Annotated in this window: 95 protein-coding genes and 1 pseudogene (2 of these 96 running past the window's edge); 62 read left to right on the top strand and 34 right to left on the bottom strand. The window is 67.1% G+C overall.

Annotated elements, in window-relative coordinates; translation table 11 throughout:
* Positions 1 to 513, bottom strand: partial view of a helix-turn-helix domain-containing protein gene (locus GXN78_RS35725; RefSeq protein WP_106561209.1) — the 5' portion only. Its footprint begins 219 nt before the window's first position; only the first 513 of its 732 coding nucleotides appear in the window; its start codon is at positions 511 to 513; its stop codon lies beyond the left edge, outside the window.
* 86 nt (positions 514 to 599) lie between these two features.
* Here GXN78_RS35725 and GXN78_RS35720 point away from each other — a divergent pair, with 86 nt between their 5' ends.
* From GXN78_RS35720 to GXN78_RS35695, 6 genes are all read left to right on the top strand, one after another.
* Positions 600 to 1,379, top strand: a complete 780-nt coding sequence (locus GXN78_RS35720) for an enoyl-CoA hydratase/isomerase family protein (RefSeq protein WP_106561210.1) — start codon at positions 600 to 602, stop codon at positions 1,377 to 1,379.
* 106 nt (positions 1,380 to 1,485) lie between these two features.
* A complete protein-coding gene (locus tag GXN78_RS35715) occupies positions 1,486 to 2,409 on the top strand; it encodes a tripartite tricarboxylate transporter substrate binding protein (RefSeq protein WP_106561216.1) in 924 nt (307 codons plus the stop codon).
* A gap of 56 nt (positions 2,410 to 2,465) precedes the next feature.
* Complete coding sequence (locus GXN78_RS35710; RefSeq protein ID WP_239143116.1) at positions 2,466 to 3,437, top strand: tripartite tricarboxylate transporter substrate binding protein; 972 nt, start codon at positions 2,466 to 2,468, stop codon at positions 3,435 to 3,437.
* Between the two features lie 13 nt (positions 3,438 to 3,450).
* Positions 3,451 to 4,650, top strand: coding sequence for a CoA transferase (locus GXN78_RS35705; RefSeq protein WP_106561211.1), 1,200 nt, complete (start codon positions 3,451 to 3,453; stop codon positions 4,648 to 4,650).
* 31 nt (positions 4,651 to 4,681) lie between these two features.
* Complete coding sequence (locus GXN78_RS35700; protein ID WP_106561218.1) at positions 4,682 to 5,593, top strand: SMP-30/gluconolactonase/LRE family protein; 912 nt, start codon at positions 4,682 to 4,684, stop codon at positions 5,591 to 5,593.
* A gap of 26 nt (positions 5,594 to 5,619) precedes the next feature.
* A complete protein-coding gene (locus tag GXN78_RS35695; RefSeq protein WP_106561212.1) occupies positions 5,620 to 7,077 on the top strand; it encodes a CoA transferase in 1,458 nt (485 codons plus the stop codon).
* A gap of 13 nt (positions 7,078 to 7,090) precedes the next feature.
* Here the strand turns inward: GXN78_RS35695 and GXN78_RS35690 are convergent, their stop codons facing one another.
* From GXN78_RS35690 to badH, 9 genes and pseudogenes are all read right to left on the bottom strand, one after another.
* A complete protein-coding gene (locus tag GXN78_RS35690) occupies positions 7,091 to 9,106 on the bottom strand; it encodes an acetoacetate--CoA ligase (RefSeq protein ID WP_106561213.1) in 2,016 nt (671 codons plus the stop codon).
* 45 nt (positions 9,107 to 9,151) lie between these two features.
* Positions 9,152 to 10,087 carry an FAD-binding protein gene (locus GXN78_RS35685; protein WP_164256235.1) on the bottom strand — a complete coding sequence of 312 codons (936 nt, stop codon included), beginning with the start codon at positions 10,085 to 10,087 and terminating at the stop codon, positions 9,152 to 9,154.
* A gap of 2 nt (positions 10,088 to 10,089) precedes the next feature.
* Entirely contained in the window at positions 10,090 to 10,851 is a 762-nt protein-coding gene (locus GXN78_RS35680; protein WP_164256232.1) for an electron transfer flavoprotein subunit beta/FixA family protein, read from the bottom strand.
* Positions 10,852 to 10,875: 24 nt separating this feature from the next.
* Positions 10,876 to 11,652: an enoyl-CoA hydratase gene (locus GXN78_RS35675; protein ID WP_106561219.1), complete on the bottom strand. Its 777-nt coding sequence runs from the start codon at positions 11,650 to 11,652 to the stop codon at positions 10,876 to 10,878.
* A 12-nt stretch (positions 11,653 to 11,664) separates the two neighbouring features.
* The gene (locus GXN78_RS35670; RefSeq protein ID WP_106561220.1) at positions 11,665 to 12,657 is read right to left on the bottom strand and encodes a tripartite tricarboxylate transporter substrate binding protein; all 993 of its coding nucleotides are present in this window, start codon (positions 12,655 to 12,657) and stop codon (positions 11,665 to 11,667) included.
* Between the two features lie 44 nt (positions 12,658 to 12,701).
* A complete protein-coding gene (gene aliA, locus GXN78_RS35665; RefSeq protein WP_106561221.1) occupies positions 12,702 to 14,345 on the bottom strand; it encodes a cyclohexanecarboxylate-CoA ligase in 1,644 nt (547 codons plus the stop codon).
* 41 nt (positions 14,346 to 14,386) lie between these two features.
* A pseudogene (gene aliB, locus GXN78_RS35660) lies at positions 14,387 to 15,540 on the bottom strand (cyclohexanecarboxyl-CoA dehydrogenase).
* A 78-nt stretch (positions 15,541 to 15,618) separates the two neighbouring features.
* Positions 15,619 to 16,401 carry a 2-ketocyclohexanecarboxyl-CoA hydrolase gene (gene badI, locus GXN78_RS35655; RefSeq protein WP_106561223.1) on the bottom strand — a complete coding sequence of 261 codons (783 nt, stop codon included), beginning with the start codon at positions 16,399 to 16,401 and terminating at the stop codon, positions 15,619 to 15,621.
* Between the two features lie 41 nt (positions 16,402 to 16,442).
* Complete coding sequence (gene badH / locus GXN78_RS35650) at positions 16,443 to 17,210, bottom strand: 2-hydroxycyclohexanecarboxyl-CoA dehydrogenase (RefSeq protein WP_106561224.1); 768 nt, start codon at positions 17,208 to 17,210, stop codon at positions 16,443 to 16,445.
* Positions 17,211 to 17,349: 139 nt separating this feature from the next.
* Between badH and GXN78_RS35645 the strand changes: the two genes are divergently transcribed.
* Positions 17,350 to 17,865 carry a MarR family transcriptional regulator gene (locus tag GXN78_RS35645; protein ID WP_106561225.1) on the top strand — a complete coding sequence of 172 codons (516 nt, stop codon included), beginning with the start codon at positions 17,350 to 17,352 and terminating at the stop codon, positions 17,863 to 17,865.
* A 70-nt stretch (positions 17,866 to 17,935) separates the two neighbouring features.
* Here GXN78_RS35645 and GXN78_RS35640 read toward each other — a convergent pair whose 3' ends face one another.
* On the bottom strand, positions 17,936 to 18,757 hold the full coding sequence (locus tag GXN78_RS35640; RefSeq protein ID WP_106561226.1) for an IclR family transcriptional regulator: 822 nt from the start codon (positions 18,755 to 18,757) through the stop codon (positions 17,936 to 17,938).
* Between the two features lie 135 nt (positions 18,758 to 18,892).
* Between GXN78_RS35640 and GXN78_RS35635 the strand changes: the two genes are divergently transcribed.
* The 11 genes from GXN78_RS35635 (at position 18,893) to GXN78_RS35585 (ending at position 31,008) form a co-directional block, all read left to right on the top strand.
* The gene (locus GXN78_RS35635; protein ID WP_106561227.1) at positions 18,893 to 20,647 is read left to right on the top strand and encodes an FAD-dependent oxidoreductase; all 1,755 of its coding nucleotides are present in this window, start codon (positions 18,893 to 18,895) and stop codon (positions 20,645 to 20,647) included.
* Positions 20,648 to 20,676: 29 nt separating this feature from the next.
* Positions 20,677 to 21,453, top strand: a complete 777-nt coding sequence (locus GXN78_RS35630; protein ID WP_239143115.1) for a glucose 1-dehydrogenase — start codon at positions 20,677 to 20,679, stop codon at positions 21,451 to 21,453.
* A gap of 75 nt (positions 21,454 to 21,528) precedes the next feature.
* On the top strand, positions 21,529 to 22,725 hold the full coding sequence (locus GXN78_RS35625) for an ABC transporter substrate-binding protein (protein WP_106561229.1): 1,197 nt from the start codon (positions 21,529 to 21,531) through the stop codon (positions 22,723 to 22,725).
* A gap of 35 nt (positions 22,726 to 22,760) precedes the next feature.
* Entirely contained in the window at positions 22,761 to 23,684 is a 924-nt protein-coding gene (locus GXN78_RS35620; protein WP_106561230.1) for a branched-chain amino acid ABC transporter permease, read from the top strand.
* On the top strand, positions 23,681 to 25,453 hold the full coding sequence (locus tag GXN78_RS35615; RefSeq protein ID WP_106561231.1) for a branched-chain amino acid ABC transporter ATP-binding protein/permease: 1,773 nt from the start codon (positions 23,681 to 23,683) through the stop codon (positions 25,451 to 25,453). The genes GXN78_RS35620 and GXN78_RS35615 overlap by 4 nt, the downstream gene beginning before the upstream one ends.
* A gap of 15 nt (positions 25,454 to 25,468) precedes the next feature.
* On the top strand, positions 25,469 to 26,179 hold the full coding sequence (locus GXN78_RS35610) for an ABC transporter ATP-binding protein (RefSeq protein ID WP_106561232.1): 711 nt from the start codon (positions 25,469 to 25,471) through the stop codon (positions 26,177 to 26,179).
* Between the two features lie 31 nt (positions 26,180 to 26,210).
* On the top strand, positions 26,211 to 27,170 hold the full coding sequence (locus tag GXN78_RS35605) for an MBL fold metallo-hydrolase (protein ID WP_164256229.1): 960 nt from the start codon (positions 26,211 to 26,213) through the stop codon (positions 27,168 to 27,170).
* Between the two features lie 70 nt (positions 27,171 to 27,240).
* Positions 27,241 to 28,425, top strand: a complete 1,185-nt coding sequence (locus GXN78_RS35600) for an MFS transporter (protein WP_106560459.1) — start codon at positions 27,241 to 27,243, stop codon at positions 28,423 to 28,425.
* A gap of 34 nt (positions 28,426 to 28,459) precedes the next feature.
* Complete coding sequence (locus GXN78_RS35595) at positions 28,460 to 29,635, top strand: NADH:flavin oxidoreductase/NADH oxidase (protein ID WP_106560460.1); 1,176 nt, start codon at positions 28,460 to 28,462, stop codon at positions 29,633 to 29,635.
* 16 nt (positions 29,636 to 29,651) lie between these two features.
* Complete coding sequence (locus GXN78_RS35590) at positions 29,652 to 30,347, top strand: EthD family reductase (protein WP_106560461.1); 696 nt, start codon at positions 29,652 to 29,654, stop codon at positions 30,345 to 30,347.
* Positions 30,348 to 30,363: 16 nt separating this feature from the next.
* Positions 30,364 to 31,008, top strand: a complete 645-nt coding sequence (locus GXN78_RS35585) for an EthD domain-containing protein (protein WP_146163185.1) — start codon at positions 30,364 to 30,366, stop codon at positions 31,006 to 31,008.
* A 27-nt stretch (positions 31,009 to 31,035) separates the two neighbouring features.
* Here GXN78_RS35585 and GXN78_RS35580 read toward each other — a convergent pair whose 3' ends face one another.
* From GXN78_RS35580 to GXN78_RS35565, 4 genes are all read right to left on the bottom strand, one after another.
* On the bottom strand, positions 31,036 to 32,304 hold the full coding sequence (locus GXN78_RS35580; RefSeq protein ID WP_106560463.1) for a PepSY-associated TM helix domain-containing protein: 1,269 nt from the start codon (positions 32,302 to 32,304) through the stop codon (positions 31,036 to 31,038).
* Positions 32,305 to 32,326: 22 nt separating this feature from the next.
* Entirely contained in the window at positions 32,327 to 34,774 is a 2,448-nt protein-coding gene (locus tag GXN78_RS35575) for a TonB-dependent receptor (RefSeq protein WP_106560464.1), read from the bottom strand.
* Between the two features lie 177 nt (positions 34,775 to 34,951).
* The gene (locus GXN78_RS35570; protein WP_106560465.1) at positions 34,952 to 35,989 is read right to left on the bottom strand and encodes a FecR domain-containing protein; all 1,038 of its coding nucleotides are present in this window, start codon (positions 35,987 to 35,989) and stop codon (positions 34,952 to 34,954) included.
* A 10-nt stretch (positions 35,990 to 35,999) separates the two neighbouring features.
* The gene (locus tag GXN78_RS35565; RefSeq protein ID WP_106560466.1) at positions 36,000 to 36,602 is read right to left on the bottom strand and encodes an RNA polymerase sigma factor; all 603 of its coding nucleotides are present in this window, start codon (positions 36,600 to 36,602) and stop codon (positions 36,000 to 36,002) included.
* A 379-nt stretch (positions 36,603 to 36,981) separates the two neighbouring features.
* Between GXN78_RS35565 and GXN78_RS35560 the strand changes: the two genes are divergently transcribed.
* The 5 genes from GXN78_RS35560 (at position 36,982) to GXN78_RS35540 (ending at position 42,046) form a co-directional block, all read left to right on the top strand.
* Entirely contained in the window at positions 36,982 to 38,166 is a 1,185-nt protein-coding gene (locus GXN78_RS35560) for a CoA transferase (protein ID WP_106560467.1), read from the top strand.
* A gap of 111 nt (positions 38,167 to 38,277) precedes the next feature.
* The gene (locus tag GXN78_RS35555) at positions 38,278 to 39,078 is read left to right on the top strand and encodes an IclR family transcriptional regulator (protein WP_106560468.1); all 801 of its coding nucleotides are present in this window, start codon (positions 38,278 to 38,280) and stop codon (positions 39,076 to 39,078) included.
* A gap of 57 nt (positions 39,079 to 39,135) precedes the next feature.
* Positions 39,136 to 39,825: a flavin reductase family protein gene (locus tag GXN78_RS35550; RefSeq protein WP_239143114.1), complete on the top strand. Its 690-nt coding sequence runs from the start codon at positions 39,136 to 39,138 to the stop codon at positions 39,823 to 39,825.
* 46 nt (positions 39,826 to 39,871) lie between these two features.
* Positions 39,872 to 40,909, top strand: coding sequence for an LLM class flavin-dependent oxidoreductase (locus tag GXN78_RS35545; RefSeq protein WP_106560470.1), 1,038 nt, complete (start codon positions 39,872 to 39,874; stop codon positions 40,907 to 40,909).
* Between the two features lie 126 nt (positions 40,910 to 41,035).
* Complete coding sequence (locus tag GXN78_RS35540; RefSeq protein WP_106560471.1) at positions 41,036 to 42,046, top strand: LysR family transcriptional regulator; 1,011 nt, start codon at positions 41,036 to 41,038, stop codon at positions 42,044 to 42,046.
* Here GXN78_RS35540 and GXN78_RS35535 read toward each other — a convergent pair.
* Positions 42,006 to 42,959, bottom strand: a complete 954-nt coding sequence (locus GXN78_RS35535; RefSeq protein WP_106560472.1) for a LysR family transcriptional regulator — start codon at positions 42,957 to 42,959, stop codon at positions 42,006 to 42,008. The two genes, GXN78_RS35540 and GXN78_RS35535, sit on opposite strands and share 41 nt — an antisense overlap.
* Positions 42,960 to 43,059: 100 nt before the next feature.
* Between GXN78_RS35535 and GXN78_RS35530 the strand changes: the two genes are divergently transcribed.
* From GXN78_RS35530 to GXN78_RS35510, 5 genes are all read left to right on the top strand, one after another.
* Complete coding sequence (locus GXN78_RS35530; RefSeq protein ID WP_106560473.1) at positions 43,060 to 44,145, top strand: TauD/TfdA family dioxygenase; 1,086 nt, start codon at positions 43,060 to 43,062, stop codon at positions 44,143 to 44,145.
* Between the two features lie 33 nt (positions 44,146 to 44,178).
* Positions 44,179 to 45,165, top strand: coding sequence for a tripartite tricarboxylate transporter substrate binding protein (locus GXN78_RS35525; RefSeq protein ID WP_106560474.1), 987 nt, complete (start codon positions 44,179 to 44,181; stop codon positions 45,163 to 45,165).
* An 8-nt stretch (positions 45,166 to 45,173) separates the two neighbouring features.
* On the top strand, positions 45,174 to 45,953 hold the full coding sequence (locus tag GXN78_RS35520; RefSeq protein ID WP_106560475.1) for an alpha/beta fold hydrolase: 780 nt from the start codon (positions 45,174 to 45,176) through the stop codon (positions 45,951 to 45,953).
* An 88-nt stretch (positions 45,954 to 46,041) separates the two neighbouring features.
* Positions 46,042 to 46,599, top strand: a complete 558-nt coding sequence (locus GXN78_RS35515; RefSeq protein ID WP_239143142.1) for a cysteine dioxygenase — start codon at positions 46,042 to 46,044, stop codon at positions 46,597 to 46,599.
* Positions 46,596 to 47,411: an enoyl-CoA hydratase/isomerase family protein gene (locus GXN78_RS35510; protein ID WP_106560477.1), complete on the top strand. Its 816-nt coding sequence runs from the start codon at positions 46,596 to 46,598 to the stop codon at positions 47,409 to 47,411. The genes GXN78_RS35515 and GXN78_RS35510 overlap by 4 nt, the downstream gene beginning before the upstream one ends.
* A 121-nt stretch (positions 47,412 to 47,532) precedes the next feature.
* Here the strand turns inward: GXN78_RS35510 and GXN78_RS35505 are convergent, their stop codons facing one another.
* From GXN78_RS35505 to GXN78_RS35490, 4 genes are all read right to left on the bottom strand, one after another.
* Positions 47,533 to 48,837: a lysine N(6)-hydroxylase/L-ornithine N(5)-oxygenase family protein gene (locus GXN78_RS35505; protein ID WP_106560478.1), complete on the bottom strand. Its 1,305-nt coding sequence runs from the start codon at positions 48,835 to 48,837 to the stop codon at positions 47,533 to 47,535.
* A complete protein-coding gene (locus tag GXN78_RS35500) occupies positions 48,819 to 49,940 on the bottom strand; it encodes a GNAT family N-acetyltransferase (protein WP_106560479.1) in 1,122 nt (373 codons plus the stop codon). Before GXN78_RS35500 ends, GXN78_RS35505 begins: the two co-directional genes overlap by 19 nt.
* Positions 49,937 to 50,917 (bottom strand): alpha/beta hydrolase, encoded by a 981-nt coding sequence (locus GXN78_RS35495; protein WP_106560486.1) that lies wholly within the window; start codon positions 50,915 to 50,917, stop codon positions 49,937 to 49,939. Before GXN78_RS35495 ends, GXN78_RS35500 begins: the two co-directional genes overlap by 4 nt.
* Positions 50,918 to 50,984: 67 nt before the next feature.
* Complete coding sequence (locus tag GXN78_RS35490; protein WP_106560480.1) at positions 50,985 to 53,135, bottom strand: glycoside hydrolase family 3 N-terminal domain-containing protein; 2,151 nt, start codon at positions 53,133 to 53,135, stop codon at positions 50,985 to 50,987.
* A gap of 129 nt (positions 53,136 to 53,264) precedes the next feature.
* On the opposite strand from GXN78_RS35490, the gene GXN78_RS35485 reads away from it, so the two are divergent.
* The 4 genes from GXN78_RS35485 to GXN78_RS35470 all read left to right on the top strand — a co-directional run bounded on the left by GXN78_RS35485 (position 53,265) and on the right by GXN78_RS35470 (position 60,110).
* The gene (locus tag GXN78_RS35485) at positions 53,265 to 54,548 is read left to right on the top strand and encodes a glucoamylase family protein (protein ID WP_106560481.1); all 1,284 of its coding nucleotides are present in this window, start codon (positions 53,265 to 53,267) and stop codon (positions 54,546 to 54,548) included.
* Between the two features lie 128 nt (positions 54,549 to 54,676).
* Positions 54,677 to 56,098, top strand: coding sequence for a glycoside hydrolase family 15 protein (locus tag GXN78_RS35480; protein WP_239143113.1), 1,422 nt, complete (start codon positions 54,677 to 54,679; stop codon positions 56,096 to 56,098).
* Positions 56,095 to 57,852 (top strand): ABC transporter ATP-binding protein/permease, encoded by a 1,758-nt coding sequence (locus GXN78_RS35475; RefSeq protein ID WP_106560483.1) that lies wholly within the window; start codon positions 56,095 to 56,097, stop codon positions 57,850 to 57,852. Before GXN78_RS35480 ends, GXN78_RS35475 begins: the two co-directional genes overlap by 4 nt.
* Complete coding sequence (locus GXN78_RS35470) at positions 57,849 to 60,110, top strand: CocE/NonD family hydrolase (protein ID WP_106560484.1); 2,262 nt, start codon at positions 57,849 to 57,851, stop codon at positions 60,108 to 60,110. Before GXN78_RS35475 ends, GXN78_RS35470 begins: the two co-directional genes overlap by 4 nt.
* A 214-nt stretch (positions 60,111 to 60,324) precedes the next feature.
* Here the strand turns inward: GXN78_RS35470 and GXN78_RS35465 are convergent, their stop codons facing one another.
* The 4 genes from GXN78_RS35465 to GXN78_RS35450 all read right to left on the bottom strand — a co-directional run bounded on the left by GXN78_RS35465 (position 60,325) and on the right by GXN78_RS35450 (position 64,305).
* Positions 60,325 to 60,837 (bottom strand): hypothetical protein, encoded by a 513-nt coding sequence (locus tag GXN78_RS35465; protein WP_146163186.1) that lies wholly within the window; start codon positions 60,835 to 60,837, stop codon positions 60,325 to 60,327.
* A 214-nt stretch (positions 60,838 to 61,051) separates the two neighbouring features.
* Entirely contained in the window at positions 61,052 to 61,405 is a 354-nt protein-coding gene (locus tag GXN78_RS42310; protein WP_343231046.1) for an alpha/beta fold hydrolase, read from the bottom strand.
* Between the two features lie 392 nt (positions 61,406 to 61,797).
* Positions 61,798 to 63,159, bottom strand: coding sequence for an IS1380 family transposase (locus GXN78_RS35455; protein ID WP_106561504.1), 1,362 nt, complete (start codon positions 63,157 to 63,159; stop codon positions 61,798 to 61,800).
* 69 nt (positions 63,160 to 63,228) lie between these two features.
* Positions 63,229 to 64,305: a hypothetical protein gene (locus GXN78_RS35450; protein ID WP_146163180.1), complete on the bottom strand. Its 1,077-nt coding sequence runs from the start codon at positions 64,303 to 64,305 to the stop codon at positions 63,229 to 63,231.
* A 175-nt stretch (positions 64,306 to 64,480) separates the two neighbouring features.
* On the opposite strand from GXN78_RS35450, the gene GXN78_RS35445 reads away from it, so the two are divergent.
* The 6 genes from GXN78_RS35445 (at position 64,481) to GXN78_RS35420 (ending at position 71,565) form a co-directional block, all read left to right on the top strand.
* The gene (locus GXN78_RS35445) at positions 64,481 to 66,859 is read left to right on the top strand and encodes a penicillin acylase family protein (protein ID WP_239143112.1); all 2,379 of its coding nucleotides are present in this window, start codon (positions 64,481 to 64,483) and stop codon (positions 66,857 to 66,859) included.
* Positions 66,860 to 66,869: 10 nt separating this feature from the next.
* Complete coding sequence (locus tag GXN78_RS35440; RefSeq protein WP_106560377.1) at positions 66,870 to 68,816, top strand: TonB-dependent receptor; 1,947 nt, start codon at positions 66,870 to 66,872, stop codon at positions 68,814 to 68,816.
* Between the two features lie 96 nt (positions 68,817 to 68,912).
* Positions 68,913 to 70,592 carry a cyclic peptide export ABC transporter gene (locus GXN78_RS35435; protein WP_106560378.1) on the top strand — a complete coding sequence of 560 codons (1,680 nt, stop codon included), beginning with the start codon at positions 68,913 to 68,915 and terminating at the stop codon, positions 70,590 to 70,592.
* A complete protein-coding gene (locus tag GXN78_RS35430) occupies positions 70,589 to 70,975 on the top strand; it encodes a transcriptional repressor (protein WP_106560379.1) in 387 nt (128 codons plus the stop codon). The genes GXN78_RS35435 and GXN78_RS35430 overlap by 4 nt, the downstream gene beginning before the upstream one ends.
* Positions 70,976 to 71,019: 44 nt before the next feature.
* Positions 71,020 to 71,217 (top strand): hypothetical protein, encoded by a 198-nt coding sequence (locus GXN78_RS35425; protein WP_106560380.1) that lies wholly within the window; start codon positions 71,020 to 71,022, stop codon positions 71,215 to 71,217.
* Between the two features lie 12 nt (positions 71,218 to 71,229).
* Positions 71,230 to 71,565: a hypothetical protein gene (locus tag GXN78_RS35420; RefSeq protein ID WP_146163181.1), complete on the top strand. Its 336-nt coding sequence runs from the start codon at positions 71,230 to 71,232 to the stop codon at positions 71,563 to 71,565.
* Between the two features lie 18 nt (positions 71,566 to 71,583).
* On the opposite strand, the gene GXN78_RS35415 is transcribed toward GXN78_RS35420, so the two are convergent.
* From GXN78_RS35415 to GXN78_RS35405, 3 genes are all read right to left on the bottom strand, one after another.
* Positions 71,584 to 72,207: a cyclic nucleotide-binding domain-containing protein gene (locus GXN78_RS35415; protein WP_106560382.1), complete on the bottom strand. Its 624-nt coding sequence runs from the start codon at positions 72,205 to 72,207 to the stop codon at positions 71,584 to 71,586.
* A 103-nt stretch (positions 72,208 to 72,310) separates the two neighbouring features.
* The gene (gene katG, locus GXN78_RS35410; protein ID WP_106560383.1) at positions 72,311 to 74,566 is read right to left on the bottom strand and encodes a catalase/peroxidase HPI; all 2,256 of its coding nucleotides are present in this window, start codon (positions 74,564 to 74,566) and stop codon (positions 72,311 to 72,313) included.
* A 315-nt stretch (positions 74,567 to 74,881) separates the two neighbouring features.
* Positions 74,882 to 75,781 carry an alpha/beta fold hydrolase gene (locus GXN78_RS35405; protein ID WP_106560384.1) on the bottom strand — a complete coding sequence of 300 codons (900 nt, stop codon included), beginning with the start codon at positions 75,779 to 75,781 and terminating at the stop codon, positions 74,882 to 74,884.
* 137 nt (positions 75,782 to 75,918) lie between these two features.
* Between GXN78_RS35405 and GXN78_RS35400 the strand changes: the two genes are divergently transcribed.
* The 6 genes from GXN78_RS35400 to GXN78_RS35375 all read left to right on the top strand — a co-directional run bounded on the left by GXN78_RS35400 (position 75,919) and on the right by GXN78_RS35375 (position 84,205).
* A complete protein-coding gene (locus GXN78_RS35400; RefSeq protein WP_258187267.1) occupies positions 75,919 to 77,652 on the top strand; it encodes a helix-turn-helix transcriptional regulator in 1,734 nt (577 codons plus the stop codon).
* Between the two features lie 100 nt (positions 77,653 to 77,752).
* Positions 77,753 to 78,430, top strand: coding sequence for a response regulator transcription factor (locus GXN78_RS35395; protein WP_106560385.1), 678 nt, complete (start codon positions 77,753 to 77,755; stop codon positions 78,428 to 78,430).
* Complete coding sequence (locus tag GXN78_RS35390) at positions 78,427 to 79,776, top strand: ATP-binding protein (protein WP_106560386.1); 1,350 nt, start codon at positions 78,427 to 78,429, stop codon at positions 79,774 to 79,776. The genes GXN78_RS35395 and GXN78_RS35390 overlap by 4 nt, the downstream gene beginning before the upstream one ends.
* Positions 79,777 to 79,892: 116 nt before the next feature.
* Entirely contained in the window at positions 79,893 to 80,921 is a 1,029-nt protein-coding gene (locus GXN78_RS35385) for an ABC transporter substrate-binding protein (protein ID WP_106560405.1), read from the top strand.
* 6 nt (positions 80,922 to 80,927) lie between these two features.
* Positions 80,928 to 83,138: an iron ABC transporter permease gene (locus tag GXN78_RS35380; RefSeq protein WP_106560387.1), complete on the top strand. Its 2,211-nt coding sequence runs from the start codon at positions 80,928 to 80,930 to the stop codon at positions 83,136 to 83,138.
* Positions 83,139 to 83,155: 17 nt separating this feature from the next.
* Positions 83,156 to 84,205, top strand: a complete 1,050-nt coding sequence (locus GXN78_RS35375; RefSeq protein WP_106560388.1) for an ABC transporter ATP-binding protein — start codon at positions 83,156 to 83,158, stop codon at positions 84,203 to 84,205.
* 39 nt (positions 84,206 to 84,244) lie between these two features.
* Here GXN78_RS35375 and GXN78_RS35370 read toward each other — a convergent pair whose 3' ends face one another.
* Complete coding sequence (locus GXN78_RS35370; RefSeq protein WP_106560389.1) at positions 84,245 to 85,111, bottom strand: fatty acid desaturase; 867 nt, start codon at positions 85,109 to 85,111, stop codon at positions 84,245 to 84,247.
* A gap of 129 nt (positions 85,112 to 85,240) precedes the next feature.
* Here GXN78_RS35370 and GXN78_RS35365 point away from each other — a divergent pair, with 129 nt between their 5' ends.
* The 4 genes from GXN78_RS35365 (at position 85,241) to GXN78_RS41710 (ending at position 90,062) form a co-directional block, all read left to right on the top strand.
* Positions 85,241 to 86,824, top strand: a complete 1,584-nt coding sequence (locus GXN78_RS35365) for a rhodanese-like domain-containing protein (protein ID WP_106560390.1) — start codon at positions 85,241 to 85,243, stop codon at positions 86,822 to 86,824.
* A gap of 324 nt (positions 86,825 to 87,148) precedes the next feature.
* Positions 87,149 to 88,417, top strand: coding sequence for an alpha/beta hydrolase (locus GXN78_RS35360; protein WP_181360676.1), 1,269 nt, complete (start codon positions 87,149 to 87,151; stop codon positions 88,415 to 88,417).
* A gap of 324 nt (positions 88,418 to 88,741) precedes the next feature.
* Positions 88,742 to 89,629, top strand: coding sequence for an SDR family NAD(P)-dependent oxidoreductase (locus GXN78_RS35355; RefSeq protein WP_343231050.1), 888 nt, complete (start codon positions 88,742 to 88,744; stop codon positions 89,627 to 89,629).
* A gap of 88 nt (positions 89,630 to 89,717) precedes the next feature.
* A complete protein-coding gene (locus tag GXN78_RS41710) occupies positions 89,718 to 90,062 on the top strand; it encodes a DoxX family protein (RefSeq protein WP_219910122.1) in 345 nt (114 codons plus the stop codon).
* A gap of 236 nt (positions 90,063 to 90,298) precedes the next feature.
* On the opposite strand, the gene GXN78_RS35345 is transcribed toward GXN78_RS41710, so the two are convergent.
* The 5 genes from GXN78_RS35345 to GXN78_RS35325 form a co-directional block, all read right to left on the bottom strand.
* Positions 90,299 to 92,044 (bottom strand): hydantoinase B/oxoprolinase family protein, encoded by a 1,746-nt coding sequence (locus GXN78_RS35345; RefSeq protein WP_106560393.1) that lies wholly within the window; start codon positions 92,042 to 92,044, stop codon positions 90,299 to 90,301.
* 19 nt (positions 92,045 to 92,063) lie between these two features.
* Positions 92,064 to 94,112, bottom strand: coding sequence for a hydantoinase/oxoprolinase family protein (locus GXN78_RS35340; RefSeq protein WP_106560394.1), 2,049 nt, complete (start codon positions 94,110 to 94,112; stop codon positions 92,064 to 92,066).
* Between the two features lie 28 nt (positions 94,113 to 94,140).
* Complete coding sequence (locus GXN78_RS35335) at positions 94,141 to 95,520, bottom strand: amidohydrolase family protein (RefSeq protein WP_164256226.1); 1,380 nt, start codon at positions 95,518 to 95,520, stop codon at positions 94,141 to 94,143.
* A 132-nt stretch (positions 95,521 to 95,652) separates the two neighbouring features.
* Positions 95,653 to 96,129 (bottom strand): VOC family protein, encoded by a 477-nt coding sequence (locus tag GXN78_RS35330; protein WP_106560396.1) that lies wholly within the window; start codon positions 96,127 to 96,129, stop codon positions 95,653 to 95,655.
* A 37-nt stretch (positions 96,130 to 96,166) separates the two neighbouring features.
* The gene (locus tag GXN78_RS35325) at positions 96,167 to 97,198 is read right to left on the bottom strand and encodes a CDP-6-deoxy-delta-3,4-glucoseen reductase (protein ID WP_106560397.1); all 1,032 of its coding nucleotides are present in this window, start codon (positions 97,196 to 97,198) and stop codon (positions 96,167 to 96,169) included.
* Positions 97,199 to 97,415: 217 nt separating this feature from the next.
* On the opposite strand from GXN78_RS35325, the gene GXN78_RS35320 reads away from it, so the two are divergent.
* The 5 genes from GXN78_RS35320 (at position 97,416) to GXN78_RS35300 (ending at position 102,217) form a co-directional block, all read left to right on the top strand.
* The gene (locus tag GXN78_RS35320) at positions 97,416 to 98,381 is read left to right on the top strand and encodes a fumarylacetoacetate hydrolase family protein (protein WP_181360677.1); all 966 of its coding nucleotides are present in this window, start codon (positions 97,416 to 97,418) and stop codon (positions 98,379 to 98,381) included.
* Between the two features lie 104 nt (positions 98,382 to 98,485).
* Positions 98,486 to 100,183: an AMP-binding protein gene (locus tag GXN78_RS35315; protein WP_106560399.1), complete on the top strand. Its 1,698-nt coding sequence runs from the start codon at positions 98,486 to 98,488 to the stop codon at positions 100,181 to 100,183.
* A complete protein-coding gene (locus GXN78_RS35310; protein WP_106560400.1) occupies positions 100,180 to 100,779 on the top strand; it encodes a VOC family protein in 600 nt (199 codons plus the stop codon). Before GXN78_RS35315 ends, GXN78_RS35310 begins: the two co-directional genes overlap by 4 nt.
* Positions 100,779 to 101,033: a hypothetical protein gene (locus tag GXN78_RS42305; RefSeq protein WP_106560401.1), complete on the top strand. Its 255-nt coding sequence runs from the start codon at positions 100,779 to 100,781 to the stop codon at positions 101,031 to 101,033. Before GXN78_RS35310 ends, GXN78_RS42305 begins: the two co-directional genes overlap by 1 nt.
* Positions 101,030 to 102,217 carry an FAD-dependent monooxygenase gene (locus GXN78_RS35300; RefSeq protein ID WP_106560402.1) on the top strand — a complete coding sequence of 396 codons (1,188 nt, stop codon included), beginning with the start codon at positions 101,030 to 101,032 and terminating at the stop codon, positions 102,215 to 102,217. Before GXN78_RS42305 ends, GXN78_RS35300 begins: the two co-directional genes overlap by 4 nt.
* Before the next feature lie 11 nt (positions 102,218 to 102,228).
* Here the strand turns inward: GXN78_RS35300 and GXN78_RS35295 are convergent, their stop codons facing one another.
* Positions 102,229 to 103,458 (bottom strand): IS110 family transposase, encoded by a 1,230-nt coding sequence (locus GXN78_RS35295; RefSeq protein ID WP_106561506.1) that lies wholly within the window; start codon positions 103,456 to 103,458, stop codon positions 102,229 to 102,231.
* A 416-nt stretch (positions 103,459 to 103,874) separates the two neighbouring features.
* On the opposite strand from GXN78_RS35295, the gene GXN78_RS35290 reads away from it, so the two are divergent.
* The 9 genes from GXN78_RS35290 to GXN78_RS35250 all read left to right on the top strand — a co-directional run.
* Positions 103,875 to 104,360 carry a thioesterase family protein gene (locus tag GXN78_RS35290; RefSeq protein ID WP_106555489.1) on the top strand — a complete coding sequence of 162 codons (486 nt, stop codon included), beginning with the start codon at positions 103,875 to 103,877 and terminating at the stop codon, positions 104,358 to 104,360.
* 82 nt (positions 104,361 to 104,442) lie between these two features.
* Positions 104,443 to 106,197, top strand: coding sequence for a DUF1302 domain-containing protein (locus tag GXN78_RS35285; RefSeq protein WP_219910063.1), 1,755 nt, complete (start codon positions 104,443 to 104,445; stop codon positions 106,195 to 106,197).
* A 17-nt stretch (positions 106,198 to 106,214) separates the two neighbouring features.
* The gene (locus GXN78_RS35280; protein ID WP_106555491.1) at positions 106,215 to 107,603 is read left to right on the top strand and encodes a DUF1329 domain-containing protein; all 1,389 of its coding nucleotides are present in this window, start codon (positions 106,215 to 106,217) and stop codon (positions 107,601 to 107,603) included.
* A 65-nt stretch (positions 107,604 to 107,668) separates the two neighbouring features.
* Positions 107,669 to 108,763: a YCF48-related protein gene (locus GXN78_RS35275; RefSeq protein WP_164256223.1), complete on the top strand. Its 1,095-nt coding sequence runs from the start codon at positions 107,669 to 107,671 to the stop codon at positions 108,761 to 108,763.
* Between the two features lie 17 nt (positions 108,764 to 108,780).
* Positions 108,781 to 111,255 (top strand): MMPL family transporter, encoded by a 2,475-nt coding sequence (locus tag GXN78_RS35270; protein WP_106555636.1) that lies wholly within the window; start codon positions 108,781 to 108,783, stop codon positions 111,253 to 111,255.
* Entirely contained in the window at positions 111,255 to 112,433 is a 1,179-nt protein-coding gene (locus tag GXN78_RS35265) for an acetyl-CoA C-acyltransferase family protein (protein ID WP_106555493.1), read from the top strand. The genes GXN78_RS35270 and GXN78_RS35265 overlap by 1 nt, the downstream gene beginning before the upstream one ends.
* A gap of 36 nt (positions 112,434 to 112,469) precedes the next feature.
* On the top strand, positions 112,470 to 113,453 hold the full coding sequence (locus tag GXN78_RS35260) for a tripartite tricarboxylate transporter substrate-binding protein (protein WP_106555494.1): 984 nt from the start codon (positions 112,470 to 112,472) through the stop codon (positions 113,451 to 113,453).
* Positions 113,454 to 113,634: 181 nt separating this feature from the next.
* Positions 113,635 to 114,552, top strand: coding sequence for a TetR/AcrR family transcriptional regulator C-terminal domain-containing protein (locus GXN78_RS35255; RefSeq protein ID WP_106555495.1), 918 nt, complete (start codon positions 113,635 to 113,637; stop codon positions 114,550 to 114,552).
* Positions 114,553 to 115,073: 521 nt separating this feature from the next.
* Positions 115,074 to 115,343, top strand: partial view of a GntR family transcriptional regulator gene (locus GXN78_RS35250; RefSeq protein ID WP_106555496.1) — the 5' end (the start) only. Its footprint extends 492 nt past the window's final position; only the first 270 of its 762 coding nucleotides appear in the window; it begins with the start codon at positions 115,074 to 115,076; its stop codon lies off the right edge, out of view.

The following is a 115,343-nucleotide window of genomic DNA, read 5'->3' as shown; positions in this document are numbered from 1 at the left end:
CCTCGAGTACATCGCGCCCTTGGCACCTGAATAGGCCAGCAGGATCCGGCCCCCGGCGCCGCGATCGAGGGGCAGCAGATCCCCTGGCTGCATGTGATCCCTCACGGGCCGCGGCGAATGGACGCGGTAGAGGCACAGGCGCTGGTCTCCCTGCCGCACGTAGAAGGCCGCGCTCTCGCGGGTCTTGTCGACCAGGTCGCTCAACACCGGCATGACCACGGCTTCCAGCGAGAACGAGCCGGCGAAGACCTGGTGCAGGCGCTCCACCTCGGAGCCCAGCGCATAGCGGCCGTCGGGCAGCCGATGGACCAGGTTGGCGTGCTCCAGAGACGCCAGCATGCGCAGCACCGTGCTCTTGTAGATCTGCGTTCGTTCCGCCAGCTCGCTCAGCGCCAGCACGGGCGTGGTGGACGTGAAGGCAGCCAGCAGCGAAAGCGCGCGATCGAGCGTGACGATGCCGCCCTCGGCGGCGTTCTGGTCGGCAAGCGCGGGAATGGCGGATCGGCGAGGCATGGGCAGGGTCGATGGACGAAGTTGACATTCTGCCGCGCAGATTCTACGATAGATAAAACAGCGTTCTATCTATCGATCCTGATTCAATGAGAGACACCATCACGCTCCGGCAGCACGCAGGCTGGCAGGAGATCCGCATCGACCGCGAAGCGCAGCGCAACGCGCTCGATCGCGCGACGCGCGAAAGCCTGCATCGCGCTCTCGACGCGGCGCGCGCCGATGCGCGCGCGATCGTGCTGACGGGTACCGGCGGCAGCTTCTGCGCCGGCCTCGATCTCAAGGAGCGGGAAACCGACAAGGCCGCGGGCCGCCCGGACACGGCGGGCGAGGAGGCGATCGCCCTCAACGTGGCCATTCGCGATCACCCCGCCGTGGTCATCGCCGCCGTCAACGGCATGGCCCTCGGGGGCGGACTGACGCTGATCAATTCCTGCGACCTGGCCCTGGCCGCTTCCGATGCCACGCTGGCCTGCCCCGAGATCGGCTTCGCCACCTACGCCAGCATGGCGGGACCGACCAGCCAGCTGCTGCTGACGCGCAAGCGCGCGGCCTGGCTGCTGCTGACCAACGAGCGCCTGGATGCGGCCACGGCCGAGCGTTGGGGCTTGATCAATGAAGTGGTGCCGCCGGCCGATCTTCTTTCGCGTGCACGCCGGCTGGCCGAGCGCATGGCCGGCTTCGATCCGGTCGCGCTCGCGGAAACCAAGAAGGCGCTGAGTCGCGTTCCCGGCGAGACCAGGGGTTGGCGCGAAGCCATGGAATTCGGCCAGACCGTGAACGCCGCGATTCGCAGCCGGACGCAGGCTGCCGCGGCCGGGCTCGCGCGCTTCGCGGCCGGCGGACGCAATCCGGGGCAGGGCAGCTGACACCCCCCATCGCTGCAGCCGGGCACCCCAACGATTCAACCTACAAGGAGACACCTTGAGATTCGAACCCTTCACGCGCGCAGTCGCCGCCTTCGCCACGCTCACCCTGGCGGGCGCTTGTGCGTTCGCGCAGGCGAACTACCCCGCCCAGCCCATCAAGCTGGTGGTCCCTTTTCCGCCAGCCGGCGGAACCGACGTGTTGAGCCGCGTCATCGCCAACGAGGTCACGCAGAAGAACAAGTGGACCTTCGTCATCGACAACAAGCCCGGCGCCGGCGGCAACATCGGCCTCGATGCCGTGGCCAAGGCGAGGAACGACGGCTACACGCTGGGCACGGGCCAGACCGCCAATCTCGCGATCAATCCTTCGCTTTACGCGAAGATGCCCTTCGATGCGCTGAAGGACTTCGCGCCCGTGGTGCTGCTGGCATCCCAGCCCGTGGTGCTGGTGGTGAAGGAAGACTCGCCGATCAAGACCCTCGCCGACCTCAAGACGATGGCCCAGGCCAAGCTCCTGACCATGGCATCCGCCGGCACCGGCACGGTGAGCCATGTGGGCGGAGAGATGTTCGCCCGGCGCGCCGGCTTCAAGGTCATGCACATCCCGTACAAGGGCGCGGGACCGGCCCTCAACGATCTCCTGGGCGGCCAGACCGACATCTATTTCGGAACGCCTCCCAGCGTGCTGCCGATGGTCAAGGCCGGCAAGCTGCGCGCCATCGCGGTGACTTCGACCAAGCGCATCGCGATCCTGCCCGACACGCCGACCATTGCCGAGTCCGGCTATGCGGGCTTCGTCGCCGAGGACTGGAAGGCGGTCGTCGCGCCCGCGGGGACGTCGCCGGACGCGATCAAGAAGATCAACAGTGTCATGAACGCCGCGCTGTCGCGCCCGGAGGTGATCGCGCGCCTCAAGGACGAAGGAAGCACGGCGCGTGGCGGCACCGCCGCCGAACTTGCCGAGTTCATGAAGAGCGAGCACGCCCGCTGGGGCACCGCCGTCCGTGAATCGGGCGCCAAGCTCGATTGAGCCCCACCGTCTTTCCCAACATCCCATCCGCTTCGGCGTCCCAGGAGACACCCACCATGCGTTTCAGTTCCACCCGCCGCGCGCTCGCGCTCGCGCTCGCCGCTGCCGCCTCCATGTTCAGCGGCATCGTCCTCGCAGAGGGCAAGCCGATCACCATCGTCGTGCCGTTCTCCGCGGGCGGCAGCACGGACCTCGTGTCGCGCGCCATCGCCCAGTTCGCGGCGCCCGGGCTGGGCGCACCGGTCATCGTCGACAACCGCACGGGCGGCGGCGGCTTGGTCGGCTGGGGTGCGGTGGCCCGCGCTGCGCCCGACGGCAATACCCTGGTGACCGTCGAGCTCTCCTACGCGATCGCGGCCGGCCTGATACCCAACCTGCCCTTCGATCCGAAGAAGGCCTTCACGCAGATCACCACGGCCGTCAAGGTGCCGCATGTGCTGGTGGTCAACCCGCAGGTGCCCGCGAAGACCGTGCAGGAATTCATCGCGCTCGCCAAGGCACAGCCGGGCAAGCTCAACTACGGCTCGGGCGGCAACGGCACCAACACCCACCTGGCAGGCGAGCTGTTCAAGAGCATCACCGGGACGTCCATCGTCCACGTTCCGTACAAGGGCGCCGGCGCCGTGCTGACCGACCTCATGGGCAACCAGGTGCAGGCGCTGATCACCTCCATTCCCACGGCGCTGCCGCACATCCGCAGCGGCAAGCTGCGCGCGCTGATGGTGACCGGCGACAGGCGCAATGCGACCTTGCCGGAGGTCCCGTCGGCCAAGGAGGCCGGCATCCCGAAGATGGACATGGACTTCTGGATCGGCTTCGGCGCACCCGCCGGAACGCCACAGCCCGTGATCGACCGGCTCAACAAGGAGATCGTAGCCTCCCTGTCGCTGCCCGAAGCCAGAAAGAAGATCGACGAGATGGGGCTGACCGCGGTCGGCAACTCGCCGGCCGAGGCGACGCAGCTGGTCAACCGCGAGATCGCGCGCTGGAGCGAGGTCATCAAGCAGGCCGGCATCAAGGCCGACTGATTCGAGCCAGCGCATGTCCAAACCACTTCAGGGCATCCGGGTCCTCGACCTGACCAACGTGCTCGCAGGCCCCTTCGCCTGCCACCAGCTCGCCCACATGGGTGCGGATGTCGTCAAGGTCGAGTCGCTCAAGGAGGGCGACCTGGCGCGGCAGCTCGGTGCCGATGCGGAGCTCAACAAGCGCCTCATGGGCGTGTCCTTCCTCGCACAGAACGCCGGCAAGCGGTCGATCGCGGTCGACTTGAAGCACGCCGCCGGCAAGGAGATCCTCCGCAGGCTGGTGCGCACGGCCGACGTGCTGGTGGAAAACTTCCGCCCCGGCGTGATGAAGCGCCTCGGCCTCGGCTACGAGGATCTGCTGCTCGAGAACCCCAGGCTCATCTACTGCGCCATCTCCGGCTTCGGACAGGACGGGCCGCTGCGCGACCTGCCGGCCTATGACCAGATCATCCAGGGCATGTCGGGCGTGATGAGCATCACCGGCACGCCGGAGAGCGCGCCCTGCCGCGTCGGCTACCCGGTGGCCGACACCATCGGCGGGATCACCGCGGCGTTTGCCGTCGCGGCGGCGCTGGCGGATCGCCGGCGCGAGGGCGGCACCTTCATCGACGTCTCGATGCTGGAGGCGACCATGGCCACGATGGGCTGGGCGGTATCGAACCACCTGATCGGGGGCCGCGAGCCCAGGCCCATGGGCAACGAGAACATCACGGCCAGCCCCTCCGGCACGTTCCGGACCGGCGACGGATTGCTGAACATCGCGGCCAACAAGCAGGAGCAGTTCGAGGCCCTGTGCCGCGTGGTCGGCCGCGCGGACCTGATCGACGACGCACGCTTCCATGAACGCCAGGGCCGCCTGCAGCACCGCTTCGAGCTCAAGGCCGCGCTCGAAGAAGCCATGGCCGCAGGATCGACGCAGGCATGGTGGCAGCTGCTGAACCAGGCGGGCGTGCCGGCCGGCCCGGTGTACGGCGTGGCCCAGGCACTGGACCATCCGCAGATCGCGCAGCGGGGCATGGTCGTGACTTTCGAGAACGCACCGGGCGTGGGCCGCGACATCCGCGTCGTGCGCACCGGCTTCAAGCTCGACGGAAAGGCACCGAGCGTGGATGCGCCGCCGCCGACCCTCGGCCAGCATACGCAGGAGATTCTTGCGGAGCTCGGCTACAGCGGCGAGGACATCGAGTCCCTGAATGCCTGCCGGGCCGTCTGAAGCTCGAGCCTGGAGTACGCAGATGTGGAACATGAGCTTTTCCGCGCCGCACGTCATCGACGCGCAGGTGCTCACCCAGGTGCCCGCCGGGCTTCGGCGGAAGGTGCCCAGCGAATGGGCGCAGGCCAACAAGCCGGGGCATGTGGTCGACTGCTTCATCGAGGGGCCGTGCTTCGACCGGCAAGGCAACCTCTATCTGACGGACATCCCGCATGGGCGGATCTTCCGCGTCACGCCGGAGCTTTCATGGCAAGCGGTGGCGGAGACCGGAGGCTGGCCCAACGGCATCGCCGTCCACCGGGACGGCACGCTGTGGGTGGCGGACTATCGACGGGGCCTGCTGCGCGTGGACCCGGCCTCGGGGGCTGTCGACACGATCCTGGGACACCGGAACTCGGAGAGCTTCAAGGGCCTGAATGACCTGGTCTTCGACCGCAACGGCGACCTCTACTTCACGGACCAGGGGCAGACCGGCCTGCACGATCCGACCGGGCGCGTCTATCGTCTTCGATCCTCCGGGCAACTCGACCTTCTGATCGGCAATGCGCCGAGCCCGAACGGCGTGGCGCTGGATGTGGAGCAGAAGGTGCTGTTCGTGGCGGTCACGCGCGGCAATGCCATCTGGCGTGCCCCCTTGCTTGCCGACGGGTCGGTCTCCAAGGTCGGCGCTTTCCGCACCTTTTTCGGCACCAGCGGGCCGGACGGGCTTTGCGTGGACCAGGACAACCGCCTGGTCGTCGCGCACGCCAGCCTGGGCGGCGCCTTCGTGCTCGATGCCCGTGGCGAGGTCACTCATTTCGTTCGAAGCCCGAACGGGTCGACCGTGACCAACGCCGCATTCCGGCCCGGGACGTCGACGCTGGTGATGACCGAGTCGCAGACGGGATCGGTGCTTCAGGCCGAACTGCCGGCGCCGGGTGCGCCGCTGTTTTCGCACGCCTGACAAGGCGAAGACTTCACGAGGAAACCATGAACAACAACCCAGCTGACATCGCGCCCGGACAGGGCAAGAACAGTGCATTCGCCGAGTTGATGGCCGTGCGGGGAAGGGGAGATCCCGACCCGTCCGAAGTCGCCATCGTGGGACACGATCCCTTCTACCCCACGCCCTACCGGGTCGGAGAAACGGTGGCCGCCGTGCTCGCGGGCGTGGGCGTCGCCGCCAGCGACATCTGGGAGCTGCGGACCGGCCGCAGGCAGTCGACGCATATCGACGTGCCGAAGGCCGCGGCAACGCTGCGAACGGTCGACTACACCCAGGCGCGCAACGGCGAAGGCCGGTACGAGCACGTGCCGATCCCGAATGCCATGGCGCACATGCTGACGGTGACGCAGCCCTGGCAGACCGCCGACGGGCGCTGGGTGCTGCCGCACTTCAACCTGATGCACCTGGCGCGGCGCGTGCTCGGCGTGCTCGCGTGCGAAAGCACGCCCGCGTCGGTGAGCGAGGCGGTCTCGCGCTGGAACGCCGATGCGCTCGAGCAGGCCATTGCGGATGCCGACGCATGCGGCGGGAAGGTGCGCACCCCCGAGGAGTGGCTCGCGCATCCGCAGGGCCGCTACCTGGCGGAACGCCCGGTGATCGAGATCCGCAAGGTCGCCGAGGGCGAGCCGCAGCCCTTTCATGAGGGCGACCGGCCGCTTTCCGGGGTGCGCGTGCTCGATCTCACCCGCATCCTGGCCGGCCCCATCGCGGGCCGCACGCTGGCCGAGCACGGTGCGGACGTGCTGATGGTCACGGCAGATGGCTTGCCGCAGACGCCGGAGCACGTGCGCGATACCAGCCACGGCAAGCGAAGCTGCTTTCTCGACATCACGCAGCCGCCGGGCGCCGCGAAGCTGGCCGATCTCGTTCGCGGCGCGGACGTGTTCATCGACGGCTATCGCCCCGACCGCCTCGCGGCGCATGGCTTCGGCCCCGAGGACCTGAGGCGCCTGAACCCGAACCTGGTCTACGTGTCGATCAACTGCTTCGGCTCCGGCGGTCCGTTCGCGTCGCGGGCCGGGTGGGAGCAGGTGGCCCAGGCCGTCACCGGCATTTGCCACACCAACGGCGAACTGACGGGCGCGGGCCGGCCCAAGCTGGTGTTCGCACCGATGTGCGACTACACCACCGGCTACCTCGGCGGCTTCGGCGCCATGCTGGCCCTGGCACGCCGCGCGCGCGAAGGCGGCAGCTACCACGTGCAGATCTCGCTGTGCCAGTCGGCCATGTTCATTCAGCGGCAAGGCCTGGTCGACGATTTCGAGGGCGCCGCCGGCAAGCTGGGTGCCGAGGAAGCGGCGCCGATGATGGTGGCGTCGTCGACCTGCTACGGGGAGCTGAAGACCCTGGGCCCTGTGCTCGGCTTGTCGGAGACGCCATCGTACTGGGCGCGGCCGACGCCCCGGCTGGGGGGGGACGAGCCGGTGTGGCTGGAGCGCTGAAGAGGAAGGGCGCTCACCGGCTCTCTGGTGTCGCCTGATTGAGACCGAGGTTGCGCGTCCGGGCGTACTGCACGAAAAACGCCAGGCTGGAGGGGTTTTGCATCGCGTCGGGGCTGGCGACCTTGCCCGGTTCCGCGCCCAGCAGGAGCTTGCGCACGGGGACCTCCATCTTCTTCCCGCTCAGCGTGCGCGGAATTTCGCCGACCTGGACGATCGCGTCGGGAACATGGCGGCCCGAGGCCTTGCTGCGAATCTGCTGCTTGATCCGGTCGACGAGTTCCGCGTCCAGCCCGGTCCCCGGCTGCAGCACCACGAACAGGGGCATGAACGATGGCCGGCCCAGGTACTCCAGATCGATGACCAGGCTGTCGCGCACTTCGGGCAGTTCCTCGACGACACGATAGATCTCGGCAGTGCCGATGCGGATGCCGAAGCGGTTGATCGTGCTGTCCGATCGACCGTAGATCACCGAGCTGCCGCAAGGCGTGAACCGTATCCAGTCGCCTTGGCGCCAGACGCCCGGGAACATCTCGAAGTAGGCCTCGCGGTAGCGCTGCCCATCCGGATCGTTCCAGAACGCCACCGGCATCGAAGGCATGGGCTGCGTGATCACCAGTTCGCCCACCTCGTCGATCACGCAGTTGCCCGCATCGTCGAAGGCATAGGCGGCCACGCCCAGCTCCGCGCACTGGATCTCTCCCGCGCGCACCGGGAGCGTCGGCGCACAGCCGACGAAGCACGAGGCGACATCGGTGCCCCCGCTGATCGAGGCGAGCCAGACATCGGGCTTCACGTTGGCATAGACCCACTCGAACGCGTCCATCGGCAGCGGCGATCCCGTCGACAGGATGGTGCGCAGCTTCGCGAGGGGCGCGTAGTCCCTCGGCCTCAGCGCGTCCTTCTTGCAACTGATCAGGAATGCGGCGCCGCAACCGAAAACGGCGACCTCGTGCTCGTCCATGAAGCGCCAAAGCGCATCGCCGTCGGGCCAGGACGGATGTCCGTCGTAGAGAACGATCGACGCTCCGGTGACCAGCGCGCCCACCAGCAGGTTCCACACGGCCCACCCCGTGCTGCCCAGGAAAAGCAGGCGGTCGCCGGGGCGCAGGTCGTTCTGCAGTCCCATTTCCTTGAGGTGGGTGAGCAGGATGCCGCCCTGACTGTGCACCATGGCTTTCGGCAGGCCCGTGGTGCCCGACGAGTACAAGATCCAGAGCGGATGCGCGAAGGGCACACGCTCGTAGCGGGGAGCGGCATCGCCGAGAACGGCCGATGCCCAGTGCGAGTGGTGGCGCCAATCGACAGCGCGCTCGCCGGCGAGCGGTCCGGCCACCTGTACGACGTGCTCGACAGTGGGCAGGCCGCTCAGCAGCTCGTTGACCACGTCGAGCCGGTCGTACCGCTTGCCGCTGTAGCTGTAGCTGTCGACGGCGAACAGCACCTTGGGCTCGATCTGGCGCAGGCGATCCAGCACCACGGATGCGCCCATGTCCGTCGCGCAACTCGACCAGACGGCGCCGATGCTCGCGCACGCCAGGAAGGCGATCAGGGTCTCCGGGCGGTTCGGCATGTAGCTCGCGACCCGGTCGCCGGGCCGCACGCCCCATCCCCGCAGCGCGGCCGCGAGTGCGGCCGTCGAGCGCTCCAGTTCCGCCCACGAAATGTGCTGCACGGGGCCGTCCTCGCCGCGCGCGATGACCGCGGGCTGATCGGGCCTCGCATGGCGGAACACATGCTCGGCGAAGTTCAGCCGGGCCTTGGGGAACCATTCCGCGCCGGGCATTTCGCGCCGTCCGAGCGCCGGCTCGCGGTCACCGTCGGCCTGGATGTCGAAGTAGCTCCAGATCGATTGCCAGAACCGCGAGAGATCATCGACGGACCAGCGCCACAGCTCGGCGTAGTCCCGGGTCTCGACGCCTCGTTCGCGCTCGAGCCAGCGCTGGTAGTGAACCAGCCGGCTCGACTGCAGCTGCTCCGGGCCGGGCGTCCAGAGGATTTCGGGCGAAGGGGAAGACGAGGCGTTTTGCATGACGGGTCCCTGTGGGTGTGGATTCAGTTGGGGAGCTTTGCTTGCTCAGAGCGTCTTGACCAGCTCCGGCACGGCCGTGAACAGATCGGCTTCCAGGCCGTAGTCGGCCACCGAGAAGATCGGCGCTTCCGGGTCCTTGTTGATCGCCACGATCACCTTCGAATCCTTCATACCGGCCAGATGCTGGATCGCGCCCGAGATGCCGCAGGCGATGTACAACTGCGGCGCGACGATCTTGCCGGTCTGGCCCACCTGCCAGTCGTTGGGGGCGTAGCCCGCATCGACCGCGGCGCGGCTGGCGCCCAGGCCGGCGTTGAGCTTGTCGGCCAGCGGGGCCATCATCTCCTGGAACTTCTCGGCGCTGCCGAGCGCTCGGCCGCCCGAGACGATGATCTTGGCGGCCGTGAGTTCGGGGCGTTCGCTCTTGGTGACCTCTCTTCCGACGAAGCTGGACTTGCCGCTGTCGGCCACGCCCTCGGCGTTCTCGACCGTGGCGCTGCCGCCGGTGGCCGCCGCCGCGTCGAAGCCGGTGGTGCGCACCGTGACCACCTTGATCGCATCGCTGCTCTGCACGATGGCAATGGCATTGCCCGCGTAGATCGGGCGCTCGAAGGTGTCGGGGCTGTCGACCTTGGTGATGTCGCTGATCTGGGCGACATCGAGCTTGGCGGCGACGCGCGGGGCGACGTTCTTGCCGTTGGCCGTGGCCGGGAACAGGATGTGGCTGTAGTTCTTGGCGATGGAAAGCACCTGGGCGGCGACGTTTTCGGCCAGGTTCTCGGCGAGGCTCGGGCTGTCGGCGGCAATCACCTTGGCCACGCCGGCGATCTTGGCCGCAGCGGCCGCGGCTTCCGCCGCATTGGCACCGGCCACCAGCACATGCACATCGCCGCTCTGGCAGGCCAGGCCCGCGGTCACGGTGTTCAGGGTCGCCGGCTTGACGGTGGCGTGGTCGTGTTCGGCAATAACAAGTACGGTCATGGTCAGATCACCTTCGCTTCGTTCTTCAGCTTGTCCACCAGGGTGGCGACATCGGGCACCTTGATGCCGGCACCGCGCTTCGGGGGCTCGCTGACCTTCAGGGTCTTCAGGCGCGGCTTGACGTCCACGCCCAGGTCCTCGGGCTTGAGGGTGTCGAGCTGCTTCTTCTTGGCCTTCATGATGTTGGGCAAGGTCACGTAGCGCGGCTCGTTCAGGCGCAGGTCGGTGGTGATGACCGCGGGCAGCGAAAGCGAGATGGTTTCCAGGCCGCCGTCGACTTCGCGGGTGACTTGCACCCTTCCTTCTGCGTCTGTGCCCGACACTTCGACCTTGCTGGCGAAGGTGGCTTGCGGGAGATCCGCGAGAGCAGCCAGCATCTGGCCGGTCTGGTTGGCATCGTCGTCGATGGCCTGCTTGCCCAGGATCACCAAACCGGGCTGTTCCTTGTCCACCAGCGCCTTGAGCAGCTTGGCCACGGCCAGCGGCTGCAGCTCTTCGGTGGTCTCGACCAGGATGCCGCGGTCGGCGCCGATGGCCATGGCGGTGCGCAGGGTCTCCTGGCACTTCGCATCGCCGCCGGACACGGCGATGATCTCGGTGACGACGCCCTTCTCCTTGAGCCTCACCGCTTCTTCGACGGCGATCTCGTCGAAGGGGTTCATGCTCATCTTGACGTTGGCGAGGTCCATTCCGGTGCCGTCGCTCTTGACGCGCACCTTCACGTTGTAATCGACGACCCGCTTGACGGGGACAAGTATCTTCATGGATGGCTCCAGGGATTGAACGAATCAGCGGTGCCTGAACACCGGCTTGCGCTTGGACAGAAAGGCATGCATGCCTTCATGCGCGTCCTCGCTGGCAAAACGCGCATGCAGCTGGCGACGCTCGAAGCCGATGCCCTCGGACAACGAGGATTCCCAGGCGCGGTTCACGGACTCCTTGATCGCCATCAAGGCCGGCAGCGAGAAGGCTGCGATGCGAGCGGCGAGGTCGAGCGTTTCCTCACGTAGCTGCTCGCTCGCCACCACGCGCGAGACCAGTCCGTAGCGATCGGCTTCTGCGGCATCCAGCATGCGGCCCGACAGGCACATGTCCATGGCCTTGGCCTTGCCGATGGCGCGCGGCAGGCGCTGGGTACCGCCGGCGCCCGGCAGCATGGCGAGCTTGATCTCGGGCAACGCGAACCGCGCGGATTCGGCGGCAACGATCATGTCGCACGCCATCGCCAGCTCGCAGCCTCCGCCCATGGCGAAGCCCGCCACCGCCGCGATCACCGGCTTGCGCACGCGCCGGATGGTTTCCCAGTTGCGCGTGATGAAGTCGCCCTGGTACACATCCATGTAGCTCCACTCCGCCATCGCCGCAATGTCGGCTCCGGCCGCGAAGGCCTTGTCATTGCCGGTGATGACGATGGCGCCGATGTCTGCATCGGCATCGCAGGCCAGCAGCGCGGCGCCCAGGGCGTCCATCAGCGCATCGTCGAGCGCGTTCATCTGCTGCGGCCTGTTCAGCGTGATGACGCTGACCCGGCCGTGCGTCTCCACCAGGATGGGTTGTTCTTGCATGACGGGCCCGCTTCAGTCCACGCTGATCTTCTGTTCCTTGATCAGGGCGGACAGCTGCGCAGTCTCGTTGACGAGCAGCTTGCGGAATTCCGCCGTGTCCATCGCGATCGGCTCGGCACCGAGGTCGGCATAGCGCGACTTGACGCCCGGCTGAGCCAACGCCTTTGCCAGTTCGCGGTTCATGCGGGCCACGATCTCGGGGGACGTGCCGTTGGGCGCCCACAGGCCGAACCAGATGTCGAGGTTGGCCCCCGGAAAGCCCTGCTCGCCCACTGTCGGGACGTCGGGAAAGAAAGGCGAGCGCTTGGTGCTCACGATGCCCAGCAGCTTGACCTTGCCGGTGCGGATGTGCGGGAAGGCGATGCCGGGGTCGCAGACGAAGTCGGCCTGACCCGACAGCACATCCTGCAGCGCGGGGGCCGCTCCGCGATACGGGATGTGGGTGATGGAGGTCGCGGTGGCCTGCTTGAACAGTTCGCAGGCGAGGTGCGGGGGCGTGCCGGAACCGGCAGAGGCGTAGGACAGCGTGCCCGGCTTGGCCTTGGCCATTGCCACCAACTCCCGCACGTCCTTGGCTGCCATCTGTGGCTTGGCGACCAGGTACATCTGGGTGCGCCCGACGCTGGCCACGGGCGTCAGGTCGCGCGAAGGCAGGATGTTCGACTTGAACAGCGACGGGTTGGCCGTTTCGACCGAGGTGGGCGCGATCAGGAAGGTGTGTCCGTCCGGCGCGGCACGCACCACTTCCGAGGCAGCGATATTGCCGCTCGCACCGGGCTTGTTGTCGATGATGACCGGTTGGCCCAGCGATTCCGAGAGGGTCTGCGACAGGATGCGCGACATGACATCGGTGCTGCCGCCAGGCGCGAAGCCGACGACCACGCGGATGGGTTTTGCGGGCCAGTTGGCGGCCGTCTGCGCCTGCGCGGAACCGGCGACGCCGAAGATGGCGAGAACGGCAAGCGCGAGGGTGCGCCGTGCGGCCGCTGGGATGGGAACGAACATGGTCTTGTCTCCTTGGATGTGGGGGAAGGTGCGAGGTGTTGCCGTCAGGTCAGGGTCTCGCGCAGCAGTTCGCGCAGCTTGAATTTCTGGATCTTTCCGGAGGGCGTGGAAGGCATTGCGTCGCGCACGACGAGGCGTTCCGGGATGTACTGGATCGCCACCTTCTGCGCCTTCAGGAACTGCACGATCGACGGCAGGTCGACGCTGTGACCGGGCCTGGGGACCACCACCGCGCAGGCCCGCTCGCCCAAGCGCTCGTCGGCGTAGGCCACGATGGCGGCCATGGCGATGCCAGGGTGCCGGTACAGCAGCGACTCGATCTCCACCACCGGGATGTTCTCGCCGCCGCGGATGATCACGTCCTTGCTGCGGCCGGTGATGCGGATGTAGCCCTGCGCGTCCATGCGCGCCAGGTCGCCGGTATCGAACCAGTCGTCGGCGTCGGTGCCGTTGAGGTGCGAGCGCCGCAGGTAGCCGCCGAAGTTCGAGCACGAGCGCACGAGCAGCCGCCCGGGCTGCCCGGCGGGCAGCACCTGGTCGTTCTCGTCGACCACCTTGAGTTCGACGCCGGGCAGCGGCAGCCCGTCGGTGGTGGCTGCGCGCACGTCGTCGTCGTCCAGCTGGATCAGCGTGACGGCGCCGTTCTCGGTCATGCCCCAGGCCGACACGATCTTGGTGCCCAGGACCTGGCGCGCCTGCTCCACCAGCGGGCCCGGTATCGGCGCGCCCGCGCACAGGAAGGTACGCAGGCTCGGCACCTCCTGGCCCGTTTCGGTGACGGTCCGGGCGAGGTCGGTGAGGAAGGGCGTGGAGGCCATCGTGAAGCTGACCCGCTCGGCCCGGATCGATTCGACGGCCTGCTTCGGCTCCCAGATGTCCTGCAGCACCGCACTGGCCTTGAGCATGATCGGCATCATGAGGCCATACATGAAGCCGGTCTGGTGCGCCATGGGCGAGGCCATCAGCACCACGTCGTCGGCGCCCAGGCGCAGGCGCTGCGCGTAGGGAATGATGTTGGCCATCGTGGTGTTGGCCGAGTGCATCACGCCCTTGGGCTCGCCGGTGGTGCCGGAGGTGTAAATCATCTGCGTCACGTCGTCCGGTCCCGGCCGGCTGCGCGTGAGGACCTCGTGCGCGTCGGATTCCTTCTCCCAGGCAGGTCCGCTGAGCAGCGCCTCGAAGCTGTCGGGGCCCGCGCCGCCGACCACCACGATCTGCTTCAGGTCGGGCAAGGCCGGTCGCAGCGCGATCACCATGCGCTCGAAGTCGAAGCCGCGAAAGGTCTTCGGCACGATCGCGACCTTGGCTTCGCCGTGCTTGAGCATGAAGGAAAGCTCGCGCTCGCGGAAGATGTGCATCAGCGGGTTCATCACCGCGCCGATGCGGGAGCAGGCCAGATAGACCAGCGTGAATTGCCACCAGTTGGGCAATTGGCAGGCCACGACATCGTTGCGGCCCACGCCCAGGCGCGACAGCCCCACCGCGATGCGATCGGCCATGGACGCCATCTCGCGGTAGGTGAAGCGGGTGGTGACGCCCTGTTCCACCTGCAGGGCCGTGAGCGCAAGCTTGTCGGGACAATGCGCGACGCAGGCGTCGAGCTCGTCGTTGATGGTGCGCTCATGCCACAGGCCCTGCGCCACCATTCGGGCGCGGCGCGGCGGCAGCAGTACGGCATCGAATTCCATGGTCTTGTCTCCTGGTTTTTCTGTCGCTGGGGGTGAACGGCTCAGGCCGGTACTGCGTCGCGCCCGGCGCGGGTGCGCGCCACGATGGTTTTCATGATCTGCGCGGTGCCGTCGCCGATCTGGAAGCCCAGCACGTCGCGCAGACGCTGCTCCATCACGCCGCGGTCGTAGCCGCCATGGCCGAACATCAGCAGGCACTGGTGGATGGCGTCGTAGGCCAGCTTGGGCGCCCACCACTTGCACATCGCGGCTTCGGCGGAGTGGGGCGCGCCCTTGTCTTTCAGCCACAAGGTCTGCAGGCACAGCAGGCGCGCGGCGCTTACCTGCGTGTCGAAGTCGGCCAGCGGATGCGACACGCCCTGGAACGCCGCCAGCGGCTTGCCGAAGGCTTCGCGCTGCGCCACGTACTCCCACGTCTCCTCGAGCGCGGCGCGAGCCACCGCCAGGACCTGCAGCCCGATCAGCGCCCGCGAGAAGTCGAAGCCCTGCATCACCTGAACGAACCCCTTGTTCTCGGACCCGAGCCGGTGGCTCACAGGCACCCGCACGTTCTCGAAGAACAGCGAGCCGCGGCCGATGGCGCGCTGGCCGTGGCAATCGAAGCGGTTGCGGGTCACGCCCGGCAGGTCCATCGGCACCAGCAGCGCGGTCACGCCGTGGGCGCCCGACTCGACCGGGCCGGTGCGGCCGAACACCACCGCCGCGTCGGCCTGGTCGGCGGCGGAGATGGAAGTCTTCTCACCGTTGATCACGTACTCGTCGCCGACGCGCTCCACGCGCAGGCGCAGGTTGGCCGCATCGGAGCCTCCGCGCGGCTCGGTCAGCGCGATGGCGAACAAGGCCTCGCCGCGCGTCAGCTTCTGCAGCCACGGCTGGACGACTTCGGGCTTGCCGTGCTGCGAGAGGATCTGGCCATTGAGCGAGGCGAGCAGGTTGATGTAGGACATGCTGAGGTCGGCGCGCGCAATCTCCTCATGGATCACGCCGGCGGCCAGGCAGCCCATGCCCTGGCCGCCATGCATCTCGGGCAACTCGGGCGCGATGAAGCCCATCTCGCCCATGTCGCGCATCAGCTGACGCTCGAGCACGCGGGTCTTGTCGCGTTCCAGGAAGCCGGGGGCGATGCGCTCGGTGGCGAAGCGGCGCGCGCATGGTCGCCGAGCGCCGTCAGGTCGTCGTCGAGATAGGGATTCATGACTTGTCTCCAGGGTGCGCAGCCCCGGCGCCATACCGATGGCGCCGTGCGTGCGGGATCGATGGGTGGGGCGGGTCTCTACTTCGCGTACTGGCGGAAGTCGGGCTTGCGCTTTTCCTTGAGGGCATTGACGCCCTCGCGCGACTCTTCCGTGTCGTAGTAGAGCTTGAGCGCGTACATGCCAAGGCCCGCGATTCCGCTCTGGTGCGCGGTGTCGGCGTTGAAGCTGCGCTTGGCGATGGCCAGCGCCGTGGGACTGCGCTCGCAGATTTCCTCGGCCCACTTCTGCACCTCGGCGTCGAGCTGCTCGTGCGGAACCACGGCGTTGGCCAGGCCCATGGCCACGGCCTCGGCGCCGCTGTAGCGGCGGTTGAGATACCAGATCTCGCGCGCCTTCTTCTCGCCGACGACGCGCGCCAGGAAGGCCGTGCCATAGCCCGGATCGACCGATCCCATCTTCGGGCCCACCTGGCCGAAGATGGCCTTCTCGGAGGCGATGGTCAGGTCGCAGATGGTGCACAGCACGTTGCCCCCGCCGATGGCGAAGCCCTGCACGCGGGCGATGACCGGCTTGGGCACGTTGCGGATCGTGTCGTGCAGCTCTTCCATCGGCAGGCCGATGGTGCCGCGGCCGTCGTAGTTGCCGTTGTGCGCGGACTGGTCGCCGCCCGTGCAGAAGGCGCGGTCTCCGGCGCCGGCCAGCACGATGGCGCCGACGCTGCGGTCATAGCCGGCACGGTTCATCGCCTTGATGATCTCGTCGCAAGTCTGCCCGCGAAACGAGTTCATCTTGTCGGGCCGGTTGATCGTGATCCAGGCCACGCCGTTGCGTACTTCGTAAAGGATGTCTTCGAATTCCATGGTGTTCTCCTAAGGGGGTTGCAGGAAAAGCCGGCGCGCGATCAGCCGTTCATCGTCAGGCCGCCGGAGACGCTCAGCACCTGGCCGGTGACGAAGCCGGCGTCGCCGCTCGCGAAAAAGAGAATGGCGCCGGGCAGGTCGTCCGGCTGGCCGATGCGGCCCAGCGGAATCGAGCGGGTGAACGCTTCCATCAGCTTCTCGGGGTTGCCTGCGCCTTCCTTGTAGTCGGCGAACAGGGCGGTGTCGGTCGGCCCCGGGCACACCACGTTGACCGTGATGCCGTGACGCGCATGTTCGCGGGCGATGGTCTTGGAAAACGCCACCAGGCCGCCCTTGCATGCCGCGTACACCGCTTCGCCCGAGGAGCCGACCCGCGCCGCATCGGACGCGATGTTCACGATGCGCCCGGCCTTGCGCGCCGCCATGCCGGGCAGGACCGCGTGATGCATGTGCAGTGCGCCGGTGAGGTTGATCGCGATCAGCTTGTCCCACTGCGCCGGCTCGGTCTTGGTGAAGGGCTTGAACACGTCCCAGCCGGCGTTGTTGACGAGCACGTCGATCGGGCCCAGGCCCTGCTGCGTGGCCTCCACCGCCTTGTCGACGCTGGCGCGGTCGGTGATGTCGCAGCGGAACGCCTGCGCCTGCCCGCCCTCGTCCCGGATACCGGCCGCGACCTTCTCGGCTGCGTCCAGGTTCATGTCGTACACCGCGACCTTGGCGCCTTCGCGAGCGAAGCGCCGGCAGGTCGCCCCGCCGATCCCGCCGCCGCCGCCGGTGACCACCACTGTCTTGCTTTCGAATCTCTGCATCAGGTTCTCCGTGAGGTTTGAAGCTTGCTATCGTCGACGCGTCGAAGCGGGGTTGCTCGCTGCAGATACGTCAATGTGTTGTCGTATTATGCGGCGAGAGAGTTCTCGCATGCAAGACATTTCCATGAAAGAAAATCCTATGGTTAACCCTGTAGATACTGAAGAAACGACCAAGATCGAGCTGGCCAACCGGGTCTTCTTTCGTTTGTACCAATGTGCCAATATGTTGCACAAAACAGGTACCAAGGCGGTCGAGGCCGAGGGCCTGACCACGCAGCAGTGGGCGGTGCTCGGCGCGCTGTCCAGGCCGGTGGCGAGCGAAGGCCTGAGCGTCGGCGAACTGGCGCGCTATCTCAAAGTCAGCAGGCAGAACCTCTCCGGTCTGCTCAGCCGCATGGAAAGAGATGGACGAATCCAGACGGCGGCCGACGAGCGCGACCGCCGCTCGCGTCTGGTGTCAATGACGACCGCAGGGAGGCGCGTATGGCAGGACGAGGCCTTGCCGAAGATTCACGGCTACTACGCGCAGGTGCTCGAGGGCTTTTCCGTGAACGACATCACCCACACCTTGCACTACCTGCTCAAGATCCTGGAAAACATGCAAGTGGTCGACGATCGTCAAGGAGGGGGCGACGAGGCTCCTCAAGATGGTTGACCGGGTCGCTGTTGCTCCTCAAACATGCATCTGCGCCGCTGAGGGATCAGTCTTTCAGGTGCAGCAGGGATTAACCCGGGCGCAGGGGCTGATGACCGAGCCGCTTGGAAACCTCGACGCCGCATGCTTTCACTGCCTTGGCCTGGGGGCCGGTCCAGGCGGTATCGAAAGATCGCGAGCGCCCCATGAGCGTGATGCCCAGCACGATGTTTCCTGAATAGTCGAAGACGGGTGCGGCGAACGAACAGACGCCGGGTGTGGGGTTGTTGACCGAGCGAGACACGCTGTGCTTGCGCACCTCGTTCAGCATGTCTTGCAGGTCGCCCGTATCGATCGGCTTGGCGATGTCCGGTCCCAGCCGCCGCTCGTCCTCGAGCAGCGATTCCTCGATGAGCTTGGCAGGCAGATAGGCCGCGAACAGACGGCCCGTGGCCGTGCCCGCCAGCGACATGACCGTTCCCGTCCGGATGTTCGTATGAAGCGGATAGATCGCATCGAACAGGAACACGACCGTCGGCCCCTGATTGCCCCAGACCGACAGCGCAACGCTGTGTCCGGTTTCCATGGCCAGGCTTTCCGCGAATGGTGTGGCCTCGCGCACCGGATTGAGCATCCTGAGCGTCACCAGGCCAAGCTGCATGGCGGTGGGGCCCAGCCAGTAGTAGCCCGTCGAAGCCTCCTGGGTCACCAGGCCCAGCTTGGAGAAGCTCACCAGGTAGGGATGGGCTTTCCCAGGCGCCATGTCGGCGGCCTTGGCGAGTTCTCGCAAGGGCATGGGACGACCCTGCGCCCCGAGCGCAAGGAGCAATTGGCCGCCCGCTTCGATGGACTGGATGCCCCTGCGTTCCTTCTCGGAGTTCGATTCGCTGCTGTCGTTGTCGAGTGCGCCCATGAAAGTCTCCTAACGATTTGATTCTAACAACTTCATTAGACTAGGGTAAACGATTAGCTATAGCAAGATGCGTTAGCACCATACTAACGCCAATGGCTAAGGGGCGCCGCCCCTGTCTCAAGGAGTGATGGGTCAATGGGTACGCAGGAAACGGAATACGACGTTCTGGTGGTTGGCACCGGCGCGTCCGGCATGTCGGCGGCAGTGACTGCCGCCCACCAGGGTCTGGCCGTGCTGGTCGTGGACAAGGCGCCGGTCTACGGCGGGACCACCGCGCGATCGGGCGGATGGCTGTGGATTCCCGGGACCCGGCTCGCCAAGGAGCAGGGCATCCACGAACCGCCGGGCGCCGCCCGCACCTACCTGCAGCATGAGGCGACCACGCATTTCGACGCCGCACGCGTGGACGCCTTCATCGAAAACGGGCCCAAAGCCATCGACTTCTTCACCGAGAAGACCTGCGTGCAGTTCGACATGCCGCCGGTGTTTCCCGACTATCACGCCGAAGCACCCGGTGGACAACCCGGGGGGCGTTCCATGGTCACGCGCCCGTTCGACGCCCGCGAACTCGGCAGCCGCGTCGCCCAACTGGCGCCGCCGGTGCCCGAACTGACCGTGTTCGGGATGATGCTGGGCTCGGGCAAGGAGCTGTGGCATTTCCTGCGCGCCTTCAAGTCCGTCGAATCCTTCTGGTACGTCGCCAAGCGCTTCGGCGGCCATCTTCTGGACGTGCTGAGGTATGGGCGGGGGATGACGCTGACCAACGGCAACGCGCTGGCGGGCCGGCTCGCAAAGGCAGCAATGGACCTCGACGTCCCCGTGTGGCTGGACGCGCCGGTCAAGAAGCTGATCGTCGAGGGCCAGGCCGTGGTCGGGGCCACGGTGGTGCGCGATGGCAAGGCGGTCGACATCCGCGTGCGCCGCGGCGTCGTCCTGGCCTGTGGCGGCTTCCCTTACGACGTCGAGCGCCGCAAGCAGTTGTTTCCGCATGCGCCCACCGGCCGCGAGCACTTCACCCCGTCGCCCGCGCTGAACACCGGCGACGGTCTGCGCCTGGGGGAATCCGCCGGCGGCTGGGTCGACGCCACGATTCCGAATGCCGCCGCCTGGTGTCCGACCTCGGTGACCCAGCGCAAGGATGGCTCCGAGGGCGTCATGCCGCATTTCATCGATCGCGCCAAGCCGGGCGTGATCGCCGTCACCCAGCGGGGTCGCCGCTTCACCAACGAAGCGCTGTCGTACCACGACTTCATCCAGGACCTGGTGAAGGCATGCGATGGCTCCGAAGTGACGTGCTGGCTGATCTGCGACCACAAGCATCTTCGCGAATACGGAATGGGCTGTGTGGCTCCGTTCCCGCTGCCCATCGGCAGGCATCTGAAAACCGGCTACCTCAAGCGCGGCAAGAGCCTGCAAGAGCTGGCTCAGGCAATGGGCGTCCCCTATCCGGCGCTGCAGGAGGAAGTCGAATCCTTCAATCGCGACGCCGCCAAGGGCGTCGATACAAAGTTCGCCAAGGGCAGTACCGCCTACAACCGTTTCCAGGGCGACTCGCTGGTGACGCCGAATCCGTGCATGGCCCCCATCCGCCAGGGCCCCTACTACGCCATCAAGATCGTCGTCGGCGAGATCGGGACGTTTGCAGGGCTGTCGACGAACGAGTCCTGCCAGGTGCTGACGAAGGACCGCCAGCCGGTCGAGGGCCTGTATGCGGTCGGCAACGACGCCGCCAGCATCATGGGTGGCAACTATCCGGGGGCGGGCATCACGTTGGGCCCGGCACTCACCTTCGGCTACGTCGTGGGTCAGGCGCTCGCGCAGCAGACGCAACGCCCCGCAGCCGATGTCGTCCCGCTGGCCACATCACGCCAGCGTGCACATGCGGCTTGAACTTCGAACAGACCAGGAAGTTGACCCCAATGGAAATCTCTGAACTCATGGCGCCGCAGGTTCTTGGCGGACGCCTCGCGCTGGTGACCGGTGCGGGCCAGGGCAATGGCAAAGCCATCGCCAAGGGCCTTGCCAAGGCCGGCGCCACCGTCGTCGTGACTGATCTGAATGACGACAGCGCCAAGGCCGTCGCGGCGGAGATCAATGCCGCAGGCGGACAGGCCCATGCGTACCAGCTGGACGTGACGTCGCACGAGGCTTGCCAGGCCTTGGCCCGCACCGTGGCAAGCGAAGCCGGCCACATCGACATCCTGGTCAACAACGCGGGCATCATCATTCGCGAGGGACTGGACAGTCCGAAGGCCGCTTCGAACCTGGCGCGCACGCTGGATGTGAACGTGATGGGCACCTTCCTTCCCACGCATGCATGGCTGGATGCCTTGAGGGCCACCAAGGGCGTGATCATCAACGTCGGCTCCATTGCGTCGAGCACCGGGATTCCCAATGTGGTGGGCTACTCCCCGTCCAAGGGCGCGGTCAAGCTCATGACGCAGGCCCTCGCGGTCGAACTGGCGAAGGACGGCGTCCGCGTGAACGCCATTGCGCCCGGCGTCATCGAGACGCCCATGACCTCCTACACGCGGGAAGCGCCGGAGCGCCTCGACAAGTTCATGCTGCGCACGCCGATGGCGCGCGTCGGGCAACCCGAGGAACTGGTCGGCCCCGTGGTCTTTCTTGCATCGCGCATGGCCACCTACGTGACGGGCGTGACGCTGCCCGTCGACGGCGGCTTCCTCGCATCCTGATTCTCAAGAATCGTTCCCTTTCTAGTTCGCAACCCTGAACTCGCAGAGTTCAACAACACCTCCACGGAGACAGCCATGAGCATCCCTACGTTCTTCAAGCGAGCAGTTTTGACCGCCAGTCTTGTTGCAGCTGCCGCAGCGAGTGCGCAAGACATCAAGTTGGGCTACAACGGCGACCTGTCGGCTTCGCCCTCTGCGCAAAGCGGCCAAGCGGCCGTGCTGGGCATGGAAGCGGCGATTGCCGACCTCAACGCCGCGGGCGGCGTGCTCGGCAAGAAGCTGACGCTCGTGACCCGGGACGACACCTCCGCGCCGCCGAAGTCGATCCAGAACATGAGCGAGCTGATCGACAACGAAAAGGTCGCTGCCGTGTTCGGCCCGACCAACTCCGGCAACGCCATGGCCTGGAAGCACATCGCCAACCAGAAGAAGATTCCGGTGATCGGCAACGTGGGTTCGGGCACCGACATCACCAAGCCCATGAGCCCGGGCGCGGACAACTACATGTTCCGCGTCTCGATGGTCGACCGCGAGCAGATCGCGGCCCTGATGGCCTACGTCAAGAAGAACAACGCCAAGTCGAAGGTCGTCGGCTTGATGGCCGAGACTACCGGCTACGGCCAGGGCGGGCTGAAGGACATGGAGGAGCTGGCGAAGGTCCAGGACATCAAGATCGCAGCGACCGAGCGCTTCGGCGTCGGCGATACGGACATGACGTCCCAGTTGAGCAAGATGAAGTCTGCCGGTGTCGACACTGTGGTGGTCTGGGCGCAGGGAACGCCCATCGCGCAGTTGGTGCGCAGCATGGAGAAGATCAACTACTTCCCGCTGGTGCTGAGCTCCTGGGCTGCAGACAACATCACCTTCTACGACGCGGCCGGCAAGACCTTGGCAGAAAAGCCGATCTTCATGCGCACCGTCAGCGAGACCCGCACGCCTGCCCAGCAGAAGCTGTTCGACCGCGTCGGCCCCAAGCTCAAGGCCCCGGGCTCGTTCTCCTTCGCGCTGCACGGCTACGACTCGGTCATGCTCTATGCCGCCGCCGCCAGGCAAGCCAACGGCTTCGATGGATCGGCCGTCCGGCTCGCGCTGGAAGACCTGAAGACGCCCGTTCAAGGCGTACTCAAGACCTACGACAAGCCGTTCAGCAAGACCCACCACGAAGCGCTGACGGCCAGGGACCTGGTGTGGATTCGCTGGAAGGACGGCAAGCTGCTGCCCTACACGGACCCGATCGTCAGCTCGCTGGCGGGCGCGGACTTCAAGCAGTAATCCGCCAGCCCCTGGCAGTCATTTCGGAGACAACGATGGTCGAGGCGCTCTTGCAGGCGATTCTCAGTGGCCTGGCCGTGGGCGGTGCCTACGCCTTGGTCGCCCTGGGTTTCAGCATCACATTCACCACCACCAAGACCCTCAACTTCTCGCATGGGGAGTTCGTGTCGGCAGGTGCTTTCATCGGCATGAGCGCGCTCTTCCTGGTCCTGGGTCTTCCCGTGACGTCGACCACCTTCGGCCAGGCACTGCCCGGCGCCGGCGCCCAGCTGCTGGCCCTGGCAGCGGCGCTCGGCGTCATGGGACTGCTCGGATGGCTCCTCTACGTGATCGGCGTGCGGCCTTTCGCAGGTCGGCCGGGCATGGCCTGGGTCATGAGCACCCTGGGATTCGGCGTCATCCTGCAGAGCATCGGCCTGGCCATCTGGGGACCCAAGCCCGTGGTGGTGCCCGGGCCGGTCGGCGATGCGGTGATCCGGGTGCTCGGCGTCGGCGTGCGCCCGCAGGAGCTCCTGACGCTGGCCGTGGCCGTGGTCATCATGCTCGGCTTCGACTTCGTGATGAACCGAACGATGGTGGGCAAGGCCATGCGCGCCGTGGCGGCGAATGGCAACGTGGCCAGTCTGATGGGCATCAACACCAATGCCGTGATGATCGGCGCCTTCGTGGTCAGTTCGGCACTGGCGGGCCTGTCGGGCTTCCTTCTCGCACCGATTGCACAGGCATCGCTCTTCATGGGCCTGACGGTCGGCCTCAAGGGCTTCTCGGGCGCCATGATCGGCGGCCTGAGCAATCCTCGAGGCTGCGTGATCGGCGGCTTTGTTCTGGGCGTCCTCGAGTCGCTGGTCAACCTGTGGCAGGCGCAGTGGCGTGAGGTCGCGGTCTTCGGTCTCGTGATCCTGGTCCTCGCGTTCCGTCCGACCGGTCTGTTCGGCAAGAAGCTGGTGGAGAAGGTATGAAGCGCAGTCAGCATCTCCTGGGCGTCGTCCTGGTCGCGGCCTCGTTGGTCGGCATCACCTCCCTCTTTGGGAACGACTACTACCTGCGCATCGTCTTCATGATGTGCGTCTACTACCTCTGCGCTGCCGGCATGAACGTGCTCGTGGGCTATGCGGGGCAGAAATCGCTCGGTCAGGCCGGTCTCTTTGCGGCGGGCGCCTATGCAGTTGCCCTGCTGACAACGCGCACCGAGATGAACCCATGGCTTGCGCTCGTGATCGCCGCCGGGATCTCCGCGGTCTGCGGCGTGCTGATCGCCTTGCCGTCGCTGCGCGTGAAGGGGCCGTACCTCGCCATGGTGACGCTGGCCTTCGGCATCGTCGTGGAGAAGCTCGTGGGCGAATGGACCGATGTGTTCGGCGGCGCGCAAGGGGTCTATGGCATCAGGGCCCTGACCTGGAACGGGCAGCCATTGACCTCGCAGCAATGGGTATGGCTGGGCATCGGCCTGTGCGCCTTGACCCACCTGCTGCTGCGCAATCTTCTGCAGGGCCGGTTCGGCCGCGCGCTGCTCTCGCTGCAGGCCGACGAGATCGCCTCCTCCTCGGTGGGGGTTCGCGTCTATCGCGCCAAGGTCATTGCGTTCGTCGTTGCGGCAGTCACCTGCGGTATCGCGGGCGCCCTCGTCGCGCAGCAGAACCAGTACATCAACTCCGACTTCATCACTTTCCACCTGTCGATCTTCATCTTGTTGCTGGTGCTGTTCGGTGGAGCCGGGTCCCAGTACGGGCCGCTGGTCGGCACGGTGATCCTCACGGTGGTCGACGCGGCCCTGGCGCGCTGGCCTTCGGCGCAGCACTTCCTGTATGGCTTCCTGCTGCTCTTTGCGCTCTATGTCATGCCGGGCGGGGTGACCGGGCTGTTCTCGAAGTGGTTCCGGCGATCGGCGGAGGCGCCTGAACCGCCGAAGGCAACCGCTGAACCCACGCGTATCGGTCCCGAAGGCAAGGGCGAGTTGCTGGTGGTTCAAGGCGTTACCAAGAACTTCGGCGGCGTGAAGCCGGCCCAGGACGTTTCTTTCCGTCTCCAACGCGGCCACATCCACGCACTGATCGGGCCGAACGGGGCCGGCAAGAGCACGATGATCAACATGCTGACTGGCTTGATCGATCCAACGGAAGGGTCGATCCAGTTCCTCGGCCAGGAAGTCTCCGGCCGGCCGGTGCACTCGATCTGCTGCATGGGGATGGGTCGAACCTTCCAGAACCTGCGTCTCTTCGCTGAACTGTCGGTGCTGGACAACGTCATGCTGGGCCGCCACAGCCGGATGACGAACGGCTTCTTCGCATCGCTGCTCGCGCTGCCCGGCGCGAGGAAGCAGGAGGCCGCAACGCGGGCCCGTGCGCTGCAATTGCTGGACCTGGTGGGCCTGCTGCATCTGGCGCATCAGCCGGCAGGCAGCCTGCCTTACGGCCTGCAACGGCGTGTCGAACTCGCACGGGCACTGGCAACCGAGCCGCAACTGCTTCTGCTCGATGAGCCAGCAGCTGGTCTCAACCCTCAGGAGACCGCCGAGCTGGGTCAACTGTTGCTGCGGATCGGCAAGTGCGGCGTGAGCATCCTGATGGTCGAGCACCACATGGATCTTGTGATGTCGATCTCGGACCACGTCATCGTCCTGGACTACGGCATCAAGATCGCGGAAGGAAAGCCCGCCGAGGTGCAGGCCAATCCGCGCGTCGTCGAGGCGTACCTCGGTGTCGACGAGCCCGAAGCGCTCGCCGCCTGAACCGGAGAGGCACACATGTTGAAACTCGAATCCGTCAAGGTCGCCTACGGTGCGATCCAGGCCGTCAAGGGCGTGAGCCTGGAAGTCCGGCAGGGCGAGGTGGTCACGATCATCGGTGCCAACGGGGCCGGCAAGAGCACCTTGCTCAAGAGCATCTGCGGCCTGGAGCCTGTCGCCGAAGGCAGTATCCGGATCGACGGGAAGGACGTCACCCACGTGCGCGCGCACCAGCGCGTCGGCCTTGGCGTGGCCATGTCGCCGGAAGGTCGCGGTGTTTTCGCCGACCAGACGGTGCGGGAGAACCTCATGCTGGGCGCGTATTCGCGCCGGAAGGATGCTGCCGCCACGCAAGCCGCCATCGAGCGCGAGTTTGTGCGCTTCCCAAGGCTGCGCGAGCGCCAAGACCAGCTGTCCGGGACCTTGTCCGGCGGCGAGCAACAGATGCTGGCGATCGCGCGCGCCCTGATGAGCGAGCCGCGCCTGCTGCTGCTGGATGAACCCTCGCTCGGCTTGGCGCCCCTGATCATCAAGGACATCTTCAACGCCATTCGCCAGCTGCGCGAATCGGGTCTGACGATCCTGCTGGTGGAGCAGATGGCCAAGCAGGCGCTCGGCGTGGCCGACCGGGCCTATGTGCTCGAAACGGGGCACATCACCCTGGAAGGCACGGGTCGCGCGCTCCTCAACGATCCCAAGGTCAAGGCGGCCTACCTCGGCACGCACTGACCCTTCCAACGGTCCACAGAAGGAATACCCCATGAGCCAGACCAAGAAATTCGCCAGCCAAGCCGACCTCGAAGAAAAGAAGGTCACTTTCAGCCAGATTTCCGAGCACGCCTGGGCCTACACGGCCGAGGGCGACCCCAACACCGGCATCGTCATCGGCGACGACGCCGTGCTGGTGGCCGACACGCAGGCCACGCCCGCGATGGCGCAGGACGTGATCCGCCGCATCCGCGAGGTGACCGACAAGCCCATCAAGTACGTGGTGCTCACCCACTACCACGCCGTGCGCGTGCTCGGCGCCAGCGCCTACGGGGCCGAGCACATCCTCGCGAGCCAGGACACGTATGACCTCATCGTCGAGCGCGGCGAACAGGACAAGGCCAGCGAGATCGGCCGCTTCCCGCGCCTGTTCGCAGGCGTCGAAACGGTGCCGCCCGGCATGACCTGGCCGACCATGACCTTCACCGGCAAGATGACGCTGTGGCTGGGCAAGCTCGAAGTGCAGCTGCTGCAGCTCGGGCGCGGCCACACCAAGGGCGACACCGTCGTGTGGCTCCCGCAGGAGCGCGCGCTGCTGTCGGGCGACCTGGTCGAGTTCGGCGCCACGCCCTATGCCGGCGACGCCTACTTCAAGGACTGGCCCAAGACGCTGGACAACCTCGCCGCGCTGCAGCCCAAGGCGCTGGTGCCCGGCCGCGGCGCCGCGCTGACCACGCCCGAGGACGTGGCCAAGGGCCTGACGGAAACGCGCGACTTCATCGCCGATGTGTACGCCAGCGTGCAGAAGGGCGTCGCTGCGGGCAAGGACCTGAACGCGGTCTACAAGGACACCTTCGCCGCGCTCAAGCCCAAGTACGGGCACTGGGTGATCTTCGACCACTGCATGCCCTTCGACGTGACGCGCTGCTACGACGAGGTCACGAAGCACGTCGATCCGCGCATCTGGACCGCCGAGCGCGACGTCGAGATGTGGAAGACGCTCGAAGGCTGATTCGCGGAACGCCTCAACCGCCTGATCCATGAGCGCGAGTTCGGCTGCCTCCGGCGCAGCAAGTGCGGCCATGCCCCATCCTCCCCTCGATTCGAGGACGCTCGGTCTGCTCGGTCTGTGCGCATTTGCAAGCATGGCCTCCATGCGGGTCTGCGATGCGATGCTTCCCTCGCTGGTGCTGGAGTTCTCGACGACCACGGGACAGGCTGCCCGGGCGATCTCGGGCTTCGCCTTGGCCTACGGTGTGCTCCAGCTGTTCTACGGTCCCTTGGGGGATCGCCACGGCAAGGCGCGCGTGGTCGGCTTCGCGACATTGGCCTGCACCATCGGATGCATGGCAGCGGCCTTGTCCCCCAATCTGGATTGGCTGGTCGCCGCCCGCGTCTTCACCGGGATGGCCGCGGCCGGAATCATTCCGCTGACGATGGCATGGATAGGCGACGGCGTCGCCTATGAAGCTCGCCAGGAAGTGCTGGCCAGACTCCTCGGCGCAACGGTGTTCGGAATGATCTGTGGCCAGTGGCTTGGCGGACTCATCGCCGAGCTGTGGGGTTGGCGGTCGGCGTTCGCCGTTCTCGCGCTGATCTTTCTGGTCAGCGGAGCCATGCTGACGAGGCTGGCGCGTGGCCTCGCGCATGCCCGGCCTGCGGATACCGGAAGCATCGGACGCCGTGTGCTGGATGTTCTCTCCAGGCCTTGGGCAAGGACGGTGTTGGTCATCACCTGCATCGAGGGCGCGTTGGCGTTCAGCGCGATGGCCTTCATCCCGACCCATCTGCACGCTGCGTTCCATTTGACGATGCCTGTGGCCGGCGCCATCGTCGCGCTCTACGGTGTGGGCGGCCTCGTGTATAGCCGCTATGCCCGCGCATTGCTGCGCCGATTCGGAGAAACGGGGCTGGCAGGGCTTGGAGGCTCGTGCATGGGCCTGGCGTTCGTGACGGTCGCGTTCGCGCCGTCCTGGGCGTGGGCGCTGCCGGCCTGCCTTGTCGCCGGGTTCGGTTTCTATGCGTTGCACAACACGCTGCAAACCCATGCCACCCAGATGTCGCCTGCCGCACGCGGCACCGCGGTGTCGCTGTTTGCATGCGTTCTGTTTCTCGGTCAGTCGCTGGGCGTGCTGGTGGCCGCGTGGGTCGTCGACCGATTTTCCTCCTCGATGGTGTTCGCCGCTTCTGCCCTGGGTCTTCTTCTGCTTGGGGGCGTGTTCGCGTTCCTGGTCGGGCAGCGCGACGGACATCCGAAGGAGGCTTGATGTCCGTCTCTTCTTGATCAGAAAGCCTTTTGTCATGACATCCCATCAACCTCTTCTTTTCCAGCCCATCCGGCTTCGCGACCTGGCGCTGAAGAATCGGATCGTGATCTCCCCCATGTGCCAGCATGCCGCGGAGGCGGGGCATGCGGCGCCGTGGCATCTGGTGCATCTCGGAAAGTTCGCGCTAGGCGGCGCGGGACTGATCCTGACCGAGAGCACGGCCGTCGACCCGCGCGGGCGCATCGGCACTGCAGATCTGGGTCTTTGGACAGACAGCCAGATCGACCCATTGAAGGCCGTGGTCGATTTCGTTCACGCCAACGGAGCTGCCATCGGCGTTCAATTGGCTCATGCAGGCCGCAAGGCCGGAAGCCAGCCCTTGTGGGAGGGCGGTGCGGCGTTGGCGGAATCACGCCTGGCTTCCGACGCGGAACCGTGGCAGCGACTCGGCCCCAGCGCGCTGCCCGCAGGGCCGGGCTGGTCCGCTCCGCTTGCGCTGGACGCCGACGGCATTGCCGAGGTCGTGCAGAGCTTCGTCGATGCGGCCGTGCGTGCCGACAAGGCCGGCTTCGACGTCGTGGAGCTGCATTTCGGCCACGGCTACCTGGTCGCCAGCTTCCTCTCTCCCAACTCGAACCATCGAGCGGACGAATGGGGCGGCGGTCTTGCAGGACGTATGCGACTGGCGCTGGAGATCGCGCGCCAGGTACGCGCGGCCTGGCCGGCGAGCAAGCCACTCTTCTGCCGGCTGTCGGCGGTCGACGGCAGTGTGGACGGCTGGAGTCTCGAGGACTCCATCGTTCTTTCGCGCGAACTCGCTCGTTGCGGTGTCGACGTCATCGACTGCTCGTCGGGCGGACTGACCGAAGAGACGCGTGCACTGCCGGTACCGCGCGGTCTGGGTTTCCAGGTGCCGTTTTCAGAGCGGATCCGCAAAGAGGCAGGCATCAGAACGCAAGCCGTCGGAATGATCGTCGACGCGAGCCAGGCGGAAGCTGTGCTGGCGGAAGGGAAGGCCGATCTGATCGCTCTGGGACGTGAAGCCTTGTTCGACCCCTATTGGGCACACCACGCCGCGCTGTCTTTGGGCGCGGATCCCGGCTATGCGCACTGGCCGGTTCGGCACGGCGTCTGGCTTGCGAAGCGGGCGCCGGGACTGGCGCGTGCCCGTGCCCAGGCGGCGGCCGCTCTCGTTTCCCCTCTCGATTGAACCAAGGAGTTTCGCCATGAATGTACGAATGGGATTGATCCGCAAGAAGGCGGACTGGACGTTCGAAGACTTCAATGCCTACTGGAGGGACAGGCACGGACCCCTGGCCGCGCGTGCGCCCCATCTGCGCGAGTACTGGCAGAACCCCGTGGTCGATCGCGTGCAGCGAGGCATCGACTTTGTCCGAGGCCCGTGGGACTTCGACGGAATCTCCCAACTCTGGTTCGATGACGCGAGGCAGTCCCAACGCGCGTTCGGCGATGGCGACCTGGCCGCGGCGCTCATCAAGGACGAGAACCACTTTCTCGGCGGCCTGCACATCGTCACGGCCGAGCAATCCGTCGTGATCCCACCGCCTGCCAAGGACGAACGCGCCAAGCTGCTGAAGCGCATTTCCGTCATCAAGCGGCTGCCGGCGTTGAGCGAGGAAGACTTCCGGCGCGAATGGCGGGTCCATGGCGACCTGGTGCGACAAATGCCCGGCGTGAGCGCCTATCGGCAGAACGTCGTGACTGCCCGGGAACGCGAGAAGGGCCAGCCTTGCGACTACGACACCTTGCCCATCGATGGCATCGTCGAACTGTGGTTCAAGGACACCCGCACCCTGCAGGAGGCGTTCGCTTCGCGAGCCGGTCACAACACCATGGCGCACGCCAAGACCTTCCTCGGTGAAATCACGGCCTTCCTCGTCGACGAGCGCCGGATCGTTTGAGGGACAGGGAGCGACCGTGAAGAAGCGCATGACGCTGTTGGCGAAGAAGGAGGGCCTGTCGACCAGTGACTTCAGGAGCTACTGGGCGGGTCCGCATGCCGCCCTGGCGCTTGGCATGGAGGGCATCTCGAAGTACACGCACAACCGCGTGGAGAAGGTTCTCTGGACCACGAACGACCCTCCGTGCTTCTGCATCGACGGCATCGTGGAGCTCTATTTTCGTGATGAAGAAGCGATGTGCGACGCACAGGCCTCGACGATTGGCCGACGGCACATTCCTGCCGATGAACCCAACTTCCTGAAGGGCTGGACGCTGTGCATCGTGGACACGGAGGGCGACGAGGGCGATGCGAGCGATCGCGCCGTCAAGGTGATCGTCCCGTTCTTGCTGGGTGCCTCTCCAAAGGAGCGCTTCGCTGCCGAGATCGCTCGATATGCAAGCGAAACCGGTCTGCGTCTTGAACTGAACTGGACGGCGTCCACGGCGCGGCGAGCGCAGCTGTGGTCCGAGCCGCACCCTCCGGACGGCCTTGCCGTTCTCTGGTTCGGCAGCGTCGCTTCGGCGCACGACGCCTTCGACGAGGGGGCGATTTGCAGTTTGCTTGCGGCGCACCTTGCACACGCCACGGCTTACCTCGTCGACGTCCGGTCCGTTCGCTGAGTCTGCGAAGGCGCCTCCTTGGCGCCTCTACCCGTGCACCATGCCACGCGCACCGCGCTGCAGCCGGCTCGCCTCCGCCTGGGCCCGCCGCTTGCGCACCCAGATGACCACGCCGGTGACGCTCAGCATCGCGACCACCAGCCCCATCGCCGAGATCAGGATGCGGCCCGGCAGCCCCAGGATGCGTCCGGAGTGGATCGGGAACTGCGCCTGCACGAAGAGATCGGCGGCGGTGCCCTTCCAGGGCTCGCGCTCGCCGAGCAGGCGGCCGTCCAGGCTGTCGATATAGAGCGTGCGATGGCCGACGCCGCCGCTGCCGTGGTCGTCCTCGGGATCGAAGAACTGCACCGCATACACGCCGAACTGCCGCGCGTGGAAGACGGAGCCCGCGGGCTGCGGCCAGCCGCGCTGCCCGGCTTCCTGCTGCGCGATGCCGATCGCCTGCGGGTAGTCGATGCGCGGCACGATCGGCTTGTCGGCCGCGGTGGGCGTGCGCAGGTCGAAGGGCGTGGGCGTGACCTTGGAGACCAGCGACATCGCCGGAAAAAAGATCTCGCGGTAGAAGTTCAGCGAGAAGGCGGTGAAGGCAAGCACGAACAGCAAGGCCCAGGTCCACAGGCTGGTGGCGCGGTGCAGGTCGAAGTTGAGCTTGTAGGCACCGCTGCGCCAGCGCAGCTTCCACGCCGGCTTCCAGCGCTTCCACCAGCCGGTGCGGGCGGCGGTGGCGGCGGCCGTGCCGGGGCGGCGCGGCATCGGCAGCGTGAGCCAGAAGCCGGTGAAGCAGTCGAGCGTCCACACCAGCGCGATCACGCCCATCAGCCACACGCCCCACTTGTCGATGCCCCAGAACGCGGGCAGGTGCAGGCTGTAGTGCAGCACGTAGAGGAAGGAGACGAAGTTCTCGCGGCCCAGCGGCCAGACGGCGCCCCATTCGCGGCGGCCGAGCTCTTCGCCCGAGGCGGGGTCGACGAAGACCTGGTTGAAGCCGGGCTCGAGGAGCCGGCCGGTGCGCGCGTCGATGCGGCCCTCCACCCCGAAGACCAGCGCGTGGCCGGGCTCGGCGGCCAGCGGGATGGAGCTCACCTGCACGCCGGGATGGCGCGACTCGATGCGGCGCGCCAGCTCCAGCGAGGACAGGGCAGGGCCCGGCGCGCGCGCCTGGTTGAGCTGCGGGTTGAGCCACTCGTCGAGCTCGTGGTCCCAGGAGATCAGCGCGCCGGTGAGACCGGCGATGAACAGGAACCCTGCAATGAGCAGGCCCGCCCACCGGTGCAGGAGAAGGAGGAACTGTCGCATCGGGATGTCGGCGCTCGCGGCCTCAGAACTTGTAGTTGACCTTGACCCACACGTTGCGCGGCGCCCCGTAGGTGTAGCCGTTGTAGCCGCCCAGGCCGGCGTAGTAGCGCTTGTCGCTCAGGTTCTCGATGTTGAGCGAGCCGCTCAGCTGCTTGCTGAAGTCGTAGCGCGCCATCAGGCCGATCAGCGTCAGCCCGCCCTGCGTGACGCGGCCGAGGCCGTAGTAGTCGTCGAAGTAGATGCCGCTCTGGTAGGCGATGCTGCCGCCGATGGTGAGCTTGTTCCACTCGCCGGGCAGGCGGTAGCTGGTCGCGATGCGCAGCAGGCGGCGCGGGTAGGTGGTGTTGAGCAGCTCGTGCTCGGCGTCGCGCTTGGCATGGTAGGTGTAGCCGCCCATGACCTGCCAGCCGCGTGCGATCTCGCCGGCCACGGTGAACTCGAAGCCCTTGCTGCGCGCGCCCTGGACGGCGCGGCTGGGGATGGTGCCGTCGGGCAGGGGCAGGGCGCCCTCGTCGACCACCGCCACGTTGTCTTCCTTCGTCTCGAAGACGGCGAAGCTGGTGTTGAGCTTGCCGTCCAGGTGCTCGCCCTTGATGCCGAGCTCGAAGTTCTTGCCGCGGCGCGGGTCGAGCACGTTGTTGCTGGCGTCCTTCGCGGTGTTGGGCTGGAAGATGTCGGTGTAGCTGGCGTAGACCGAGTACTCCTTGCTCAGGTCGTACACGATGCCCGCGTAGGGCGTGAAGACACTGTTTTCCTTGGTCGGCGTGGCCCAGGTGCGCCCGCCCACGCCGTCGCTGACGTTGCCTGACCAGGCATTGCTTGTGTACCAGCTCATGCGGCCACCGAGCAGCACCGAGAGCTTGTCGGTGGGGCGCAGGCGGGTGGAGCCGTAGATGGCCTTTTCCTCGACTTGCTCGCCGAACTGGAAGGCCGGGTACACGAAGGCCGGCTGGGGCACCCAGCGCAGGGAGTTGATGTTCACCAGGACCTGATCGCTGGAGCTCGGCACGGAGTTGCTGCCGTACACCCAGTAGTCGTAGCGGTTGAGGTTGAAGCCGACGCTGGCCTGGTGCGTGCGGCCGAGCAGCTCGAAGGGGCCGGTGGCAAACACATCGAGTGCCTTGTTGGTGCCCTTGGCCGGGTTGTTGCCCTGGTCGAGCAGGGTTTCCCCGGTGAGGCGGTCCACCGAGGAAGGCCACAGCCAGATGTCGCCGCCGATGCGGTCGCGCTGGTTCTCCGTGTAGGAGGCGTCGGCCTTGATCTTCCAGCCGTTGGCCATGCGGTGCTCGAGGTTCAGGAACAGCCGGTCGGTGGTCATGTCCCACTGGCTCCAGGGCGTGCTGGAGTTGAAGGAGCGCGGCAGGTCGGTGCGCGTGCCGTCGCTGTAGAAGAGCGGGGCCTGGCCGAAGTTGGCACCCTTGATGCCCGTCTTCTGCCGCTCGTAGCCGACCGCCAGCACCGTGTCGCGCGCGATGTCGGCTTCGAGGATGCCGTGGAAGACCTCTTCGCGCTGCTTCTTGTAGTCGATGAAGCTCTTGCCGTCGGTGAAGGAGCCCACCACGCGCCCGCGCAGCGTGCCGGCTTCGTTGAGGCTGCCGCCGAGGTCGACCTCGGTGTTGTAGCGGTTCCAGGAGCCCGCGCCGAGGCTGACCGACCCGGCGAACTCGGTGCCCGGGCGCTTGCGCACCAGGTTGATGGCCCCGCCCGGATCACCCACGCCGTTGAGCAGACCGGCGGCACCGCGGATCACTTCCACGCGGTCGTAGATGGCGGTGCTGAGCATGCTGGCCTCGCCGGCCACGCTGTTGAAAGACAGCGTGGGCACGCCGTCGATCATCTTGCTGAGCTCGAAGCCGCGCGAGGTGAACTTGACGCGCTCGTCGAGGCGGTCGGCCACGACGCCGGGCGTTTGGCGCAGCACGTCGGTCAGCGTGGTGAGGTTCTGGTCGTCCATCTGCTGCCGGGTGATGACGCTGACCGATTGCGGCGTCTCGCGCAGCGACAGACCCATGCGCGTGGCCGCGCCGGTCGAGCGGGTGCTGTAGGAGCCGGTGCCCTCGGTGGTGGCAGCGTCCGAGGTGGCCTGCACCGTCACCGCGGGCAGCGAGGCGCCGGCGGCAGCGCCCGAGGCGCGCTGGATCGTGACCTGCGAGGGCCCGTTGCGCACGGCGATGAGGCCGCTGCCGGCCAGCAGCGCATCCAGGGCCTGCTGCAGCGTCAGCCGCCCCGACACCGCGGGTGCGTTGACCCCCGACACCACCTCGCCCGCGGCGAGCACCTGGGCGCCGGTCTGGCGGGACAGCTCATTCAGCGCGGCCGCGAGCGGTTGCGCGGGCAGCTTGACGTCGAAGACCTGGGCGGCGGCGGGCGCCGGCGTCTGCGCGGCGGCCACGGAGGCCCAGGTGGTGACGGCAGCGCCGAATGCGGTGGCGAGCGCAGCGCTCAGCAGGTGTTGGCGAGGGAAAGACATGGATCGGCGGTTGAATGAAGAGAAACAAATGAGAGGCATTCCTGATTCCGCGCCCGAGCCGGCCGGGGTTGCGGGGGCGGGTGCTTCATCAGTAAGACGTTCGACTGCGCGAAACAGAGACACCCGGCTTCGCGGCCTGCGCGCGAGGCGGGCCGCGGCGGGTTCGTTCGCGGCTGCTCAGCGCGCGCGCAGTTCCACGCTGCCGTCCGGGCGGGAGGCGGCGGTCAGCGGCAGGATCGTCGGCAGCGCGGCCACCAGGCCTGCCGACTCGCTCGCGCGGAAGCGTCCCGTCAGGCGCAGCGCCTCGACGCGCGCATCGGCGGCCACGATGGGCGTGGCGCGGTACGCGTTGATCGTCGCCAGCGCCTCGCCCAGCGGCGCGTTCTCGAAGACGAGCCAGCCGTCGCGCCAGGCCGACATGGCGGCGGCATCCGACGTGCGGACGGCTTCGGCCCGGCCATCGAGGATGTCCAGGACCTGGCCGGCGAGAAGATCGATCCCGGCGTCCGGGGTGCCGGATGCATCCTCGGCCCCGCGCTGCTGCAGCTTCACGCGGACGTGGCCGTGCTCCACGCCGACCGTGATGGCGCCGCCGCGGTCGCGCACGGTGAAGACCGTGCCGATCACCTCGATGCGCGCCTCGCGCGTGCGGACCTCGAAGGGGCGCGCCGGGTCGCGCACCACCTCGAAGCGCACCTCGCCGCGCGCCATCTCGACGACGCGGCGCTGCCGGTAGAGCAGCACCTTGACGGCGCTCAGCGGCGCGAGTTCGAGCTGGCTGCCGGCGGCGCCGCCCGCGCCATCCGCCAGCGCCAGCTTCAGCATCTGCGCCGTGCGGGTCTCGTAGGCGGCCGTGAAGACCGGCTGCTGCCAGTACCACCAGGCGCCGCGGCCGGCCAGCACGCCGGTGCCCAGGAGGCCGGCGATCGACAGCAGGAGATTGCGGCGCTGCCGTCCGCGCGTGGCGATGGGATCACGCGTGGCGGCCTGTGGCTGGGGTTCGTCGAAACGTGCGCGCAGGTCGCCGGCCATGCCGCCGAGCGCGTCCCAGCGCCGGCGTGCCTCCTGCATCGCCGCGGCGTGTTCCGCGGACCGGCCGCCCCACCGGCCCAGCGCCTTGCGCGCAGGGTCGGCAAGACCGTCCGGCGCCACGTCGGCGCGCACGATCAGCGTCAGCGCCTGCTCGACTAGCCGCTCCTGCAAGGCGCTGGTCATCGTCGTGGTCTCAGGACAGGTCTTCGGCGAGTCGCGCATCGAAGCCGGAGCGGCCCTGGATGAACTGGGGCTCGATCAGGTCCGCGCGCAGCTCGGCGAACACGCGGGAGCAGTCGATTGCCGCACGCACCAGGTGCTTGGCCACCGCCATCTCCGTGATGTCCAGCCGCGTCGCGATCTCGGCTCGCGTGTAGCCATAGGCACGGAACAGCAGGAACACTTCGCGCCGGCGCGGCGGCAGCTGCTCCATGGCTTCCACCACCCGTGCCAGCACCTGGTGCTGCGCCGCGAAGTACTCGCTCGACGGGGTGGTCGGGAACAGGCCAGCGCCGGCATGGCGATGCACCCAGTCCTGCGCCACCTTGCGGCGGCGGGCATCGTCGATGCACAGGTTGCGTGCCACGCGAAAGAGCAGCGCACGCGGCGACTCGATCGCAGTCCTCGCCGGCGCCTGGGCCGAGCCGCCGTCGCGTGTCTCGATGGCCTGCACATAGACGCGCTCGAAGCTCGACTGCGCGATGTCGGCCGCGTAGTGGGGGTCCTTCAGGTCGCGCGTCAGCTGACGGCGCAGGTCCGCGCAATGCTCTACCAGCTCCTGGATCAAGTCGCGCATGCCGCCGCCTTCCCGCAAGTGTCGATGGTTGGACCCCTGCGTCCACCCTCGCACTGGCCTGCCGGCCCGACCGTGCCGCGCATGCGCGAGGCGAGTGATCCGGCGGTAGCAGCAAAGGGCTTGCGTGAGTTTTTCGGGGCCTAGATGAGAATCGTTCGCATTCTATAGCACTGCGAAAGAGGTGTCGATCGGCGGCTTGCGCGGGGCTTGGCCTACGGGTAGCTGCGCCCTGAAGGATGAAGTCTGCGATCTGAACTTCGATCAACACTCTTTGACCCGGACACATTCGACATAAACAAGATATGGGATATAAATCCCATTTCTTGACATGAAGCTTCACGATGTCTAGCATGCGATTTCATCCTGAAGGCGTCTTGACATGAATACTTCTCACCTTCCGCTAGACGGCATCCGTGTGCTTGAGGTCTGCAACGTCGCGGCCGGTCCATTTTGCGGACTGCTTCTGGCCGACATGGGCGCGGACGTCGTCAAGATCGAGAATCCGGATGGTGGGGATACGCTGCGCACGTGGCCGCCGATCAGCGACGGATACAGCGAGAACTTCGCGTCGCTCAACCGCAACAAGCGCTCGGTGACACTCAATTTGAAGAACGTGGTTGACCGCGAGATGTTCCTGGACCTCGCAGCCGAATCCGACGTGCTTGTCGAAAACAACCGGCCAGGTGTCATGGAGCGCCTAGGCGTGAGTTACCGAGCCCTGAAGGAACGCAGCCCCAAACTGGTTTACTGCTCCATATCGGCCTACGGTCAGAGCGGGCCACGCTCACAGGAAGGCGGATTCGACCTGACGATCCAGGCGATGAGCGGCATCATGAGCGTCACCGGGGAGCGGGGCGGCGCGCCTGTCAAGTGCGGCGTGCCCTTGGCTGATTTCTCGGCGGGCCTCTATGCAGCTTTCAGCATTGTTGCGGCATTGCGGCGCGCTGACAGGACCGGCCTCGGAACTCATCTTGACATCCCCATGCTGGGCGCAACGCTGGGGATCGCGGCACTCCAGACTTCCGAATACTTCGGAAGCGGGCGAGATCCTGACAAACTCGGATCTGCGCACCCGCGCAACGCGCCTTACCGCGTGTTCCGCTGCCGGGATGGCTACTTCGGCATGGCTGCGGGCAACAATGCGCTTTGGAAAGCGGTGTGCGCAACCCTGGGGCGGGACGACCTGGCTCAGGACGATCGGTTCCAGTCGCCGACGCTGCGTGCGAAGCATCAGGATGCGTTGCTGGAAGTGCTGGAGAAGGAGTTCGTTCATGCAGACATCTCCACGTGGCTGGAGCGCTTCCGACAAGCGGGCGTTCCATGTGCCCCGATCAACAGCTACTCCGAAGTCCTGCAGGACCCACAGGTCGATCACATGGGTTGGGTTCAACCGTTGGAACTGCCGAATGGGGTGAAAACCCGGACCTTTCTCTCGCCGATCCGAATGGACGATCAAAACCTGCCGGTCCACCGGAGGCCGCCCGCCTTGGGCGAACACAACGCCGAGATCCTGGGCCCGCTTCGGTCCTTGTCGTCGGCCGGCGGCGCGCCTGCGGGTCAGTGATCGAGCCCGGCACCTGCCGGCAGCCCATCTGCCATACGTCTCGCCCCAGAGCTACGACAGCACGACGGCTTGCATGGTAGTCTCAGATCCCACATCTTAGGAACGGGGTGCATGGACAAGACCTTGCTCAAGGGACTTCTGGTGCTGGAGATCCTCTCAGACATGGAAGGCGAATCTCGCACCATCGATGACGTGGCCGCCCGCATCGGGCTGACCCGCAGCAATACCCATCGCACTCTTCAGACCTTGATCCATGCGGGGTATGTCGAGCGGGACGCGCAGAACGGCGGTTATCGAAGCACGATGAAGATGTTCGCCTTGGGAGTTCGCCAGTTGGCAGGCATGGATGTCCGCAAGGTTGCACCTGCCCACATGGCTGCATTGGCGAAGGAGACCGGCGAGACGATCCATCTCTCCGTTCTGGAGGGCGTCGAGGTGATCTACATCGACAAGATCGACAGCATCCAGCCGATTCGCGCCTACTCGATGATCGGTGGCCGGGCCCCGGCGCACGCAGTGGCCACCGGCAAGGCGCTGCTCTCCGTGCAGCCGGATCCCATCCTGGACACGTTGCCGAAGAAGCTCGCGCGGTTCACACCGGCGACGATCGTTGACCGCAGCGTCCTCAGGACTGAACTGGCCAGGGCGGCGCGCCTTGGCTACGCCGTCAATCGCGGTGAATGGCGCGAGGGGGTGGGGGGAGTGGCTGCCCCGATCTTCGATGGCTTCGACCGCCCGGTTGCAGCCCTCGGCATCTCCGGCCCGCTAGATCGACTCTCCATCGCGCGCATGAAAGAGTTGGCGCCGGCCGTCGTGCGAGTTGCCGACGCCTTGAGCACCAGCCTCGGGCATACCAAGGTCACTCAGGCGAAAACCCACGGCGGGCCACGCAGTTCCCCGCGCGAGCACTGATCTCGAGAACCGCCTGACCGGCGCTTCGGTCACCACGTCGAGCGCAAAGGCGCGTGATTGCGCTGGTTCTGCCCTGCGCTGCCGCTCGTGCATATGAACCTGGTTCATAGGGCAGGTCCGTCGATTTCACTTTCTTCGTCTTCTACCCGCACCTACATTGGCGACAAGGCCTCTGCGCAATGCAAGGCACACGGCTCACCCATCCGGTGCGGCCATTTCCGGAATGTCGTTATCAACACTGGAGGCAAGAAGATGAGTGCAGTTCATGACAGCAAGCAGTTCCGCGGTGCGCTCAGCGCGTTCGCGACCGGCATCACCGTGGTCACATCCCGCTCCTCGGAGGGCCAGGACTTCGGACTCACCGCCACGAGCTTCAACTCGGTGTCGCTGGACCCCCCGATGATTCTCTGGAGCCTGGACCGCAAGTCTTCCAACGCGGAAGCCTTTGCAAAGACTGGCGCATTCGCAGTCCACGTATTGGCTTCCGACCAGGAACACGTCTGCAAGCAGTTTTCCACGAAGGGGATCGACCGGTTCGCGGGTCTCGGCTGCGGCCGCGGCTACGCCGAGGTGCCCGTCATCCCCGGCTGTGCTGCGGTGTTCGAGTGCCGCATCGCCCACCGCTATGAAGGCGGCGACCACGTCATCATGGTCGGCGAGGTGCATTCATTCACTTCGGGCCAGAAGGACCCGTTGGTCTTCTATCGCGGCAAGATCTGCGACCCTTTCCTCCAACCGAACGCTTGAAGGAGACACAGTGATCAATCAAGGTTCAAAGCCCGGCAAATTGTCCATGGGCTGGTTCATCCCCACGCACGGCGACAGGGCATCCTTCGCCGCGGATGCAGAGGTCAAGTTCTCGCTGGACCACTTCGAGAAAGTTGCGCGCGACGCCGAGGAGGCGGGCTTCGACTATGCGCTCGTGCCGACCACCAAAGACTGCTGGGATGCGTGGATCATCTCGACGTACCTCGCTGCGCGCACCCGAAAGCTGAAGATGCTCGTGGCGCTCAAGCCGGGGTTCGTCCACCCGGTCGCATTGGCCAAGATGGTCGCCACCTTCGATCAGATCGCAGGCGGCGGCCGTTGCTACATCAATCTCATCGCCGGCCAGAGTGCGGAGGATGCCCGCGCAGAAGGTCAGTCGGAGTCAAAAGAAACCCGATATGAGCAACTCGCAGAGGAGGTCATGCTCCTGAAGCGCCTCACGACCGAACGCAGCGTCGAGTTCTCCGGCAAGTTCCACCAGATTCACCATCCCTCGATCCTTCCGAACATGACCGGGTGCCCCCCGTTCTTTCTGGGCGGCGGTTCCGAATTCGCCGCCGAGATCTCAGCCCGGTTCTCGTCGACCCACCTGTTCTGGGGGGACTTCCCGGAACGCATCGCGACGCAGATCAAGGAGATGCGCGAGCGCGCGGCGAAGTACGGGCGTGAGAACGAGCTCCAGTTCGCGATGCGCCTGCAGATCATCTGCCGCGAGACCGAAGCCGAGGCTTGGGACGCTGCCCACAGGCTGGTGGCCAACTCCGAAGCTCGCAAGGCCCGGATGGACGCCAATCGGACGGGATTCGACTCGGTCGCGAATGCCCGACAGCGTGAGCTCGCAGCGCTGAAGGACGGAAAATTGACGACACATCTATGGTCAGGCATTTCGGACGTGCGCACAGGATCGGGGATTGCAGTCGTCGGCAACCCCGACCAGGTGGCCGCCCAGTTGCGTGAGTTCGTCGAAGCGGGATGTTCCGGCTTCTGTTTGTCCGGCTTCCCCCATGACGAGGAAGCTTCGATCTTCGGTCGCTACGTGATGCCGCTGCTCGATCGAAGCTAGCGGCGCCACCCTCCAACATCCAGGTTGACAGCGTGGCGTCACATCGCCACCATTGCCGAACTGCAGGATCATGATCCCAGATTTTGGGACTGTTGGAAGCAGAGGAAGGACAAGCGCGTACACCCTATGAGCCGGTTCAACATTCAAGCGCTGGACTTGAATCTCCTGTCGGTGTTCGTGGTGGTATGGGAGACCAGGAGCGTCAGCAGGGCCGCCGATCGTCTGGCTCTGACCCAGTCGGCGGTCAGCCATGCCCTGCGCAGGCTGCGGCTGCGGCTCGGAGACGCCCTGTTCGTGGCCGGCCGGGCCGGCTTGGTGCCCACACCGATGGCTGCCGAGATCATCGGCCCCGTCCAGGCCGCGTTGCAGCAGATCGCCGGCGCGCTCAGAGTTCGCTCGGCCTTCGATCCCGCAACGGCGGATGTCGAGTTCCGGCTCGGCACGAATGATCTGGTCGAGAGTTGGCTGGCGTCGAGAATCCTGCAGCTGGCCAGCGTGGAGGCGCCGAGCGTGGCGATCCACAGCGTGCCCACCCCGGACCTGGATGCGACCGAGGCACTGCTGGAATCGGGCGACCTTGACCTGGCGATCTCCCGCAGGCCACTTCATGCAGCCAGCATTCGTTGCGAGCCCCTGGCCGATGTCGGATTCGTCACGATGATCCGCAAAGCCGAGGCGCCGTCTTCCGCCGAGATGCCGCTCTCGTTGTACCTCGACCGGCCGCACGTCGTCTTCAGGCTGGACTCTCGAACCAACAGGATCGACGTCGCCCTGTCCAAGTTGGGCTTGCGGCGCCGCGTCGGGGCCTCCGTCCAGACCTACTACGCCATGCTCGCAACGGCAGCGCAGACGGGGTACCTGTGCACGGTGCCTGACAGGATGGGCGGCGGTTTCGCGCGGGCCTTCGATCTGAGCGTGCACACCTTGCCGTTCTCAATCGAACCGGCGTCCCTGTACCTCGTGTGGCACGGGCGCTATGAAGCAGACCCCGCGCTGCTCTGGCTCCTTGCATGCGTGAGGCGGGCGGCCCAGGGCCAAGCGCAAGCGCAGGAATGCCGGATGAAGGTCGAGCCTTCCTCGGGCTTTCAGAGGGGGCTCAAGCGTCGAATCGCAACGCCGAAGAGGACGTTCGGCTGACGGAGACCAGCGGATCCGCCGGCAGCCGTGCCAATTCGTCCAGCATGATCTCGACGAGTGCGTGAGCGGCGGGGGCAAGACTGCGCCCCCTTGGCGTGATGAAGTAGAGATGGCGTTGAATGTTGGGGGCCAGCTGTCGGAAGACCAGCGACCGGCGGGCGATGCTGCGCGCCGCCATCGCCGGCAGAAGCGCAATGCCCAGCCCGCGTTCGATCAGCGGCGCGAGCAGGGGGACGTCGGAGACTTCGTAGGAAGGCCGGCGCGCGGCCTCCGGGAAGCGACGATCCGCATCAACGATGGTTTGCACTCCGTTGATCTTGCTCAGTCCGACGAATGTGCACGATGCCAGGTCCTGAAGTCTGAGCGGTGAGGCCTGCTTCCCCAAGGCGTGATCGCGACAGCAGAGCACGCCGAACCGGTCCGAGACCAGACGCATGACATCGAGCGCTGGATCGGCTTCATGCAGCGTCGTCACGCCAAAGTCGGCCTCGCCATCGAGCACGCTTCTGCGCGCTGCCTCCGTTGCGGCCTCGTTCAGGCGCACCCGTACGCCTGGATGCGCGATCGCCAGCCTCGCCACGGCCGGAGAAAGCACATATGACAGAAAAGAGGTCGCACCGGTCACCACCACAGACCCGGTGTGCAGCGACACCTTCTCGTGCAGGTCGCCCAACGCGCGATCGAGGTCCTCCAGCAATCGTTCGGCGACCGGCAGGAAGCTCCGGGCGTGCCCGGTCAGCAACACCGACCGGGTCGATCGATCGAACAACCGCAGGTCGACCGCCTCCTCCAGCGTCTTGATGGCGGCCGTCAGCGTTGGCGGCGTGACGTGCAGACGCTCCGCGGCACGCACAAAGCTGCCTTCGCGCGCCAGCACGACAAAAGCACGCAGCTGTTTGAAGGTGACGTTCATTCGAATTACTCTAATAGTAGTTCGCAAAGTTTCAATTGTTTTTTTGCTGGTTGACTTCTAGTCTTTGCCCTGAGGCGGAATGCGCCCGACTGGAGACAACATGGAAGCTGAACTGACGAAGCCGCCCCTTGACACCCCACCGGCCCGTATCGGTGGGCCGACCGCATGGAAGGGCCGGGACATGGGTGCCGAGCCCGATAGATGGCTCTTCAGGCTCTCGGACGACGAGCTCACGGAGATCGACGCGGCTGTGGGTCATGTGCGTCAGTCGAGGCTCGCGCTCGGGGACATCACGCCTGAAACCTTCCGCCTCCCGCGATTGGGTGCGCGGCTGAAGCACCTGCTCCAGCATCAATTGCTGCACGGCCCTGGCTTCGCGCTCCTTCGCGGAATTCCTGTCGATCGCTACAGCGTCGAACAGGCCGCGATCGCCTATCTCGGAATCGGCTCCTACCTTGGAACGTTTCGTTCGCAGAACGCGAAGGGCCATCTCTTGGGCCATGTCAGGGACCTGGGCCTCGACATTCGCGAGAAGGGCACACGCTACTACCAAACCACGCGCAGGCTCGACTACCACACCGACTCCTGCGACATCGTGGGCCTGTTGTGCCTGAAGACGCCGAAGTCCGGAGGCGAAAGCCGGATCGTCAGCTCCGTCACGCTGTTCAACGAGATGCTTGCACGCCGGCCCGACCTCGTCGCGCAGCTCTTCCACGCGTTTCCAACGGATCGCCGGGGAGAAGTTCCCCCAGGAATGAGGCCGTGGTTCGAAGTGCCGGTTTTCAACTGGCTGGATCGCCAGCTCACCACCATCTACGTCGGACAGTACATCCGGTCGGCGCAAGAAAACTTTGCCGAAGCACGACGGCTGACCGACGTCGAGATTGAAGCCTTGGACTACCTCGATGCGCTGGCGGACGATGCCGCGCTGCGCCTGGACATGGACTTCCTGCCGGGTGACATGCAATTTCTGCACAACCACCAGATCCTGCATTCCCGAACGGACTTCGACGACTGGCCCGAACCGGAGCGCAAGCGCCACCTGTTGAGGCTATGGCTCGCGCCGCCGAGTGCGCGAAGCCTGCCGGCCTGCTTCGCCGCGCGGTACGGCAGCCTCGAGCCGGGTCAACGCGGGGGCATCGTGACCAAGGAAACCCGGCTGAAGTTCGTGCTTCAGCCGGAATGAGCGCCCGATCGATAACGCTTCAGGAGACAAGACATGCATCCGACCCGACGCCAGATCCTGGGGTGCGCGAGCGCCGCCGCGGCGGTTTCAGCGTTCCCCGCGGCCTGGGGCAACGAGGCTTACCCCAACCGCGCGATCCGCATCATCTCCCCGTACCAGGCGGGCGGCCTGGTCGAAATCCTGGCGCGCACCCTGGGTGAGAAACTCCAGCGCTCGATGGGCCAGCCCGTGATCGTGGAAGCCAAGCCGGGAGCGGGCGGAAACCTCGGCACTTCCTACGTGGCGCGTGCCATGCGCGGGGACCCCTACACGCTGCTGATGGGCGCCAGTGGCCCGCTCGCGCCGAGCGTCACGCTTTACAAGAACCTCGGGTACGACCCGCTGAAGGACCTCACACCCATCACCATGGTCGCAGCGACGCCGTTGGTGCTGTGCGTCAGCGCGTCGAGCAGCGTGCAGACCTTTGCGGATCTCAAGGCCATGCTCAAGGCGACCGGCGCTTCGACGAACTATTCATCGGCCGGGGCGGGCACGCCCCAGCATCTGAGCGTCGAGCTGATGAAGCAGCAGCTCGGAGTCGAAAGCACGCACGTGCCCTACAAGGGCGCCGCACCCGCCGTCACCGCGCTCATCGCCAACGAGGTGACCTTCTCGATCGATCACCTGGTGCTGGTACTGCCGCACATCAAGTCAGGACGGCTGCGAGCCCTTGGCGTCACGTCGCCGAAGCGAGCGCCCGACCTCCCTGAACTGGCGACGCTGCAGGAATCGGGTTTGGCAGGCTACGAGGTGCGCGGCTGGTATGGGCTGCTGGCCCCCGCCGACGTGCCCGATGCGATCGTGCGCAAGCTGAACACGGAATCGGTCAATGCGCTGCGCCAGCCCGACGTGATTGCCAAGCTCGCCAGCGTCGGCTCGGAAAGCGTGGCTGGATCGCCCGATGAATTTCGCAACCTGATCTCCGCCGAGATCGTGAAGTGGCGCGACGTGATCACAAAGAGCCGCATTTCGGTGGATTGAGGACCCGCATGCCATATCTCGATGTCGAAGGTGCGCGCGTGTTCTGGCGCACGGACGGACACCCGGACGCGCCCGCGCTCGTTCTGGCGAACTCCCTGGGAAGCGACACCAGCTTGTGGGACGGGATCGTCCCGCGGCTGATGCAGGACCACCATGTCATCCGGCTCGATCTTCCCGGGCACGGCGCATCGGACGTGAGCGGTACCAAGGCCGCGTGGACGGTGCCGGAACTGGCGCTGCATGTCCTGCGTGCAGCCGATGCCGGCGGTGCCGCGGCGTTCGACTTCGTCGGCGTTTCCATCGGCGGCATGATCGGCCTTCATCTCGCAGCGCGCAGCGGCCGAGTGAACAAGCTCGTCGTATCCAACACGGCTGCGAGCTCCGATCCGGCCATCTGGATGGAGCGCATCCGCATCTCCCGAGAAAAGGGTTTGCAGCCGCTGGTGAGTGGAACCATGCAGCGCTGGTTCGCACCGGAGTTTGTCGCTGCCGACTCGCCGCAGCTCGCCACCATTCGTGAGCATTTCCTGCAGGTGGACCCACGTGGGTACGCAGGCTGCTGTGCCGCGATCCGGGACGTCGATCTGCTGAAGGAGCTCCAGCAAATTCGGATTCCGACGCTCGTCATCTCAGGCAAGAACGACATGGCGATGCCGGCCGGGGCGTCGAATTCCATTGCGAGTGCGATCCAGGGATCGCGTCACCTGGAACTGCCCGTCGCCCACATCCCGCACGTCGAAGACCCCTTGCCTTTTCTCGACGCGGTCAGCACGCACCTGAAGTCCTGAAATGTCCAGCCCATCCGCCATGCAGTCTTCGCGTCTCGCACCGCCGAGCCCACACGAGGGCGGCAAGCTGCTTCGCTTCGTCCGGGCCATGACACACGCGGTGGCTCGCCAGGGGTGGGGCGAAGCGCAGCTTGTGCCCGAGGTGGAGCGCCTCTTGCGCGAACTGGTCGCGAAGGACGACTGGCTCCCCGAAGCCTTCGCTCGAGCCCATCCCGACTTCTATCAGCAGTACCTCCTGTACGGCGATCCATTGGACCGCTTCTCGGTCGTCAGCTTCGTCTGGGGACCCGGTCAGTTCACACCGGTTCACAACCATACGGTCTGGGGTGCCATCGGCATGCTGCGGGGCGCCGAGCTGGGTCAAGCCTTTGGCATCGGTGAATCCGGGCAACCACCGCGGCCTCTTGGGAAGGAGGAACGGCTCGAACCAGGCATGGTCGCACTGGTTTCGCCGTCCATTGGCGATGTCCACCAGGTTCGAAACGCCTATCCGGACCGCGTCTCGATCAGTGTTCATGTGTACGGCGGCAACATCGGCCGGATCCGTCGGCAGGTCTTCGCGATGGGTGACGGCGCGGCCAAGGATTTCGTCTCAGGCTACTCGGGCGATCGGGTGCCGAACCTGTGGGCCGGGGAGGGCGCATGAAAGGTACTTCGCTCGCCGTATCGCGTGAGGGTGAGTTCACGATCCTGACGCTGGATCGTCCCGCGGTCGGCAACGCGCTCTCCGCAGCGCTGGTCGAAGAACTCGACGCTGCCCTTGCGGCCGCGGAGGCCGACGGAAGCCGTCTGGTCGTCATCCAAGGAGCGGGCAAGAGTCTCTGCACTGGATTCGATCTGTCCGGGCTGGATGCTGAATCCGAGGACAGTCTCCTTGCGCGCTTCGTTCGATTGGAACTGCTGCTGCAACGACTTCACACAGCGCCGTTCGCCACGCTGGCCCTCGCGAAGGGAAGGGTCGTGGGCGCTGGCGCCGATCTGTTCGCAGCGTGCGAGTATCGCTGGATTGTCGACCATGCCTCGTTCGCCTTTCCAGGCGCCGGCTTCGGGCTGGTCCTGGGGACAGGGAGACTGGCGAAATTGGTCGGTGCCTCGCGCGCACGCGAATGGATCTGCAGCGGACGAGTCATTTCCGCGGAAGAGGCCACTTCGGGTGGACTAGCGAACGACCGGAAATGGGGGGCGGAGATCGGCGAGGCGCAAGAACGCTTGCTGCAACAGCAGCTACGACTTGAGCCGGAGACCCATCGGAGAGTTCGTGCTGCAAGCCTGGAGCGGGACTCGTTTGGCGCAGCCGCTGCCGACATGCTCGCGCTGGTCCAGTCGGCAGCGCGCCCGGGCCTCAAGGAAAGGATCTTTCGATACCGAGCGCAAGCAATCCGAGAGCGTCAGGCGAGCCAGGAGAACACGGATGCCAAGTCATCGCGAAAGCCCTCCTTGCATCTGCGCGAAGGGTGAAACGTGGCCAGAACCCTGAAGGCCCTCGTTTGCATGCTGTTGGTGGTGACCGGCGCCGGCATGGTTGGCGCGGCGGGGGCGGCGCCGGCTTGACCTGTCAACGCCGCTTCGTAGCTGGGGCCTAGATGCGCACGGCCCGGCCTTCTTCCGCCTCCTCCTCCGCCGAGCTGCGGGCGGCGTGCGCACCCAGCAGCGCGGCGCCGATCTCGCCGGTGCGCACCGAGGTCACCGACAGCAGCGTGTCGCTCAGGCCGTGCGTGGTCTCGCAGGCGCCCTGCAGGAAGACGGAGGGGCGGAAGTCCGGCGTGCCCTGGAGCCGGTAGTGGCGGTCGACGGTGAAGGCGCCCAGGTAGGGCGCCAGCGGCCCCAGCAGGGCCTTGTGCCGCTCGCGCGAGTAGCCGGTGGCCAGCACGACCGCGTCGTAGCGCACCGTGCTCTCGCGCTGCGCATTGAGGTCCAGCAGGGTGAGATGAATGCCGTCTGCGGCGGCGCGCACGCTGCGCACGTCGTGGCGCCGCAGGAAGCGCACCCGCTCTTCGCCGCTGACCCGCTGCTCGTAGAGGATCTTGAACATCTGCTGCACAAGCTCGAGGTCGGGCGCGGCGTAGTTGGTGTGCCAGAACTCCTCGATCAGCGCGGCGCGCTCCTTGTCGGGGCGGCTGTACATGTAGTCGGTGAAGTCGACGTTGAAGATCTCGTTGACGAAGGGACTGTCGTCCGAGGGGCGCATCGAGCGCGCCCGCATGATCAGGTCGACCTTGGGCGCCCCCGGCCGGCCCTGCAGGTCCATGAAGATCTCGGCCGCGCTCTGGCCCGCGCCAATGATGGCGATGCGCCCGGCGCCGGACTGCCGGGCGATCTCGCCCAGGTAGCGGCTGGAGTGGAAGACGCGCGGGTCGTCGCGCAGCGGGCGAAAGCAGTCGGGGATGTTGGGCGCGCCGCCGATGCCGATCGCGAGGTTGCGCGCCAGCCGCTCATGCACCTGGCCCGCGCCGTCGCGCGAGCGCACGCGCAGCAGCGCGACCTCGCGGCCGGACTTCTCCGGCAGCACCTCGACCACCTCTTCGCCGTAGGCGCAGATGTCGTCGAACTGCGCAGCCGCCCAGCCCAGGTAGTCGTTGAACTCGCGGCGGCTGGGGAAGAAGGTCTTGAGGTTGATGAAGTCCTGCAGGCGCTGCTTCTCGTGCAGGTAGTTGACGAAGGTGAAGCGGCTGGTCGGGTTGCGCAGCGTCGCCAGGTCCTTCAGGAACGAGATCTGCATGTGCGCCTGGTCCAGCATCATGTCCTTGTGCCAGGCGAAGCCGGGCTGCTTCTCGATGAACATGGCCTCGATGGGGCGGCCGCTGGGCCGCTTCTCCTCGATGGCGATGGCCAGCGCGAGGTTGGACGGACCGAAGCCGATGCCGATCAGGTTGTGGACTTGCATGGGATTTCCTTGGGGTGAGGGGAGACCTCGGGCTGGGGGATCCACAAGGCCTCCCCGAAGAAGCGCTCGCGCAGCAGCAGGCCCAGCACGGCGCGCTTGTGCGGGAAGTCGAACTCCTTGAGCAGCGCGTAGCCGCAGCGCGCCAGGCTCTTGCGCATCTTGTGGTTGTCGGCGCGCGGCTCGATCACGATGCGCTGCGTGCGGCAGTCGTCGAGGAAGAGGTAATGCGAGATCGACGGCATCCAGGCCGTGAGGAAGGGCCGGCCGCGAAAGCGCGCCTCGCCGATCAGCACATGCCAGCCGCGGTCGTGGTCGCCGGCCTCGCAGAAGGGCGCGATGCGGTCCTCCTTGGCCCAGTAGGCCTCGAAGTAGCCGAAGGGCTCGTCGTCGAAGCTGCCGATCAGGCCCAGCACGTGCGGGTCGGCGGCGATGCGCTCGACGTAGGTACGGTGCTTCGCCAGGTCGCCCTCTTCCTGCCAGAACTGCGCCACCACCGGATCGTTCATCCAGCGGCTGAAGGTGGGGAGGTCGCGGGCGAGGTCGATGCTGCGCAGGGTGAGCGTGCGTGCGAGCCAGGGGATGTATCGGCGGTAGACGACACCGGCCGGCTTGGGCGGGCGGCGCGGATGGCGCCTTCCTTCCGTCACGGCGTACTGCAGGGCGCGGGGCTCGCGCGCGGCCGGCAGCCACAGGCGCGGCTGTTGCCACAGGGCGTCGCGCTCTGCGATCGGGCGGGCGCTGCGCGCGCCGGTCACGACGCCGGTATCTCGCAGTGCCGATGGCACCGGGCCCGCGAGTGCGAGGCTGGCGTGCTGCGGATGCAGGATGAAGGCGGCTTCAAGGGCCGCGAGCAGATGCGCTTCCTCGGGCTCCGCCGCACAGGGTCCCAGCCATTCGAGCGCCGGCGCGCCGCCCGTGTCGCGCAGCAGCCAGCGGTCGTGCGCGCGTTCGCCGGGCGGGCCGACGAGCAGCTGGCGCCCCACGCGCTGCACGCCGAGGGCCTGACCGTCGGGGTGCGCGGTGAAGCCCCAGTCGGCATCGAACGCCGCATTTCGGTCCGGCAGGAGGGCGGATGCGGCGGCCGGCACAGGTTCTTGTTTCACTTCGACAAGACGGGCGGGACCGACGGATGTTCAGCCGGCCGTGCCGGGGCGAAGGCCTTGGCCAGCACCTGCGCGAGCCGGCGGCGCAGCGCGCCGGCTTCGTCGACCACGTTCGAGAGCCTGGCGAAGTCGTGCACCATGCCGGCGTAAACCTGGACCTCGACCGGCACGCCAGCGGCGGCCAGGCGCTCTCCGTAGCGGCGGCCCTCGTCGAGCAGCGGGTCGTATTCCGCGAGCGCGACATGGGCCGGTGCGAGTCCCGAGAGGTTCGCGGCCGCGAGCGGCGCGAAGCGCCAGTCGAGCCGGTCCACGTCGCTGCGCAGGTACTGGCGGAACATCCATTGCAGGTTGTCGTGCTCCAGCAGGTAGCCGCTGGCCAGGCGCCGGTGCGAGTCGCTGTCCTGCCAGGCGGCCGTGCACGGATAGAGCAGCAGCTGCAGCAGGGGCTGCGGCCGGCCGGCGTCGCGCTCGGCGATGCACAGGGCCGCGGCCAGCGTGCCGCCGACGCTGTCGCCGCCGATCGCGATGCGCCGGCTGTCCAGTCCATGCGCGGGGCCGTTGCGCAGCAGCCAATGGAGAGCGTCCTGCGCGTCATCGAAGGCCGCAGGGAAGCGGTACTCGGGCGCCAGCCGGTAGTCGACGGCGAGGACCGCACACGGCGCCTCGTGCGCCAGCGTGCGGCACAGCCCATCGTGGGACGCCAGCCCGCCCAGCACATAGCCGCCGCCATGGAAGAAGAGCAGGGTGGGCTCGCGCGCGCCCGTCGCCTTGCCGCGGTACAGCTGCGCCGGGATGCGCAGGCCGTCCCGCCCGTCGAACTGCAGCGCCTCCACCGCCACCTCGGGGCCGGGCGGGTCCAGCGCCAGCGTGGAGCGGTCGTAGGCCGCGCGGGCCTGCTGCGGCGACATGGCGCGCATCGGCTGTGGCTGGGCGTTGGCGAGCTCGAGAAAGGCCTCGAGGTCCGGGTGCAATGGCATCGCGCTGTCCTCCTGGTTCGCCGACGCGGTGGTCGGCTCAGGCATGACGGGCGCGCCCCGGATTTGTTCAGCGCGTGTCGATCTCGATGGTCTGGCGCAGCAACCCGGTTTGATCGGCACTCGGTCCGACGAGGATCTCCACCTCGCCCGCCTCGAACAAGGGCTGCAGGTCCGGCCCGAGGTAGCGCAGCTCGGCCGCCGGCAGCTCCAGCGTCACCGAGCCGGCTTCGCCGGGCCTCAATCGCAGCTTGGCGTAGCCTTTTAGTTCCAGCAGCGGCCGGGTGACGCGGCTGACCTTGCGACGAGCGAACAGGAAGACCGTCTCTTCGGCCTCGCGCGCGCCGACGTTGCGCAGGCTGACGCTGATCGTCATCGTGTCCTGCTCGCGCACGCGCCGCGGCTCGACCTGAAGCTCGTCGTAGCTGAACCGCCCGTAGGTCAAGCCGTGGCCGAAGGCATACAGCGGCGTGTTGTCGACGTCCAGGTACTTGCTCGTGTAGTGGTCGGCGGGATTCATCGGCCGGCCGGTGGGACGCTCGCCGAAGCAGATCGGCACCTGGCCGAGGGTGCGCGGCCAGCTCATCGGCGTGCGGCCGCCGGGCGTTGCCCGGCCCGTGACCACGTCGGCAATCGCATGGCCAGCCTCGACGCCGAGGAACCACGCAGCCAGCAGCGCATCGGCGTGTTCGGACAGCCAGGGGACGACGAGCGGGCGGCCCGAAAACAGGACGACGACGACGGGGATGCCTAGCGAATGTGCTCGGGCTATCACCGCTTCGGCCAGCGCCTGCTGCAGCCCGGGAAGCGCGGGGGTGGCGCGGCTCGCCGCCTCGCCGCTCATCGTGGCGCGCTCGCCCAGGCACAGCACGACGGCGCCGGCACCGTCGCAAAGCAGGACGGCGGCTTCGATGCCGCTGTCGTCGGCGCCCTCGATGGCGACGCCGGGTGCATGGCGCAGATCGGTGTGCGGCAGCGCGGCGCGCAGGCCGGCAAGCACGCTGACGGCGGGCTCGTGTTCGCCGGCACCCCACCACGGGCCCTTCATCTCGGTGCTGGCGTCGGCCAGCGGACCGATGACGCACAGCGTCTTCGCCGCCGCCGGCAAAGGCAGCGTGTCGCGCTCGTTCTTCAGCATGACGATGGCCCTGCGCGAGACGTCGCGCGCCAGCGCGTGCCGCTCGGCGACAGCCGTCGCGGGCTCCGGCGTCGTGCCGCGGCGGTAGGGGTCGTCGAACAGGCCGAGCTGCTCCTTGAGCCGCAACACGCGGCGCACGCACACGTCGATCTCCTCGATCGTCACCCGGCCCTGCTCGAGCGCGACCGGCAGACCCTTGCGGTATGCGTCGGCCATCATGTCGATGTCGACGCCGGCCTTCAGCGCCAGCACCGCGGCATCGGCGAGATCGGCGGCGACCCCGTGCTTGATCAACTCCGCGATCGCGTTGTAGTCGCTGACGATGACGCCGTCGAAGCCCATCTCGCCGCGCAGCCAGTCACGCAGCAGGGGGATGTGTGCCGTCATCGGCACGCCGTTGAGATCGGTGAAGGCCGGCATCAGCGTCGCGACGCCGGCGCGGACCGCGGCCGCGAAGCCCGGCAGGTGCACCTCGTGCAAGGTGCGCTCGGAGATGTCCACGGCGGCGTATTCCCGCCCCGCGTTGACCCCGCCGTAGGCGACGAAGTGCTTCGCACAGGCGGCCAGCGATTCGGCCGACGACAGGTCGGCCCCCTGGAAACCGCGCACCTTGGCCTGCGCGATGCGCGCGTTGAGCCAGGCGTCCTCGCCCGGCCCTTCCGCGGTGCGGCCCCAGCGGGGATCGCGCGACACGTCGAGCATCGGCGCAAAAGTCATCGCCAGGCCTTCGGCCGCGCCTTCGCGCGCGGCCTCGCGCGCCGTGCGCTCCCAGAGGGTTTCGTCGAAGATGCCGGCCTCCGCGAGCGGGATCGGAAAGAGCGTGCGATGGCCGTGGATGATGTCCAGGCCGATCAGCAGCGGAATGCCGAGCCGTGACTTCTCGACGGCCAGTCGTTGCATTTCGTGCGTGGGGCCGGCGCCGACCATGTTCAGCAGATTGCCGACGCTGCCGTCGATGATCGACTGCGTGGAATCCCCCGCGAGCACCGGCCCGGTGACCGTATAGCTGGAGGCAGTCATCGTCAGCTGGCCCAGCTTTTCGGACAGCGTCATCCGGGCCATGAGGGTGTCGATACGACTCATCGGAGAACTCCAAAGCGGAACCCAAGGGGGCTCAATAATGGCATGCTGCGGGGGGCGATCGGCCGCATGGCGCCGACGACTCGATGAAACCAAACGTGACACCCACCCACTCGACGAGAGGAGAAGTTCGTGTTGAAGGATGACAGAGACCCGAAGGCACTGGCAGCCCTGCCTGATGAAGCCTTGATCGAGGCCGTGCAGCGCCAGACCTTTCGCTATTTCTGGGACGGTGCGGACGCCGCCAGCGGGCTGGCGCTCGACCGCCGCACGCTCGCGGGCGACACCGATGGAGACAAGGCCGCGATCGGTGGCACGGGCTTCGGCGTCATGGCCTTGATCGTCGCGGTCGAACGCGGCTGGGTCACGCGGGACGCAGCCCTGGATCGCCTGCGGCGCATGCTCGACGCCCTGTTCCGCGCCACGCGCTACCACGGCACCTTCGCGCACTTCATCCACGGCCCGAGCGGCGCGACGATCCCGATGAGCCCCAAGGACGACGCGGGCGATCTGGTCGAGACCTCCTTCCTCATGATGGGCCTGCTGTGCGTGCGCCAGTATTTCAGCGAGGACACGGCCGCAGCGCGCCGGCTGCGTGGCGACATCGACACGCTGTGGCACGAGGTCGAATGGGACTGGTTCACCCAGGGCGGGCAGGACGTGCTGTACTGGCACTGGAGCCCGAACCACGGCTGGGCGATGAACCATCAGATCCACGGCTGGAACGAGTGCCTCATCACCTACTTCCTGGCCGCGGCCGCCCCGCGCCATGCGATCGATCCCCGCGTCTACCACCGCGGCTACGCTTCCGGGCCCGACTTCATCAACGGGCGGCAGTACTATGGCATCGACATGCCGCTGGGCTCGGCGTACGGCGGGCCGCTGTTCTTCACGCACTACTCGTTCTGCGGCCTCGATCCGCACGGCCTGAAGGATCGCTACGCGGACTACTGGGATCTCAACAGCCGCCACGTGCGGATCAACCGCGCGCACTGCATCGCCAATCCCCGAAGCTACCCGGGCTACGGCGAATCGTGCTGGGGCCTGACGGCCAGCGACGACCCCGACGGCTACCTCGCGCACGACCCGAACAACGACAACGGCACCATCTCGCCGACGGCTGCGCTGGCTAGCCTGCCGTATGCACCCGCCGAAGTGATGCAGGTCCTGCGGCATTTCCTGGCCGTGCATGGCACGCGGGTGTGGAAGGACTACGGCTTCGTCGATGCGTTCTGCGAACGGCGCGGCTGGTTCGCCGAAACCCATCTCGCCATCGACCAGGGCCCGATCGTCGTGATGATGGAGAACCATCGAACGGGCCTCCTGTGGAAGCTGTTCATGAGCGCGCCCGAAGTGCAGGCCGGGCTGCGGCGCCTGGACTTCAGCAGCCCGCATCTCGTGGCACCGGAAGCATGAGCCGCCGGGCCGCTCCCAAGGCGAATGGCACCGCAGCCGAAGGCGAAGGTACTCCGGTGAGCCGCCGGGACGCTCCCAAGGCGAGTAGCACCGCAGCCGAAGGCGAAGGTACTCCGGTGCGCTCCAGCGTGACGAGCCTGCAAGACCCGGCGTTCGAGTCCTGGCTCGAAACACAGCTGGGCCATTCGGCGAGTGCGATGCTGACCAGCATCTCGCCGGTCTCGATCGTCAAGCATCGCCCGGGCTTCGGCCATACCGTGCGGCCGATCGCCGGTGCCATCATCGCCTCGCCCGTCCTCGGCAGTTACGACCCGGACCCGGACTACTTCTTTCATTGGTTCCGCGACTCCGCTGTCGTCATCGATGCGCTGCGGCTGCTCTACGTCGACCGGCGCATCGGCGACGAAGCCCTGCAGCACCTGCGCGACTTCACCCGTTTCAGCCTTGCAGTGAACCGGCTCGACGGCCGCGCGGTTGCCGCGGTGCCCGACCGCACGGCGCGCGTGGCCCCCGACCTGCTGCAGTACCTGCGCGAGGGCGATGACCTCGCGAGCGTCCACGGCGATGCCGTCGTCGCCGAGACGCGGGTGAACCCCGACGGCACGCTCGATGTCTTGCGATGGGCACGCCCCCAGCACGACGGGCCGCCGCTGCGCGCGCTGGCGCTGCTGCGCTGGGTGGCCGGCGGGCACCTCGACGCGCCGCTGCTGGCGGAGGTCACCGCCCTGATCCGCTTCGACCTCGACTTCACGCTGCGTCACTGGCGCGAGCCGTCCTACGACATCTGGGAGGAAGAAAGCGGCCATCACTACTACACGCTGCGCGTCTCGGCCGCCGCGCTGGCCGAAGGCGCGGCGTGGCTGCAGGGCTTGGGCGACACGGCGCAGGCGCAGCGCTGCCGGGAGGAGTCGCAGGCCGTGCTGAGCCTGCTCGACGGCTACTGGGTGGACGAAGGCGCACACGATCGCGACGCGGCGCACGGCTACTACCGTTCGCGCGTGCTGGCGGACGACCAGCCCAGTTCGAAGGCGCTGGACATCGCGGTGGTCCTCTCGGCGATCCACAGCGTCGACCACGCCGTCACGCACGGCGCGGCCGCTTCGGGCACGCAGGCCACGCATGGCCCGACCGCCCCCCGCATGCAGGCCACGCTGGCGCGACTCGAAGCGCTGTTCGATGCGGCCTATCCGATCAACCACGGCCGTAGCGCAGGCCGTGGCCCGGCGATGGGCCGGTACGCCGGCGACGTGTACTACTCGGGGGGCGCGTACTACTTCTCGACGCTCGGCGCCGCCGAGTTCTGCTTCCGCGCCGCGGCGGCGGCGGGCGGCGATGCAGGCCATTGGAGCCATTGGACAGGGCGCGGCGACGCCTACCTCGCCACCGTGCGCGCCTACACGCCGGCCGGTGGCGATCTGTCGGAGCAGTTCGACCAGCGCAGCGGCGCACAGACTTCGGCGAAGCAACTGGCCTGGAGCCACGCCGCGTTCATTTCGTGTGTCTTCGCGCGCCGCCTCGCGATTGCATACCGGGAGCCGCGGCGTCGATGAGCGCAGCGCCGCAGACCCCTGCCGAGCTGGCCGCGAAGACCGGTGTCGTCCGTCAGGTCCGCGAGTTGCTCGGCGCCTTGCGCGTGTCCGCGGTCAGGAGAACGCTGGCCGCGCTGACGGGCGGGATCGTCGTGGTCATCGCGATCACGGCGTATGGGCAGATCGAGCTCAATAGCTGGAACAAGCCGTTCTACGACGCGATCTCGCGTCGCGACGTGGGCGATTTCATCATGCAGGTCGGCATCTTCGCGGTGATCGCGGGCGGGCTGCTGGTCTTGAACGTTGCACAAAGGTGGCTGGTCGAAACCTTGCAGCTGAAGATGCGCGAGGCCCTGGTGACCGACCTCGTGGGGCTCTGGCTGCAGCCGCGCCGAGCGTTCTGGCTCCAGGGCAGCGGCCCCATGGGCGCCCATCCGGATCAGCGCATGCACGACGACACGCTGAAGCTGTGCGATCTGTCGATCGGCCTCGGCGTCGGTCTGCTGCAGGCGGCGATGCTGTTCGGCAGCTTCGCGAGCGTGCTGTGGGTCCTGTCCAAGGACTTCAGCATCTTCTTCGACGGCCGGGACCATGCCCTGCCTGGCTTCATGCTGTGGGCCGCGATTGTCTATGCGATCGGCGGCTCGCTGATGACCTACTGGATCGGCAGGGGCCTGGTCTCGCGCAACGCCGAGCGCTACGCGCGCGAAGGCGAATTGCGCTTCTCGCTGACCCGCATCAACGAGCATCTCGACGGCATCTCGCTGGCCGCCGGCGAGGCCGACGAGAAGCGCCGCGTTGCCATGCATCTCGGCGACGTCCTGCAGGCCACCTCGCGCGTGGTGCTCGGGCTGACCAACCTGACCTGGGTCACCTCGGGCTTCGGCTGGGTCACCGTCATCGCGCCGACGCTGGTGGCCGCACCGCTGTACTTCTCGGGGAAGGTTTCGTTCGGCGGCCTGATGATGGCCGCCGCTGCCTTCACGCAGGCGCAGTCGTCGCTGCGCTGGTTCGTCGACAACTTCAGCCTCATTGCCGACTGGCGCGCCACGCTCCTGCGTGTCGCCGGCTTGCGCCAGGTGCTGGCGTCCGATCTGGAGGCACTGCCGGACGGCAGCCGCATCGCCTATGCGGAGAGCGAAGCCGGAACCCTCGCGATCGAGGCGCTCGAGGTCCGCGCCTGGACCGGGCACGATCGGCTGGACGCCGGAGCGCTCGTCATGCACGCCGGTCAGCGCCTGCTGATCCTCGGCACGCCGGGCACCGAGAAGACCTTGCTGTTCCGGGCGCTCGCGGGCCTGTGGCCCTGGGGCTCCGGCACCGTGCGCCGGCCCCGCGGCGAGACGATCCACTACATGCCGCGCGGCACGCCCTACCTTCCCCGTGGCACGCTTGCCGAAGCGCTGTCGTATGCGATGGAGCCGTATCCGAGGGAAGCCATGGTGGCCGCACTGGCGAGCGTGGGCCTCCAGCGGCTGGCACCCTTGCTGGAAACGACAGGGCGCTGGGAACGCGAGCTCAGCATGGACGAGCAGCTGCGGCTGGGCTTCGCCCGCGTGGTGCTGCAGGCGCCGCCCTGGCTGGTGATGGACGAAGCCTTCGGCGCGTTCGACGACGACACGCTCGAACTCATCATCGACGTGCTGACGACCAAGCTCGCGCACACAGGCATCGTGCACATCGGCTCGGCCGGAGAAGCGCACGACCGGCTGTTCACACAGGTGGTGCACCTGGTCAAGGTGCCGGACGCGGTGCCCGAGGAGCTTCGGTCATGAACCTCCTTGCGCGTCGTGCCCTGGTGCTGCTGGCGCTTTCGCTGCCGGCCTGGGCCTGGGCGCTGGATTTCGGCTTCCGGCCACCGCGCGACCCCGACGATCCCGCTGCAGTGGACCTGATGCGGGATCTCGCGCAGCGCATCGTGCCGGTCTACCAGGAGGCCGACACCGATGCCTTCCTGGCCAACATGACCGCGCTGCAGATCGTCAGCGGCACCTACCGTGCCGCCTCCGACAGCAGCAGGTCCTTGCGCAGCCGCCAGCAAGGCAAGCCCTTCGACGGCCTGGCCGAGCGCGCGATCGTCGACGGCATCTATGCGCGTGCGCGCGCGCTCGAAGCGAACGAGCGCCTCGACTTCGCCAAGGCTTTCGCGCGCGCGTTCCAGGAGCTGGTATCGCCGCTCGACAACGCGCAAGCCGCGGCCATCATGGCGCGGCTCGAAACCCCGCTGGCGGTGTACAGGGAGCCGGTCCGGCAGGCCTTCGATCGCTGGCGCGCGAAGGGCAGCCTTCCGCAGGCCGATGCCGTGGCGCTCGTGCGCACCTGGCTTGGGTACGAGTCGCGCCGCAGCTTCAGTGCGTTGTTGCCCGAGCTGATCGCGGCGGAAAACCGCGGCCGCTACCTGGCGGAGGCCGACGTCCGGATTCCCGTGCGGGGGGGTATCGTCATCCATGCCAATGTGGTCCGGCCGGGCGGCGCGAAGGGCGCCCTGCCGACGCTGCTGCGCTTCACGCTCGATCCCGCAGAGGACGACGCGCAGCGCAGCGCCGTCAAAGGCTACGTCGGCGTCACGGCGTACGTGCGAGGACGCACGCCTGACGGCAAGGGCGCCGTGTGGCCGTTCGTTCGCGACGGCGAAGACGCCGCGGCGGTCATCGACTGGATCGCGCGGCAACCGTGGAGTGACGGCCGCGTCGCCATGCTCGGCGACGGCTACTCCGGCTACGCCGCCTGGGCCGCGGCGCGCCGGAAGCCGGCGGCACTCAGGGCCATCGCGACGATCGCGCCGATGGCGCCGGGCATCGACTTCCCGATGGCCGGACAGATCTACCGCAACGCCATGGTCCGCTGGGCGCAGGAGCACGCGGCTGACGAGCCCCTGCGAGCCGACGCCGACGCCAGCCCGGACGCGGTCTGGCAGGAGCTCGACGCGCGCTGGTATCGCGGCAAGCGCCCTTATTGGGACGTGGACCGCGTCCTGGTGGGCAAGCGCAGCAGGCTGATCCGAACCTGGCTGACGCACCCCAGCCACGATCTCTACTGGCGTAAGTTTTTGCCAAGCGCGGAGCAGTTTGCGCAGATCGACATCCCGGTGCTCGGCATCGCCGGCTACTACGGCGCCGAGGCCGGCGCACTGTACTTCCACAACGAGCATCGCCGCAACCGGCCGCAGGCCGACACGACGCTGCTGCTCGGCCCCTACGACGCGGCCTCGATCCGGCTGGGCACGGCGGCGCAGCTGCGCGGCTACACGGTCGACCCCGTCGCACGCGTCGATCTGCCCGAGCTGCGCTACCAATGGCTCGACCACGTCCTCAAGGGAGCGAAGAAGCCCCCGCTGCTGCAGGGCCGCGTCAACTACCAGGTGATGGGCGCCGATGAGTGGCGCCATGAGCCGACGCTGGACTCGCCGGTTCGCACCCGGCTGCGTCTGTACCTCGACACCCGCGAGCGCAACGGCCCGCATCGTCTGTTGCCGTCGCCGCCCGATGACGGTGGTAGCACGCGACTCTTGGTCGATCTCGCCGATCGCCGTGACGCGCGCATCCCGTGGCCGGACGCGCTGCACGGCAAGCAACTGCCGATGCGCAACAGCATCAGCTTCGTCAGCGATCCGCTGCCGAAGGACACCGAGATCGACGGCAGCCTGCGCGGCGAGTTCGACATCACGCCCTCGCGGCAGGACGTGGACCTGATCGTTTCGCTGTACGAGCAGACGGCGAGCGGCGAATACCAACTGCTGTTCGAACCCTACGACTTTCGCGCCAGCTATGCCGGCCATCGCGTGTATCGCCGGCTTCTTCGGGCCGGCGAGCGCCAGTTGCTTGCGTTCACCGCCGAGCGCGTGACCGCTCGCAAGCTGGCGGCGGGCAGCCGCATCGTGCTGGTGATCGGCATCAACAAGCGCCCCGACCGGCAGATCAACTACGGCAGCGGCAAGGACGTGAACTCGGAGTTCATCGCCGACGCGAAACGGCCTGTGCGCGTGCGCTGGCATGCGGGCAGCCACGTCGAGATCCAGAACGGAAAGCCCTGAGGGCAGTGAAACTGGAGTGACGTTTTCCCCGGAAGCCGGCCAGCCTTGGACGAGAGACGGCCTGCTCCGCGCCCCTGCTGTTGCCTCTGCCGCGCGGCTTCAAGGCAAGGTGGCGATCGGCGCCAAGGACGCAAACCGGAGGCTTTGCGGAGCAGATCTATCAGGTCGCTTCGAACCGGAGAACCAAGCTACCCGGCGCCGAGCATAGGACGAGTTAGGTTGCTTCATCTGCAATGGCCGCGTGCCGCCCCTTGACGAGATCGGCGCGGCAGTGGAGCAATTTCGCTTCGAATCCGTCTATTGCATCTCGTGTTCCCAAGTGGGCGCTAAGCACCTCGGCAATCCGAACAGGCTTGCCCTCTGAGAAACGGTGAAAGATGTCAACCCAAGGTATGTTCTGCTCGAGCAGTTCCTTGCGGCGACTCCGGAGAGTCTGGAAGTACGTGTCGACGTAGATGGTTACGCGGCGCTCGAGGGGCATGTCGCGAGAGAGGTAAACGTACTCCGTAGGGTCCGCCGTCGGCGCTGGAGGGCTAAGGACCATTTCGCGGGCCTTCCTGAATCGCCCGTCATTGGCAGTGCGCGACTCGGAAAGTGCGATCTGCAAATCTTCAAGTTTGGTGGTCAGGCGATCAACATGCGCCTGTCGGCTACTTAGCCAATAAGCAATGAACACCGCCAAGACGGTAAAGATTGCGCCAATGATTGCCGCGATGATCTCAGACATGGACATAGCGTGTCTCCGGAAACCAAACTAGCATAGGTCGACAAGTTCGCAGCTACAAGATTTTTCAGGAACCAAACGGGATCAAAGCGCCGATCTGCAGTTCGCGACCCGCCGCGCTCGGCCTGCCTACACGTACTCCAAAAGAATCCTCGTGAGAGCTTCGGGGGCCAGCCGCGGAACATCGTGCGCGCAGTCGAGGCGATGCGTCGCCCATTCAGGGTCCAGTCGCAGACGTTCGTACAGCTCGATGAACGGACTTCCTTCCCAGCCGCATGCGGCGATGAAGGCTTTGCTGCGGACGTTGCGCCAATTGCCGGTCAACTTGATCGCCTGCAGGAAAGTGGCCATTGGAATGACCGACAAGAACGGCGTGCGTATCACGCCTGCGAACCGCTTGAACCACCTCGTCGATATGACGTTCGAGATTGGTTCCATTCGCAGGCTCGTCACCCAGCCCCGACAGCGTGAGCGCCTGAACTTCGTGGCCTTCGCTCGATAGCGCATTGCTGACAGCTTCGAATGCCCAGGCTCCGTGCCAACCACCTGGCACCAAAATGAATCTTGCCATCCAATGTGTCCTCTGGAATGCGGCAGCGCTCACCAAGTGATCGGCCAGGCACCCTTGATCTGGCTGCCATGCACACTGCCGTTCGCCTTCACGATCTGCTGGCTGGTTTCGTTCTTCACGAAATCATGTGAAATCACGTTGACTGGCACCTGAATCCGTGAGCCCCAATGCTCTGCGGACCGATCCCGGGTGCTTTGTCGCACTGTGACCGAGCCATTCGACTGCCCGATGCTTGGCGGTGCCGAGATCGACGCGATGAAGTCGTCGCCATCACGACTCGGCGATCGACTTGCGTTGAGATGGGTGCGACTGGCCCACGCCGCAACCTCGCTCGGATGCGATTTTCTGGATTCGTGAGTGCGTGAATGAGGCCGGTGATAGGCCGGCTGCGCTCAGCAGCTGGTCAGCAGTTCGCCGTGCAGCCGCTGGAAGGCCTTGGCCGCGCGATCGTTGGCGCCCAGCCCGAGGATGATGCGCCGGCCATGCTCGATGAGACGGCCGGCGCGGTAGATGAGTTCCTGCATCACCGTCTTGATGCGCCTGCGTTTGGCCGCATGGCGCACGGGCGCATCGGACCCCAGCAGCCCGGCCTGGCCCATCAGGCGCAGGATATTCATGGCCAGCGCGGCGAGCTCGCACACCAGGTAGTTGGTACTGAACTTGCCCGAGGGCAGCCGCTCCAGATCGAGGTCGGTCTTGAATTCGGAGTGGAACTGCTCGTGCGTGCCGTGGTCGGCGTACAGCGCGATGATGGCCTTCCCATCGAACTGTTTGGCGCTCAGGCTCGTGGTCCAGCCATCCAACGTGAGCTTGGGCTCGATCAACAACTGGCCCTGCGCATCGATGGTGCGCTCGGTCAGGCGCAGCACGCGGCGCAGCGGCCGCTCGATGCCTTCGATCTCCAGCGCCTGTTCCCACAGCGTCACACGTTTGCCCGCGCGGGGATGCTCCCAGAGCGTGGTGGCGTCGGCCTCAAGCCGCTCGGCCAGCGCCGCCACGTTGGTCGTGCGCGGGTTCCACTTGATCAGCCAGTCCAGCTGCGGCACACCTGCACGGTTGTACGACTCGATCTCGCGCATCAGCGCCGCCGAGTCGAAGCCGGAATCCAGGCGCGCCAGGATCGGCGCCTTCGGACCCGCCGCACTCAGGCGCTGCGCCATCGGGATCACACGCTCGAAGTTGAATTGCGTCTCCGACGCCGAATGCTGCACGCCGGGGCGCAGCGCCAACTCAAGGCAGAACCCGTGCGAGCCCAGGTACGCGGCCAGCGGGCAGTAGCCATCGACCCCCGTGTAGGTACGACCTACGCCGTCCTTGGCAGTGCCGCCGTTGTTCATGGCGAAGGTGTCCACGTCCAGCGCCAGCCAGCCGCAAGGCAAGACGCCATAGTCGACTCGCGCGCCGTACAGCAGCGTCTCGATCAGCGTCGGCAGGAAGTCAAACAGTTCGTCCGCGCGGGCGTCCATGCGCTGGCGCAGCGTCGGGCTGGAGGGCAACAGCTTGATGCCCAGCGCCTGCTTGAAGAAGGCATCGCCGCGGAAGTTCTCGATCGCATCGAAGTCGCTCTTGCCCTGTACCAGCAGGCCCAGGTAGCTGCGCAGAATGTCGCTGTTGGCAACGCCATTTCGAACGGGCAAGGCGTCATCGAGCTGCTTGAATACCGGTGCGAGTCGATTCAGATGATGACCCACCAGCGCCAGACCGGCTACCGGGGTGAGGTCGTAGTCGAGTTGCTTGACGATGAAGGGGCGCATTGAAGGGAATCGGATACTGCGTTTGCAACAGCAGCATGAACGCCCTGCACCTGTCTCGCGTTTACCAAACTACCTCGAATCGCCCGCACCCGCAGGGTGAATCACTTTCGCTCGTGAGCTCACGGATCCAGGTGGCACAGACGCGTTGAACAGGTTGGTGCGGCTCCCACGCGCCGACAGGTTCATGAGATCGGCCATCAGATCACCGGTGTTCGCGTGAGTGCCGCCTCCTTGATTCGCCGCCGTCTTGGGAGCGGTGGTGTTCGCATGAATATTGCCGCCCCCGGTGAACTGCTGTTTGAGACTTCTCTGCGTGAGTTGCCAGTACACGAAGCACAGGTGGCCATTGTTGTTGCCGTGACCCAGATGCAGCGTCGCCGCCTGTACAGCCGCGTTCTTCACGACTTGCGTATCCGGACTGTCTGCGAACTGGCCGCAGCAGCATGCATCCGATTTGCTCGCGATGTTCTTGCTGTAGGTAAATAGCCAGGCGCTGTAATTCGTGTCTGCGCAGTACTTCTGAAAACTCTCATCGAAGATCAGCGCGACCTTGCTTCTCAGCGCGGACATCGGTGTGTTTCCCAGCGACGAGCTTACGCCAGGCGAGATGTGCTGAAGGATGTTGCCTCTGTTGGCTTTCGTCTTGTCATCGAGGTAGTACTTGATCTCCTTCAAGACCTTTTTCGGTTCGGGGCAGTGCGAAAACCGTATCACGAGAAATTCGGTCCGGGTCCCGGGCAGAGTCACGAAACTGATCGCCTGGTCCAGGATCTGCTCGATGCTTGCACCATAGCCGCCGAGCCCGGGCGATTGCAGAACCCCCTTGGAGATGGCGCCTTCCTGAAATGCGGGCACATGCGCAGCACGAAGCTTCATCTTGTGGCCGTCCAGCTTGTTGGGCCTCAGGCTCTTTTCCCACGGCATCCATCGGGTCGGGGTCTTGTACATGCGGATGTCGAACCATCTCGCCCCAGCCTCGGCTTGCGCTCTGATGTCTCCAAGCTGCGCCGCGATGCTTGCGACAGGCATGAACGCATTTGTCACGAGCACGTTTCCGGTGCTGCCTGGGCTGGCCCAGACGCCTGCGTCGTGGGAACCAGGCATGACGATCTCTTTCAGAAGGGTGCCGTCCTCGATATTGGACATCCAGTTCTTGATAGCGACCATTTGTCGGACCCTCAGTTCATGGACCGACCGCATTGTGAAGCGATGCGCTTGCGTTCGTCCAGCCGAGGCCCCTTGCCGTGAACAAATCGGCGCGCGGAACGTCTTCACTGCAATCGCCGAGCTGCGCGGCGTTCTCGTTTTCTGAAGGATTGCAATGAAGCAGGTGCCGAGCCCGGCATGGATCGGGCTGTGCCGGGGGATCGTCGGCGTGCTGATGGCAGCAGCCCTCGTCGTCCCGGCTTGCGCGCGTGCTGCGCGGTCGTCGTCGGTCGAGATCCGCCGCACGACCGACGGCATTCCGCATGTGCGCGCCGGCAGCTGGCGAGGCCTGGGCATCGGCTATGGCTATGCGCAGGCCGAGGATGCGTTGTGCACGCTGGCGGACGGCTTCGTCACCTACAGGGGGCAGCGCTCCTACTACTTCGGCGGCGACCAGCGCCCGGCGATGCCGGCCACCTTCGGCCGTCCGACCAACCTGGAGCTGGACTTCTTCTTCCGCGCCTTCGCGGACGAACGCGCGGTGGAGGCCTTCAGGCGCGAGCAGCCGGAGGAACTGAACGAGCTCATCGCGGGCTTCGCCGAGGGCTACAACCGGTATGTGCGCACGCTCTCGCGCCGCACCGGCCGCCAGGCGCCGGCGTGCGGCGGGGCCTCGTGGGTGCATGCCATCGACGCGACCGACATCGTGCGCCGCCTGATCGCCGCCGGCCTGGCCGCGGGCGCCGCGCGCTTCGTGCCCGAGATCGTGAATGCACGGCCGGCCGCCGCGGCTGCAACGGCACCCGCAGTCAGGGATGCCCTGTCGTCGAGGCTGGCGTCCCCGGTTGGCGAAATACGCGGCCTGGGCAGCAACATGCTGGCCTTCGGCAGGCAGGCGACGGGCGGGCAGGGCGGCCTGCTGTTCGGAAATCCGCATTGGTATTGGGGCGGGTCCGACCGCTTCTACCAGGCGCACCTGACGCTGCCGGGGCGACTGGACGTGGCCGGCGTGGCCTTCCTGGGCGTGCCCGTGATCATGATCGGCTTCAACGACCATGTGGCGTGGAGCCACACGGTGTCGGCCGCGCGCCGCTTCGGCCTGTTCGAACTGGCGCTCGATCCCCAGGACCCCACGCGCTATCGCGTCGACGGCGTCTTCGAGTCCATGGAGGCCCGCTCGCTGGCGGTCGAGGCGCAACGGCCCGACGGCAGCGTCGAGACCGTGCGCCGCACGCTCTACCGCACGCGCTTCGGCCCGGTCATCGACTTCGGCCGCCACGACGCCGCCTTCGGCTGGGGGACCGCGCGTGCCCTGGCCATGCGCGACGTCAACGCCGAGAACCCGCGCGTCTTCCGCAACTTCCTTCGCTGGAACCAGGCGAAGTCGCTCGACGAGTTCATCGCGATCCAGCGGCAGGAGGGCGGGATGCCCTGGGTCAACACCAGCGCGATCGGCGCCGGCGACGGCCGCGCCTGGTATGCCGACATCGGCGCCGTTCCCGACGTGCCGGACGCGCAGCGCGCAACGTGCATGGCGCCGCTGTCCAAGGCCTTCGCCGCGCTGGACCCGCGCACGCCGCTGCTCGACGGCAGCCGTTCCGCCTGCCAGTGGCGCATCGATCCTGGTGCCGCGCAGGCCGGCGCGATGGCGACGGCGGGCATGCCCAGCCTGCTGCGCGAGGACTACGTCGCCAACATGAACGACAGCTACTGGCTGACCCAGCCGGCGCTGCCGCTGGAAGGCTATCCGTCGATCCTCGGGGGCGAACGCGAGCCGCTCACGCTGCGCGGTCGCGAAGGCCACCGCATCGCCGCGGCGCTGATGGCAAGGCCGGCGGCATCGGCCGAGGAACTGGCCGGACGCCTGAAGCGCGAGGTGCTGAGCGCACGGGCGTACTCCGCGGACCAGTTCAAGGACGTGCTGCTCGGCGCGGCCTGCACGCCCGCAGCGACCGGCCTGCACGCCCCCTGCCGCGTGCTGCGCGCCTGGTCGAACCGGGCCGAGCCCCAGGCGCGCGGCGCACTGCTCTGGGACGCCTTCTGGGCGCGGCTCAACAAGATTCCCGCGGCCGAGTTCTATACGACGCCGTTCTCGGGCGAGGAGCCGCTGCAGACTCCGCGCGCGCCGAACGCCGCCGATGCGCGCGTCGCCCACGCGCTGGCGCAGGCGGTGGAGGATCTGGCCGCCAGGGGCGTCGCCCTCGACGCCCCGCTCGGCAGCGAGCGCTTCGCACGCAGCGGGGGCCGGCGCGTGCCGCTGCCCGGCGGCTGCGACGAAGCGGGCTACTTCGCGATCGCATGCAGCACCGACGGCAGCTATGCCCTGGGCCCACAGTCCCATGCCAACAGCTACCTCCAGGTCGTCTATTTCGACGACCGCGGCGTGCAGGCTTCGACGCTGCTGGCGCATGGCGAACGCGACACGGCAGTGCTGGGTGGCGCGGGATCGGCGCCGGTGCTGCGCTATGCCCGCGGGGACTGGCTGCGCTTTCCCTTCCACGCGCGCGACATCGAGCGCGACCCCGGGCTTCGGCGCCTGACGCTTCGGTATTGAGCGCCGCGTGATGAAGCTCCACGTCGGGATGGTCCTGGCCTGCATGCCGCTGCTCGCCGCCGGCGAAGGCATCGCCGAGGCCGATTCCCTGGTCTTCGGCGAAAGCGGCGGCGAGCGCCAGGTGCTGCGCTTCAACGACCTGGGCGGCAGCCTGGGCATGGCACCGCCGGCCGACCATGGCGGCTTTGCGGTGAACCGCGACCTCATCCGCGGCTTTCCCAACGAGAGCGCGCTGCGCAACGGCGTGCGCGACTTCGGCTACCTGGGCCTGGAAAGCTTGGCAGCGCGCGAAGGCGTCGAGGTGTTCAAGGGGCCCGCCTCGGCGCTCTATGGCAACGGCAAGCCCGGCGGCGACATCAACCTGCTGGCGCGCCAGCCCGACGGCGTGCGGCGCCGGGATGTGCAATGGTCGGTCTCGCGCTACGGCATGCACAGCGTGCGGGCCGATCTGGGCACTGCGGTCGGGGACACGGTGGCCTTCAGGCTGGGCGCCGGCGCCGATTGGGGGCCGGGGCGCCGCCAGTTCGACGACATGGAGGGCTACGGGCTTTCGCCCTCGATCAGCTGGCGCCTCTCGCCGGACACCCGCATCACGGTGGAGGCCGATGTGGTCAAGGCGCGCGACCAGGTGCAGCCGGACCGCATCGCGCAGGCGCCGCTGCTCGCGCTGTCGGACCGGCGCACGCTGGGCGAGCCCGGCGACGTGGCCCGCGAATCCGGCACGACCTGGCGCCTGGCGATCGAGCATGCCTTCGATGCCCGCTGGCGCTTGCGCCAGGGGCTGTTCGTGCAGCGCAGCCGCTGGACGCGCGATGCCACCGAGCTCGACGTCTACGGCATGACCGGCAACAGCGTGCTGACGGACGACGGCCGCTCGGTGCGGCGCGTCAGCGCGCATCGCAGCGAACGCATCGCGGGGGAGGTCTCGCAGACCGAGCTGCATGGCCGCGTCGACTGGGCAGGCGCCTCGCACCAGCTGCTGGCCGGCCTGGAGCTCGGCCGCTACCGCGTCGATGCGACGGGCCGGCGTGCGCCGCTGGCGGCGCTGAACCTGGATGCGCCGGTGTACGGCGCCTTGCCCGGCAGCTTCGTGAGCGATGCCGACCAGGCTATGCGCAGCCGCACCACGGTGCTGTACCTGCAGGATCGCCTGGCCTTCGGCGAGCGCTGGCAGCTGCTGCTCGGCCTGCGGGGCGAGCGCATCGATGCCAGCAACGACGACCGGCTGGGCGGCGCCCTCTACACAGGGCGCAGCAGCCTGGTCTCGCCCCGCCTGGGGCTGGTGTATGCGGCGACGCCGAGCCTGTCGTGGTTCGCGAGTTGGACCCAGTCCTCGCGGCCGCAGCTCGGCGCATCGACGGCGGACGGCTCCCTGCTTCCGCCCGAGCAGGGCCGCCAGCTGGAGGCGGGCCTGCAATGGGGCCACCCGAAGGACGGGCTGCTCGGCACGCTCTCGGTCTACCAGCTGCGCAAGCGCGGGCTGGCCACCACCGATGTCCGCAACCCCGCGTTCTCGGTCGCGGGCGGCGAGCGCGAGAGCCGCGGCGTGGAGCTGGAGCTGCGCGGCGAGCTGGCGCGGGGCCTGAGCCTGGACCTCAGCGCCGAGCTGCTGGAGGCGAAGGTGCTGAAGGACAGCGCCGTGCCGGCCGGCACGGCTCTTCCCGGCGTGCCGCGCTGGTTCGCCAGCGCCTGGCTGACCCAGCGGCTCGACGAGCGCTGGACCCTGGGCCTGGGGCTGGTGGCCGAGGGGCGCCGGCGCGCGGCCTGGCCGCCCAACGAGCTGCGGCTGCCGGCCTACGCCACCATGGACCTGTCGCTGGCCTATCGCGGCGACGGCTGGCGCGTGCAGGTGGGCGCGGGCAATGTCTTCGGCCGGCGCGCCATGGTCTCGGACGGCTATGCGGTGCGCTTCATCGAACCCCGCAGCCTGACCGTGACACTGTCCACCGCCCTGTAGCAGCGGGCCGTTGAACATTCGCCGCGCCCAAGCGTCCTTCGGGAGGGCGGCATGCCGCCGCCCACCGTTGTCGCCCCGGGGCGGAAAGAGTTCTGCATGACATCCTCCAGTGGCCAGCGCGCCGAGATCGGCCGCCTGCTCAAACCCTTCCTGCCGTGGATCGTGCTGTCCGCGATCACCGGCATCGGCGCCGGGGCCGCGACCGTCGCGCTGCTTGCCACGATCAACGAGGTGCTCAACCGGCCCGGCGGCATGGCCGGCGGGCTGCTGTTGACCTTCATCGCCCTGTGCGCCGCGGCCCTGGTGGGGCGCTGCGTGTCGGACATGTCGACCAACCTGGTGGGCCAGCGGCTGGTGGCGCAGGTGCGCAAGAGCCTGGCGCAGAAGATCCTCTCCGCGCCCATCGATGCGCTGGAGCGCTACCGCACCCACCGCCTGATGCCGGTGCTGACGCAGGACGTGGACATGATCAGCGACGTCGCCTTCGTGCTCGCCTCGACGGTGATCGCGCTGGCCATCGCCCTCGGCTGCCTGGCGTACCTGGCGATCCTCTCGCCGGCGCTGTTCGGCCTGCTGCTGGTGGCGCTCGCGATCGGGGCGACGATCCAGACCCTGGCCCAGGCGCGCGGCGTCGCCGGCTTCTGGAAGGCGCGCGACCACGAGGAGCGGTTGCACAAGGCCTACCGCGGCATCAGCGAGGGCGCCAAGGAGCTGCGCATGCACCGCGCGCGCCGGCTGCGCATGTTCGTGGGGCAGATCGAGCGCATCGTCGACAGCATCCGCGACATCAACAAGCTCGCGATCAACACCTACGTCATGGCGACCGCCTTCGGCTCGGCGCTGTACTTCCTGCTGATCGCGCTGATCCTGGGCTGGGCCGCCCTGCGCAGCATGGAGCCGGCGGTGCTGAGCGGCTTCGTGCTGGTGCTGCTGTTCCTCAAGGGGCCGATGGACCAGATCGCGGGCGCGCTGCCGGGCGTGGGACGCGCCAAGGTCGCGTTCCAGCGCATCGCCGACCTGTCCGAGCGCTTCGCCACGGCCGAGCCGCACCTGCACCTGGCGCAGTCGGCCAACGAGCCCGGCTTGCACGACGCGATCGAGCTGCGCGGCGTGCGCTACGCCTTCGACGCGCCCGCGGGCGGCGAGCCCTTCACGCTGGGCCCGATCGACCTGCGGCTGCGGCGCGGCGAGCTGGTGTTCGTGGTGGGCGACAACGGCTCGGGCAAGACGACGCTGATCAAGCTGCTGCTGGGCCTCTATCCCCCGCAGGAAGGGGAGCTGCGGCTGGACGGCAAGCCCGTGACGCCGCAGACCCGCGATGACTACCGGCAGCTGTTCACCACCGTCTTCGCCGACTTCTACCTGTTCGAGGACCTTGCGGCGAACGGCGAGGGCGGCGCAATGGACACCATGCCGCAAGCGGCCCTGCCTTACCTGGAGCGACTGGAGATCGCCCACAAGGTGAGCGTGAAGGACGGCGCCTTCAGCACCGTGGACCTGTCGACCGGGCAGCGCAAGCGCCTGGCGCTGGTGCATGCCTACATGGAGGGCCGCCCGGTGCTGGTGTTCGACGAATGGGCTGCCGACCAGGACCCGACCTTCCGCCATCTTTTCTACACCGAGCTGCTGCCCGAGCTGCGCGCCAAGGGGCACCTGCTGGTGGTGATCTCGCACGACGACCGCTACTTCCACCTCGCGGACCGCGTGCTGCGCATGCGGGCCGGCCGGATCGAGGAGGACAGCGCGCGCGCATCGCCGGAGAGCCTGGCTGCATGAGCGGCCTCAGCGCGCCCACGCCTGCAGCCGTGCGGCCGGAGTTCCCACCGCAGCTGCGCTCGGCGGGGATACCGCCGACCCTGACCCGCCTGCGCGTGCTGCAGACCCTGGCCGACGGCGGCGTGGAGTGGCAGCGCCGCGAGGAGGTGTTCCGGCGCATGCACCTGCGCGGCATGGCGGCGAGCGCGACCAGCGTCTACCGGGCGATCCGGGACCTGAAGCGCGCCGGTCTGCTCGAGCAGAAGCAGGTGCGTGGCCGTGGCAGGCCGCTGGCCGTGTTCCGGTACCGCCAGGAGGCGGGCGACGCAGAGTTCGGCGGCGGGCGCCTGCATGGCGATACCGGGCGTCCGCCGATGCAGATGCAGCTGCAGGGGAGCCGATGAGCAGGGGAGATGGTCATGATGCGCCGTCGGACCGTGCCCGCCGCATGGCCTGGACGCTCTTTTGCAGGATGCATGACGCGCCCTCGGCGGCGAGCGCGGAGAGGCTCGTGCGCTGGCTCGGGGAAGATGCCCGCAACGTCCAGGCCCTGGACGACGCGCTCACCGTCTGGGCGCTTGCAGGGGCCGCGCTGCTCAAGCCCGCGCTGGATGGGGAGCCCGGCCAGGGCCGGATGCTGCAGTAAGACCGTCAGGGCGTGAAATGCTCCGCCTTGTTCCCGGTCCGGATCGCAGCGTTCGTCGATGGCGAGGGCATACTGTGGCTGCCCGCCGGGTTCGACAACTCCGCTTCTCACGTCTGCGATCCCGTGTCCATTCAAGTGCTTCGTGCAATCGCATTGCAGCCGATGCCGGTGATGGTTCCGGACGGCGGCAGCGTCGATGCCGTCCGGGTTCTCCTCAAGGCCGGCCTCGTGAAGGCGGTGATTCCCAGACCGCAGCGCACCGTCGATGGCTACGAGCAGTTGCCTGCGATGGTCACGGAAATCACCCACCTCGGGCGGATGATGCTCAGGCGCTTTCCCAAGCCGTAGAAGCCAGGGCCAGGGCGCTCATTCCGATGTCGCGGAACGCCATGCCGGTGCCGTCCGCTGGGCGTCGCGCATCAATCGCTCTGCCACCAGTTCCAGGAAGAAGAAGCCGAACTTGGGATTCTGGTAGTACATCTGCCGCACCTCGTCGTAGGTCACGGACAGGAGCGAGCCTGCCTCTTCGCAGACGACGGTCTGCGTTCGCTTGTGCTCCCTGGTGATCAGGCCCAGCTCGCCGATGACTTCGCCCTGGCCCAGGGCCACATCGGCTTCCACCGCGCGAAAGCGCCCGCTCAGCACGAACAGCACCTCCGCGGCCGCGTCGCCCCGGCGAAAAAGCGTCTCTCCCGCCTGAACGGTCCTGCGGCGCGAGAAGGGCTTGAGCCACTCCATCGAGAGCTGGCTCCCGGAGATCTCCTCGATCTGCCGGGTCAGCTGCAGCAGCTGCCAGAGCCGCCACACGTTCAAGGGCAGGAGCGCCAGGTGGAGCATGAGCACCGGGTAGACGTGACCAAAGGCACCGTAGCTGATGAAGGCCAGGTTGGACACGATGCCCACCATGCGCAGGTGCAGCATCGTCTTCATCGAGAAGGTGGTCAGCGTCATCAGCGCGCCGAGATACCCGAACGTCTCTGTCCATTGCATGGCGGGAGCTCCTTGTCTCAGTCGAGCACTGTCGAGGGACTCGCGCGGCGATTATTCGATTCGATGGATCTCCATACCCCGGAGGGGTCACTGTGACACTTGTTCAGCCGAGATCGAAGCGATCGAGATTCATCACCTTGGTCCATGCGGCCACGAAGTCGTCGGCGAACTTCTTCTTCGCATCCGAACTGCCGTAGACCTCCGCGATGGCGCGCAGTTGGGCATTCGAGCCGAAGACCAGATCGACGCGCGTGGCCGTCCACTTCAGCTCGCCTGACTTGCGATCCCGTCCTTCGAACTCCTCCTTGGCATCCGATGCGGCCTTCCACTCCGTGCTCATGTCGAGCAGGTTGGCGAAGAAGTCGTTGCTCAGCGTGCCTGGCTTCTGCGTGAAGACGCCGTGCCGGGTCTGGCCTGCGTTGGCGCCCAGCACGCGCAGGCCGCCGATGAGCACCGCCATCTCCGGCGCGGTGAGCGTCAACAGTTGCGCCTTGTCGATCAGCAACGCTTCGGCCGGCACGCTGTAGCGTCCCTTCACGTAGTTGCGGAAGCCATCCGCCACCGGCTGCAGCGGCGCAAAGGACTCCACGTCGGTCTGCTTCTGCGAAGCATCCGTGCGCCCCGGCGAGAAGGGCACGGTAAGCGCCTGGCCGCCATCCTTCGCGGCCTGTTCCACACCGGCATTGCCGGCCAGCACGATCAGGTCGGCGAGCGAGATTTTCTTGCCGCCGCTCTGTGCGCCATTGAACTTCTCGCGGATGCCCTCCAGCACCTGGAGCACCTTGGCCAGCTGCTCCGGCTCATTGACGGCCCAATCCTTCTGCGGCGCGAGACGAATGCGCGCGCCGTTCGCGCCGCCGCGCTTGTCGGAGCCCCGGAACGTGGAGGCCGAGGCCCACGCGGTCGACACCAGCTGCGCGACGCCCAGGCCCGACGCCAGCACCTGCTTCTTGAGGGCCGTAACATCCTGCGCATCGACCAGCGGGTGGTCGACCTCGGGAACCGGATCCTGCCAGATCAACTCTTCGGCCGGTACCTCGGGCCCCAGGTAGCGGGCCCGCGGCCCCATGTCGCGGTGCGTGAGCTTGAACCAGGCCCGGGCGAAGGCGTCGGCGAACTGATCGGGGTTCTCCATGAAGCGCCGCGAGATCTTTTCGTAGGCGGGGTCGAAGCGCAGCGACAGGTCGGTGGTCAGCATCGTCGGCACCAGCTTCTTCGACGGGTCGTGGGCGTGGGGAATGGTCGCGCCGGCGCCCTTGGCGACCCATTGGTGCGCGCCGGCGGGGCTCTTGGTCAGCTCCCATTCGTAGCCGAACAGGTTCCAGAAGAAGTTGCCGCTCCACTTGGTCGGCGTGGTGGTCCAGGTGACTTCCAGGCCGCTGGTGATCGTGTCGCCCCCCTTGCCGGTGCCGAAGCCGTTCCTCCAGCCGAAGCCCTGTTCCTCGAGGTCCGCCGCTTCGGGCTCGACCGCGACGTGGGAAGCCGCGGCGGCGCCATGCGTCTTGCCGAAGGTGTGGCCGCCGGCGATCAAGGCCACCGTTTCCTCGTCGTCCATGGCCATGCGGGCGAAGGTGTCGCGGATGTCGCGGGCGGCGGCAATTGGGTCGGGATTGCCGTCCGGGCCTTCGGGGTTGACGTAGATCAGCCCCATCTGGACGGCGGCAAGCGGGTTCTCGAGATTGCGCGAGTGAACGTCGCCGTCCGCGGGCTCGTCGGCCGAGAGCACGCCGCCATTCTTCTCCACGCCTTCCGAGCCGTGGGCGTAGCGCACGTCACCGCCCAGCCAGGTCGTCTCGCGGCCCCAGTACACGTCCTGGTCCGGCTCCCACACATCCGGGCGGCCGCCCCCGAAGCCGAAGGTCTTGAAGCCCATGGTTTCCAGGGCCACGTTGCCCGCGAGGATCATCAGGTCGGCCCACGAGATGTTCAGTCCGTACTTCTGCTTGATCGGCCAGAGCAGACGACGCGCCTTGTCCAGGCTGACGTTGTCCGGCCAGCTGTTGAGCGGCGCGAAGCGCTGCTGGCCTCGGCCGGCGCCGCCACGGCCATCGCCGATGCGGTAGGTGCCGGCGCTGTGCCAGGCCATGCGAATGAACAGCGGACCGTAGTGCCCGAAATCGGCCGGCCACCAGTCCTGCGAGTCGGTCATCAGCGCGGCCAGGTCCTTCTTCACCACTGCGAGGTCGAGGCTCTTGAAGGCCTTTGCATAGTCGAAGTCATTGCCCATGGGGTCGGACTTCGACGAATGCTGATGAAGCAGGTCCAGGCGCAGTTGCTTGGGCCACCAGTCGCGGTTGGCAGTGCCGCCGCCTGCGGCCTGGCTGAACGGGCACTTCGTTACGGTCTTTTCGTTGCTCATTGGAAGCACTCCTATGCTTGGGATCGAGGTGGGAGGGACATTCTGTGTCTGAACCCGGGAGGGTGCGACCCAAAAAAGCCTATGGCGGCAATAGCGGCCGCCGGCGCCTTCTCAGCCTGTGTGCTTCCTTTGCGGCCGTGCGAGGCTGTGCATGTCGATGCCCCATGGCGTTGCTGTTTATTGCTGCAAAGACAGCAATTGCTGCTTTTACGACATCGAACAACATTGGGGCGCGAGACCCTCGACGCGATCACAGGGCTCAACGCGGGACATCCTTCAGCCGGCCGGTCGCATGCGCGGCACGGGGCCGCCTCGCTACCGGCCGCCGGATGTGAGTGCGCTGCGCAGCACGCGCATCGTCGCCTCGGGCTGTTCGACCGCCGGATCGTCGGCGGCGTCGTCGATCACGTGCAGCGGCCACCCGTAGCGCGCACCTGCGGCTTGCGCGACCGGCAGCGGCGTCGCCAGGTCGTGGCGGCCCCAGATCAAGGCCGTGGGAACGGCAATGCGAGCAAGGTCCGCCGCCGGGATCTCGGGGATCCCGAACTGCTCCATCAGCGCACCGAGCGCAGCCTGCACGCTCGGCGTCTGCGCACGGTCGACGTTGTAGGCCTTGAAGTCGGGCCAGCGCTCGCCCAGCCCCCGGCGCACGACAGCCAGGTCGTGCGCGCAGTATTCCCACAGGTGGTCGTGACTGGCGTCGTCGGGCTGCGCGAGGAACGCGTGCAAGGCCGACCCGAAGTCCGGCGCCGGCTGGAACGGGCAAAAGCCCAGGGAATCGATGAGGATCACCCGGTCCAGCCGGTCGCCGTGCTCGATGGCGAAGCGCGCCGCGATGGCCCCGCCGAGCGCCGCGCCGACCAGTGCGGGGGGCGCACTGCAGTTGCGCTCGATCAGTTCGCCGAGCCAGGCGAGAACGCGATCGGCGTCCAAGGGCGTGGTGCCCAGTTCGGAGGCCCCCTGTCCAGGCAGGTCGGGGGCGATCACGTGATGGGTCCGCACCAGGTCCGCGATCACGTGCATCCAGTGCGTCGCGTTCCCACCCGGACCATGCAGCAACACCACCGGCGGGCCCTCGCCACCCTCCAGAACGGGCGTCGATACGCCGGCGAGTTGCTGCAGCCGCTGCGTCACAGGCAGGCCCGCCAGCAATCGCTCGCGAGCGCCTGCCGCATCTGTCGATTCGATGCGCTGCGCTTGTCCCAGACTGTTCATGCGTCGCTCCTTCGTGGTCGATGAGTTCGAAGATAGGCGCGAGGCAGCAGCGGGGCGTCGGCCGGATCACCCAATTTCTCCGGCACCGGCGAATGGGTGCTTCTACCCAGAAGCCTGCGCAGTAAGATGAGTTCGGCGTGCGCGCTGCCGCGCCGCCGTTCACCATGCCGCGCAAAGATCCGAAAGCGGCGGCCCGCTGCGAAGCCGGCGCAATGGAGCTGATGGGCAAGCCGGACGCTCAGGCTCCCGACGCATTGGGCAGAGGCCGCGAGCACTACCGGCAACGCGCGTGGGCCGATGCTTACCGCACGCTCACGATCGCCGACCAGACGCTGCAGCTGAGCGGCGAGGATCTCGAATGCCTGGCGATGTCGGCGTACCTCGTCGGCCGCGATGACGACTACCTGACGTTGCTCGACCGCGCGTACGCCGCGCACCTGGACGCCGGCGCCAGCGCACGCGCCGCGCGCTGTGCGGCGTGGCTGTCCCTTCGCCTGCTGTTCCGGGGCGAGACCGGCCACGCCACCGGATGGCTGGCGCGTACCAGGCGGCTGCTCGAGGGCGAGAAGCGCGAAGGCGCCGCACACGGCTACGTCTTGCTGCCGCTCGCACAGCAGCAGATCGTTGCGGGCGACTGGCGGGCCGCCTACGCCACCGCGGCGCGCGCCACCGACATCGGCGAGCGTTTCGGCGAGCGCGATCTGAGCGCGTGTGCGAGACACCTGCAGGGTCGCATCCGCATTGAGCAGGGGCGGGTGGCAGACGGGCTCGCACTGCTCGACGAGGCGATGCTCGCCGTCGTTGCGGGAGAGCTGTCGCCACTGGTCACGGGCCTGGTCTACTGCAGCGCGATCGAGGGCTGCGAGCAGGTCTACGCGCTGGACCGTGCCCGCGAGTGGACAGCGGCGCTGGCGCGCTGGTGCGGCGAGCAACCCGACATGGTCGCCTTCAGCGGTGTCTGCATGGTGCACCGCGCCGGCATCCTGCAGTTGCTGGGCGCCTGGCCCGATGCGATCGACGAAGCCCGGCGCGCCGGCGAGCGCTGTCTGCGCGCCTCGAACCGTCAAGCCGCCGCGGCCGCCTTCTACCGGCAGGCCGAGCTGCATCGACTGCGCGGCGACCTTGCCGCGGCCGAGGCCGCCTACCGCAGCGCGAGCGAGGGCGGGTGGGATCCGCAGCCGGGGCTGGCGCTGTTGCGGGTCGCGCAAGGCCGTCTCGCCGCGGCCCTCGCAGCGACCCGCCGCGCGCTCGAGGCCTCCACCGAAGCGCTCGCGCGAACCCGCCTGCTGCCGGCCCACATCGAGATCCTGCTCGACGCGGGCGAGATCCAGGAAGCGCGCGAGAGCTGCCGCGAACTGGAGCGGATCGCGCAGGACGTCGGCACGCCGGTGCTCGGTGCGCTGTCGGCGCAGGCGCAAGGTGCGATCGACCTGGCCGCAGGCGACGCGGGAGCCGCGCTCGGCGCGCTGCGCCGCGCATGGCAGGTGTGGGAGGAGATCGACGCGCCGTACCTGCGCGCACGCGTCGCGGAGTTGACGGCGCGGGCCTGTGCCGCGCTGGGCGACCGTGACGGCCACGAGCTCCAGCTGGCGGCCGCCAGGACGGTGTTCGAGGCCCTCGGGGCGGCGCCGGACCTCGCGCGTATCGACGCGCCTGCGCGGGACGAGTCGTCGGGCGCGCACGGACTGACACGGCGCGAGCTGCAGGTGCTCCGCCTGGTTGCCGCCGGCAAGACCAACAAGGCCATCGCCACCGAGCTGTTCCTGAGCGGCAAGACCGTCGATCGCCACGTCAGCAACATCCTGACCAAGCTGGACCTGCCCTCGCGGGTCGCGGCCACCGCGTACGCGTACCGGCACCAGATCGTCTGAGGCCACCACCCCGGGGCGGTCTGCCTTTCGACTGCCTTTCAGCGGCGAGGCGGGCAAGTCCCGGTCCGGAGCCAGGGCGAGCGATGGCACCATGCGGGGCATGAAGCTGCTGCTGGTGGAAGACGATTTCGACCTCTCGGGGGTGCTGTCGCGCAGCCTGTCCTCGCGCGGGTTCGAGCTCCTGTGCTGCGCCGACGGCATCGAGGCGCTGGCGGCGGCGCGCAAGAAGCGCTTCGACGTCATCGTGCTCGACCTCTCGCTGCCGGGCCTGGACGGTCTGGAGCTGCTGCAGCGCCTGCGCGGCGACGGCAACCTCACGCCGGTGCTGGTGCTGACCGCGCGCGGCGCGGTCGGCGAACGCATCGCCGGCCTGAACGCCGGCGCCGACGACTACCTCGCCAAGCCCTTCGACCTGGACGAGCTGATCGCGCGCCTCGGCGCCCTGACGCGCCGGCTCGGGCGCGACGGCGAGCTGCGCTGCGGCCAGCTGCGCTACGAGGCGGCATCGAACGCCTTCTACCGCGACCAGAGCCCGCTCGATCTCTCGCCACGCGAGGCCGAGCTCCTCAAGAGCCTGATGTCGCGCGTCGACCACGTCGTCCCCAAGGAGGCGCTGCGCAGCGCGGTCTTCGACGATGCGACCCACGTGGATGCGGTCGAGGTGCTCGTGCACCGGCTGCGCAAGAAGCTGCAGGGGGCCAGCGTCGAGATTCTCACGCTGCGCGGCGTGGGCTACCTGCTGTGCGACGACGCGAGCACGGCCGCACAGAAGGCATGACATGGTCGCAACGCCTGCTTCCCGCGGCCTCGCTGCGCCGCTTCCTGCTGGCCTGGCTGCTGGGTGGCCTGTGGCTGACCGTGGCGCTGATCACGCTGTGGCACGGCGCCGCGACCTTCGCGCGGGTGGCGCAGGCGCAGGACGAGCGGCTCGGCGTGGCCTTGGCGCAGGTCGTGCAGGCGGCGGCGCAGGGCGAGGGCCCGGCCTCGGCACCGCCCATCGCCGAGCCGCTGTCGTACCGGGTGAGCACCATGCAGGGTGAATGGCTGGCCGGCGATCGCACGCTCGCGGCCTATCCGTGGCGCAGCGCGCTGCCCGATTCGGGCCTGGCGCGGCTCTACGTCACGCAATGGGGCGGGGTGCCGGCGCGCGCGGCCGCGGCGCTGCGCCACCTGCCTGGCGCGGCGGCGGGCGAGGCAGTGGTCGTGCAGGCGGCCGAGCCGCTGCGCGAGCGCATCGCGCTCTGGCAGGAACTGCCCAAGGCCCTGCTCGGCTGGATCTACGGGGCCGCCGCCGCGATGACGCTGGTGATCTGGAGCGGCGTCGCGCTGGCCTCCCGCTGGCTCGCACGCGCGAGCCGGGCGCTCGAATCGCCGCAGGTGGACGCCGCCGCCTACGACGGCCCGTCGGAGCTGCGGCCCGTGGTCGAGCGCATCCATGGGCTGCACCGCCGCCAGCGCGAATGGGTGGGCCAGCAGCGCCGCTTCCTGGCCGATGCGTCGCACCAGCTGCGCACGCCGATGTCGGTGCTGCGCACCCAGCTTCAGTCGGCCATCGCCGGCGACGTGCCGGCCGCCGAGGTGCTGCCGCAGATGCTGCACACCGTCGATCGCGCCACCGGCATGGCCAACCAGTTGCTGAGCCTCACCAAGCTCGAGCAGATCAAGCAAGCCGGCGAGCTCCAGCCGATCGATCTGCGCGCGGTTGCGCACGACGCGGTGGTGGAGCTGGCGCCGCTGATTGCCGCCAAGCGGCTCGAGTTTGCGCTGGACGGCGAGGCGCTCTGCGCGCCGGCCGATGCGCTCATGCTCGGCGAGTTGCTGCGCAACCTGCTGGCCAACGCCATCCACCACGCGCCGCCGGCCGGGCGGCTCGGCATCTTGCTGCGCGCCTACGCCTGCACCACCGAGCTCGTGGTGTGGGACGAGGGCCAGGGCCTGGACGACGCGCTGCGGCCGCGGCTCTTCCAGGCCTTCACGGCCGCCAAGGGTGGCGTGGGCCTGGGCCTGTCGATCTGCCGCCAGATCGCGGATGCCATGGGCGCGAGCATGGCGCTCTACAACCGCGTCGAGAACGGCCGCGTGATCGGCGTCGACGCGGTCGTGACCTGGGGCCAGGGCCCCTGATGCTGCGCGCCGGCGCGTTCCGGACCCAATTCCCGCTCTGCCTCGACCATCGGCGCACATGCCGCCGCGGGGGCAGTGCTTGCTGCAGAGACCTCGAACAACGAACGGAGATGATGATGAAGAAAACCCACCATTCCCTTGCCGCGCTGGCGCTCGCCGCCGGTGCATCTCTCGCGCAGGCGCAGTCCGCCGGCCAGCTCAACGTCGTGTGCTCCGTGCAGGACGAGTGGTGCTCCCTCATGAGCACCACCTTCACGCGCAGCTCCGGCATCAAGGTCAACGTGCTGAAGCGCGGCAGCGGCGAGGCGCTGGCCCAGCTGATCGCCGAGCGCACCAATCCCAAGACCGACGTCTGGTTCGGAGGCACGGGCGATCCGCACCTCCAGGCCGCGGAGCAGGACCTCACGCTCGCCTACAAGTCGCCTTCGCTCGCGCAGCTCCATCCATGGGCCCAGGCGCAGGCCGAGCAGTCCGGCTGGCGCACCGTGGGCGTGTACTCGGGGCCGCTCGGCTTCGCCTTCAACACCGAGCTGCTGGCCAAGAAGAAGCTTGCGCCGCCCAAGTGCTGGAAAGACCTGCTGGCGCCCGCGCTCAAGGGCGAGGTGCAGGTCGCCAATCCGGCCAGCTCGGGCACGGCCTACACCATGATCGCCACCATCGTGCAGCTGATGGGCGAGGACAAGGCCTACGAGTACCTCAAGGGGCTGCACGCCAACGTCAGCCAGTACACCCGCTCCGGCACCGGCCCCATCAAGGCCGTGGCGCGCGGCGAGACCACGGTGTCGATCAGCTTCGTGCACGACGCGCCGGGCGAGCAGATGCAGGGCTTCCCGATCGCGACCGACACACCCTGCGAAGGCACGGGTGCCGAGATCGGCTCCATGTCGATCGTGAAGGGCGCGCGCAACCTCGACAACGCGAAGAAGTTCTACGAATGGGCCCTCACGCCGGGAGCGCAGCAGCTCGGCGTTGCGGCCAAGCAGTTCCAGTTGCCTTCGAACAAGTCCACGCCGCTGGACAGCCGCATCCCGGACTTCCGCAAGATCAAGTTCATCGCCTACGACTACGCGAAGTATGGACAGTCGGCCGAGCGCAAGCGGCTCATCGAGCGCTGGGAGCGCGAAGTCAACTCGCTGCCCCGCTGAGACGCCATGAACTTCCACGGGAACAACCGCGCGATCGCGCTCTGGTCGGCGCTGGGCCTGGCCGCCTTCGCGCTTCTGCCCTGGTACAGCCTGCCCGATGGCCTCCTCGGCCTGCAGGGCCTCGGCGAGCTGATGGCCGGGCACGACAGCTCGTCGGCCTTGGCGCAGGTGCTGCTGCATCGGCGGCCCTGGCTGCTGCTCGGCGCCTGGCCGCTGATCGCCGGGCTCGCCGTGCTCGGCATGGCACCCGCGCGGGCGCAGGGGCGTGTGCTTGCATGGAGCGGCGCGCTCGGCGTGGCCGGCTTGCTCGCGCAGGGATTCCTGGTCGGCCTGCCGGACGCGGCCTCCGGCACGGGCCAGCCGGGCTTCGGATGGGGCGCGACGCTGGTGCTGGCGGCGCTCATGATGCTGTGCGCCTTCGGCATCGCACGCTGCGGCGCCTTCAAGGGCGACCTGTTCGTCGCCGCGGCGGTGGTGGGCTGCGCAGGCCTGTTGATGGTGTTCGTCGCCTTCCCCGTGTTGCGCGCGCTGTCCGGCGCCTTCCTCGACGAGACGGGCCGGCCCAGCCTCGTGGCCTGGCTGGGGCGCATCGCCAGCGAGCGCGTCTGGGGACTGGGCTGCGTGCATTCCGGCAAGAGCTGCGGCGTGGCCTGGAACACGCTCTCGCTGGCCGTGCTCACCGGCCTCAGCACGACGGTGCTCGGCACGCTGCTGGCGCTGATCGAGGACCGCAGCGACTCCCGCGTGCGCCGCGCGCTGCGCCTCTTGGCGCCGCTGCCCATCGTCACGCCGCCCTTCGTCGTCGGGCTGGGCCTGGTGCTGCTGTTCGGCCGCGCCGGCCTGGTCAACCAGTTCCTCGAATGGGCCTTCGGCATCGAGCCGGGCCGCTGGTTCTACGGCTGGTTCGGGGTCTGGCTGGCGCAGCTCTTCGCCTTCACGCCGATCGCCTTCCTGATCGTGCGCGGCGTGGTGCAGGGCATCAGCCCCTCGCTGGAGGAGGCTTCGCAGTCGCTGCGCGCCGACGCCTCGAAGACCTTCCGGCACGTGACCCTGCCGCTGATGCTGCCGGGACTGGCCAACGCCTTCCTGGTGGGCTTCATCGAGAGCATCGCCGACTTCGGCAACCCGATCGTGGCAGGCGGCCAGTTCTCGGTGCTGTCGACCGAGATCTTCTTCGCCATCGTCGGTGCGCAGTTCGACCAGGGCCGGGCGGCGGCGCTGGCCTGGATCCTCACGCTGTTCGCGCTCGGCGTGTTCGCGCTGCAGCGCGGCGTGCTGGGGCGCAGGAACTTCACCACCGTCTCGGGCAAGGGCGACGCCGGCATCCCGATGCGGCTGCCCGACGGGCTGCGCCGCGTGGCGCTGGCGGTGGCGGTGCCGTGGCTGCTGTTCACGCTGGTGATCTACGCGTTCGCCTTCAGCGGCGGCTTCGTGCAGACCTGGGGCCGCAACTACACGCCCACGCTGGCGCATTTCCGCACCGCCTTCGCCGTCGGCTTCGAGAACGGCGGGCTGCAGTGGGCGGGCCTGGCGTGGGACTCGCTGTTCACGACCGTGCAGCTTGCCGCGACGGCGGCGCCGATCACCGCCGGCCTGGGCCTGCTGATTGCCTGGCTGCTGGCGCGCGTGCAGTTCCGCGGCCAGGGCCTGTTCGAGTTCTCGGCGCTGATGGCGTTCGCGATTCCCGGCACGGTGCTGGGCGTGAGCTATGTGCTGGCCTTCAACGTGCCGCCCTTCGAGATGACGGGCAGCGGGCTGATCATCGTGATGTGCTTCATCTTCCGCAACCTGCCGGTCGGCGTGCGCGCGGGGTCGGCCGCCTTCCGGCAGCTCGACAGGTCGCTCGACGAAGCGTCGCTGATGCTGCGCGCATCGACCGCCCGCACGCTGTGGTCGATCGTGTTGCCCCTGCTCAAGCCGGCGCTCGCGGCTTCGCTCATCTACAGCTTCGTGCGTGCAATGACCACGGTTTCCGCCGTGATCTTCCTGGTGACCGCGCAGACCGAGCTGGCGACCACCTTCATCATCGGGCGCGTGGGGCAGGGCGACTACGGCGTGGCGCTGGCCTACAGCACCGCGCTGATCGTGCTCATGGCGCTGGCCACGGCCTGCATCCAGTGGCTGGTCGGGGAGCGCAGGCTGGGGCGGCGGCGCTCGCCGCAGCGGGTCCAACCCGTCGACCCCGGGCGCGCCGCGCCGATGGCCGCACCGCTCTGAACCACAAGGACATCCTCATGTACGGCTTCGAATTCCAGAACGTCTCCAAGCGCTATGGCGCGGCTTCCGATGCGCCGCTGGCGGTGAACAACATCAGCTTCGGCGTGCCCAAGGGCACGCTGACGACGATCCTCGGGCCCTCGGGCTGCGGCAAGACCACCACGCTGCGCATGATCGCCGGCCTCGAGAGTCCCACCTCGGGGCGCATCCTGATCGACGGCGAGGACGTCACCGCGCTCGGCGCCGCGCAGCGCAACGTGAGCCTGGTGTTCCAGAGCTACGCGCTGTTCCCGCACATGACCGTGATCGAGAACGTCTGCTATGGCCTGCGCATGTCCCGGATGCCGCTGCGCGAGGCGCGCGACAAGGCCCGGCAGATGCTCGAGACCGTTGGCCTGCGCGGGCTGGACGAACGCATGCCCAGCGAGCTCTCGGGCGGCCAGCAGCAGCGCGTGGCAGTGGCGCGCGCGCTGGCGCTGGAGCCGGCGGTGCTGCTCTTCGACGAGCCGCTGTCCAACCTCGACGCGCGGCTGCGCCGCTCGATGCGCGAAGAGATCCGCGCCCTGCAGCAGCGGTTGGCGCTGACGGTGGCCTACGTCACGCACGACCAGAGCGAGGCGCTGGCCGTCAGCGACCACATCATCGTGATGGACCAGGGCGTGATCGCGCAGCAGGGCACGCCGCACGAGCTCTACGAGGCGCCGCAATCGGAGTTCGTGGCCGGCTTCATGGGCGAGGCGATGCTGTTCGACGGCGTCTGCGGCGAGGATGGCCGCGTGCCGCTCGGCGCGCTGACGGTGGTCGCCGCGCCGGAGGTGCGGCCGGGCCCGGTGAAGGTCGCGGTGCGGCCGGAGGCCTGGGTGATCGGGCCGGTGGCGAACGACGGGCTCGCCGCCCGCGTCGTCAAGCGGACCTACGTGGGCAGCATCGTGGAGTACACCTTCCGCAGCCCGCTGGGCGACATCTTCGTGGTGTCGCCCGAAGTCAGGCAGCCGCTCAACCCCGGCGCGCCGGTGAGCCTCTACCTGGCCGATCACGGCGTGTCCGTGGTCGCCGCGCAGGCCTGATCGAAGCGACGTTCTGCGGGCCTTGGCAGCCCGCTTTTTTTACCAACGAGGATGCACCGGCTCGAACACCGGCCGGAACAGGAAGCGGCGCGCGATCTCGCCGTAGCCGCGGTAGTAGAAGTGGCCGTTGGCCGCCAGCACCGCGGCCCTGTGGCGACGGAAGTGGATCGGGATCTCGTACCACGGCATCGTGGGCGCGCGATGATGCACGTGGTGCAGGTTGTTGTAGAGGTAGAGCAAACCGAACAACAGGTTCGACTCGAGCATCATGCTGGGGTAGACGAAGCACAGCACGTAGGTGCCCGGGTCTATGCCGCAGACCTGGATCACGTAGAAGAGCACGGGCGCCACGCTGAAGGCATGCGTGAGCCACATCCGGACGCGGGGTGCGTCCCCTGCCCAAAGACGTGCGGCCTCGCCGCGCGCCAGCTCGGCCAGGCACAGCCAGGGGCCGACCGTCATCCGGAAGGCAAGCGTCTGATTGGCGCCATAGACCCGCCGCCGCCATGGCCCGTAGCCCTGCCAGGCATGCGCGGCGTGGTAGACGCTCTCGGTGTCCTTGTGCGGATGGGTCAGGTGGAAGTTGACGTGGTGCGCGCTGTGGCTGCTGTGGTAGAGCGGGTAAGGCAGCCACAGGTTGATGGGCGGCCTAACCACCGCGTGCCGCAGCCAGCGCGGCAGGTGGCGCATGGCATGGATGCTCTCGTGCTGCAGCGAAGAATGGAGCTGGCCCAGGCAGCCGCCGAGCAGGAACAGCAGCCAGGCCGGCAGCGAGCGATGCCACCACAGCAGCGCGGCCCAGGCGGCGTAGAGCGCGGCGGCGAGCAGCAGCGTGGGGGTTTCGTAGTGCAGCCACCAGGCGGCGCGCGGCGGACGGATAGAGGAGGGGTGGACGGTCGTCGTCATGGCACGGTCATGGCACGGGCCGCGCCGATCTTAGGAAGGCCTGCCCTCTTCGCATGCGCCCGTTGCGCATGAGGACATGCGCAAAGCTTCGTTGCCGGGAATGCGGGGTCGTTCTAGATTCGAGGTCTCTTGAACGACGAAGCCATCTCCCCCGGCACCCTGCAGGCGCTGTTGCTCGGCAACTCGGAGCTCGCGCTGCTCGACGTGCGCGAGGCGCGCTGGTTCTGCGAAGCGCATCTCAACCTCGCGCGGCTGGCGCCGCTCTCCACGCTCGAGCTGCAGGTCGGCGCGCTGGTCCCGCGGCGCACGACTGAGCTGGTGCTGTACGACGACACCGATGCGCAGCAGGGCCCGGCCGCGCGCGCGGCGGCGCTGCTCGAGCGGCTCGGCTACACGCGCCTGCGGCGTCTCGCGGGCGGCCTGGACGCGTGGCGCGCGCAGGGCCTGCCGCTCATCGACGGCTACGCCACCCTGGTCAAGGCCTTCGGCGATCTCGCCCGCCTGCACTACGGCACGCCCACCCTGTCGCTGGCCGAGTTCGAGCGGCGCCGGCGCGCGGGGCAGCCCACCACGCTCATCGACGCGCGCCCGCGCGAGGAGTACGACTTCCTCTCGATCGAAGGCGCCGGCAACTACCCGGGTACCGAGTTGGCGCTGCGCGCCTTGCCCGAGGGCGAGCCCGATCATGTGTGGGCGGTTAACTGCTTCAGCCGCACGCGCGGCATCATCGGCGCCACCACGCTGCGGCTGCTGGGCGGCGCCAACGCCGTGTTCCTCGAGGACGGCGTGATGGCCTGGGGCCTGCGCGGCGGCGCGGTGGTGCAGAACGCCCGCCCCGTGGACGACATCCCGACCGAGGCGCCCGAGCTGCTGCGCGCCCTGGCCGATCGCCTGATCGCGTGCCATGGGCTGCCGGTGATCGATGCGGAAGGACTCGCACGGCTTTCGGCCGACGAGGAGCGCTCGCTCTATCTGTTCGACCTTCGGCCGTCGCCGCCGTCACCCGCGCAGCCCGGCGTGCGCCGAGTGGCCGGCGGCCAGCTGCTCATGCATTTCGAGAACCTTGTGGGCACGCGCCATGCGCGCATCGTGCTGGTCGACGAGCCCCACCGGCTGCGCGCGGCCGTGACCGCCTACTGGCTCGCGCAGCTGAACCAGGCCGAGGTCTTCGTGCTGTCGGGCGAGCTACCCCTGCTGCCGGCCCCTGCATCGGCGCAAGCGGCGGACGACCCGGACCCGGGCCTCGCGCCCGATGCGCTGGCGCAATGGATCGAGCGTGGGGATGCCGAGCTGCTGGACGTCGGCCCCAGCCTCGACTACGAGAAACGCCATCTGCCGGGCGCACGCTTCCTGCTGCCCGCATCGCTCGCACCGCTCGAGCCCCTGCTGGCTTCGGGTCGCCCGGTGGTCTTCAGCTCGCCCGACGGCGCCGCCGCCCGTTTCGCCGCGCGCGACGCGAGAAAGCGCTGGCCCGCATCGGCCTTCGCCTGGCTGGCCGGCGGCACCGAGGCCTGGGCGGCGGAGGGCAGGCCGGTCGAGTCGGCCTATGCGCCGCATCAGCTGCTGACCCCTTTCGACGACGACTGGGGCTCGGTGATGCGCGTCTTCGGCCCGCGCCGCGACGAGGTCTGGGCCGACTACCTCGCGTGGGAGCGCGGCCTGAGCCGCCGCGTGCTCGAGGATCCGGCGGTGCGCTTCCGCTTCTTCGATTGAATCGGCGGGCTGGGAGCGGGCCCCGTCGCGACCGGATTCACGCGGCGGGCTCTGCAGGCCAGAACAGCAGCGCTCGCAGCTACATGCTGCCGGTTAAGGCCCATCCCGGCGGGCGACGGGAGCAGTTGCCATCTGGGCACGCCCGCCCAGCACCTGAACAACTCGCGTCCCACGCCTCAACAGGGCCGATGTTCTTGCATTTAATTAACATCCATCATAATATCTGCGCGCTGCGTGGATTTGGCGCTCATCGGCGGGTGGCTATCTGTGGCGCCTCGCCTGTGCGTCATGTCGACGTCAGCTACATTGAAAGGATGCGCATCGATGGAGTCGAATACAGCCACCGCTGACCGGGTCGAAACCCGCCCTACTGCGGGATTGAGAGGCGCATCGTGGGACTCGAAGCTTGTTCCCGCGTCGTTGCAAACCAAGGTGATGCCGGTTGCCACCGCCGACGGCGCGCAAGTCGTCGGCTATCTGCATGCCTGTGGGGGCGAACAAGCCGTGGTGATGATCATGCACCCGCGCGAGCTGCTTGTGACGCACTACATGGTCCCCGCGCTCGTGCAGGCGGGCTACGCGTGCTGGGTGCAGGGTGCGCGCACCGTCGGCAATGACATCCGGCTGGAACACGAAGTGGCCTTGCTTGATGTGGCCGCTGGCGTCGGCCAATTGCGCTCGCTGGCCTTCAAGAAGATCGTCATGCTCGGCAATTCCGGGGGGGCGCCGCTGTTCGCCTTTTACAACCAGCAGGCCCTGACCGATTCCGGCCGCCGTCTCGGAAGCACCCCCGGGGGACGGCCGGTCAAGCTGGCCGACGTGGTCATGCCGGAGCCGGACGGCTTCGTCTTCGTCGCGCCGCACGGCGGCCAGGGCGCCCTGCTGATGAATTGCATCGATCCTTCGGTCGTGGACGAGCGCGACCCTCTGTCGGTCGATTCCAGCCTCGATCCGTTTAGCGAGGCCAACGGCTTCAGGCCGCGCCCGCAGAGCGCCCAATATGCGGCCGAATTCATGGGCCGCTATCGCGCGGCCCAACGGCGCCGCGTGGAACGTATCGACGCGGCCGCCAAGGCGATGATCACCGAACGCATGGCGGCCCGCGGACGCAGCAGGGCGGGGCGGGGCAATCGGCGCGACGACATGGCCGGCGCCCTCAACGCCATCTTCCAGGTCTGGCGAACCGACGCAGATCCGCGCGCCTTCGACTTGACGCTGGATCCGTCTGACCGTCGCTGGGGAACCGTCTGGGGCAGCGATCCCATGGCTTCCAACCTCGGCGCGGTCGGGTTCGGCCGCATATGCACGCCGGAAGGTTGGCTCTCCACATGGTCCGGCCTGTCCTCCAACGCGTCTTTCGAGCGCTGCGGCGCCAGCGTGCAGCAGCCCAGCCTGGTGATCTACTACACCGGTGACAACACGGTGTTCCCCAGCGATGTCACTGCCATCTTCGAGACCCTGGCGACCCGTGAGAAGCAGCGCATCGACGTGAAGGGAAACCATCACGGGCACGCCCTGGCTGCCGGCGAAGAGCTGCCGCAGTCAGTGGCCGTGCGCGCTGTGGTCTCATGGCTGGATGAGCGGTTCCGCTGATCATCGCGACTCATGAAACACACTGGCAACACCATCCTGATCACCGGAGCCAGCGTGCTGGTCATGCTCGCGGAATCGGCGCGCCAAACCAGTGAATGACGCGCATCTCCAGCTCCCTGCGTTTCCGGATGCTTCGGCTTCGGCTTCGGCAAGCTCGGGGTGCACACTCCGCTTGCTGTTTGACAGTGGTATTAATTAGCACTACGATCCCTCGACAGTCGTGCACTAGAACCGCCGATACGGCCACGGGTACCCCTTCCAGGAGACAAATCGATGCAGAGCGAAAGGTGTTCAGAGTTCAGCAGCCAGACGACGGCCTTGGAGGTGGCCAACGGGCACGACCTTTCGAACAGGACGGCCATCGTCACCGGCGGTGCCGGCGGGCTCGGGACGGAAACGGCGCGCGCGTTGGCCAGTGCCGGCGCGCAGGTAGTGCTTGCCGTTCGCGATGCGGCCGCGGGCGGGCGCGTGGCACAACAGTTGCGAGCCGAGTGGGGCGTGGCGGCAAGCGCCGAGGTGCTGGATCTCGCCAGTTTCGCGTCCATCCGGACGTTCGCAGAGCGCTGGGGAAACCGGCCGTTGCACCTGTTGATCAACAACGCTGGCGTGATGGGCGGGCCGCTGGCCTATACCGCTGACGGCTTGGAGAAGCACATCGGCGTGAATCACTTCGGGCATTTCCTGCTCACGACGCTGCTGGTGCCTGCCTTGGAGCGCGCAGGCCCGTCGCGGGTGGTGCAATTGACCTCGGGCGGCCATCGTCCCTGGCCGGTGGATTTCGACGACATGCACTTCCGCACCCAGGCCTACGCGCTCTTCGCCGCTTACGGCCGCAGCAAGGCCGCCAACGTGATGTTCGCGGTCGGTTTCCAGAAGCGCTTCGGGCCGCGGGGCATCACGGCCAACGCAGTGATGCCCGGAGTGATTCGCACCGAACTCATGCGCGACCTCAGCACGGAGGAAAGCACCTTCCTGTTCTCACGTGTGGCCGGCCTTCCGATGAAGACACCGCAACAAGGCGCGGCGACCAGCGTGTGGGCTGCAGTTGCCGACGAACTGGAGGGGGTTGGCGGTCTCTGCCTGGAGGATTGCGCGGTGGCAAAGCCGGCGCAGGATGACTCCTCCTCCGGCAGCGTGGCCGCCCACGTGCTGGACCCTGAACGGGCCGACCGCCTGTGGTCGGTCTCCGAGCGAACCACCGGCATCGCTTGAGGCCTGTTCCGTCGCAGCCTGCTGCGACACGCCAGTTCCCGCGCCCGCGTCGAACTGCATTCTTACGACACCGCACACGGAGAGATTCTTGGCAATCAGGCTATCGCCCCGAGTCCTGTTCAATGGCCTCCTGTTTGCCTTCTTTCTCTTGGGCGGATTCGGTAACGTCTTTGCAGCGGATCAGATCCTCGAGGACTACGTTCGTTGGGGCTATCCGGGCTGGTTTCACTATGTGAGCGGGGTGCTGGAGATGTCCACGGCGGCGCTGCTGCTCTTTGTGCGAACACGCATCGCTGGCGTGTTGGTCGGAACTGCAATGATGGTTGCGGCGGCGGGCACAGTCCTTCTTCATGGCGAATTCCTGCATGCGATCGCGCCCGTGGCGGTGTTGATCCTGCTGCTTGTGAATGGCTGGCTGGCGATGCGGCCTTGAATCAGAACCCAGTTCGCTTTTTTAATTGCGCGGTATAGCGGGCGCCTTGCACGGTCATCTGCGCAGCGGCGTCCTCGATGTCTGCGAAGTCCCGATCGGTGCCGGACCTGCCCGGCCTGGATCAAATCCCTGACGGCGCCGCCCATGTCCTCCGCCACCTCCGGGACGTGCGCGGGCCGGCTGTCAGTTCCGGCCAGCCGAGTGGCGCGGTTGCTTCATCTCGTTCGATCGTCCGGTCAGCTGCCGTTCCGGCCGCGCAGGGCGCTGGTTTCGCCTGGCAGCAGCTCGCCTCGCGCGTCCAGCGCCACCGCATAGTCGCGACGCGCGCCCTCGACGCTCACATAGCCCCGCTTGACATCGAGCGCGACCCGTTCCGGCTCGCGCAGGTTCGATGTGCCGTAGCCGCCGCCACCCGAACTCAGCACGCGAAGCCTGTCGCCGGCCTGCAGGTCCACAGAGGCTTTCATCTTGCGTTCCGGCGACGTGCCGGGCCGCTCGATGGTCGTGATCGGCACGGCGCCGTCTGCGCCGCCCTGGATGCCCCACGGCGCACATCCGGCCCGATCGAAGTTCAGCTGCGCCGTGCAGGGCGCCAGTGCGCGGATGACCTTCTCGTACCCGGTGCCGCCGCGGAACTGGCCAGCGCCAGCCGAGTCCGGGCGCACTTCGTAGTGCTCGAAGCGCAACGGATAGAGCTGCTCGATCGCCTCGATCGGTACGTCGAGCGTGTCGCCGTGCGCCATCGTCTTGTAGGGGCCGGGCCCGTCGTGCCCGGCCGATGCGCCCCAGCCGCTGTGGGTGCCCAGAAGCGCCAGAAACAGCTCACCGCTGTCTGGATGGCGTCCTTCGAAGACGTGCGAGCCGAAGTTGGCATGATGGCCGCCCGCCACGTGTTGCGGCAGCGCCGGCTCCATCGCGCGCAGGATGGTGTCGATGACGGTTGGCAGCGGTGGGCTGTACATCGACATCGCCGCGCGCCCGCTCGCGCTGAGGAACTTTCCATCCGGGATTTCCACGTGCAGGGGACGATAGCTGCCGTCGTTCGAAGGCTCGTGAGGCGCGCACAGATACTTGAAGGCGATGCGCGCCGCCGTCGTGGCCCCGCCGAAACGGCCCGAGTTGATGGAGCCCTTGACCTGGTCGGCCACGCCGGACAGGTCCACGGTCATCTCATCGCCGCGAACACGCACTACGACGCGGATGGGCACCGGCTTGCCGAGTTCCAGGTTGTCGTCGTCCAGGAAGGAACTCGCCTCGTACGTTCCGTCCGGGATGCGCCGTATCGCCTCCCGGGCGGCCATCTCGGACCTGTGCCAGGTCAACTCGACCGCAGCGCGGAGGGTCGGTAGCGAATATTTGCGGACCAGCTCGGCGATCATGTCGCGGCCGAGCAGGCAGCCGGCCAGTTGCGACTCGATGTCTCCCATCAGCATGCGGGGAAAGCGCGAATTCAGTTCGATCGTCCGGTACATGTCCGCGACCGGCTTGCCGTCCGACCAGAGCTTGACACTGCGGAACTGCATCCCTTCCTGGAAGATGTCGGTGGTGCCTACCGCCGCGGCAGAACCGACGGCCCATCCGCCGATGTCGATCCAGTGCACGATCACCGCCATGAACGCGACCAGCTCGGCGTCGACGAACACCGGCGTGTACATGATGACGTTGTTGAGGTGCTGGCCCATCGTGCCGGCATGGTTGGAGATGAGCACGTCGCCCGGCCGGATGCCGTCCCGCCCGTGGACGGCGAGCCCATCGCGCACGCCCACGCCCAGCGCGTCGGCGACGAACAGCGGTATCCCGCCGCCGGATTCCGAAATCAGGCGGCCTTCGGGGTCGACGATGCCGACGGCGTAATCCTTGAATTCGAACACCAGCGGGCTGTACGCGGTGCGGGTGATGTTGAGCTCGATCTGCTTGGGGATTGCCTGCAGGCTGTGGCGGATGATCTCCGCGGTGATCGGGTTGATGTCGGTCTTGGACATGAGTGGCACCTCCCTGCCTTTAGTGGAAACGAATGTGGATCTCGCCCAGGCGACCGATCTCGAAGCGGTCGTCGGGACCCACGACGGTCGTCGATCCGTACTCTTCGATGATCGCGGGTCCCGCGTGGGCGAAGCCAGGGGGCAGCGTGTACCGGCTGAACACCGGCGTCTCGAGTCGGCGTCCGCGCTCCGCGAAGTACACCGGCCGGGTGCGCGCCGGCCCCGGTGGCGAGGCCGCCACCTTGGGCGCCAGGAGGGCGAGATCGGGGCGTTCGACGTCCGCGAACGCGGTCAGTACCAGCGCGACGGTCTGGATGGGTGCGCCCTCCTCGACGTGACCGTAGCGGCGCCGGTAGATCTCCTCGAACTGGCGCCGGATGCCGTCGACGCCGTGCTGCGACTCCAGCGGCAGGCGCAACGAGTGCTTCTGACCGCGAAAGCTCAGCTCGACCTGCTGCTCGAACCGCAGCCGTGCGCCGGCGAAGTCGCGGGCCAGCGTGTCGGTCATTTCCACCTGCATGTCGAGGAAGCACGCACCCATCTCGTCGATGGAGCTGGGCTCCAGCAGCCGCAGGAATGTGCGCGCCTGGTCGACGCGGGCCTCGGCCAGGAGCATGCCGAGTGCCGAGAAGTTGCCTGGCTCCGGTGGAATCACGAGGTGCGGGATCGACAGCTCGCGCGCCAGCGCGGCCGTGTGCAGCGGCCCACCGCCGCCGAACGCCACCATCGCGAAGTCACGCGCGTCGTAGCCGCGTTCGATCGTGATCTGCTTGATGGCCGACGCCATCGTCAAGGCGCCGATCGACAGGATGCCCTGGGCCATGTCGTCGACCCCGCCCGGTCCTTCGAAGCCGAGCTGGCTGGCGAGCCGCGCGATGGCGTCGCGCGCCCCCGACTCGTCGAGCGGCATCTCGCCGCCGAGGAATGACGAGGGCGCGATGCGACCCAATACCAGGTTAGCGTCGGTGACGGTCGGCTCCGTCCCGCCGCGGCCGTAGCACACCGGGCCGGGCGTGGACCCGGCGCTGCGGGGCCCCACGTGCAGGCTGCCTTGTGCGTCCACCCACGCCACGGAACCGCCGCCGGTACCCACCTCGACGATGTCGAGCACGCCACCGCTGACCGGGAAGCCGCGCTCGTAGCCGCCGACGTAGTAGGGCGACTTCACTTCGAAACGGCCATTCTCGAGCACTGCGCACTTGGCGGTGGTCCCGCCCATGTCGAATGCGATCACCCGCTCGAGGCCGAGTTCGCGGGCGTACACGCCTGCGCCGATACAGCCGCCGACAGGCCCGGACTCCACCAGCATCACCGGGCGCTGCTGCGCCATCGCGGCCGAGAACACCCCGCCGTTGGACGCCATGAGGAAGAACGATTTCGTAAAGTCTTGCGCCGCGAGCCGGTCTTGCAGCCGGCCCACGTATTGCTGAAGCTTGGGGCCGACATAGGCATTGGCCACCGCCGTGGACGTGCGCTCGTATTCGTACCACTCGCGGCTCAGCTCAGTGCCTGCGCACACGTAGACGCCGGGCAACCGCGAACGCAGAATCTGCGCCGCGCGCTGCTCGTGAGCGTCGTTGGCATAGGCATTGATGAACGACACGGCCACCGCCTGGACGCCCAGCCGCTTCAGCTCGTCGGCGACGCGTTCGAGCCCGGCCTCGTCGAGGGGTTGGAGGATCTCGCCGCGCGCACCGACGCGCTCGCCGACCGTGAATCGCAGCTCGCGTTCGACCAGCGCCGGCTCACGCTCGTAGCGCAGATCGAAGGGGATCGGGCGATTGCCGCGGCGGATTTCGAGCACGTCGCGGAAGCCGCGCGTCGTCACCACGGCGGTGAGCGCGCCGTTGCGCTGCACGTAGGTGTTGATGACGAGCGTGGTGCCGAACTTGACGCTGCCGGTGCGCGACAGGTCGATGTCGGCCTTACGCACGCAATCCATCACCCCGTCGACGAATTCGGTGTAGTTGGTCAGGCTTTTTGTGTAGACGACCCGGCCGGTGTCGCGGTCGTAGGCGGCGAGGTCGGTGAAGGTGCCGCCGGTATCGGCAGCGACGATGTAGGTCAAGGCAATCTCCTGTTCAGGCTGAGCGCATTCAGCGCACGATCGGCCAGCGGGACGGCACGTTGAAGCCGGCGCGTGCGACCAGCGCGTCGGCGGCGGCTTGCACCCGGTCCGACAGCGCCGTTTCGTCGATGAAGGTCGGACGTCCTCCTTCGATGCGGATGCTGCCGTCGACGATCACCGTCTCCACGCTGCGCCCGTCGGCGTTGTAGACCAGGTTGTTCACCGGATTGAGGATCGGGCGCCATTCCGGGCGACGCGCGTCGAACAGGACGATGTCCGCTTTCTTGCCGGGTTCCAGCGAGCCGATGTCCTTCTCCAGGCCCAGGACGCGCGCGCCGTCGATGGTCGCCATCTCCAATGCCTTCTCCGCCGGAACGAGGCGCGTGTCCTCGCGCGCATCCTTGTACAGCGTCGCGGCGAGGTACATCTGGCGCATCGTCTCGGCCACGCCGAAGTCGCTGGAGTCGGTCCCCAAGCCGACCACCACGCCCTGCGCCAGCATCTCGGGCAACTTGCCGATCGCGGTCGTCCCGTAGCCGCAGCGCAACGAGGTCCCCGGGCAGGCCACGGCCCGCGTCTGCGTGCGCGCCATGATCTCGATTTCCCGGTCACTCACACGCAGGGCGTGGCCGAGCAGAACATTCGGCCCGACAACGCCGAGCTTCTCCAGGTATTCGACCGGGCGCATGCCATGCAAGCGCAGGCTCTCATCGACATGGACCTGTCGTGCTGACTGGTGGAAGGTCATGCCAACACCATGCGTGTCCGCCAGCCGCTTGCTGGCCACCGCCAGCTCTTCGCTGCACGCCGTGGTCGCATAGGCCAGCATGACCCATGCCGTGACGCGGTCGCTGCAGCGACCGTTGTAGCGCCTGATGACCTGTTCCAGCTCGGCCAGTGCTTGCGGCGTCGGCACTGTCCGGGTCTGGACCTTGTTGGGTACGTCGGTGACGTTGCGGCCCATGATGACCCGCGCGCCGGTTTCCTCGTAGGCCTGGAAGGCGGGATCGAGCCGCGGGGAGTCGCCCGGATTGAGGATCGTCGTCGTGCCGTACTTGAGGTGTTCCGTGAGGCACGAGAGCACGCCGAGATACTCCTCCTCCTCGCTGATCGCATCGCGCACCGAGCAGAAGTCCTCCACGTAGGTCGGGCCGATCTCGTCGAGCATCATGCCGCGCATGATCTGGGGGTAGAGGTGATCATGCGCGTTGACGAATCCCGGCGTGACCACCTTGCCCCTGGCGTCGATCACTCGGTCGGCGGCGACGTCTTGGAGCTCGGCGGCGGGTCCGATGCGACGGATCCGTTGGCCCTCGACCAGCAAGGAGCCATTCTGGATGATGCGGCGGTCACGATCGAGCGTGAACAGGTAATCCGCATGCTCGATCTTGAGCGTCTTCTGAATCATGGGGTAGCTTCGGCTGATGAAAGATACGAATGTGACTTTCCACGGCTGCGCGAAGCGCATCCGTGCGTGGGTCTTGCGGACGCGAAGCGCGGCCGGCAGGTGCCGGCGGCGCTTCGCGGGAGAGGGATGCTCCTAGGTGACGTCGCCGAAGGCGAAGAAGTCGTCCGTCAGGTTTCCCGGGTAGTACTCGATCTCCCACCAGTTGTGGTCCAGGTCCTCGAACAGGAGGGTGTAGGCGCCCCAGGATTGGTCAGCCGGCGGAACGACCTCGCGGATACCGTACTCGTCCTTGAGCTCGATGCATTTTTTGTAGGCCTCGTCGACCTCTTCCTTCGTGCCGACCTGAACGCCCCAGTGGTTGGCGATGCCCTGCGGCCGCGGCGCCTGTCCGAAGGCGAGCACTACGACGTGGAAGCGAACGCCCAGCGCGAAGATGACGCTCTCGGGAGCGATCTGCACGCAACTGAGGCCGAGGAACTCCTCGTAGAACCGCCGGCTCTTCTTGAGGTCATAGGATTCCGCCGTGCCGTGCGTCAGCAGCATCGACTTGACGACCGGATTGGGGTGTGGGCGATGTTCCCACGTCAGAACTTCGGTGGTTGCTTCCATGATTTCATGTCTCCTTCGGATGGGCGTGATGGGTACTTCAGGCCGTCGTTGCCTTCTCGGCAAGATCGGCTTCATTGAGGAACGCGTCGGCGAAAAACTGCGCTGCCGGCAAGTCGCGCAGGTTCACGAAGTCGCGTCGTGCGGCATCGACCATGGCGGGCGCGCCGCACGCATAGGCCTGCATGCCTGACAGGTCGGGGAAATCGGCCATGACGGCCTGATGAACGAATCCGGTGCGGCCTTGCCAGTGATCCGACGGCAGGGGCTCGGACAGGACCGGGACGAAGCGCAGCCGCTCGTGCCGCTCAGCCCACTGCCGGGGCTCGTCGGCCAGATAGAGGTCGCCGCGGCTGCGGGCTCCCCAGTAGAGCCAGATGTCGCGCTGGGTTTGCGCTTCCAGCGCGCGCCCGAGGAGGGCACGAATGGGGGCATACCCGGTTCCGCTGGCGACCAGGATGATCGGCCGGTCGCTGTCCTCGCGCAAGAAGAACGTGCCCAGCGGCCCGCGGATCGTGAGGGCGCTGCGCGCCTTCATCGCGCCGAACACATGATCGGTGAAGCGCCCACCGGGGCAGTGCCGGATGTGCAGATCGAATTCCCAGTTGCCGGCCACCTGCGGTACGGTGGCCAGTGAATAGCGCCTGGCTTCGCCATCGGGCAGTAGAACTTCGAGGTACTGGCCTCCCAAGTAATTCAGGCTCTTGCGAGGAGGCAGCCGCAGCGTCACGACCATCACGTCGGGCGCGGCGAGCCGCATCTCGGACACGATCACGCGCTGGACCTCGATCTTCCCGACCAGGGACACCTCCTGCGCCTCGATCACCAGATCGGTGAGCGGCATGGCCTGGCAAAGCAAAGCAAAGCCGGCGTCCTCCTCCTGCGCAGACAAGGAAGAGAATTTGTGCTTGACCGAGCCTTCGACCACGCGTGCGCAGCAGGTCCGGCAGATGCCGCTCGAGCAGCTGTACGGCAAACCAATGCCGTTGGCCAACGCGGTACCCAGCACGGTGCGGTCCGCTTCCACCGAAAAACTTCGATCACTCGGTTTCAGTCGGACGGAGAAACTCATTCTCGGCACCTTTCCATGACATGGGGCGCGAGCATAGCCATCATTGATAGGGATGTCAATGATGGTGATGCATTGAAAGAGCGCCGGGCAATTCCTCTTGACATACGCGAGCGGCGCCTGCTTCAGGTGGCTGGTGGCTGCCGAGAAGCTGATGTGACTTGACGTATTGCCATCCCAATTAAATACTGAGGCATCAGAGACAAAGAAGGAGTTGGGCATGTCGTACCGGTTGTTGAGCTTCGAGAAGGGTGGCGTCGCGCGCGCCGGGCTGGCCGTGGGAGAGCGGGTCTTCGACGCGGCGGACGCGACCGGGCTCCAGCGGTACGACGGCTTGCTGGCGATCCTCCTTGACTGGGAGGTTGCCGAACCGGCGTTGAGGCAGGCGGCGCAGCGCGCGCAGGCCGGCCTGCTCGATCAACCATCCACCTCGCTGGAAGAAGTCCGGCTGCTCGCTCCCCTGCCGGGCTCCACGACCATCTTCGGGGCGGGTGCCAACTATCAGGATCACGTCGAGGAGATGGCGCGAGTCCTGTCTCAGCCGGTGGGTCTCAACGCGAAGCAGCAGGGGGAGAGCCCGTTCCACTTCGTCAAGACCGGCCGGAACGCGCTGGTTGGTCCAGGCGCTGACGTGGCCATGCCTGGCTATTCCGTGCGCGTCGACCACGAGATCGAACTCGCCGCCGTGATCGGCAGGGCGGCGAGGAACGTGAAAGTGGAGGAAGCCCTCGCGCATGTCGCCGGCTACACGATTGCGAATGATCTGTCCGCGCGCGAGGTCGGGCGTCCCTTGACGCCGCAGGGATCGCCTTTCCACTACGACTGGATCACGATGAAGTGCTTCGACGGGGCGTGTCCGTTGGGTCCGTGGATCGTGCCCGCGGCGCAAGTTGGTGACCCGCAGCGGCTGGCGATGAAGCTCTGGGTGAATGGCGTCCTGATGCAGGACTCGAGCACCGATCGCATGATTTTCAGCGTGGCAGAGCAGATCGCGTGGCTGTCGACGCGACTGACGCTGCAACCCGGGGATCTGATCCTTACGGGCTCGCCGGCAGGCGTGGGTGTGCCGCACGGGCGGTTCCTGAAGGCGGGCGACACGGTGAGCTTGTGGATCGAGCGCATCGGCGAGATGTCCCACCGCATGGTTGACGCCGTCGATGTGAGTTGCTCAATCAAAAAGAATTGACAGGGCAGATAAATATCGACTAATCTTGCGTCAACATCGAGAGCAGACCGGATCCCCGATCAGTGGGCCAACACGGACGATCTGCGCCACCAGGAGATAAAGCAATGATTGGAGTGAAGGTCCCGATCCCGGGCGTCATCTATCCGCCCGTCGAGCGCCTGAAGCGCTATGTCGAGGGCGGAGAACTCGAACTGGAGACGTTGGTGGATGCGCTCAGCGCCTCCTTCTCCGCGAACGCCGGCCGTACCGCGCTGGCCACGGATGAAGGCGACGTGTCGTACGCGCAGCTCGACGACATCACCGATCGCTTCGCAGGGGCGCTGCTCGGGCTCGGCCTGGAGCCATTGGACCGGGTGCTCTTCCAATGCGGCAACTGCAAGGAGCTGGTCTACGCCGTGGTGGGTTGCCTGAAGGCAGGGCTCATTCCGGTCTGTACGCTGGCCGTGCACCGGGAGCACGAGATCGTCTATCTCGGCTGTCACACCGAGGCGCGCGTGCATATCGTGCAGGGCAACGACCCGAAGTTCGACCTGATCGACTTCGCGCTCAAGGTCCGGCCGCGAATCCCGACGGTGCACCATGTCATTTCCATCGGCGGCGAGGGCAAAGCGGGCGTGCTTCGCTTCGATGACTTGGTGTCCGCTCAGGAGCGAGGCAGCGCACGCGAGTCCCTGCGCAGCGTCCCTCGCGATCCCTTCCAGGTCGCCGTCTTCCAGCTCTCCGGGGGTACCTCCGGCGTGCCGAAGGTGATACCGCGCATGCACAACGACTACCTGCTGAACGCGCGGCTCACGATCGACGTGCTCGGATATGCCGTGGACGACGTGCTGTTCATGCCGATGCCCATGATCCACAACGCCTCGATGATCTGCTTCTGGCTGCCCTGTCTGCTGGCCGGTGCGTCGTTCACGATTCCGAGGGACCTGACCCCCGAGGCCTGGGGGCGCATCTTCCGCGAGAAGAAGCCCACCTTCATCGGCTTGATCCGCCCGCTTCTGCCGCGTCTCGAAGAGATGTTGCAGAAGGACTATGGCTCACTTGAGCGAGTGCGCGGCAGCTGGTCGCCGGACGGCGCGCGGCTCGTGCGCGAGAAGTACGGCATTCCGAGCCTTGCAATGTTCGGGATGACCGAGGGCATGAATCTCTACTGTCGCGAAGGCGATCCCGACGAAGCGCTCGACTGGACCATCGGCCGGCCGCTGTCCCGGTTCGACGAAATCCGATTGGTCGAGCCGGGCGGCGATCGGGAAGTGGCGCTCGGCGAGGTTGGCGAGCTGACCTGTCGGGGGCCGTACACGTTGAGCGGCTACTACAACGCTCCGGAGCGCAACCAGCAGGCCTTCACCGAAGACGGCTTCTACCGCAGCGGCGACCTCCTGGTGGAACGCATGATCGGCGGAAGGCGCTACTACGCCTTCGCCGGACGCACCAAGGATGTGATCGACCGCGGAAACGAGAAGGTCAACTGCGAGGAAGTCGAAAACGCGGCGTCCACCCATCCGGCCGTGTCCGGCTGCGCCGTCGTTGGCATGCCGGATGCGGTGCTCGGTGAGCGGATATGCGCGTTCCTTGTCATCAAGGAGGGCGAGTGCGCACCCTCCGTCGTCGAACTCGGACGCCACTTCGAGGTGCTCGGCCTAGCCAAGTTCAAGTGGCCTGAGCGCATCGAGGTGATCGAGGCATTGCCGGTGACGAAAGTCAACAAACTCGACAAGGCCGTGCTTCGCAGCGCCATCCGGGCCAAGTTGGCCGAAGAACAAATAGCCCAGGCGGCCTGGGCTGCGGGAGTGAACGCAGCATGACAACCCCTCAATTGATGCTCAATGGGGTTCACCATTCGGCGCGGCCCACCTGGAGGCTGGCCGAGACGGTCGCGTTCTACAAGGATGTACTCGGTCTCCCATTGGTGCATACCGTATCAGCCCGCGGTTGGGGGCCGGCCGACCATCCGGACTTCCTGCACTTCTTCTTCGACAGCGGCCAGGGCAGCACGATCGCCTTCTTCTACTACCTCGGCAACGACCAGCCCGAGCACCTCGTGCACCGGCCTGAGTACGACAACGACGCCAACCATACAGCGTGGAAGGTCGAGACACGCGAGGAGCTGATCGCTTGGCGCGCCCGCCTGGAAAGCCGAGGCGTTCCGATCCTGTACCAGATCGAACACGAGGTCATCGAGTCGATCTACTTCCGCGACCCCAACGGCTATTACCTGGAGATCACGAGGCCGCTGCGGACCTTCAACGAGATCGATGCGCACGACGCGGAGCTGACGCTGCGAGCCGCGGTCGAGGATGAAGCTGCGCAGCGGACGGCGGGCGGCCGCCAGCGGAGCATCGAATCCGTGTGGCGTGCCAAGGGTGAACTCGTGTCGCGAGAGTTGCCGGAGTCGCTCTGATGGTCACCGTCTTCGTTCCGGATATCGCCGAGTTCGAGCCGCTGCTGAAAGCCGCGGCAATGGCGGGCTGCCGAGTCCGCAAGCCGGTGCACGGGTACTGGCGCATCGAGGCCGAGCGCGTGCTCGAGTTCTCGCGCAAGGAGCTCGGCCTGGGTCCTGCGTTGTGGAATAGCGCCTTGTCCGGTGGATTCCGGGGGCGCATCACCGAATACGGGCGCGATGTCATGCGCATCGAAAGCGAAGGCGCGCCATGAAGATCCATGTGATCGGGGGCGGCCCGTCCGGCTTGTACTTCGCCTTGCTGGCCAAGCGCCGGTTCGCGGGTGCCCGGGTCGAGGTCTTCGAACAGAATCCGCAAGGTGCCACGTACGGCTTCGGTATCGTGCTGGCGGACCGGGGACTCGACCGCCTCCAGCGGGCCGACGAAGCATCGTACGCGGCCATCGTGAAGGCCTCGTTCTTCACGCGCCATCGGGTCATCAAGCACCCTGGCGAAACCATCTTCATCGATGGCGGAGGCTACGGTGGGGCCATTGCTCGGCTGCGCCTGCTGCAGATTCTGGAAACGCATTGCCAGGCCGCGGGCGTCCGTCTGCATCATGGCATGCGCATCGACGACCTCGACGACCTCGACGCCATCGAAGACGCCGACCTGGTGGTGGGGGCCGACGGTGTGAACTCAGTGTTGCGCAAGCGCCATGAGGCGGCGTTCGGCACCACAAGCTGGATGTTGACCAACAGGCTTGCCTGGTACGGCACGGAGAAGCATTTCCCCTATCCGGTGATGTGTTTCCGTCGGTACCGCGGCGGGCATTTCGTCGGCGTCGCTTACCCGTACAGCGAGCGCATGAGCACGTTCGTGGCCGAGTGCGACGCCGGTACCTGGACTCGGCTCGGCCTGGACGCGATGAGCGACGACGAGCGTCGCGGGTTGGCCGAGCAGGTGTTCGCGGAGGAACTGGGCGGCTGTGCGCTGATCAGCAACAAGTCGCTCTGGCACAGCCTGCCGGTGGTGCGCAGTACGCAGTGGTCGGTCGGACACCGTGTCCTGATCGGTGACGCGCTGCACAGTGCCCACCCGAGCATCGGGTCGGGTACCCGCATTGCGATGGAAGATGCCATCGCGCTGGCCGACGCACTCGCGAGTTCGCCGGCCGACATGCGCAGCGCGTTGGCGACCTTCCGCCTGGCGCGCGAACCCGCGAAGGCCAAGCTCGTGGCCGCCGCGGAAAAGAGCTTCATGTGGTACGAGAGCTTCCCGGCCAAGGTGGACGCGCTGGATCCGATCCCCTTTGTCTTCGACTTCCTGACCCGAACCGGCCGGGTCGATGCGGCCCGGCTCTACGCCGAGTACCCGCGTTTCATGAAGCGGTACGGCGCGAACTTGCCGGACCCGTCGCGCACTTTCGCGTGTGACCGGGCCGAGGTGCGCCAATGAGACATCCTGGGTCAACCTCCCTCGCTGGAAGCGAGCTTGAGGGCGCCAAGATGGCGCGCTGGGTCATAGGGAATGCGGTCGGTCCATGCGCGCCAGATGACGCGCAGCCAAGCTCGCGCGAGGATGCGGATCGCATGGGGGTGATCGCAGCCGCGGGCACGCGCTGCGGCGTAGATGGAGCGTGCCCAGTCGTTGGCGTGACGCGAGTTGTCGGCCAGGCAAGTGATGGCCTGGCGCAGGCGGTGATTGCAGGCCCATCGGAAGGCCACGCTGCGGGTCTTGCCGGACTGGTAGGTCACTGGGACGGCGCCAGCTTCAGAGGCCAGCTGATCGAGCGTGGGGAAACGCTCGCGCACATCACCCAACTCGGCCAGGATCTGCGCGGCGCAGACACGGCCGGCCCGCGGGAAGGACATGATGATCTGCCCGTCGGGCAGCGACTCGACGAAGCGCTCGATGCGTCGCGTGAGTTCGGCGATCTGTTCGACCAGCGGCTGCAGCACCGCCACCATCGAGCGCACGAGCTGCCCAGCAGCCTCATTGGTGAGGGGGCCGGCCAGGCCCGTTGCGGCGCTGTTGAGCCGCACCAGCAACTCGGCCGGACTGCGGCGTCCGCTGTAGTGCTGGCTGCGGCAGAACCGGTTCAAGGCGGCCTCGCTCAGCCGGGTGGCCGACACGGCCGAGGGATAGCGCTTGAGAAACGCCAACCCGATGGGCGAAGTGATGTCGCAGAAGATGCAAGCCGCGCCGGGCCAGAAGGCCTCGAGCGTGCTGCGCAGTTGGTTGCCCAGTGCCACGCGGGTGGCCACCAGATCGTCGCGCGAGCGCACCAGCGCACGCAGCGCGCGGATCGAATCGGACTGCGGCGACAACTCCCCCCAGCGGTGGCCGTCGGTGCGCAGCAGGTCGGCCAGCAGGTAAGCATCGGAGGCATCACTCTTGGCGCCATGGCTGCGGTAGCGCGGACGGCTGGCCTTGACCGCGTTGGGATGAATCGGAAAGACACGATGGCCGGCCTCGACCAGGGCGTCGACGATCAGGCCCGAAGGCCGCTCGATGGCGATGCGCACACGCGCGCCGAAGCGAGCCAGGCGTCGCATCAACTCGGCCAGGCCCTCGCGATCGTGGGCGATCTCGAAGCGCTCAAGCACACGGCCTGTGATGTCGACGACACACACCGCATGGGTGTGCACGGCCCAGTCCAGGCCGACAAACACGCTGCTGCAAGCATTGGTACTCATGGACAGACTCCTGGAAGTTGCGGTATGACTGCCCGTGTCGGAAGGCGCGGCGGGAAGCTCATAAATTGGCGCTCCAGCTGGGTAGGCCTGGCGCTACATCCTGTGGCCCGTCGTGGCCTTCCGGCACCCTGCGGGCTGCGGGTCTCATTCGGGCCTTTGAAAGGCAAGCGCACTAGGCAGTCACCGCAGGGGCACGGAAGTCGGTCGATACCTTCGGTTGTTCTCCTCGACGGCGTCAATGCCGCACACACGCAAAGTCCTCGCGCTGAACACGGGTTGACCACCGGGTGCTTCGCAGTTGTGGACAACACGCTTCGTGGCCTGACAAAGGGCCAGCGCGTTGTCCACAACCAAGCCCGGTGGACAACCCTGCGCCGCAGCACTTCGGCGGCCTTCAACCAAAGAGAGCTTGCCTTATGAGCGCGCTCGAAGCGTCGGCGTCGCCGGACACCGGCCTGGTGCGGATGCGGCGGCGCGTGAGATGGGGAGAGTGCGATCCGGCCGGCGTGGTCTACACACCGCGCTTCTGCGACTACATCGTGGAAGCGCTGGACGCTTTCATGGAGCGCTTGCTGGGTGTCCCTCTGCAGCAGCGCATGGCCGAGATCGATCTCGGCACGCCCGCGAAGGCGATGCAGTTCGTCTTTCACCACTCGCTGCGACCCGACCAGGAGTTCGACATGCGCGTCTTCGTCAGCGACATCCGCGTGCGCAGCTTCGACCTGGCCATGGAGGCGCGGGACCTGGAGGGCCTGCGCTTGTTCGATGCGCAGTTCAGCGCGGTGTGCGTTCACCGGGCGGTGCGCGAGTCTCGCCCGCTGCCGGCCGTGCTCAGGGAGCGGCTGGAGGCCTATCGGGCCAGCTTCCCCTTCGGCAACGACGAACTCGACATGCCGCCGTAGCCCCAAGCCCGGACAACCGACGCGGCAGGTCACTGAACGCGATCGCTGTTCGATCCTCAGGAAGTAAGAGATTGGAGACAAGATGAAACCGATGAAAGAGCGGCAGCGGAAGCGTGCGAGCAACCGCGCCCACGCCCGCCGTCGCATGCGCCGAGCACTCGCGCTGCTGACGTGCTGCGGAGCGCCACTGGGGGCCTCCGCCATGCCGCTGGAGACAGACAATCCCGATCTGTCGGTGCGCTGGGACAACACGGTGCGCTACAACCTCGGCGTGCGCGCGCAACGGCAGGACTCGGCGGTGCTCAACAACACGAGCTACGACGACTCCGATTCGAAATTCGGGCGCGGGGACGTCGTCACTCACCGGGTCGATCTCCTGAGCGAGTTCGATGTGAAGTACAAGCAGCGATTCGGGGGGCGCATCAGCGGGGCGGCCTGGTACGACCACGCCTACCGCAACACCGAAGTCAAGTCGAACCCGTTGTTCACGGTCCCCGGGTTGGGCAACCTGAGCGGCGCTTACCCCGGAGATCGTTACTCCGCGTACACCCGGCGCTGGAACCGAGGTCCCTCCGGTGAGCTGCTCGACGCCTTCGTGTTCGGCCGCTTCGACGCCGGCGCCACGCCGGTGGACGTACGTCTGGGCCGTCACAACGTCTACTGGGGGGAGTCGTTCTTCTCCTTCGTTCATGGGGTGTCGTACTCCCAGGGCCCGGTGGACCTGCGGAAGCTCTCCACCACGCCTGGCGTGGAGATCAAGGAACTCTATCTGCCGCAGGCCCAGGCGTCGGGCGAGGTGCACCTCACGGACAACCTGAGTGTCGGCGCGCAGTACATGCTGGAGTGGGATCCGTCGCGGCTGCCCGATGGCGGCACCTATCTGGGCGCAGTGGACTTTTCGTCGCTCGGTGGCGGCACCTATGTGATCAACCCGGCGTCGGCGAACGCAATCGCTGGCAGGTTCGGCATGCCCCCGGGATCGATTGCCGCCGTGCCATTCCTCGGCGTACAAGACCGGCCCCGGAACCGGGGCGACTGGGGCGCCAAGGCGACTTGGCGACCCGAGGCACTCAACGGAGCGCTGGGCTTCTACTACCGCGAATACACCGACCGCTTTCCGCAGTACGTGCAGGGCGGCCTGCAGCCGTCGGGCTTTCCCACCGACCTGCGCTTGTCCTACCTGCCCGGTGCAAAGCTCTTCGGCGTCAGCCTGAGCAAGGAGATCGCAGGGCTGAGCCTGGGCTCCGAGATCGTCTATCGCAAGAACACTGGCTTGGTCAACGGCGCGGCCACGCTGGCCGGCGCCGAGCCGCGCGGCAACACCTGGCATGCGCTGGTCAACATCCTCGGGCTCATGCCGGGCAACGCGCTGTTCGACAGTGCCACCTACATCGCCGAGCTGACCTACAGCCGCCTGGACAAGGTGACTAGCAACGGGGCCAACTACGCCGGCGTGGGCTATCCGGGCTGCCCGACGGCTGACAAGTGGGACGGCTGCGCCACGCGCGGCGCCTGGGGAATCGCGCTGCGCTTCGAGCCTGTCTGGTACCAGGTCTTCAGCGGCGTCGACCTCAAGGCGCCGATGTTCCTGCAAACGGGCCTGAAAGGTAACTCGCCCGTGCCCTTTGGCGGAAACCAAGGCGCGGGGTCCTACAGCCTGGGCCTCACCGCCGAGGTTCGCGGCAAGTACAGCTTCAGCCTTCAATACAACGGCTATCTGCTCAAGACAAAACAAGGGCTGGTCAATGGCATGCCGGCGGTCAGCGCCGTGAACGGCCTGGGCAATACCTTCGCCGACCGCGGCTGGGTCTCGCTGACCTTCAAGACGACGTTCTGAGTTGCAAGGAGACAAACATGAAGAAGTTCGCTCGCTGGTCCGCCTGTGCGCTGGCGCTGGCCGCCGGCCTGATCCACGCCGGCGTCACGCCGGAAGAGGCCAAGCAGCTCGGCACAACGCTCACGCCGTGGGGCGCCGAGATCGCAGGCAACAAGGACGGAACCATTCCGCCTTACACCGGTGGCCTGCGCAAGGCGCCACCCGACTATCAGCCGGGGAGCGGGTTCTACCCGGATCCCTACAAGGACGACAAGCCCCTGTTCACGATTACGTCGAAGAACATGGCCGAGCACGCCGAGAAGCTGACCGAAGGACAGAAGGCATTGCTCACGCGCTACCCGGATTACCGGATGGACATCTACCCCACCCACCGGTCGGCGGCGATGCCGCAATCGGTGATCGATGCCACGGTGAAGAACGCCACACGCGCCCAGACGACGGGCAACGGCCTCGGCATCACGGGTGCGGAAGGGGGCCTTCCGTTCCCGGTGCCCAAGAACGGCTATGAGGTGATGTGGAACCACCTGCTGGCCTATTCCGGAGAAGTGGTGGAATTCACCTCGAGCAACTACTACGTGGACCGCACCGGCCGCCGGACACTGACCGGCACTTCGAACATGCGCTATGAGTATCCGTACTACCAAGCGGACAACCCGGAGCGCAACAGCATCTACCTCAAGCAGAACACCAACGCAATTGCGCCGGCAGCGCTGGCCGGGCAGCAGTTCATCCTGGTCGACCCGCTGGACTTCACGACGGCCGATCGCCGCGCCTGGCAGTACGTGCCCGGACAGCGCCGCGTCAAGGTCGCACCTGAACTGGCCTACGACACGCCCTACTCCGCAGGGGCGGGCATGGTCACATTCGACGACATCGGGGTGTTCTCCGGACGGATGGATCGCTACGCCTTCAAGCTGCTCGGCAAGAAGGAGATGTACCTCCCGTACAACGCCTACAAGCTCTACCTGTCCCAGCAGACCAACGACCTCGAAAAGGGCATGGCCGTCACCGGGACGCCGAAGTTCCTGAATCCGGACTACATGCGGTGGGAACTGCACCGTGTCTGGGTGGTCGAGGCCGAGTTGCTCGACGGAAAGCGGCACCTCTACAAGAAGCGTGTCTTTTACTGGGACGAGGACAATCCCGGGACGGGCATGTCCGACCAGTACGACAACGCCGACAAGCTGTTTCGCGTCAGCATGTCGCTGCCGATCCAGCTGTACGACAAGGACATCGCGTATGCATTGCCCTGGCTGGTCTACGACCTGTCGAACAATGTCTATGTCATGTGCGGCATGGCGGGCAACGGTCCCCTCAGGGCCGGCCTGAACGGTCCGGGCTCGGCGCCGACCTGGACCAAGCGCGACTGGTCTCCGGAATCAATGGCGGCGCGGGGCGTCCGATAGCCATGACGGGCTGTTGTGCTTCAACGCGCGCCCTGACCTGCGGCAGCGAACCGGCCGGCTCCGTCATGGGCGCACTGCATCGGCGGCTGGCGCGACTCCAGGTGCATGTCCGGTCTGCGCTGTGGGCATTCGTGATGCTGCTGCCTGCGGCAAGCAGTGCGCACGTCGTCCTTGAACCCATCGAGATTCCGGCGACCGCAAGCCGGCTGGCGGTCAAAGGACCGATCAGCGCGGTCGCGGCAGCCGGAGACCGGATCGTTGGTGTCGGGGTCCGTGGTCATATCGTGTACTCGGACGATCGTGGCCAGACCTGGGTACAGGCGCGCGTGCCAGTCAGCGTCGACCTCGTGAGCGTGCAGTTTCCGACCCCGATGGTTGGTTGGGCGACGGGGCATGATGGTGTGGTGCTCAAGAGCATCGATGGGGCAAAGACCTGGACGCTGGTGCTCGATGGACGGCGCGCCGCACAGCTCATGGCCGACTACTACGCGGCGCAGCAAGCCACGGGTGACGCGCGCATGTCCGCGGCACTCGCCGAGGCCCAGCGTTTCGTGAAGGAGAACGGCGCACGGCCGTTTCTCGATGTCTGGTTCAGCGGCACGGATGCGGGCTTCATCATCGGCGCCTGGGGTGTCGTACTGCACACCACCGACGGCGGCAAGACCTGGACGCCTTGGCTGCATCGCGTCGAGAACCCGGCCGGTGCCCATCTCTACGCGATCCGCGCCGTTGGTTCGCAACTTTGGATCACCGGCGAACAGGGCTTGCTGTTGAAGATGGATTCCGCCGGTGAACGCTTCGCCAGCAGCCACGCGCCCGAGGGCGCAAGTCTGTTCGGTGTGCTGGGCAAGCCGGACTTCGTGCTGGCGTATGGCCTGCTTGGGCGAGCCGTCGTGTCACGTGACGGCGGCAAGACCTGGGAACAGCCATCCGGTCTCGGCTCGTCCTCGCTGACGGGAGGCACGGTGCTGGCCGACGGCCGCGTGATCCTGGTCGACGGCCGCGGTGGAGTCTGGGTGAGCCGCGATGATGGAAGAAGCTTCGCTGCCTGGAACGCAGGCGCCTTGCGGCCTTACACCGGCGTGATCGATGCCGGCAACAACACTTTGGTTCTGGCAGGTCTGGGCGGCGTGCGTGCGCTCAGCAGCGCCACACCTTGACCGCGAGCACCTCTTTCATGATCACCGACATTCACTCGGACGCGATGCCCGTCGTCAGACGGATCGAGGATTTCGATCCGCGCTCCGGCAACTGGCTGGAGCGAACCATCTTCAACCATCGTGCGTTGATGCTCGTCCTGTGCTTCGCGGCGTCTCTCTGGCTCGGCTGGCAGGCCCTGCACTTGCGTGTCAACGCCAGCTATGAGGAGATGTTCCCGCAGTCGCATCCCTATATGCGCAACTACCTGGAGCACCGCGAGGATCTTGGCGCCCTGGGCAACACCGTCCGGATCGCGGTGGAGAACACGAAGGGCGACATCTTCGACCCCGCCTATCTGCAAGTGCTGGCCAAGGTGACAGATCAGGTGATGGTCACCAAAGGGGTCAACCGAGGCTGGGTCAAATCGCTGTGGTTGCCCACGGTGCGCTGGACCGACGTCATCGCCGAGGGCTACGCCGGCGGGCCGGTGATGCCCGACGGCTTCGACGGCTCACCCGCAATGCTCGAGAAGCTGCGGCTGAACGTGCAGCGGGCCAACCTCGCCGGCCAACTGGTGTCGCCCGATTTCAAGTCGAGCATGATCGTCGTGCCGATGCTGGACCACGATCCCGACACGGGCAAGCCGCTCGACTACGAAGAGTTCGGCCGCGTTGGCATGAAGGCTCTGCGTGCGCTCGAGACGGACACCGTCAAGGTGCACGCGGTGGGTTTCTCGGTACTGATGGTCGAACTGATCGAAGGCCTGCGGCAGGTGATGCTGTTCTTCGGGTTGGCGGTGCTGCTCGCCGGCGCGATCGTCTATGCCTACTCCCGTTGCCTGCGCAGTACCTTGTTGCTGCTGGCGGTGTCGCTGCTCGGCGTGGTGTGGTTGCTGGGATTGATCTCGCTGCTCGACCGTGCGCTGAATCCGTACTCCATTCTCGTGCCATTCCTGATCTTCGCCATCGGCATCAGCCATGGCGCGCAGAAGATGAACGGCATCGCCCAGGACGTGGCACGCGGCACTCACCGCTACGTCGCGGCGCGTTATACGTTCCGGCGCCTGTTCCTGACCGGGCTGACGGCGCTACTGACCAATGTGTTGGGGTTCGCGGTGCTGATGTGGGTCGACATCCCGGTGATCCGCGAGATGGCGTTCATCACCAGCATCGGCGTGACGGTGCTCATCTTCACGAAGCTCGTGCTGATTCCCGTGGCGCTGTCGTACATCGGCGTCAGCCACCGCGCCGCACAGCGGCGCCTGGCACTGGACCAGAAGCGGGAGCGAAGCGGCGGTGCCTCCGGCCTCGCGTTCGTGGTCCGGTTCTGCGAACCGCGTTGGGCCACCGCCGCCATCGCGACGGCAATGCTGCTCGCCTGTGCGTCCTGGGCGATCGGCCGAAACATGCAGGTTGGCGACCTGGATCCCGGGGCCCCGGAGGTTTGGCCTGGCTCCACCTACAACCGCGACGTCGATTTCATCAACCGCAACTTCGGCCTGTCGAGTGATCAATTCGCGGTGATGGTCGCAACGCCCAGGAACGGAGGCCAGCAGTACGACACACTGATCGAGATGGACCGCCTGGGCTGGCTGCTGCAGCAAGACCCGGACGTGCAGGCCGTGAACTCGATCGCAGCGGATGTCCCCCACGTGAACATGGGCCAGTTCGAAGCGAACCCCAAGTGGCTGACCATCCCACGCAACAGCAACGCCGGCGTCGCCGTCTACACGATCTACACGCAGAAGGGCCTGGAGCTGGTCAATGCCGATTATTCGCTCATGCCCGTGGTCGCCTACCTCACGAACCACAAGGCTGAAACACTCGCCCGCCTGCTCAAGACGGTGGAAGATTTCGCGCGCAAGCGCGACTCCGAGACGATCAGATTCCTGCCGGTGGCCGGCAGCGCCGGCATCGAGGCCGTCACCAACGTTGTCGTTCGCAAGGCGCACTTCGAAATGCTGTGGCTGCTGTATGGCGCCGTGGCGCTGCTGTGCTTTGTCACCTTCCGCAACTGGCGCGCGGTCATCGTCGCGCTGATCCCGCTGCTCATCACGGCGCTGATCAGCGAGGCAGTGATGGTCCTGGCCGGCATCGGCCTGAAAGTGGCCACGCTGCCCGTGCACGCGCTAGGCGTTGGCGTGGGCGTGGACTACGCGCTCTACCTGCTGAGCGTGCAGCTGGCGATGCAGCGCCGCGGCGCCAGCTTGGCACAGGCGTACGGGGCAGCAGTCAGCTTCACCGGGCGCGTCGTGGCTCTGATCGGTGTGACGATGGCTGTGGGCGTCATCACATGGACCGCATCGCCGATCAAGTTCCAGGCCGACATGGGCCTGCTGCTGGCGTTCATGTTCGTCTGGAACATGGTCGGCGCCCTGGTGCTCATTCCGGCGCTCTCGTACTTCCTGTTGCGGCAGGTGCCGACGTCGCCTGCGGCGGCGCCCCCGGCTGAGAAAGCTGTGCCAACGCCCGCGTTGAACCTTCGCGCGGGCCCCCTCGTCCAGGAGATGTGATGAAAGACGTGTTCGTCGTCGCGGCTGCCCGCACCGCTATCGGCTCGTTCGGCGGCAGCCTCAAGGATGTGCCGCTGGCTCAACTTGCGACCGTGGCGGTCCGCTCAGCGCTGGAGCGAGCGGCCGTGGACCTCCCAGAGATCGGGCTTGCGGTGGTCGGCAATGTGATGCCCACGGAACCGCGAGACGCCTTCCTGTCGCGCATCGCGGCCCTCGACGCCGGGTTACCGCAAGAGACCCCGGCGTTCAATGTGAATCGCCTGTGCGGGTCCGGGCTGCAGGCGATCATCGCGGCCGCCCAGGCGATCCAGACCGGTGACTGCGGCATGGCGGTGGCGGGCGGGGCGGAATCGATGAGCCGCGGCCCTTACCTGTCTCCCAGCCTGCGCTGGGGCGTCCGCATGGGCGACGCGCCGATGGTCGACTGCCTGGCAGGGATCCTTCGCGATCCCTGGGAAGGTTTTCACATGGGCATCACGGCCGAGAACGTGGCCCGGCGCCACGGCATCACACGCGAGATGCAGGACGAGATGGCCTGGCGTAGCCAGCAGCGCGCGGCCCGGGCCATCGCGCAGGGCCGCTTCAAGGAACAGATCACGCCGGTTCGCATCCGGACCCGACGGGGCGAGGTGGACTTCGAGGTCGACGAGCATGTCCGTCCGGACGTCACGCGCGAGTCGCTGGCGAAGATGAAGGCGGCCTTCAAGGAAGACGGCTTGGTCACTGCCGGGAACGCCGCGGGCATCAACGACGGTGCCGCCGCAGTGGTGCTCGCCAGTGGCGATCGCGTACAGGCGCTAGGCCTGCGGCCGTTGGCTCGCCTGGTCGGTTGGGCGCATGCGGGAGTCGAGCCGGCGTACATGGGCATCGGCCCGGTGCCCGCGACGCGGGCGGTCCTGGCGCGCACCGGTTTGAAGGTGCAAGACCTGGACGTGATCGAGTCGAACGAGGCGTTCGCGGCGCAAGCTTGTGCAGTCTCGCGCGAGTTGGACCTCGATCCGGAGAAAGTCAATCCGAACGGCTCTGGCATCTCGCTCGGACACCCGGTGGGCGCCACCGGCGCGATCGTCAGCATCAAGGCGATCCACGAGCTGCACCGCATCGGCGGGCGCTATGCCCTTGCGACGATGTGCATCGGCGGCGGCCAGGGCGTGGCTGCGATCTACGAGCGCGCCTGAGTCGGATGTCCGGCCGAGAAGGAAAATGGATCCGCCATGTCGAAGGTCCGCAAATTTCTTTCCGCGCTGGAGTTGGGGCTGGTGCTGGTGCTGGTGCCGGCCGGTGCGAGCGCGCAGGCCCAATCCTGGCCGTCGCAAGCCGTCAAGATCGTCGTGCCCACGCCGCCAGGCACCGGACCGGACATCGTCGCCCGCCTGTGCGCCGAAAAGCTCTCGGCAATGTGGGGCCAGCCGGTGATCGTGGACAACCGGGCGGGCGCCGGCGGCATTCCGGCGATGAGCGCGCTGGCCCGCGCTGGCGACGGTCACACGTTCGGTGTCATGCCCACGGCGGTGATCGCGTTGACACCGCATCTGTTCCGGAACCCCCAGTTCGACGTGGACAGGGACGTAGTGACTGTGTCCAACATCGTGATCTCGCCCCTGCTCCTCGTCGCCACGCCCAGTCTGGGCGTTTCCACTCTGCCGGCCCTGGTGGAACTCGCCAGACGCAAACCCGGCGGCGTGAAGTTCGCGCTCCCACAGCTGAACTCGGTGCCGCACCTGACCGGCGAAATGCTCAGCGCGGCCACGGGCATGAAGATGCTCTCGGTGCCCTACAACGGATCCGCCGCTTCCATCACGGCGACGATCGCGGGGGAGGGCGGACAGGTCACCATCGACAGCCCGGCGCCGCTGATGGGACACATCCAGTCCGGTCGTCTCAGGGCGATCGCAGTCATGTCCTCGAAGCGGCTCCCCGGACTGGACCACGTGCCCACAGTGGCGGAGACGGTGCCGAACTTCGAAGCAGCGGGTTGGTTCGCGCTGTTCGCACCGGCGAAGACCCCGGCCCAGGTGACGACCCGCGTCAACCAAGACGTCAACCATGTGCTGCAGATGCCCGACGTCACCGCCCGGTTGGCCGAGCTTGGCTTGCAACCGGCACCCGGCTCTCAGGCCGGCGCGACCCGGTTCGTGAAGGCGGAGCGCGAACGATGGGCAAAGGTGGCCAGGGACATGGGTCTCCAGCCCGAGTGATCGAGTAGTCTTGCAATGCCGGCATCTTCCGTGACAACGGATTGGAGACTGGCATGCTGCCGATCGCGCCGCAGGCATGATGGCGGTCTGGCATTGCACGCAGCGATTGAACCGAGCGGGGCCGGCATCGGCAAGCCCAATTCATCTGGGGTGATAATTCCCCCCTTACGCGTCCCCAGAGATGACGCTCGCCGAAAGGAGAACCAGCCCGACCATGCCCCGCAAAGCAAGAACACCAGCCGAAAGCGCGACGACGCCGGCAGTGGACAAGACGATGGCCAAACGAGCGGGACGTTCAGCGGCCGTGGCAGGAGGAACAAAGACTGTCTCCGCCACACCCCGGAAGGCGAAGGAGGCCGCAGGGCGCGCCGCCAGGCCGATCGCTGGCCGGCGGCCGGGACGGCCCGCCGGCGCGGACAGCGGCATGCTCGATCGATCGACTATTCTGTCGGTGGCCCTGCAACTGAGCAAGACGGTGCCCCTGTCGGAGCTCTCGGTGGTGCGGGTCGCGCGCGAACTGGGCGTGACCCCGGGGCTCATCCACTACTACCTGAGAGGCCGCGACCGATTGACTTCGGGCATCATGAACGCGTTCTATCGCGAAGCGGTCGAAAGTTGGCCCAGCGAGTTGCCGGACTGGAAGCAGAATCTCGAGGTGGTGGCGAACGCCGTTTATCGTGGTTATCTGCGATACCCGGGCATCGTTGTATATCTGGCGTCGCACAACCGCTATCGCCTGGTGCAGGACGTGGATGAAGGCGAGATCGATTACGGCATCCTGTTCTTCGAAAGATTCACCAGCGCGGTACGTGGAGCCGGTTTCGATGCGCTCCACACCGCGGGCTACGCTCACCTGCTGGCCGATCTCATCACTTCCTTCGCGCACGCCACGATCGCGCGTCGCTGGCCCAGCCAGCACGGTGAGTTCCTGAATGAGAAGCTCGCCAGCCTCGACCCGGCGCAATTTCCAAGCACGCATTTCATTCGCCAGAGCCTCACCAGCCTCAATCCCGCGGACGCCTTCAAGATGGGCTTGGAACTGGTCCTGCACGCGCTGGAGGTCGCTCGGGGCCAACCGGCCAGGATGCGGGTGGTGTGACCGGATCCAGGCCTGGCGATGTCTACAGTCGGATCAGCCCCTTCCACCAGGCGCCAGTCATCGACGAACGACGGCTTCGTGGTGGCCGAGTCAGACGCGCTCGTGCTCTGAGAAGGCCGGCAAGCTGATCCCGGGCTGCGCCCGGGGCCGCACACGCGTTGTCCAATGGTGCTTCGCTGCGGTCAGCACCGTGGGGACGACCCTGGATTGCATCGACCCCATCGAGATGTTCGACAGCGGTAAGGCCGCCCACAGGCTCCACGTGGAGGTGCGCAAGCCCGCCGGCCGTTATCAAGGAAACTCTGGCTTGGATTGACGAAGGACGCACTCGAGAGTAGCCGTTCAGGTAAGGCATGGCCGCCGGCCACGTGAGGTGATAGCCGACAACAACAAGCAGCGTTGAGCCGAAGGGCTGCGCGCTGTTGTGCGCAGAACCGATATCGATATGCGGAAATCGCGGTTCACGCCGGCCGCCGCGATGACTACGCTTCGCATCACTCGTCATAACAGGCCGGCTTCGCATGAAATCCCACACCGCCGAGCTGATCGTGCTGCCCTCCGCACCGCTTCACGCCCGGATCAAGAACACGCTGCGCGCGCGCATCCTCGACGGCAGCCATCCGCCGCTGTCGCAACTGCCCTCCGAGAGCGAACTCGGCGCCACCTTCGGCGCCAGCCGCATCACCGTGCGCCAGGCGCTGGGTGACCTGCAGAAGGAAGGCCTGATCTACACGCTGCAGGGCAAGGGCAGCTTCGTCTCGCGGCCCAAGGCGTTCCAGAACGTGAGCAGC

This window comes from Variovorax sp. WS11 (genome assembly GCF_010499245.1).
Taxonomy (GTDB): domain Bacteria; phylum Pseudomonadota; class Gammaproteobacteria; order Burkholderiales; family Burkholderiaceae_C; genus Variovorax.
Note: the sequence above shows the minus strand (reverse complement) of the source record. Positions and strands in the feature narration are given on the sequence as shown.

Coding starts and splice junctions, on each gene's coding strand:
- GXN78_RS35720 (WP_106561210.1), top strand. CDS start 600: ATGAGAGACACCATCACGCTCCGGCAGCACGCAGGCTGGCAGGAGATC.
- GXN78_RS35710 (WP_239143116.1), top strand. CDS start 2,466: ATGCGTTTCAGTTCCACCCGCCGCGCGCTCGCGCTCGCGCTCGCCGCT.
- GXN78_RS35705 (WP_106561211.1), top strand. CDS start 3,451: ATGTCCAAACCACTTCAGGGCATCCGGGTCCTCGACCTGACCAACGTG.
- GXN78_RS35700 (WP_106561218.1), top strand. CDS start 4,682: ATGAGCTTTTCCGCGCCGCACGTCATCGACGCGCAGGTGCTCACCCAG.
- GXN78_RS35695 (WP_106561212.1), top strand. CDS start 5,620: ATGAACAACAACCCAGCTGACATCGCGCCCGGACAGGGCAAGAACAGT.
- GXN78_RS35690 (WP_106561213.1), bottom strand. CDS start 9,106: ATGCAAAACGCCTCGTCTTCCCCTTCGCCCGAAATCCTCTGGACGCCC.
- GXN78_RS35685 (WP_164256235.1), bottom strand. CDS start 10,087: ATGACCGTACTTGTTATTGCCGAACACGACCACGCCACCGTCAAGCCG.
- GXN78_RS35680 (WP_164256232.1), bottom strand. CDS start 10,851: ATGAAGATACTTGTCCCCGTCAAGCGGGTCGTCGATTACAACGTGAAG.
- GXN78_RS35675 (WP_106561219.1), bottom strand. CDS start 11,652: ATGCAAGAACAACCCATCCTGGTGGAGACGCACGGCCGGGTCAGCGTC.
- GXN78_RS35670 (WP_106561220.1), bottom strand. CDS start 12,657: ATGTTCGTTCCCATCCCAGCGGCCGCACGGCGCACCCTCGCGCTTGCC.
- aliA (WP_106561221.1), bottom strand. CDS start 14,345: ATGGAATTCGATGCCGTACTGCTGCCGCCGCGCCGCGCCCGAATGGTG.
- badI (WP_106561223.1), bottom strand. CDS start 16,401: ATGGAATTCGAAGACATCCTTTACGAAGTACGCAACGGCGTGGCCTGG.
- badH (WP_106561224.1), bottom strand. CDS start 17,210: ATGCAGAGATTCGAAAGCAAGACAGTGGTGGTCACCGGCGGCGGCGGC.
- GXN78_RS35645 (WP_106561225.1), top strand. CDS start 17,350: ATGGTTAACCCTGTAGATACTGAAGAAACGACCAAGATCGAGCTGGCC.
- GXN78_RS35640 (WP_106561226.1), bottom strand. CDS start 18,757: ATGGGCGCACTCGACAACGACAGCAGCGAATCGAACTCCGAGAAGGAA.
- GXN78_RS35635 (WP_106561227.1), top strand. CDS start 18,893: ATGGGTACGCAGGAAACGGAATACGACGTTCTGGTGGTTGGCACCGGC.
- GXN78_RS35630 (WP_239143115.1), top strand. CDS start 20,677: ATGGAAATCTCTGAACTCATGGCGCCGCAGGTTCTTGGCGGACGCCTC.
- GXN78_RS35625 (WP_106561229.1), top strand. CDS start 21,529: ATGAGCATCCCTACGTTCTTCAAGCGAGCAGTTTTGACCGCCAGTCTT.
- GXN78_RS35620 (WP_106561230.1), top strand. CDS start 22,761: ATGGTCGAGGCGCTCTTGCAGGCGATTCTCAGTGGCCTGGCCGTGGGC.
- GXN78_RS35615 (WP_106561231.1), top strand. CDS start 23,681: ATGAAGCGCAGTCAGCATCTCCTGGGCGTCGTCCTGGTCGCGGCCTCG.
- GXN78_RS35610 (WP_106561232.1), top strand. CDS start 25,469: ATGTTGAAACTCGAATCCGTCAAGGTCGCCTACGGTGCGATCCAGGCC.
- GXN78_RS35605 (WP_164256229.1), top strand. CDS start 26,211: ATGAGCCAGACCAAGAAATTCGCCAGCCAAGCCGACCTCGAAGAAAAG.
- GXN78_RS35600 (WP_106560459.1), top strand. CDS start 27,241: ATGCCCCATCCTCCCCTCGATTCGAGGACGCTCGGTCTGCTCGGTCTG.
- GXN78_RS35595 (WP_106560460.1), top strand. CDS start 28,460: ATGACATCCCATCAACCTCTTCTTTTCCAGCCCATCCGGCTTCGCGAC.
- GXN78_RS35590 (WP_106560461.1), top strand. CDS start 29,652: ATGAATGTACGAATGGGATTGATCCGCAAGAAGGCGGACTGGACGTTC.
- GXN78_RS35580 (WP_106560463.1), bottom strand. CDS start 32,304: ATGCGACAGTTCCTCCTTCTCCTGCACCGGTGGGCGGGCCTGCTCATT.
- GXN78_RS35575 (WP_106560464.1), bottom strand. CDS start 34,774: ATGTCTTTCCCTCGCCAACACCTGCTGAGCGCTGCGCTCGCCACCGCA.
- GXN78_RS35570 (WP_106560465.1), bottom strand. CDS start 35,989: ATGACCAGCGCCTTGCAGGAGCGGCTAGTCGAGCAGGCGCTGACGCTG.
- GXN78_RS35565 (WP_106560466.1), bottom strand. CDS start 36,602: ATGCGCGACTTGATCCAGGAGCTGGTAGAGCATTGCGCGGACCTGCGC.
- GXN78_RS35560 (WP_106560467.1), top strand. CDS start 36,982: ATGAATACTTCTCACCTTCCGCTAGACGGCATCCGTGTGCTTGAGGTC.
- GXN78_RS35555 (WP_106560468.1), top strand. CDS start 38,278: ATGGACAAGACCTTGCTCAAGGGACTTCTGGTGCTGGAGATCCTCTCA.
- GXN78_RS35545 (WP_106560470.1), top strand. CDS start 39,872: ATGGGCTGGTTCATCCCCACGCACGGCGACAGGGCATCCTTCGCCGCG.
- GXN78_RS35540 (WP_106560471.1), top strand. CDS start 41,036: ATGAGCCGGTTCAACATTCAAGCGCTGGACTTGAATCTCCTGTCGGTG.
- GXN78_RS35535 (WP_106560472.1), bottom strand. CDS start 42,959: ATGAACGTCACCTTCAAACAGCTGCGTGCTTTTGTCGTGCTGGCGCGC.
- GXN78_RS35530 (WP_106560473.1), top strand. CDS start 43,060: ATGGAAGCTGAACTGACGAAGCCGCCCCTTGACACCCCACCGGCCCGT.
- GXN78_RS35525 (WP_106560474.1), top strand. CDS start 44,179: ATGCATCCGACCCGACGCCAGATCCTGGGGTGCGCGAGCGCCGCCGCG.
- GXN78_RS35520 (WP_106560475.1), top strand. CDS start 45,174: ATGCCATATCTCGATGTCGAAGGTGCGCGCGTGTTCTGGCGCACGGAC.
- GXN78_RS35515 (WP_239143142.1), top strand. CDS start 46,042: ATGACACACGCGGTGGCTCGCCAGGGGTGGGGCGAAGCGCAGCTTGTG.
- GXN78_RS35510 (WP_106560477.1), top strand. CDS start 46,596: ATGAAAGGTACTTCGCTCGCCGTATCGCGTGAGGGTGAGTTCACGATC.
- GXN78_RS35505 (WP_106560478.1), bottom strand. CDS start 48,837: ATGCAAGTCCACAACCTGATCGGCATCGGCTTCGGTCCGTCCAACCTC.
- GXN78_RS35495 (WP_106560486.1), bottom strand. CDS start 50,917: ATGCCATTGCACCCGGACCTCGAGGCCTTTCTCGAGCTCGCCAACGCC.
- GXN78_RS35490 (WP_106560480.1), bottom strand. CDS start 53,135: ATGAGTCGTATCGACACCCTCATGGCCCGGATGACGCTGTCCGAAAAG.
- GXN78_RS35475 (WP_106560483.1), top strand. CDS start 56,095: ATGAGCGCAGCGCCGCAGACCCCTGCCGAGCTGGCCGCGAAGACCGGT.
- GXN78_RS35470 (WP_106560484.1), top strand. CDS start 57,849: ATGAACCTCCTTGCGCGTCGTGCCCTGGTGCTGCTGGCGCTTTCGCTG.
- GXN78_RS35465 (WP_146163186.1), bottom strand. CDS start 60,837: ATGTCTGAGATCATCGCGGCAATCATTGGCGCAATCTTTACCGTCTTG.
- GXN78_RS42310 (WP_343231046.1), bottom strand. CDS start 61,405: ATGGCAAGATTCATTTTGGTGCCAGGTGGTTGGCACGGAGCCTGGGCA.
- GXN78_RS35455 (WP_106561504.1), bottom strand. CDS start 63,159: ATGCGCCCCTTCATCGTCAAGCAACTCGACTACGACCTCACCCCGGTA.
- GXN78_RS35450 (WP_146163180.1), bottom strand. CDS start 64,305: ATGTCCAATATCGAGGACGGCACCCTTCTGAAAGAGATCGTCATGCCT.
- GXN78_RS35445 (WP_239143112.1), top strand. CDS start 64,481: ATGAAGCAGGTGCCGAGCCCGGCATGGATCGGGCTGTGCCGGGGGATC.
- GXN78_RS35440 (WP_106560377.1), top strand. CDS start 66,870: ATGAAGCTCCACGTCGGGATGGTCCTGGCCTGCATGCCGCTGCTCGCC.
- GXN78_RS35435 (WP_106560378.1), top strand. CDS start 68,913: ATGACATCCTCCAGTGGCCAGCGCGCCGAGATCGGCCGCCTGCTCAAA.
- GXN78_RS35430 (WP_106560379.1), top strand. CDS start 70,589: ATGAGCGGCCTCAGCGCGCCCACGCCTGCAGCCGTGCGGCCGGAGTTC.
- GXN78_RS35425 (WP_106560380.1), top strand. CDS start 71,020: ATGGCCTGGACGCTCTTTTGCAGGATGCATGACGCGCCCTCGGCGGCG.
- GXN78_RS35415 (WP_106560382.1), bottom strand. CDS start 72,207: ATGCAATGGACAGAGACGTTCGGGTATCTCGGCGCGCTGATGACGCTG.
- katG (WP_106560383.1), bottom strand. CDS start 74,566: ATGAGCAACGAAAAGACCGTAACGAAGTGCCCGTTCAGCCAGGCCGCA.
- GXN78_RS35405 (WP_106560384.1), bottom strand. CDS start 75,781: ATGAACAGTCTGGGACAAGCGCAGCGCATCGAATCGACAGATGCGGCA.
- GXN78_RS35395 (WP_106560385.1), top strand. CDS start 77,753: ATGAAGCTGCTGCTGGTGGAAGACGATTTCGACCTCTCGGGGGTGCTG.
- GXN78_RS35390 (WP_106560386.1), top strand. CDS start 78,427: ATGACATGGTCGCAACGCCTGCTTCCCGCGGCCTCGCTGCGCCGCTTC.
- GXN78_RS35385 (WP_106560405.1), top strand. CDS start 79,893: ATGAAGAAAACCCACCATTCCCTTGCCGCGCTGGCGCTCGCCGCCGGT.
- GXN78_RS35380 (WP_106560387.1), top strand. CDS start 80,928: ATGAACTTCCACGGGAACAACCGCGCGATCGCGCTCTGGTCGGCGCTG.
- GXN78_RS35375 (WP_106560388.1), top strand. CDS start 83,156: ATGTACGGCTTCGAATTCCAGAACGTCTCCAAGCGCTATGGCGCGGCT.
- GXN78_RS35370 (WP_106560389.1), bottom strand. CDS start 85,111: ATGACGACGACCGTCCACCCCTCCTCTATCCGTCCGCCGCGCGCCGCC.
- GXN78_RS35360 (WP_181360676.1), top strand. CDS start 87,149: ATGGAGTCGAATACAGCCACCGCTGACCGGGTCGAAACCCGCCCTACT.
- GXN78_RS35345 (WP_106560393.1), bottom strand. CDS start 92,044: ATGTCCAAGACCGACATCAACCCGATCACCGCGGAGATCATCCGCCAC.
- GXN78_RS35335 (WP_164256226.1), bottom strand. CDS start 95,520: ATGATTCAGAAGACGCTCAAGATCGAGCATGCGGATTACCTGTTCACG.
- GXN78_RS35330 (WP_106560396.1), bottom strand. CDS start 96,129: ATGGAAGCAACCACCGAAGTTCTGACGTGGGAACATCGCCCACACCCC.
- GXN78_RS35325 (WP_106560397.1), bottom strand. CDS start 97,198: ATGAGTTTCTCCGTCCGACTGAAACCGAGTGATCGAAGTTTTTCGGTG.
- GXN78_RS35320 (WP_181360677.1), top strand. CDS start 97,416: ATGTCGTACCGGTTGTTGAGCTTCGAGAAGGGTGGCGTCGCGCGCGCC.
- GXN78_RS35315 (WP_106560399.1), top strand. CDS start 98,486: ATGATTGGAGTGAAGGTCCCGATCCCGGGCGTCATCTATCCGCCCGTC.
- GXN78_RS35310 (WP_106560400.1), top strand. CDS start 100,180: ATGACAACCCCTCAATTGATGCTCAATGGGGTTCACCATTCGGCGCGG.
- GXN78_RS42305 (WP_106560401.1), top strand. CDS start 100,779: ATGGTCACCGTCTTCGTTCCGGATATCGCCGAGTTCGAGCCGCTGCTG.
- GXN78_RS35300 (WP_106560402.1), top strand. CDS start 101,030: ATGAAGATCCATGTGATCGGGGGCGGCCCGTCCGGCTTGTACTTCGCC.
- GXN78_RS35295 (WP_106561506.1), bottom strand. CDS start 103,458: ATGAGTACCAATGCTTGCAGCAGCGTGTTTGTCGGCCTGGACTGGGCC.
- GXN78_RS35290 (WP_106555489.1), top strand. CDS start 103,875: ATGAGCGCGCTCGAAGCGTCGGCGTCGCCGGACACCGGCCTGGTGCGG.
- GXN78_RS35285 (WP_219910063.1), top strand. CDS start 104,443: ATGAAACCGATGAAAGAGCGGCAGCGGAAGCGTGCGAGCAACCGCGCC.
- GXN78_RS35280 (WP_106555491.1), top strand. CDS start 106,215: ATGAAGAAGTTCGCTCGCTGGTCCGCCTGTGCGCTGGCGCTGGCCGCC.
- GXN78_RS35275 (WP_164256223.1), top strand. CDS start 107,669: ATGGGCGCACTGCATCGGCGGCTGGCGCGACTCCAGGTGCATGTCCGG.
- GXN78_RS35270 (WP_106555636.1), top strand. CDS start 108,781: ATGATCACCGACATTCACTCGGACGCGATGCCCGTCGTCAGACGGATC.
- GXN78_RS35265 (WP_106555493.1), top strand. CDS start 111,255: ATGAAAGACGTGTTCGTCGTCGCGGCTGCCCGCACCGCTATCGGCTCG.
- GXN78_RS35260 (WP_106555494.1), top strand. CDS start 112,470: ATGTCGAAGGTCCGCAAATTTCTTTCCGCGCTGGAGTTGGGGCTGGTG.
- GXN78_RS35255 (WP_106555495.1), top strand. CDS start 113,635: ATGACGCTCGCCGAAAGGAGAACCAGCCCGACCATGCCCCGCAAAGCA.